The following is a 112127-nucleotide window of genomic DNA, read 5'->3' as shown; positions in this document are numbered from 1 at the left end:
GCTGGCTCATCTGGCCGGTGGTGGTCTATCTGGTGGTGGAGCCGGTGCTCACCGTGCTGGCCGTGTTCCTCGACGGCGTGACCGGGCACCTGGGCGAGGAACGGGAGTGGGGTGCGATCCTCGGTGTCAGCGCCAGCGCGCTGATCACGGCCGTGCTCGGCCTGTGGGCCGCCTGGCTGCTGCGCCGCGACCGGGCCGAGGCGTTCCGGCTGTTCAAGCTGGCGCTCCTGGTCGACCTGCTGTTCGGGCAGGTCTTCAACTTCACCGTCAACCAGTTCGGCGCGGTCTCCGCGGTCGCGCTCGACCTGGCGCTGCTCGGTGTGGTCACCGCCGAGCACCGCCGGCTGCGCCGCGCCGCGGACCGGTGAGCCGTTCCGACATGCTGACCTGGTGCGAGATCGCTACGGTGGTCACCTGATCCAGGAAAGGGAGAATCATGGCCGATGCTCCGGGCACCGCGCCCCGCGCGCGTCCCAGTGTGGTGACGCTTTCCAGCTGGCTGCTCATTCTCGTCGCCGCGATCCAGGTGGTGAACCTGATCGTGGCGCTGACCGTCGCGGGCACCGTCCGCGACGTCCTCACCGACGCGTACGCGGGCTCCTCGGCCGAGGGGGCCGCCGACATCGCGTACGTGTTCAGCATCGTCACGGCGATCGTGTCGCTGCTGATCGCGGCCGGGCTCGTCGTGCTCGCGCTGCTGAACAACAGGGGCAAGAACGCCTCCCGGATCACCACCTGGGTGCTGGGCGGCATCCTGCTCTGCTGCACCGGCGGCGGGCTGCTCACCGGCCTCACCGGTGGCATGACCGGCGGCACCGCCACGGGTGACATGCCCAGCCCGGACGAGATCCAACGCCGGCTCGACGACGCTCTGCCGTCCTGGTACACCCCGGTCAACCTGCTGCTGGGCCTGGTGGCGCTGCTCGCCCTGCTGGCCGCGCTGATCCTGCTGGCGCTGCCGAAGGCGAACGAGTTCTTCCGCAAGCCCAAGGCCGGCTGGGAGCCGCCGGTACCGGGCGGCGCGTACCCGGCGGCCCCGGGGCACGCGGGTGACCCGTCGTACCCGTCGTACCCGGGCCCGACCGGCGACCCGGCGTACCCGCCGGCTCCCGGCACCCCGCCGCCGTCCACGCCGGGCGGTCCGCCGCCGTCGGCCGGTCAGCCGCCGGCCGGGCCGGGCGGTCAGCCGGGCGAGCGCCGCGACCCGGAGCCGCCATCCGGAAGTTGACGTCCGGATTGAGGCGACGCCGACGATCCCTCCGAGTAGGTTGCATCCGACGCCTACCGGAGGGATCAGTCGTGTCGTACCCCGATCGGGCCGCCCCCCGCCGGCCGGGCGCCGTCCTCGCCGCGGTGGCGGTGCTGCTGGCGATGGCGGTCGGCGCCGTGGCGTACGCGGTGGCGAACCTCGCCGTCACCGGCGGCACGGTGGACCGGTTCCGGGCCGCCGCGGCGGACGAGACCGGCGCGAGCGGCGGCGACATCGACCAGGTGGCCGGCCTGCTGCGCGCCTCGACCTACCTCGCCGCCGTGCTCGGCGTGCTGGCCGCGCTGCTGCTGGTCGGGCTGGCGCTCGGCCTGCTCGCCGGCCGGTCCGGGGCCCGCGTGGGAACCTGGGTCGTCGCCGGCACCGGCCTGCTCTGCGGCTGTTGCGGGCTGGCGTTGCTGGTCGGCCAGCGGGCCGCCCCGTTGCAACTCGGCCCCGAGGACCGGATCACCGCCGACCTGCTCGGGCTGGTCGGGGACGCCTACCCGGGGTGGTGGATCCCGGTGAACGCGGTGGTGTCGGTGGCGCAGATCCTCGGCTATCTGGTGGTCGCCGCGCTGCTCACGTTGCCGTCGGCCGGCGCGTTCCTGCGCAGCGGCACCGGACCGGCGCGGCCGTCCGGGTACGGCGCCACCTTATCCGGCGCGCCCGTCTCCGGGCCGACGCCCTGGGGACCGCCGCCCGGCCTGCAACAGCCGTCCGCCCCGCCCGCGTCCGCCCCGCCCGCGTCGCCGTGGGCCGCCCCGCCGCCTCCCGAGGACCGCCCATGACCGGTGACACCCACCCCTCCCGGCGCCGAGCCCTGGTCACCGGCGCCAGCCTCGGCATCGGCGAGGCGTTCGCCCGGCGGCTCGCCGCCGGCGGCTGGGACCTCGTCCTGGTGGCCCGGGACGCCACCCGGCTCGACGCGCTCGCGACCGAGCTGACCGGCCGGCACGGCGGCGACGCGGAGACGATCGCGGCCGATCTGTCCACCGAGGACGGTTGTGCGGCGGTCGAGCGCCGGCTTGCCGACGGCCCACCGGTCGACCTGCTGGTGAACAACGCGGGGATCAGCTTGAACACCTCGTTCGTCCGGTCGCCGGTGGCCGACGAGGCGCGGCTGGTACGGCTCAACGTGCTCGCGGTGCTGCGTCTGACCCACGCCGCGCTCGGCCCGATGATCGAACGAGGGCAAGGGGCAGTGATAAATGTCTCTTCCGTTGCGGGCTTCGGTGTCCCCATGCCGGGATCCACGTACTCGGCCAGCAAGGCGTGGGTGACGAATTTCAGCGAGTCGATCGGCCAGTCCGTCGCGCCGCTCGGCGTACGGGTGATGGCGCTCTGCCCCGGCTACACCCGCACCGGCATCCACGAGCGGGTCGGCATCGACATGTCGCGCCTGCCCGCCTGGGCCTGGCTGCGTGCCGACGATGTGGTCGCCGAAGGGCTCCGTGACCTGCATAAAGGCAAGTTCGTGAGTGTCCCGGACTGGAAGTACAAGGTGGCGGTCGCCGGGCTGCGGTACGCCCCGAAGCGCCTGCTGCGGGGCTTCCGCCGGGACACCCGGGGCGCGGTCGACCGGCGACGCGGCTGAGCGGCGGCGGGGCCGGTCGGCGGCCGACCTCGATGGACGGTCGCGCAGCGTAGCCGCTCATCGCCACCCATCGGTCGCCCACTGGGTTGACCAGGGCGGACCCCGAGCACGGCTCTCAGACTTGCGAAGTACTCTCTTGGGCCATGGGCGACCGCGACGACCTGCGCAAATTCATCAGTGACCTGGCTGTGGTCCACGGCCGGGTGGTGCTCTCGTCGGGCCGCGAGGCGGACTGGTACGTGGATCTGCGCCGGGTCACGCTCCATCACGAAGCGGCTCCGTTGATCGGTCGGGTCATGCTCGATCTGACCGCCGACTGGGCGTACGACGCGGTTGGTGGGCTGACCCTGGGCGCCGATCCGGTGGCCGCCGCCATGTTGCACGCCTCGGCCGGCACCGACGGCGCGGTGGACGCGTTCGTGGTCCGTAAGGAGGGCAAGGCGCACGGCCTCCAGCGCCGGATCGAAGGTCCGGACGTGGCCGGTCGCCGGGTCCTGGCGGTCGAGGACACCTCCACCACTGGCGGAAGTGTTTTGACGGCGGTCGAGGCATTACGCGAGGCGGGGGCCGAAGTGGTGGGTGTGGCGGTTATTGTTGATCGAGGCGCCGGCGACGCGGTGCGAGCCGCCGGATTGCCCTATCGGGCGGCCTATACGTTGGCTGACCTCGGCCTTGTGGCGTAAAAGTCTGCCGATTCGGATCTGCTGATATGCAGGCGGATCGATGCTGCTGGTGGAAGGATGGAATACGTGGGAACTGCGTTGGCTGAAATGACCATGCCTCAGATCTCGCCGCTTGCCGGCGAGCCGATCGAACGCGCCGACGCCGAGCGGCTTGCGGGGGTCCTCAAGGCCCTCGCGGACCCCGCACGGCTGCGGCTGCTCAGCCTGATCCAGTCGGCTCCCGAGGGGGAGGCGTGCGTGTGTGACCTCACCGCGCCGCTCGGCCTCTCGCAGCCGACGGTCAGCCACCACCTGCGAATCCTCACCGAGGCCGGCTTGCTGGAGCGGGAGAAGCGCGGGGTCTGGGCGTACTACCGGCTGGTGCCGTCCGCGATCGCCACGATCGCGGATCTGCTCACCCCGCCGCGGAAGCGGGCCACCAAGAAGGCTCGCTGAAACCTTTCGGGCCGGCCCGTAGAGGGTCGTCCCGGCCGGGTGCCCGGTGGCGTGCGAGGGGTGGCGCCATCAGCGCACGATGACGGCTGCGGCCGTTCGTGTGACCCGGTTCGATCAGTCATGCCGAAGGCCGGTCCTCGCCCGAGGGCCGGCCTTCGGTGTCTGAACCGTGCTCAGCGGCGGTGCTGCCCGCCGTCTCCGTGGCCCGGCCGGTGCTCCTCGATGCCCTCGCGAGCCGCCTCCACGGTGCCGGCCACGGTCGCCGCGGTGATCACCGCGACCGCCTCGCCGCGCTTGCGCGCACGCCGGTCCCGCAGGAACTCGAAGAAGATCGGCAGCACCGAGATCACGATGATCAGCGCGACCACCGGCAGGATGTACCTGTCGATCTTGTCGCCGATGGCGTCGTAGATCTGCCGGGCCAGCAGGTAGCCGATCAACAGGATGCCGTCCACCCAGAGGACCGCGCCCACCACGTTCCACACGAAGAACTGGCGGGCCGACATGCCGAGCACCCCGGCCACCGGGTTGAGGAACGTCCGCACGATCGGGATGAACCGGGCCAGCACCACCGCCTTCGCCGGCCCGAACTTCTGGAAGTAGTACTCGGCCTTCTCCACGTACTCCCGCTTGAACAGACGGGAGTTGGGCTTGTCGAACATGCGGCGGCCGTACCGGGCGCCGAGCCAGTGCCCGAGCTGCGCGCCGACGATGGCGCAGAGCGGCCCGCCGATCATCAGCCCGGCCAGGGACAGGCGGGTGCCGTCGCCGAAGATGGCGTCGGCCACCGGGGAAGCGGCCACCCCGGCGAGGAACAGCAGCGAGTCGCCCGGGAAGAAGAAGCCGACCAGCAGCCCGGTCTCGGCGAAGAGAATGACCCAGACGCCGATCATGCCGAAGGTGTGGATGAGGTCCTTCGGATCGAGCGGGTTCAGCGCCACGCTCTCGGAGAACATCCGTGTCTTCTCTGCTGTGTCCACGGCCACACAGGGTACCCCGGCCCGGTCCGGCATTTCGGCCGGACCGGGCGTCCTCGTCAGAGGCGGGGATCGACGGGCTCGGACTCGCAGGCGAGGATCGCGAACACCAGCTCGTGGCGGCGCCAGAGCGGCGCGTCCTCGGCCAGGGCGTCCAGCGCGGCCAGGCCGAGGCCGTGCTCGCGCAGCGCGAGCCCGCGCTTGCGGCCCAGCGAGCGCCGGCGCAACGCGGCGAGCTGACCCGGCTCGGTGTAGCCGGGACCGTAGATGATCCGCAGGTACTCGCGGCCCCGGCACTTGATCCCCGGCTGCAGCAGCGGGCCCTTCGGACCACGGGCGGCCAGGCCCGCGTACGGCTTGACCACCATGCCCTCGCCGCCGGCCGCGGTGAGCGCCAGCCACCACTGCGTCGCGTCCGCCACCGCCGACTCGTCGGACAGGTCCACCACCCGCCGCCGGGTGGGTGTGAAGAACTCCGGGTCGGCGGCGCAGAGCCGGTCGGCCAGCGCCAAGTGCCAGCCGTGGTCGCGGTCGGCGTAGCTCACCCCGGCCCCGGCCAGCACCGCGAACGGTGCCAGCGTCACCCCGCGCAACCCGTCGGTCGGCCGGACGTACGCCCGGTAGGCCGCCGAGTAGGCGGTCACCTCGGCGGCCCGCTCGGCCATCCGGTCACGCAGCCCGTCCACCGGCAGCCCGCGCGCGGCGGCCGAGTCCAGCGCGGCGAGCACCGGCGGCAGCGCCGCCCGCCCGGCCGCGCCCACCCCGGCGTACTGCTCGCGGATCAGCCCGCTCGCCTTCGCCGACCAGGGCAGCAGCTCGGCGTCGAGCAGCAGCCAGTCGGTGCCCAGCTCGGCCCAGAGACCGGCGGTGGTGACCGCGGCGCGCACCCGGGCCAGCAGCTCGCCGTCGAGCGGCGGGCCGAAGAACGGCCTGCCGGTACGGGTGTGCACCACCCCGCCGCCGAACCGGCCCGGCTCCCGCTCCACGAGCACCACCGCCCGCGAGCCCATGTGCTTCTCCTCGCAGACCACCCGGTCGACACCGGCCGCCCGGTAGTCGGCGAACGCCTCGGCCGGGTGCTCCAGGAACCCCTCGACAGTCGACGTGGAGCAGGGCGCCATGGTCGGCGGCAGCCACACCAGCCGGCCCGGGTCGACAGCGAAGCGGCTCATCACCTCCAGCGCGGCGGCGGCGTTCTCGGCCGGCACGGTGAGCGACCCGTACGGGTGGGTGACGTGGCGTCGCCCGGTCACGTCGGCCAGGTCCAGCACGGTGTCCGGCCGCACGGGCGCGACCGGGACCAGCGGCCGGGCCGGGGCGTACCACTCCTTCACCGCCGGTACGGCGACCAGCTCCTTCTCCGGGTAGCGCAGCGCGGTCAGCTTTCCGCCGAACACGCAACCGGTGTCCAGGCAGATGGTGTTGTTCACCCACTCCGGCTCGGGCGTCGGCGTGTGCCCGTACACGACCATCGCCGAGCCCCGGTAGTCGCGCGCCCACGGGTAGCGCACCGGCAGGCCGTACTCGTCGGTCTCGCCGGTGGTCTCGCCGTAGAGCGCGAACGACCGCACCCGGCCGGACGCCCGCCCGTGGTACGCCTCCTTCAGCCCGGCGTGCGCCACCACCAGCCGGCCGCCGTCGAGCACGAAGTGGCTGACCAGGCCGTCGATGAACGTCTCCACCTCGGCGACGAACTCCGGCGGCTCCGCGGCGAGCTGCTCCATCGTCTCGGCCAGACCGTGGGTCAGCCGGACGTCCCGGCCGCGCAGCTTGCGCTGCAGCTTCTGCTCGTGGTTGCCCGGCACGCAGATCGCGTGGCCGGCCGCCACCATGCCCATCACCAGGCGGAGCACGCCGGGGGAGTCCGGGCCGCGGTCCACCAGGTCACCGACGAACACCGCGGTACGCCCCGACGGGTGCTCCGCGTCCACCGGGCGGCCCGCGTCGTCGCGTCGCAGCACGTAGCCGAGCCGGGACAGCAGCGCCTCCAGCTCGGTACGGCAGCCGTGCACGTCCCCGATCACGTCGAACGGGCCGGTCAGCTCGCGCCGGTCGTTGAACAGCTTCTCGTAGCGGATCTCCGCGGCGTCGATCTCCTCCACGCCGCGCAGCACGTGCACCTTGCGGAAGCCCTCGCGGGCCAGCCGCCCGTACGACTGCCGCAGGTCGCGGCGCATCCGGTTGAGCACCTGCCGGCCGTGCGTGCGGTCGGCGCGCGCCTCGGTACGCTCCCAGGCCACCGCCTCCGGCACGTCCAGCACGATCGCCACCGGCAGCACGTCGTGCTCCCGGGCGACCCGGATCAGCCCGGCGCGGGCGTGCGGCTGGAGGTTCGTCGCGTCGACCACTGTCAGCAGGCCGCGCCGCAGCCGGATGGCGGCGACGTGGTGCAGCGCGTCGAACGCGTCGGCGGACGCGGACTGGTCGTTCTCGTCGTCGGCCACCAGGCCGCGGAACGTGTCCGAGGAGAGCACCTGGCTGGGCGCGAAGTGCCGCCGTGCGAACGTGGACTTGCCGGAGCCGGAGACGCCGACGAGTGCCACCAGTGCCAGCTCGGGGATGTCCAGGACGGTCATCGGTTCGTCGCCTCCTTCCGGTCGTCGCTGGTGTTCTCGTTGCGGTCGGCGCGGGTGAGCACCGCCATCTGGGTCGGCGCGCCCACCTCCGGGTCGTCGTCGCCGACACCGCCGACGACAGCCGTGTAGCCGTGCGCCGCCGCCACCTGATCCACCCAGGCCGCGAACTCGGCCCGGGTCCACTCGAACCGGTGGTCCGCGTGCCGGAACCGGCCCGGCCCGAGCCCCTCGTAGCGGACGTTGTACTCGATGTTCGGGGTGGTCACCACCACCGTGCCCGGCCGGGCGTGACCGAACACCGCGTCCTCCAGCGCGGGCAGGCGCGGCGGATCGAGGTGCTCCACGACCTCCATCAGCACCGCCGCGTCGTATCCCCGGAGCCGGTCGTCGCGGTAGGTCAGCGCCGACTGCCACAGCCGGATCCGGTCCCGCTGCCGCTCCGGCAGCCGGTCCAGGCGCAGCCGCCGGGCCGCCATGGCCAGCGACCGGTCGGACACGTCGACGCCCACCACCTCGGTGAAGCGCCGGTCGGCGACGAGCGCGGTCAGCAGCGCGCCGCCACCGCAGCCCAGATCCAGCACCCGGCTCGCACCGCTGTCCCGCAGCGCGGCGAGCACCGCCTCGCGTCGCCGTACCGCCAGCGAGGCGCGGCGGACGTCCTCCACCACCGGCGCCTCCCCGGGCGCGGGGTCGATGCTGTCGTCGGCGGGCGGCTCGTCGGCCAGGCGCAGCTCGGTCAGGCGGGCCATCGCCACGCCCGCGAGCGCCCGCCGGTGCGCCAGGTAGCGCCGCGTGATCAGGGCCCGCTCCGGATGACCGGCCAGCCAGCCGGCGCCCGCGCGCAGCAGCTTGTCCACCTCGTCCGGCGCCACCCAGTAGTGCTTCGCGTCGTCGAGCACCGGCAGCAGCACGTACAGGTGGTTGAGGGCGTCCGCGAGCCGCAGCGTGCCGGTCAGCGTCAGGTCGACGTAGCGGCTGTCACCCCACTCCGGGTACGTCTCGTCGAGCGGGATCGGGGTGGCAGTAACGGTCCAGCCCAGCGGGGCGAAGATCCGTACCGCCAGCTCCGCGCCGCCCCGGCAGCGCAGCACCGGCACCCGTACGGTCAGCGGGATCGCGGTCGCGGCCAGTTCGGGACGGTCACGCGACTCGCCCCGCAGCGCGGAGCGGAACACCTTCGACAGCGCCGACGAGAGCAGGCTGGAGGCGGCGTACGGGCGGTCGTTGACGTACTGCCCGAGCGCGAAGCCCTCCGGCGCGCGGTTCTTCCGGCCCCCGCCCAGCTTGAGTGGATCGACCTCGACCAGCAGCGCCGCCGTGCAGCGCGCCTCGTCCGCCTCCGGGTAGAACACATGCGCGGCGCCGGCGGGCAGATCGAAGGTCTGCACGCGGTCCGGATGCTTCACCAGGAGGTGGCCGAGGTCGGTCGCGGGGCGGTGGGTCGTGGTCAGGGTCAGTAGCACTTGTCGATGATCTCTTGGGTTTGTGTCTTCTGTCGTGGGGGTTTCCGGGGGAGCCCGACCCGCTCCGGGCGGTCAGGCTTGATCCCTGCGCGGGTCGGGCTCCCCCGGAAACCCGACCTGGTCCGGCTTGTCTCATCCGTGCTGCTGGGTGTCTTTGCTTTCTATGTGGAGGTGCCCCGCCGACCGGTGGGTCGGCGGGGCACCTTTGTGCTTCTCGTCAGGCTACGAAGCGGGTCTTGCGGCGGCGGGTCAGCACGTAGCCGACCGCGCCGGCGGCGAGCAGCAGCGCGCCGAGGCCGGCGATCAGGCCGGTGGAGGAACCGGTGATCGGCAGCGTGCCGCCGTCACCGCCGCCCTGGCCACCGTCGCCGCCACCCGGCGCCGCGTTGACGACGACCTTGGCGGTGTCGTTGGCCGGCTTCAAGTCACGGTAGAAGCCGCCGTCGCACTCGCACGGCACGTTGATCTTCACGAGGCCGGTGTCGTTGGGAATCACCTTGTCGATCTTCAGGCCGAAGTCCAGCTTCACGGTGTCCCCGGCCTTCAGGAACGAGTCGAAGTAGCAGCGGTAGTGACGCGCGCCCGGCTTGCCCGGCTCACCCCACTCGTCGCCCTTCACCGGGAAGCAGTTCTCCGGCACGGCGGTCGTGGTGGTGCCCTTCGGCACGTCGAAGGTCAGGTACGTGACCGAGCTGCCGGAGCGGCTGTAGTCGAGCGTGGCCGGGCCGTTGTTGCGCAGCCCCACCGTCGCCTTGACGGTCGCGCCCGCCTTGCCGGTGACCGACGCGCCGAGCGCCTCCAGGTCGGTGCTGTTGTTGCCGGTGACCTTCACCTGCAGGTACGAGGCGTTGTTCTCCGGCCGCGGGTCGGCCTGGAAACCCCGCGCGGCGGCGCGGCCGGCGGCCTCGGCCAGCGTCAGCTTGCCGTCGGTGCCCGGCTTGCCGATGGTCACGTCGTAGTTACCGAGGTAGTTCTCGAAGTCCTCGAACTCGTCCGGCGTCATCCAGATGATCTCGCCGTACCGGTTGCCGGGCGCCATGGTGTCCGCGCCGAGCGCGTACGGCAGCGTCGCGCCGAACGTGCTGCCGCCGGGGAGCTCCTCGTCGAACCGGCAGGTGCGCAGCTCGTCACCGACGTACGTGCAGTTGCTGTAGTGCTTGGCGGCGTTCATGCCGTAGTCGTTGTAGAAGACGACGGCGGCGCCCTTGGCGGTGGTCTCGCCGACGTTCGTCACCTTCAGCGGCGCGGTGAAGCCCTTGCCCGGAGCGGCCGACACCGTGGTCTCCGGGCCGGCGGCCAGGTCGACGCCCTCACCGACGCGCACCTTGGCCTCGTGCGAGACGCTGTCGACGCCGTTCGCCGACAGCGTCACCTTGAGCGTGCCGGTGTCGCCGTCCTGGGCCTTGCCGGTGGGCTTGATCTGCACCGGGAAGACGCCGGACAGACCCCACTCGTCGAGCTCCACCTCCCAGGGCGTCGTGCACACGAGCACGTTCGCCGACGGCGAGGTGCAGTCCGTACCGGTGTTCTCCTCCTCGCCGACGGTCACCTTGCCGGCGAGGCCGGTGAGGTCGTAGCGGACGGTGAGGTCGTGCAGCACGACCGAGGTCGAACTGCGGATGATGCTGTAGTCGATCTTGCCGTCCGAGTCGGCGGCGATCGTCGTGTCGCTGAAGTAGACGCCGAGCTTGACCTTGGGGTCAGCCGCGAAGCCGGGTGTGGCGGAGGCGGCGACGAACGCGCCTGCGACGCCCAACCCGGCGAGCAGACGCCGGCTGGAGTTGCTGAGCATGTGGAGGGTCCTCCCGTGGGGGTGATCAGGTGGAGCCCACGGAGCTTAAAGATTCCTTAAGGGATCGCGTTGTCCCAGATGATGAATATTGACCGAACGGATGATCGTCGCCGCCGCAATGTTCCAGCCGCCCGGGACCGTCCTTCAAACGGACACCGGGAGGTGCAGTGACGTACGAGGAGTTCGCCGACGCGCGGTTGGGCGCCCTGCTGCGGTACGCGGTCATGCTGACCGGAGACCCGCACCAGGCCCAGGACCTGGTGCAGGACACCATGGTCCGGGTGCAGCTGCACTGGCGGCGGGTGGCTCGCAGCGACGCCCCGGAGCGATACGTGCGACGCATGCTCACCAACCAGTTCATCGACTGGCGGCGCGGCTCGTGGGCCCGGCGCGTGCTGCTGCGCGGCGACGTCGACGACTCGGTGCCCGCGTCCGCCGACCACGCCCAGTCCGCAGTCGACCGGGACCAGGTCCGCTCCTGGCTGTCCCGACTGCCCCGGCGGCAGCGCGCCGCGCTGGTGCTGCGCTACTACGAGGACCTGCCGGACGGGGAGATAGCCGAGATCCTCGGCTGCGCCGTGGGCACCGTCCGGTCCAGCATCTCGCGCGCGCTGGCCACCCTCCGAGCCGAACTCGTGGAGGTCTCCTGATGATCGAGGACGAGCTGCGGGCCGCGTTCGCCCGCCTCGAGGAGTCGACCCCGCCCGTCGGCCCGGTCCGGGCCGCCGTCGACCGGGCGGTGATCACCCGCCGTCGGCGCCGTCGGCGCGTACGCCTGGCCGGCACGGCGCTGGCGGTCGCCGCCGTCGCGTTGGTCGGCTTCACCGCCATGGCGCCCCGGCCACCGGCGCCCACGGCGGCGCCCCTGCTCGCCACGCCGGAGCCGGAGCCCGGCGGCGCGCTGAACCTGCTGCTGCTCGGCGTCGACCAGTCGGCCGGCAGCCGCCGTGCCGACTCGGTGCTGCTGGTGCACGTGCCGGCCGACCGGAGCCGGCTCTACCTGGTGTCGCTCCCGCGTGACCTGCTGGTGCCGGCGCCGGGCGGAACGGAGAAACTCAACGCGACCTTCTCCCGCGCCACCGGTTCGGGCACCGACCTGGCGGCCGGCTACCGGGCGACCCGCCAGGCGGTCGCCCGGCTGACCGGGGTACGCGTCGACGCCGGCGCGGTGCTCACGTACCCGGGGGCCCGTGACCTGACCGACGCGGTCGGCGGCGTGCCGGTCTGCCTGCCGGAGCCGGTCCGCTCGGTGCACACCGAGCGGCGCTTTCCCGCCGGATGCCAGCGGCTCGACGGCGCGGCGGCGGTGGACCTGCTGCGGCAGCGGTACGGCCTGCGCGACGGCGGACTGGACCGCGACCGCAACGCGGCCCGCTACGCCGCCGGCCTGCTCCGCCAGATGCGTGAGCGGGGAACGGCGACCGATCCGGCGCAACTCAACCGGCTGCTCATCCGGATCGGCCCGGCCGTCACTGTCGACGCCGGTGACCTGTCGTTGCCGGCGCTGGTGGGCGCGACCGCCCGGGCCGGCGCCGCCGAGCCGGTCGCGGTCGCCTTCCCGGTGCTCGCCGAGTGGAACGGTCGCGGGTACGAGGCGGACCCCGAACTCACCCCGGGGTTCCTGGACGCGCTGCGGGCCGACCGGCTGGGGGAATGGGCCGCCGCCCATCCGGCCCGGGTCACCGCCCTGCGGTGACCCGGGCGCCGGATCAGCGGTAGTCGTCCTCGTCGGCGGTGACGACGCGGGCCTGCTCCATGGCGTCCCAGTCGTCGACCTCCAGGCCGCGGTGCGGCTCGCCGTCGCTGTCGTCGGTCACCGTGGTGGCCTGCTCGACCGCGTCGGCCGGCTCGGCCTCCAGATCCCGCTCCTCCGGGGCGAGGTGGTCACTGGGCGCGAAGTCCTCGTCGGGCTGACCCATCGTCCCTCCCTGATCTCCGTGCGGGCATCGTCCCCACCACCGTACGGGCTGGTCCGGGTCGCCGCCCGGCGGCGGGCGGAACGCGGAGTCGGCGATTGTCCCGCTCCCGGCGCGCGGCCGGTGCCAGGATGGTTGCCATGGGCTTTCTGATCCGACTGGCGATCACGGCGGTCGCGTTGTGGATCGCGACGCTGATCGTGCCCGGGGTGGAGGTGAGCGGCCGTAACACCGGCAACAACGTGCTCACCCTGATCGTGGTGGCGCTGGTCTTCGGTGTCGTGAACGCGGTGCTCAAGCCGCTCATCAAGGTGTTCGGCTGTGTGTTCTACCTGCTCACGCTCGGCCTGTTCGCGCTGGTGGTGAACGCGCTGCTGTTCATGCTGACCGACTGGATCGCCGGTCTGCTGAAGCTCCCGTTCCACGTGGACGGGTTCTGGGCCGCCTTCTGGGGCGCCATCGTGGTGGCGGTGGTGAGCTGGCTGATCAGCGTCGTCGTGCCGGACCGGCTGGAGAATCGGTGAGCAGCGCCCGGGCCGGTTGTGCCCCGTGCGCGCTCCTACGGGATACTGCCCGCGGTGGACAGCGCGGTCCGGCGCACCCGTGGACGTGAGCGACCGGAACGGTCGCGCCCATGGAAGACAGCGGCCTGCACGGCCGAGAGCGGTAAGTAAGGAGCGTTCGACATGCCCATCGCTTCCCCTGAGGCTTACGCGGAGATGCTGGACCGGGCCAAGGCCGGCCGGTACGCGTACCCCGCGATCAACGTGACCTCCTCGCAGACGCTGAACGCGGCGCTCAAGGGCTTCGCCGACGCGGAGAGCGACGGCATCATCCAGGTCTCCACCGGCGGCGCGGAGTACCTGTCCGGCCCGTCCGTGAAGGACATGGTGACCGGCGCGGTGGCGTTCGCCGCGTACGCCCACGAGGTCGCCAAGAAGTACCCGGTGAACATCGCGCTGCACACCGACCACTGCCCGAAGGACAAGCTGGACAAGTTCGTCCGGCCGCTCATGGCCATCTCGCAGGAGCGCGTCAAGGCCGGCCAGGAGCCGCTGTTCCAGTCGCACATGTGGGACGGCTCGGCCGTGCCGGTGGCGGAGAACCTGGAGATCGCCGAGCAGCTCCTCACCGAGGCCGCCAAGGGCAAGATCGTCCTGGAGATCGAGGTCGGCGTCGTCGGCGGCGAGGAGGACGGCGTCGAGAACGCCATCAACGACAAGCTCTACACCACCGTCGAGGACGGCCTGGCCATGGTCGACGCGCTCGGCCTGGGCGAGAAGGGCCGCTACATGGCGGCGCTGACCTTCGGCAACGTGCACGGCGTCTACAAGCCGGGCAACGTCAAGCTGCGCCCCGAGGTGCTCAAGCAGATCCAGGACGCGGTCGGCGCCAAGTACGGCAAGGACAAGCCGCTCAGCCTGGTCTTCCACGGCGGCTCCGGCTCGCTGCTCTCGGAGATCCGGGAGGCGCTGGACTACGGCGTGGTGAAGATGAACATCGACACCGACACCCAGTACACCTTCACCCGCCCGGTCGCGGACCACATGTTCCGCAACTACGACGGCGTGCTGAAGGTCGACGGCGAGGTCGGCAACAAGAAGATGTACGACCCGCGCGTCTGGGGCAAGGCCGCCGAAGCCGGCATGGCCGCCCGCGTAGTCGAGGCCTGCGAGCACCTGCGCTCCACCGGCACCACCATGAAGTGACCCTCTGCTTGTAAGGAAGGGCCCCTTGTTAACGCCGTGCGTTAACAAGGGGCCCTTCCTCTACCGGAGGCGTTAAAAAGGGGCCCTTCCTTTCACTGCACCAGCAGGCGGACGGCGTCGCGTACGTCGTCGGTCAGGTGGATCGTGTGCGACAGGTCGCCGAACGGGGACGCGGCGAACAGCGGCCGCAGCAGCGACTCCACCGGCAGCTCGGTGGTCCAGTACGCGCGGTCCAGGAACACGTACGCCCCGCTCGCCCCGTCGGTGCCGTAGAACGTCTTGGTGGCCGCCTGGAACACCTCCTGCACGGTGCCGGCCTTGCCTGGTGCGAACACGATCCCGCCCCGGGCCAGCCGCAGGATCGTGTCCTCCCGGATGGCGTTGGAGAAGTACTTCGCGATCCGGCCCGCGAACAGGTTCGCCGGCTCGTGGCCGTACAGCCAGGTGGGGATGGCCAGCCCGCCGGACCGGGCCCACTCGGTGCCGGGCGCCGACGGACGGGGCGACGGCAGCGACGGGCCGTCCGCGTACCGCTTGCGCACCGCCAGCGCCGCCGCCGTGTACCGCTCGTGGTCGGTGAAGTCCGGCGCGACGGCGAGCGTGTCGATCGCGGCGGACAGCTCCTCGGCCGGCCACGCAGCGAGGAACGCGCCGAGGTTCGCCGCCTCCATCACGCCCGGACCGCCGCCGGTCACCACCAGGCGGTCGGCCCGCGCCAGTTCCCAGCCCAGCACCGCCGCCATCCGGTACGCGACGCTGCCGCGCGGCACCGCGTGCCCGCCCATCACGCCCACCACGGACTGCGGGCCGTGCGCGGCCAGCCACGACCGGGTGGCGTCGGCCAGCGCGTTGTCCACACCGTGGTCGTGCAGTCGCTGCCCGAGCGCCTCGCGTACGTCCGGCAGCGCGCCGCCGTGCGCCCGGAAGTGCGCGTACACCCGGGTGTCGTACATCCCGGCGAACCCGCTCTCGGCGAACCCGGCGGCCAGCTCGTCGGCCGTGTAGAGGTGCGACGGCTGGGTCGGGTAGGGCAGCCCGGAGAACGGCGGGACCACGTTGGCGCCCCGCCGGACCAGGTCCGCGCCCACCTCGCGGCCGGCGAACCGGCAGCCCACGAAGAGCGTGCCGGTGACGTCGACGTGGCGCAGGTCGGGGACCGGGTCGAGGTCGAGGCGGAGGCCCTGCACGGTCAGCCCGGCCAGGGTCCCCCCGGCCAGCCGCTGCTCGAACGCGGTGCGGGTCTCGATCTCGTTGACGTGGGGCGCGTGCGGCTCGATGACGTCCGCGGGTGGTGGGGTCGGCACCCCGTCATCCTGCCTCCGCACGGCAAGTGCCGAAACCGGGGGCGGGAACGACAGGAGCCCGGCGGGCACGCCGCCGGGCTCCTGCGTAACCGGGTCCTGGGGAGGCTCCGGATCTGTATTTGTAGTGCAAGAACCACGTCGGCGGCATGGGCCGCGGGTACGTGTGCTCCCGCCGCAGGCGTGACGAAACCCTCAGCCGTTCAGCCAACCGTACGGGCGAGGCCCCTCGCGTACCCGATGGCGAAGCGGGTTGAATGGGGCGATGCAGAACCTGTTGCCTGAGCCACCGGCCACCCTGCTCCCGGCCCACGAGGAGGCCGACGCCGCGCTGGCGGCGGCGGCCGAGCAGGGCACCGACGAGGCGTACGCCGAGGTCGCGGCCCGCTTCCCGACCTACAGTGCGGCCTGGGCCGCGCTGGCCGGCCGCGCGCTCGCCGCGGGCCAGGTCGTCACGGCGTACGCGTACGCCCGCACCGGCTACCACCGGGGCCTCGACCAGCTGCGCCGCAGCGGCTGGAAGGGCCACGGCCCGGTGCCCTGGTCGCACGCGCCCAACCAGGGCTTCCTGCGCTGCCTCTACGTGCTGTCCCGCGCGGCGGGCGAGATCGGCGAGGCGGACGAGGCGGCCCGGTGCGCCCAGTTCCTCCGTGACTGCGACCCGGCCGCCGGAGACGCGCTCTCCGGCGACTGACCACTGCCGCGACGGCCGGTCCCCACCCGGGTACCGGCCGTCGCGCCCGTCCTACAGCCCTTCCGCCACCGATGCGGCGATCTTCAGCCAGGCGTCCCGGGTGGCGGAGGAGAGCTGCCCGTACCGCAGCGGCTCGCCGGTGTCGATGAGCCGCTCGTACGGCGCCAGCAGCACCGCCCGGGTCCGCGCCGCGAAGTGGGCCTGGATCGCGGGCAGGTCGATCTCCTTACGCGACGGCGGCATCGACACCACTGTCACCGCCTGCCGGACCAGCCGCTGCCGGCCGCTCTGCTCCAGGTGGTCGAGCATCCGGGCGGCGGTCTCGGCCGAGTCGTTCCGGGCCGACATGGTCACCACGAGCTGGTCGGTGGCGTCCATCGCGGCCTGCCAGTTCTGCGCCCGGACGTTGTTCCCGGTGTCCACGAAGATCAGCTTGTAGAAGCGGCTGACCACCTCGCGGATCTCCGCGAACGCGGCGGCGGTGAGCATCTCGCCGCCGGTCGCCGACTCGTCCGAGGCGAGCACGTCGAACATGCCCTCGCCCTGCGAGCGGACGTACTGCGACAGATCGCCGACCCGGCCGTGCGGCCCCTGGAACTGCGCCAGGTCGCGCAGCATGTCGCGCACCGTACGGGCGTGGAAGTCCTGCTGCGCCCGCATGCCGAGGGTGCCCTGGGTCTCGTTGTTGTCCCAGGCCAGCACGTATCCGCCGCGCTTCTGGCCGAACGTCATGGCGAGCAGCAGGATCGCCACCGTCTTGCCGGCGCCGCCCTTCGGGTTGACCACAGTCACCTGGCGCAGCCCGCCGAAGTTGCGGCGGACCATCTCGATGTCGCGCTTCACCTCCTGCTCGTGCCGCCCGGGCGCGAGCCGGACCAGCCCGATCTTGTTGACCACCGCGCGTACGCCCATGGTGGCCACCGGGTCGACCGGCCGGGCCTGGCGGCGGCGGGCGAAGTCCTCGGCGGTCGGGGGTACCGCCTGCTGCGGCGTCCAGCCCTGCTCCGGGTACGCCGGCTGCTGTGGTGGCTGGGGCGCGGCCGGGCCGGACACCGGCGGGGCGGGCACGTGCGGTGGCACCGGGGCGCCGGTCTGCGCCGGCCCGGTCTGCGCTGGGCCGTTGTGCGCCGGGCCGTTGGGCGCCGCGACTGCCTGCGTCGGACCGGCCTGCGCCGGACTGGCCTGCGCCGGGCCGGTCTGGGCCGGGCCGGGCTGTGGCGTCCAGCCGGGCGGCGGGTACCAGCCGGGCTGGCCGGGTTGCGGCTGGTAGCCGGCCTGTGGGTAGCCGGCCTGGGGATAGCCGGCCTGCGGGTAGCCGTTGCCGTAGGGCGACGGCGGCGCCGGCACGCCCGGCGACGGTGGGAACGGCCCGAGACGCGGCGGCTCCGGCGCCGGCTCACCCGTGCCCGGCGACGACGCTCCGGTGACCTGCGCCCGGCCGGTCACCGGGGCGGTGTCGGGCGGCGGGAGCGCAGTGCCGGCGACCGAGGCCCGGCCGGAGACGGCGCCGTCGGCGTGGACGGCCCGCGCCGGGTCGGTGCCGGACCCCGGCGTGTCGCTGTCAGCGGGAACGAGGTCCGGTGCGGAGTCGGCGGTGGCCCGCTGCGGCGGCTGGGCCCACGGAGACACGGCCCGGCCGTTGCCGGCGCCCTCGCCGTCCGCGTCGGCCGTCGTCCGCGCGTCGGCCGAGCGCGCCGTCGTCCGCGCGTCCTCCGGGTCGGCTGCCGTCCGCGTGTCAGCCGGGTCCGGCAGTGTCCGCGTGGCGGCCGGGTCGGGAGCGGGCGCGCCCTGCAACGAGGGATATGCGGCGGCCGGATCCGGGCCGGGCGCTCCCTGCGACGCGGGAGGCGTGGCGGCCATGACCGGTGAGCCCGGCTGGGCCGGCGGCGCGCCGGCAGGCGGCTGGTCGAGCGTGAACGGCAGGTCCAGATCGACCGCGGGCGCCGGTGGCCCCGGGACGTCCGACGTCGACGGCGTGGGGGCGTCGGCCGGCGGAAGCGGCCAGGGCACGGCCGCCCAGGGCGGGGCGGTCACCACGCCGTCGGTCTCCTCCGGCGGCCAGAGCGGCTCGACGTCCCGCTCCGGCACCTGCCCTCGACCCGGCACGTGGGCCCGGTCGTCGTTGTCGTGCACCACGGTTCCTCCCCATTCCTTCCGCCGAGGATAGGCGGTACGGCCAGCGGCGCGAGCCGGACGGGGATCGACCGAGGTCAGCCCGTCCAGACCGCCCAGGCGCCCGGCTCGGTCCACCAGGAGCGCTTGCGGCTCAGCTCGCCCTCGACGCCGTCGTCGAGGAAGGGCACCTTCTCGTCGCGGGGCACCACCGCCACCGCACGTCCCCGCGCCCGCCGTACCTCCAGGCGGACCTTCTTCCGGCCCAACGCCGACCGGGTCACCACTGGTACGGCGACGCCGACCGTCACCCGTCCGTCGGCCGGGTCCGGCCCGCCCAGCAGGTCCACCTCGCCGAGGCGCGCGTACCCGCCCGCGTTGCCGATCGCGCACGCGGTGATCGGCTCGGCGCCGTCGCTGAGCACCGTGCCGTCGACCTCGACCCGGGCCCGCCAGTGCAGCGGCCGGCCGGCGTCGTCGGCGGCGCCGAGCAGCGCGCCGTCGAGCGTCACCGAGCCGCCGTCGTTGCGCAGCAGGTCCAGCCGCCGGGCCGTGCCGTCCAGCACCGCCGCGGCCACCCCGGCCGGATCCCGGGGCAGCCCGAGCTGCGCGGCCAGGTCACGCGCCGTCCCGGACCGGGCCGGATCGAGCGGGAGTACGCCGACCGGGGGCAGGTCGGGCACCGTCCGGTTGTCGGCCAGGTCCGCGGGGCGGCGGCTCGGCGGCGGAGCGTACCGGCGCACCAGCCGGCGCAGGACGGCGCGCAACTGACCGTCACTGGCCGTGGCGACGATCAGCCGGGTCTTGCCGTCGGGGTCCGGCCAGGTGAGGCCATCGGGGCGCGGTGGGCCGTCGAGCCGGGCCAGCACCTCGTCGATCTCGGCGTCCGACCGGGCGGTCACCGTGGTCACCCGGGCACCCCGGGCGGTCAGCTCGTCCGCGCAGGCCAGCACCGGTACGCGCGGCGTCTCGCAGCGCTCCTCGCCGCTCTCGGCGGCGGTGTCGTCCGCGCCGCCGCAGCAGGCGCCGCCGCTGCCGCAGCCACCACCGGGAGCGTCCCGCTCCGAGCCGAGGGTGAGCAGCACCACGTCGTACACGAAGGAGCCTCCTGCTTCTCGACCAACCCCTGCTGGTCCCGCCGTCACTACTTGTTAGCCTGACACCCCGGGCTCGCAGACCGGTCGCCACCTGGCACCCGAGCCTTCTGGAGGCGGAAGAGATGCCAGCGATCGTGCTGCTCGGCGCCCAGTGGGGCGACGAGGGCAAGGGCAAGGTTACCGACCTGCTGGGTGAGCGGGTCGACTACGTCGTGCGCTACTCCGGCGGCAACAACGCAGGCCACACGGTGATCACGCCGGACGGCCAGAAGTACGCGCTGCACCTGATGCCGTCCGGTGCGCTGTCACCGAGCGCGATGATCGTGATCGGCAACGGCGTGGTGGTCGACCCGAAGGTGCTGCTGCAGGAGATCGACGGGCTCGCCGAGCGCGGCGTGGACGTGTCCCGCCTGCGCATCTCCGGCGACGCGCACCTGATCATGCCGCATCACCGGGCGCTGGACCGGGTGGTCGAGCGCTACCTCGGCAGCGCCCGCATCGGCACCACCGGCCGGGGCATCGGCCCCGCGTACGGCGACAAGGTCGCCCGGATGGGCATCCGCCTGCAGGACCTGCTCGACCCGGGCATCCTGCGCAAGAAGCTGGAGCTGGCGCTCCGCGAGAAGAACCAGCTGCTGTTCAAGGTCTACAACCGCAAGGCGATCGACGTCGAGGAGACGGTCGAGGAGTACCTCCAGTACGCCGAGCGGCTGCGCCCGTACATCGCCGAGACCCGGGTGATGCTCTGGGACGCGCTCGACCGCGGCGAGACCGTGCTGCTGGAGGGCGCCCAGGCCACCATGCTCGACATGGACCACGGCACCTACCCGTTCGTCACCTCGTCGAACCCGACGGCCGGCGGGGCGTGCGTGGGCGCGGGCATCCCGCCGACCGCGATCACCAAGGTCATCGCGGTGAGCAAGGCGTACACGACGCGGGTGGGCTCCGGCCCGTTCCCGACCGAGCTGTTCGACGACAACGGGCAGCACCTGCGCAAGGTCGGCCACGAGTACGGCACCACCACCGGCCGGGAGCGCCGCTGCGGCTGGTTCGACGCGGTGGTGGCCCGGTACGCGTGCCGCCTCAACGGCGTCACCGACCTGGTGGTCACGAAGCTGGACGTGCTGACCGGTCTGGCGAAGGTGCCGATCTGCGTCGGGTACGAGATCAACGGCGAGCGCTTCGACGACATGCCGATGACGCAGACCGACTTCCACCACGCCACGCCGATCTACGAAGAGCACGACGGCTGGTGGGAGGACATCACCAAGGCGCGCACCGAGGACGAGCTCCCGGAGAACGCGAGGCGCTACATCGCCCGCATCGAGGAGCTGACCGGCACCCGCGTGAGCGTGGTGGGTGTGGGCCCGGGCCGAGAGGAAAACGTCCTCCGCCACCCCCTCCTCCCCTAAACCCGCCCTTTGTCGTTGATCAAGGAGTTTGTGTCCAGTCCGGCGTCGGATCCGTACACAAACTCCTTGATCAACGGGGCGGTCGTGGAGTGGCCACCGGGAGAGTAGGTCTGTTTATCCACAGGGTTGTCCACAGGGGTTTCGGCTGTGGAGTGGCGCGGGGGAGCCTGCGCGTGTGGGTGAATTCGACGAGCTGACGCGGCTGGCTGCCGGGCAGGGCGGGTTCGTGACGGCGGGGCAGGCGTTGCGCCTGGGCCTCGGCCGGGAGCAGATCCGGTACCTCGTCCGGGCCGGACGATGGACGCGCGTCTCGCGCGGCTGCTACCTCCCGTCCGCAGGGCCGACGGCGGTGGCGCTGCGACGTGTCCGCATCCGCGCCGCGATCGCGAGCCTGGGGCCGGGCGCGGTCGCCGTACTCGACACCGCCGCCGAACTGCACGGCATCGCCGGCCTTCCGCCGGCGGCGGCGATCCACGCCTCGGTGCCGCCGGACCGGCCGCACGTGCAACGCCGGGCGGAGCCGGGACTGACGGTGCACCAGTTGACGCTCGCCGACGCGGACGTGTGCCAGGTCGAGGGCGTGCCGGTCACCACACCGGCGCGGACCGTTGCCGACGTGTTGCTGCGGGCTCGGCGCTACCCGGCGGTGTGCGTTCTCGACTCCGCGCTCAACCAGGGGATCCTGGCCGAGGACGACCTGTCCCTGGTGCTCGCGCATTTCGCCGGACGCCGCGGGGCGGTCGCCGCCCGGGGGTACCTGGCCGAGGCGGACGGCCGGGCACAGTCACCCCTGGAGACCCGCACCCGGCTCCGCTGCGTCGACGGCGGCGTGCCGCCGGACACCCTCCAACTGCCGGTCCGGGACGAGGACGGTTACCTGCTCGGCATCGGGGATCTGGCATGGCGGGGCGCGCGCCTGATTGCGGAGGCGGACGGCCGGGCCCCGCACCTGACCCCGGAGGCCGTCTACGCCGACCGCTTCCGGCAGAACCGCCTGGTCAACGCCGGCTGGCGGATCCTCCGCTTCACCTGGTCCGACACCCTCCGCCCCGACTACATCCCCCAGACGGTCAGACGAGCCCTGCGCCAGAGCCGTCACCCACCCCGTTGATCAAGGAGTTTGCGGCCGGAAAACCCCAAATCTGGGACGCGAACTCCTTGATCAACGGGGTGGGGTGGGGTGGTCAGTAGGATGCGGGGTCGTGCGCGTACTTCTTGTGGGTGGTGGTGGGCGGGAGCACGCTCTCGCGCTCGGACTCGCCGGGGATCCGGCTGTCGAGGCGCTCGTCGCAGCGCCGGGGAATCCGGGGATCGGCGAGGTCGCCTCGCTTCGGGAGGTGACACCCACCGACCCGGCGGCCGTGGCGGCCCTCGCCGTCGAGGTCGCGGCGGACCTGGTGGTCATCGGCCCGGAGGCGCCGCTGGTGGCGGGCGTCGCCGACGCGGTACGCGCCAAGGGCATCGCGGTGTTCGGCCCGAGCGCGCAGGCGGCCCGGCTGGAGGGCTCGAAGACGTTCGCGAAGGACGTGATGACGGCGGCCGGTGTGCCGACCGCCCGCGCGTACACCTGCGAGGACGCGGCTGCGGTGGCGCGGGCGCTGGACGAGTTCGGCGCGCCGTACGTGGTGAAGGACGACGGGCTGGCCGCCGGCAAGGGCGTCGTGGTCACCGACGACCGGGCCGCCGCCGAGCGGCACGCCGCGGAGTGCGGCCAGGTGGTGATCGAGGAGTACCTGTCCGGTCCCGAGGTCTCCCTGTTCGTGGTGACCGACGGTGAAGCGGCGGTGCCGCTGCTGCCCGCGCAGGACTTCAAGCGCGTCGGCGACGGCGACACCGGCCCGAACACGGGCGGGATGGGCGCGTACGCGCCGCTGCCGTGGGCGCCGCCGAACCTGGTGGACGACGTGATGCGCGACGTGGTGCACCCGACGCTCGCCGAGCTGCGCCGCCGGGGCACCCCGTTCGCCGGTCTGCTCTACGTGGGACTGGCGATCACCCCGTCCGGCCCGCGCGTGATCGAGTTCAACGCGCGCTTCGGCGACCCGGAGACCCAGGTGGTGCTCGCCCTGCTGGAGACGCCGCTGGGTGGGCTGCTGCACGCCGCCGCCACCGGCACGCTCGGCGCGCACCCGCCGCTGCGCTGGCGCGACGGCGCGGCGGTGACAGTCGTGGTGGCGGCCGAGGGCTACCCGGCGGGCCCGCGTACCGGTGACGTGATCACCGGCGCGGACCGCGCCGGGATCATCCACGCCGGAACCCGCCGCGACGCCGACGGCACGTTGCGCTCCGCGGGCGGCCGGGTCCTCTGCGGTACGGCGACCGGCCCGGACCTGGCCGCCGCGCGCGACGCCGCCTACGAGTTGGTACGCGAGGTCGAGCTGGCCGGCTCCCACCACCGCACCGACATCGCGGCGGGTGCGGTGGAGGGCCGGATCACGATTCCCGGCTGACGGGCGACGCCCCCGCGGCGGGACCGGTTCGCGGGGCGCCGTCCGTCAGTCGAAGTAGCGGCGCAACTCCCGGCTCAGCACCTTGCCGGTGGCGTTGCGCGGCAGGTACTTGACGAACACCACGTCCCGCGGCACGGAGAAGCGGGCCAGGTAGCGCCGGACGTACTCGCGGACCGCGTCCGGGTCGAGCGTCTCGCCCGGCCGCAGCGCCAGGAACGCGGCCAGCCGCTGGCCGTAGTCGGGGTCCGGTACGCCGATCACCGCGACCTCGCGGACCTGCGGCAGCCGGGCGATCAGGTCCTCCACCTCGGACGGGAACACGTTCTCGCCGCCGGAGACGATCATGTCGTCCGCCCGGCCGTCGACGAAGAGCAGGCCGTCGGCGTCGAGCCGGCCGAGGTCGCCGGTGTCCAGCAGGCCGTCGCGGCTCTCCCGCCCGACGCCCGAGGTGTAGCCCTCGAAGAGCATCTCGTTGCCCACGAAGATCCGCCCGACCTCGCCGTCCCGGACGGGGCGGCCGTTCTCGTCCAGGATCGCCAGCCGGGTGCCGTGCGGCGGCCGGCCCGCGGTGGTGGGCGCGGCGCGCAGTTCGCGTGGGCCGGCGATGGAGGCCCAGGAGACCTCGGTCGAGCCGTAGAGGTTGTACAGCACGTCGCCGTAGCGGTCCATGAAGGCGGTGGCCAGGTTGCCGGGCAGGGCGGATCCGCTGACCGCGACCACCTTGAGCGGGGGCCGGGGCAGCGGCGGCTCGACCTCCATGAGTCGTTGCAGCATCACCGGTACGGCGAACATCGCGTCGCACCGCTGGGCGACGAGCGCGGTCAGCGTGGCGGCGGGGTCGAATCGGCGGTGCAGCACGACTGTGGCGCGCAGCGCGAACGAGACCTGGAGGGCGGCGTACCCCCAGGTGTGGAAGATCGGCGCGGCGATCATGGTGGTGTTCCGCGCGTGCAGCGGGATGCGGTCGATGATGGACACCAGCGGGCCGAAGCCGTGCGGGGTGGGGCGGCGGGCGCCCTTGGGCGCGCCGGTGGTGCCGGAGGTCAGCACTATGGTGCGGCCGTCCCGCTCGGGCGGCTGGAGCTGTTCGCCGGGGACCGCGGCGGCGATCAGCTCCTCGTGCCGCCGCTCGTCGACCCGGTGCACCTCGGCGGGGAGGCCGAGGACGCGGTCGTTGAACTCGCCGTCGTGGACCAGGACGCGCAGGCCCTGTTCCTCGGCCACGGTGCCCAGCTGAGCCGCGGACAGGCCGGTGTTTACCAGGACGGCGTCCGCGCCGAGCAGCATCGCGGCGACTATCGCCTCGATCAGGCCGTGGTGGTTGCGGCAGAGCACGCCGACCCGGTCGCCGGCCTGGACGCCGAGGTGGGACCGGAGGGAGCGGGCCAGCCGTTCGGAGCGCTCCAGCAGTTCCTGGTACGTCATGGTGGCGCCGCGCTCGTCGACCACCGCGACGCGGCCGGGGTCGCGGGCGGCGGCCTGGCGCAGCTCCCCGGCGAGGCTCCAGCCCCACCGGCGCAGCGCGTTGAGCTGCGAGACGACCCGGATCGGACGGCCCGGGGTGAGTAGTCCACGGCGGGTCAGCGTGGCGGCGATGAACGGCAGGTCCAAGGCGCAACTCCTTCGCGTTCGTGGTTCGTCGACCAGGCTCCGGACGGATCGGCCGTCCGGTTTTGCGTGATCTTGCGCCCGATCGCGGGTCGGGTCGGCCAGGCGGGGGCGCCCGGCCCGCGACGGCGCTGCCTGTCGTCACGGGCCGGGCGGCGTGCCGCCGGCGGTCAGCGGATCTGCATGCCGGAGATGGCCCGGGAGATGACCAGCCGCTGGATTTCGGAGGTGCCCTCGAAGATGGTGTAGATCTTGGCGTCGCGGTACCACCGCTCGACCGGGTGGTCGCGCAGGAAGCCCGCGCCGCCGAGGAGCTGGACCGCCTTGTCGGTCACCGAGACGGCCACCTCGCCGGCCTTGAGCTTGGACATCGAGCCTTCGCCGGCGGCGAACGGCCGGTTGTTGCGGCCCATCCAGGAGGCGCGCCAGACCAGGAGCCGGGCGGCGTCGATCTCCATCTTCATGTCGGCGAGCGCGAACGCGACCGCCTGGTTGGTGATGATCGGCCGTCCGAACTGGACCCGTTCCTTGGCGTAGTCCAGGGCGTACTCGTAGGCGGCGCGGGCCACGCCGAGCGCCTGCGCCCCGACTGTCGGACGGGACAGCTCGAACGTCCGCATCGCCGCCTGGCCGGAGGCGCGCTGCCCGGACCGGGCGCGGGCCAGACGCTCGTCGAGCGCGTCCTTGCCGCCGAGCAGGCAGCGGCCCGGCACCCGGACGTCGTCGAGGAAGACGTCCGCGGTGTGCGAGGCGCGCAGCCCGAGCTTGCGCAGCTTGCGGGTGGCGGTCAGACCGGAGGTGCCCGGGGGTACGACGAACGCGGCCTGCCCGCGCGAGCCCAGCTCGGGGTCGATCGAGGCGGTGACCACGTGCACGCCGGCGATGCCGCCGTTCGTGGCGTACGCCTTCTGCCCGTTGAGCACCCACTCGTCGGTGGCCTCGTCGTAGACGGCGCGGGTACGCATCGATCCGACGTCGGAGCCGGCTTCCGGCTCGCTCGTGCAGAACGCGGCGACGGCCGGGGAGTCGACGTCGCCGAAGCACTGCGGCACCCATTCGACGAGCTGGTCGGGGGTGCCGGCGCCGTAGATCGCGGCGACCGCGAGCGAGGTGCCGAAGATGCTCAGGCCGATGCCGGCGTCACCCCAGAAGAGTTCCTCGCTGGCGATCGGCAGGGAGAGGCCGGTGGGGTCGGCCCAGCAGGTGGCGAGGAACTCGAAGCCGTACAGGCCGACCTTCGCCGCCTCCTGGATGATCGGCCACGGGGTCTCCTCCCGGGCGTCCCACTCGGCCGCGGCCGGGCGCACGACCTCGGCTGCGAAGCCGTGCACCCAGTCGCGTAGATCCCGCTGTTCCTCGTTCAGGTCGAGCGAGAACTCGGCCATGTCAGGCCTTGGGGATGTCGAACAGGTTGGCGATGTTGGCAGCCAGGCCCAGGTCGCCCTTGGCCTTCAGCTTGCCGGTCATGAACATCATCACCGGGTTGGCGCCACCGGAGACGATCTTCAGGAACTCGACCGGGCCCATGGTGAGGCTCAGCTTCGGGTCGCGGGTGGCGGTCTCCGAGACGGTGCAGGCGCCGTTCTCGATGACGATCTCGTACGTGTCGGTGCCACCGTCCGGGCGGCCGGTGATGTTCCAGTGGATGACCGCGTTGGTGGCACCGGCGCGGTCGGCGCGGAACAGCGTGGGCATCCGGTTGAAGACCTCGCTGAGGATCTTGCCGCGCGACTCGCCGGACATGATCTCGGCGATCTTGGCGTCCGGCGTGGACTTGACCAGCTGCGCGAACTCCTTGGGGCCGACGTTCGCGAAGTTGGCCGGGTCGAAGTCAGTCATCAGGAAATGCACCTCTCGGGCGGGGCCAGCTTGGTTACTCTGGCGTAACCCTACGCACGGGTAGGTATGCTCGCAAGAGTGTCCAGCACGCCGACCTTCAAGCGCCTCCCCCGAGCCGTACGCGAGCAGCAGATGCTCGACGCGGCGGTGAAGGTGTTCTCCCGTCGCGGCTTCCACGCCGCCAGCATGGACGAGATCGCCGACGACGCCGGCATCTCCAAACCGATGGTCTACGCCTACCTCGGCACCAAGGAAGAACTCTTCATCGCCTGCCTGCACCGCGAGAGCACCCGGATGATGGAGGCCATCGCCGGCGCCGCCGCCCCCGACCTGCCCGCCGACGAGCGGCTCTGGCGCGGGCTGCGCGCGTTCTTCGGCTTCGTCGGCGCGCACCGGGACGGCTGGGCCGTGCTCTACCGGCAGGCCCGCGGCTCGCAGCCGTTCGCCGCCGAACTCGCCGCCATGCGGGGACGGCTGGTCGAGGTGGTGGCCGGGATGCTCGACCACGCGCTGCGCGCCGCCGGACGGGAGGTCGGCGCCACCGACCTGGAGGTGGTCTCGTACGCGCTCGTCGGCGCCTCCGAGTCGCTCGCCGACTGGCTGGCCGACCACCCGGAGGCCGATGCCGGCAAGACCGCGACCCGGATGATGAACGTGGCCTGGCTCGGCGCCGACCAGCTGTTGCGCGGCGCCACCTGGCACCCCGGCGCTGTGTAAGGAAGGGCCCCTTCTTAACGCCTCCGGTAGTGGAAGGGCCCCTTTTTAACAGTCGCGGCGCGCGGCGGCTCGCCGGTGTGCCCGCCGCCGGCCCCAGCGGGCGGCCTCGAACAGCCCGGTGACCGCGAGCGAGATGGCGACCCCGGCGAGGAGCCCGGAGACGGGGTTGTGCTCGAACGCCAGGCCGCCGAAGTAGCCGAGCAGCGTGCAGTAGATCCCCCAGGTCGCGCAGGCCAGCGCGTCGTACAGCAGGAACATCCGCACCGGATAGCGGACCGCACCCATGGTCAGCGTGACGGCGGTGCGGCCGCCGGGGACGTACCGGGCGGTGGTCAGGATCATCCCGCCGCGCCTGTCGACGGCCCGGCGGGCCCACTCGGAGCCGGCCCGCCGCCGGCTGTCCGCCGGGAAGCGGGCCAGCCGGTGCGCGCCGCCGCCGCGCCCGATCGCGTAGGAGACGTGATCGCCGACGAGCGCGCCGAACGCGGCGGTCACGATCACCAGCGCCAGGTCCGGCTCGCCGCCCGCCGCGAAGACCCCGGCCGTGATCACCACGGTCTCGCCGGGCACCGCCGGGAAGAACGCGTCGACGGCGGTGACCGCGATGATCACCAGGTACACCCACGGTGAGGTCACCGTGTGGTGCAGCAGGTCGAGCGCGTCCCCCATGCACCCATGCTCGGTGGTGCGGTGTTAAGCAGGGGCCCTTCCCATACAAAAGGCGTTAACAAGGGGCCCTTCCTTCTCCTCGGCCGTGGGCCCGCGCGACGTGAGCACCACCGGCGCCCCCAGCGCCTCCGAGACCGCCCCCGCCCAGTCGGCGGGCGCCGAGTCCAGCACCGGCCGGGCCCGCAGCAGCCGCTGCGTGAGCGCCGCCTGCCGGTCCAGGTCACCGGCCGGGCCGGGGACGAGCCGGTCCAGGCCCTCGTACCGGCGGCAGATCCGCAGCTCGGACCCGGCCAGGTCGAGGTGGGTCAGCGCCAGCCCGTCCACCCCACCGGCGACCTCCAGCGCGTACCGGTGGGCGACCGCGTCGAAGTGCCCGAACCGGAACCGGCCCTGCCAGGGGTTCGTCCCGTTGTGCCGGTCGCGGAACGGCAGCGCCGCGTCCTCGGTGACCAGCGGCCCGGGACCGTGCCGGGTGGTGGTCGTGCGCAGCACGCCGAGCCGCTGCGCGGTCCCGGCCAGGCCCGCCTCGGCGAGCAGCGTCTCGGCGTTGGCGAACGTCGTGGTGCTCCACGTCGTGTACGGGTGGAAGCCGTGCCACTCGTCCAGCAGCACCCCCTGCGCGCCCTCGAACACGCAGGTGCCCTCGCGCAGCGCGGATGCCAGCCAGGTCCGGTCGACGATCGCCACCCGGCGCGCGAAGGCCGCGTACGCGGGCAGGCAGTCCTGGACCGGCGGCGCGTCCAGCGGGCCCAGCTCGGCGGTGAGCCGGTCCCGCAGCGCGGTCAGCCGGCGGCGCAGCACCGCCGGGCGGCGGCAGTCCGCCACCCGGGGTGCCTCGTCGGGGTGGGCGAGGCCGTACGCGACCGCCTCGCCCACCCCGAGCCCGCAGGAGCCGTGCCGGTCGGCTCCCCGGGCGATCTCCCGGGCGCGGTTCGCGGCCCGGTGGTACGGGGTGGCGAGCAGCGCCTCCCCGTCCACAGTCAGACGGTCGAGCGCGTCTGGAACGCCGACCGACGCGAGGTGGTCGGCCTCGGCGGCGAGCGCCAGCGGGTCCACCACCACGTGCCGCGCCAGGTGCGTCCGTACGCCCGGACGGAACGTCCCGGCGCCGAACTGCGCGAACGTGTGGTGCCGCCCGTCGCGCAGGACGACGTTGTGCGCCGCCTGCGCGCCCCCGTTGAACCGGACCACCGTGTGCACCTGCCGGGTGGCGCAGAGCAGGTCCACCACTGTGCCCTTGCCGGCGTCGCCGTAGCCGAGGTCGACCACCATCACGTGGTTCACAGCCGGGTGACCCCGCTTCCGCCGTCGGCCGGGCTGAACGGCAGCGTCGCCACCGCGCGGCGTCCCGAGCCGAGCCGGGCGAGCGCCTTCGAGACGGTCCGGGTGGCGGTGGAGCCGGCCCGGTCCAGGTCGCGCAGCCCGGCGTCCAGGTCGATGGCCTGCTCGCCGAGCCCGACGGTGAGCGCGATCGTCTCGCAGACCGCGTCCAGGTCGTCCAGCTCGACCGCGTTCTGCCCGAGCAGGCCGCGCCAGAAGTCCAGCACCTTGCGGTTGCCCGCGTAGTGGCTGCCGGCGGGCAGCAGGTAGTAGGTGTCCCAGCGCGCGGTCACCTCGTCCACGATCTGCCGGACCGGCACGTCCTCGCTCAGGTCGTCGCCGATCAGCCGGGCCACCTCCGCGCGCTTCACCCCCGCGTACGCCAGCTCGTCGCCGATGATGAACAGGTAGCCGCGCCGGCCGCGCTTGTCCCAGCTGTCGGTGGCCGTGTGCCGGGCCATGAAGTACAGCGCCAGCTCGTACGACTCCATCATCTGGCCGCCTCCGCCGCCCTCCAGCACGATCCGGCCGAGGTCGTCGTCCATCCGGTTGTCGGACTCGAACTGCCCGATCTGCAACGGCACCCGGTCGCAGGTGGCGTCGCCGATCGCGCCGAACATGACCTGCGGGTCCTTCGCGTACCCCTGGCGCAGCAGCAGGCCGAGCAGCTGCGGCAGCTTGCTCTGCAGCACCCGGGGCACGTGCCCCATCGAGCCGGTGACGTCGAACAGCACGGCGATCGGCGTCGACTGCGGGTGCTCGGCGGAGTCGCGGCTCTCCCGCAGCGCGTCGCGCGGGTCGAGCGCCGGGTGCACCTTGCGAGCGCCGCTGTCGCTGTACGAGAACGCGCTCTTGCCGGTGCGGCGCCGGTAGCGGTCGGCGGCGTCGTACACGTCGGTGGACCAGATTCCACTGCCCATGGCAGCCTCCCTACGGGTTGAGGGTGAAGGGTCGGAAGGTGCGCGGCCCGTACAGCCGGTGCAGCACCTCGTCCAGTTCGCGCAGCAGCCGCCAGGCGTCGTCGGGCCGGGTGGCGAGCGCGGCGCCCTGGCAGCCGTCGGCGAAGGCGCGCAGCTCGCGGGGCGCGCGGTCGCCCATCAGCCAGGTCATGCAGCGGGCGGCCAGCGCGATGTCGGTGCCGGGGCCGCACTGCCGCTTCGCGGCGACCTCCGGCGGATACCAGTCCTCGTGGCCGGGCACCAGCGCCGGCACGAGCCCGCCCGGCTCGGCCGAGAAGCACCAGTCGACGAGCACCAGGCCGTGCGCGTCCGGCTCGATCAGCACGTGCCGGGGCAGCACCGCGCCGTGCACCACGCCCGCGCGGTGGGCCAGGCCGAGCGCCACGAGCAGCCGCCGCCACATCCAGGCCGCGTCGCGCGGGTCCAGCCCGTCCGGGTACGCGCGGCGCACGTCGTCAAGGCTGCGCAGCCCGGGTACGGTCACCAGCTCGTTGACCTGCCGCTGCACGCCGGTCGACGGGTCACGCGCCGGGTAGGAGTCGACGAGCTTCGGCACGTACGCGAGGTGTCTGGCGTCGCCGCGCTCGGCGATGCGGCGCAACGCGCGCGCCTCGCGGGCCATCAGGTCGTTGTCGCCGGGGTGCCGGGCCACCTTGGCCAGGTGATAAGAAGGGGCCCCTCCTCTACCGGAGGCGTTAACAGGGGGCCCTTCCTTGCGTTCGTGCAGGGTGGCGACGTCGCCGGTGTACGCGGGGGCCGGGGTGCGCCACCGGGTGGTGACCGTGACGAGTGCTTCGGCGGCGGCGGCGCGTACGCCGGGGTCGGCCGCGCCCAGCCGGTCGGGGTGCAGCGCGCCGACCAGCTCGCGGTAGCGGCGGGCCGGCTCGTCGGCGCCGAACAGGTCGGCGTCGGTACGCGCGGCAGTGACCAGCCGGATCGCCTCTTCGGTCCTCACCGCACCGTCTCCTCCCGGGCGGGGCGCAGCAGCGCCGGGTGCAGCAGCCGGGCGTCTCCGGCGCGGTAGAGCTTGGCCCGGGGGCCGCCGCGCGCGCCGCCGCGCTCGGTGCTGGCGCCGGTGCTCTCCACGAAGCCGGGCACCGAGAGCACCTTGCGGTGGAAGTTGCCGGCGTGCAGCGGGTGCCCCCAGACCGTCTCGTAGACCTCCCGCAGCTCGGTGATCGTGAACTCGGGGGCGAGGAAGCGGGTGGCCAGCGGCGTGTACTCCAGCTTGGAACGGGCGCGCTCCAAGCCGTCGTCGATGATCCGGCCGTGGTCGAAGGCGAGCTGCCGGCTGGTCAGCGCGGTGACCGGCAGCCAGATCGCCTCGTCGGCGTCGGTGTCGGCGACCGGGTCGGGCAGGTCGGGGGCGAACGCCAGGTGCGCGACCGAGACCACCCGCATGCGCGGGTCGCGGTCCGGGGCGCCGTAGCTGCCGAGCTGTTCCAGGTGCACCCGGCGCAGCCGCTCGCCGCCGAGGCCGGTCTCCTCGGCCAGTTCGCGCCGGGCGCCGGCGGTCAGGTCCTCGTCCGGCTGGACGAAGCCGCCGGGCAGCGCCCAGTGCCCCGCGAAGGGCGGCGCGCCGCGGCGGATCAGCAGCAGGTGCAGCGCGCCCTCGCGGATGGTTAGCGCGACCACGTCGACGGTGACCGCGACCGCCGGGTAGTCCCGCGGGTCGTACCCGGCGAGGAAGTCCTGCTCGTTCACGGTCACTCACTCTCTCAGGTTGAGAACAACTCACTCTGAGAACAACTTAGCGCCGAAAAGAGGGGACGGCAAGTCCCCTCTTTCGCTCAGCGCACCGAACCGGTCAGGTGCGGCCTCCCGTCCCGGGCGCTGTGCAGCGCGAAGTCCCAGTCCGCGCCGTTCGGCGAGGCGCTGAACGCCACAGTCGACGGCAGCGGCACCGGCAGCTTGAACGCCACGTCCACCGTGTACGCCTCTGGTAGCCGGGGTTCCAGCGCGGCCAGGCATCGGGCCTTGCTCCACATGCCGTGCGCGATCGGGCGCGGGAAACCGAACAGCCGCGCGCCCAGCTTCGAGGTGTGGATCGGGTTGTGGTCGCCGGAGACGCGCGCGTAGTCAGTACCCACGCGGGGCATCACCCGCCACTGCGCGGAGAAGGCCGGCGGTTCCGGGCGGTCAGCCCGGTCGCGCCGCGGGCCGCCGCCGGACGCGCGCTCCTTCCCGAGGTACGTGGACACGCCGCGCCACACCTCCTCGCCGCCGATCGAGCCGACAAGCACCACGTCGAGCTGGCGGCCCCGCTCGTGTGGGCGCAGGTTCTCCGCGTACGTGTGGAAGTCGACGCGCTCGCCGACCTCGACCGGCCGGCGCACGGTGATCCGGTTGGCCACGTGCACCACACCGGTGAGCGGGATCGGGAAGCCCGGGCTCGTCATCAGCCGCAGCGACAGCGGAAACCCGAGCACGTGCAGGTACGTCGCCGGCAGCCGGTCGGTCAGCCGGAACCCGCACACCCGGTCGTAGTCCGCCAGGTGCCGCTGATCCACAGAGACCCCGCCAACGGCGAGTTCCAGCCCCGGCACGTCAGCCCCGCGCCGCCCCCCAACCCCCGGAACGACCCCGAGTAACGCCCGCCGATAAAGCGCCCCACTGGCAGGCAGCCCGTCCAACTCCACCCGCCGCCGCCCCACCGCTCCTTCACCCCGTCGATCATGAGGTTGGCTGCCTTGTGGATCTCCAGAAGTGCCGTCAACTTCATGATCGCCGGAGGTGGGGCGGGCGGCGGCGTTGGTGCGGGCCAGGGCGGCGGCTCGGGCGGCCGTGAGGTCGCGGGTGGGGCCCTCGATCAGGTCGTGCAGGGTCAGGTCGTCGTCCTCGTGGTCACGGGGTGCCATCACGCCCCCAGGAGGCTCTGGCCGCAGACCCGGACCACGTTGCCGCTGACCGCGCCGCTCGCCGGCCAGGAGAGCCAGCCGATCGTCTCGGCCACGTCCACCGGCAGGCCGCCCTGGGCCATGCTGTTCATCCGCCGTCCCGCCTCGCGGATGGTCAACGGGATACGCGCGGTCAGCCGCGTCTCGATGAAGCCCGGCGCCACCGCGTTCAGGCTGATCCCGCGCTCGCGCAGCACCGGGGAGAGCGAGTCGACCAGGCCGATCACGCCGGCCTTGCTGGTCGCGTAGTTGGTCTGCCCCCGGTTGCCGGCGATCCCGGCGATCGACGAGACCGAGACGATCCGGCCGCCGGCCGGGATCAGGTCGCGTTCCAGCAGTACGTCGTTGATCCGCTCCTGGCTGGACAGGTTCACGTCGATCACCGAGTCCCACCGGTCGGCGTCCATCCGGCCCAGCGTCTTGTCCCGGGTGATGCCCGCGTTGTGCACCACCACGTCGACCCGCCCGTGCCGGGACGCCAGGTGCTCCGCCAGCCGGGTCGGCGCATCCGGCGCGGTCAGGTCGAGCTGCACCGCGCTGCCGCCGATGTCGTTGGCGACGGCGGCCAGCTCGTCCCCGGCCGCGGGGATGTCCAGCGCCACCACCTGCGCGCCGTCGCGGGCCAGCACCTTCGCCAGCGCCGCGCCGATGCCCCGCGCCGCGCCGGTCACCAGCACCACCTGCCCGTCCAGCGGCCGGTCCCAGTCGGCCGGCGCGACGGCGGTGCCGGCGCCGACCCGGATCACCTGGCCCGAGACGTACGCGGACCGGCCGGAGAGCAGGAACCGGAGCGTGGACTCCAGGCTCACCGGGGTACCGGCGTCACCCTCGCGTGTCACGTAGACCAGTTGGGCGGTGACGCCCCGGCCGAACTCCTTGCCGATGCTGCGGGTCAGGCCCTCCAGCGCGCGCTGGGCGGTAGCCTCCCGAGGGGAGCCGCACTCGGCCGGCGGCGTGCCCAGCACGATCACCCGGCCGCTCGGCACCAGCGAGCGGGCCTGCGGGTGGAAGAAGTCGTACAGCTGGCGCAGCCCGGTGGAGTCGGTGATGCCGCTGGCGTCGTACACCAGGGCCGCGAAGCGGCGGTCGGCGTCGTGGGCGGCGACCGGATCGGCCAGCTCGACTCCGGCGGCGGTCAGGATCTTGCCGGTCGGCTCGGCGATCCGGCCGCCGGTCGAGGAGCCGAGCAGGACCGGCCCGGGAACGAGCGGGTCGCCCGGCGTGTGCCGGCGCAGTCGAGGCGGATCGGGCAGCCCGAGGCGCTTGACCAGCGCGCGACCGGCCCCCGTCTGGACGAAGCTCGCGTACCTGTCGGTCATAGGCGTAGCCTACTGGCGAGTAGGGTTCGGGCAACAGTTTCGAGGGAGGCCGATCGTGCAGAGTGTCCGGCGGGTCGCGGTCATCGGGGGCAACCGCATCCCCTTCGCCCGGTCCAACTCGCGCTACGCGCACGCGTCGAACGCCGACATGCTCGGCGCGGCGCTCGACGGGCTGGTCGCCCGGTTCGGGCTGGCCGGCGAGCGGGTCGGCGAAGTGGTGGCCGGCGCGGTGCTCAAGCACTCCCGCGACTTCAACCTCACCCGTGAGGTGGTGCTCGGCTCCCGGCTCGACCCGCACACCCCCGCGTACGACATCCAGCAGGCCTGCGGCACCGGACTGGAAGCCGCCATCCTGGTCGCCAACAAGATCGCCCTCGGGCAGATCGAGGTCGGCATCGCCGGTGGCGTCGACACCACCTCGGACGCGCCACTCGCCGTCAACGAGGACATGCGGCGCACCCTGCTCCAGCTCAACTCCGCCCGTACGCTCGGCGAACGGCTCAAGATCGCGGCGAAGCTGCGCCCGCACCAGCCGTTCAAGCCGGAGATCCCGCGCAACGCCGAGCCGCGTACCGGACTGTCCATGGGTGAGCACGCGGCCCGGACGGCGCTGCGCTGGAACGTCGACCGGACCGCGCAGGACGAACTCGCGCTGCGCTCGCACCAGCGGCTCACCGCCGCGTACGACAAGGGGTTCTTCGACGACCTGATGACCCCCTACCTGGGGCTGACCCGCGACCAGAACCTGCGCCCGGACACCAGCCTGGAGAAGCTCGGCTCGCTCAAGCCGGTCTTCGGCGCCTCCGGCGCGGACGCCGAGCGAGCCACCATGACCGCCGGCAACTCCTCGCCGCTCACCGACGGCGCGTCGACCGTCCTGCTCGCGTCCGAGGAGTGGGCCAAGGCGCACAACCTGCCGGTGCTCGCCTGGTTCTCCTGGTCCGAGACCGCCGCCGTCGACTTCGTGCACGGCGACGAGGGGCTGCTGATGGCCCCCACGTACGCGGTGCCCCGGATGCTGGCCCGGGCCGGGCTCAGCCTCCAGGACTTCGACTTCTACGAGATCCACGAGGCGTTCGCCTCCCAGGTGCTGGCCACGCTCGCCGCCTGGGAGTCGCCGGAGTTCTGCAAGGAGCGCCTCGGCCTGGACGCGCCGCTCGGCTCGATCGACCGGGAGAAGCTGAACGTCAACGGCTCCTCGCTGGCGGCCGGCCACCCGTTCGCCGCCACCGGCGGCCGGATCGTCGCCACGCTCGCCAAGCTGCTTGATCAGAAGGGGAGCGGGCGCGGCCTGATCTCCATCTGCGCGGCCGGTGGGCAGGGCGTGACAGCCATCCTGGAGCGCTGACAGCCTCCGGCAGGGCTGCGGTCCCGGCCGCAGCCCTGCTCCACGTTCCCGTCGGCGCCCGGAGCAACCCGAGGGCGGCTCAGCCGCGTCACCTGGGCATGAGGCGTACGAGAGGCTCCGGGACGTGAACCGGGCCGAGGAAGACGAGTACCGGCAGTTCGTCACCGCCCGGCTGGAGTCGTTGCGCCGCACCGCGTACCTCCTCTGCCGCGAGTGGCACACCGCCGACGACCTGGTCTCCATCACGATCGGCAAGCTCTACCGGCACTGGCGCCGAGTCCGCGCGGCGGAGAACATCGACGCGTACGTGCGCGGAATGCTCACAAACGCCTGGCTGGACGAGCGGCGGCGGCCCTGGCGGCGCGAGCACAGCACCGACACGGTGCCGGAGACCGCCGACATGATCCTGCCGGAGCCCACGCTCGCCGAACGCGACATGCTGCTCGCCCTGCTCGGCCAGCTACCGCCCCGGCGACGCGCCGTGCTGGTGCTCCGCTACTACTGCGACCTGTCGGTGGAGGAGACCGCCGACGTCATGGGTATCAGTACCGGCACTGTGAAGAGCCAGTCCGCACGCGGCCTGGAGGCGTTGCGCCTGCTGCTGGGCGGCATCCCGTCGACCCGAGGGGAGCTGTCATGACGTACCGACAGTTGTTCGACGACCTGATCGGCGAGCCGCCGGTCTCCACGGTGGATGTCGACCGGGTGATCAGCGGACAGCGCCGGGCCCGGCGGCTGCGGATCGGGGCCGGTACGACGGCTGTTGCCGCGGTGGTGGCGGCAGTGCTGGTCGGCACCACGACGCTCATCGGCAAGCCGCATGCCCAGCCGGCCAAACCGGCACCGGCCGTCACGACGATTCCCGGCAGCGATCAGGACCTGGACCGGATCGACGCCGCGGTGATCGCGGCGTTGACCCGCGCGATGCCGCGCCTGGCCTGGGCGGTCAAGGACGGGCCGGTGATCGACACCCCCGCATGGGCCTCCGACGTCATGGGCCGGCCCGGCTCCCTCGGTTACCGGGGAAACGGCAGCTTCCGGGCGGACGGGGTGGACCTGGTCGCGAGCCTGCAGATCACTCCTGACGGCGCGAAGAGCTGGCAGGCCGAGGCGGCTCGCGGATGTTCCAAGAACGCCGTCGAGTGCGGCGAGCAGACGGGTCCGGACGGCGAGAAGATCAGGTACCACCGGTCGGTCTGGGAGCAGGAGGTACCTCCGCAGCTCCGGGATCAGATGTCGAGCCGGACAGAGAGCGCTGGTGTGACAGCACTGCGTCGGGACGGCACGTTTCTGAACCTGAGCCTCAGGACCGTCACCGCCGAGGACAAGCTTCCGGTCGCCGTCGGGCAGCTGATCCCGGTCGTGGTCGACCGGGCCGTCGCCCTCGCGCCGGAGCCGTCCCCCACACCGGCGGCCACGTCCACCGTCACCACTGTCGCGGGCACCGCCGCGGACGCGGCGCGTCTCGAGGCGGCGCTGACCAGCGCTCTGCGCCGGCAGGCACCCGACTTCACCTGGCTGACCAAGTGGGGCGGCGAGAGCAGCCCGACCTCGGTCGGGTTCGAGCCCAAGGGCTGGCTGAGCGTCGACGCACCGATGATGGATGCCGCCACGTTCCGGGTCGGGAACCGGGCCGCGCAGGTCACGCTACGGCTGGTGCGCGACGGACAGGCAGCCTGGTCGGTCGCCCCGCCCTGCCCGACCGCCGCGCTCGCCGCCCGTCACTGCACGGTGACCGAGTTCCCTGGTGGCGAGCGCCTGCGGGCCCGGCGGATGCTCTCCGACTTCGGCTCGCGCCCCGGCTCGGCACGGCCGGTGGGAAACAACAGCTACCTGATCGAGTCGCTCCGCCCGGACGGCACGCTGGTCCGCCTCTATCTCACGCAGGACAAGCCGGCGCTCTCGATGGAACAGACGATCGAGATGGCTAGGGAGCCGTCGCTCGTCCTGGCCCCACGGCCCCCGGCGGGAACCGCCACCAGCCAGGTCTACAGCCCGCTCAGGTGGGACTACGACGGCGCAGCGTCGGCGGCAGCCACCGGCGCGCTCGACGCCGTCTCGCCGGACGGAATGATCTATCTGCTGCCCTTCCGCGGAGGGGGCGACGGGCCCAACGGCGCGACTCTCCTGTCGTACAACTTCATGGTGCAGCGAGGCGGGCTGGCCGGCGACGGGGAGATCATCGTGGAGCGCCGCGCGGCGCTGGTGCTGAGCTGCGCCACGGTCGGGGCGCTCCCGCCCGCGACGCACCGGGCGCACGCGCATGACGGCGAGTGCACCGAGTCGACCCGCCCGGACGGGAACCGGGTCGTCACGATCGTCTCCCGTCCGGCCGGGTCGGTGGTCTACAGCGTGTTCGTCCAGCGACCCGACCGCGGCACGGTCGAGGTGGTGATCGACAACCGGCCCAACACCGGAGGCGCCTCGGACATGCCGACGGACGGAGACTTCGGGCGTCGCTGGCCGAAGGGCGTCAAGGGTGGCGCGACCCCGCCGCTCACTCTGGAGCAGGTCACGGCGCTAGCCGCGCATCCGGATCTGATCAACTTGTTGCCCTGATCCGGAGAAGGTCGACGCCCGGGTCCGGACCGGTCCAGGGCGTCCGCCACCAGCGGGCCGACCGGTGGCGGCGCGAGCCCGTACGCGAGAATGAGGGCCGTGACGACGATCCCGAACGTGCTCGCCAACCGGTACGCCTCGCCCGAACTGGTCGCCCTCTGGTCGCCGGAGGAGAAGGTCCGGATGGAGCGCCGGCTCTGGCTGGCGGTGCTCAAGGCCCAGCGTGATCTCGGCGTGCCGGTGCCGGACGGCGTGGTCGAGGCGTACGAGCGGGTGGTCGACGACGTCGACCTGGCCTCGATCGCGGCGCGGGAGCGGGTCACCCGGCACGACGTGAAGGCCCGGATCGAGGAGTTCAGCGCGCTCGCCGGGCACGAGCACGTGCACAAGGGGATGACCTCCCGGGACCTCACCGAGAACGTCGAGCAGCTGCAGATCCGTGCCTCGCTGGAGCTGATCCGGGACCGGGTGGTCGCCACGCTGGCCCGGCTGGGCTGGCACGCGGGCGAGTACTCGGCGCTGGTGATGACCGGCCGGTCGCACAACGTGGCCGCGCAGGCCACCACGCTCGGCAAGCGCTTCGCGTCCGCCGCGGAGGAGCTGCTGATCGCGTACGAGCGGCTGGAGGACCTGATCGGCCGCTACCCGCTGCGGGGGATCAAGGGGCCGGTGGGTACCGCCGCCGACCAGCTCGACCTGTTCGACGGCGACGCCGGGAAGGTGGCCGAGCTGGAGCGCCGGGTCGCCGGGCACCTGGGCTTCAGCCGGGTGCTGGACAGCGTCGGCCAGGTCTACCCGCGTTCGCTGGACTTCGACGTGCTCTCCGCGCTGGCCCAGGTGGCCGCCGCGCCGTCGTCGCTGGCCACCACGATCCGGCTGATGGTGGGCCAGGAGCTGGTCACCGAGGGCTTCAAGCCGGGCCAGGTCGGGTCCAGCGCCATGCCGCACAAGATGAACACGCGCTCGTCGGAGCGGGTGAACGGCTTCGCGGTGATCATCCGGGGTTACCTGTCGATGGTCGGTGAGCTGGCCGGTGACCAGTGGAACGAGGGCGACGTCTCCTGCTCGGTGGTACGCCGGGTGGCGCTGCCTGATGCGTTCTTCGCTGCCGACGGCCTGTTCCAGACGTTCCTCACCGTGCTGGACGAGTTCGGTCCGTACCCAGCGGTGATCAACCGGGAGCTGGAGCGCTTCCTGCCGTTCCTCGCCACCACGAAGATCCTGGTGGCAGCCGTACGCCGGGGTGTCGGCCGGGAGGTCGCGCACGAGGTGATCAAGGAGCACGCGGTCGCCGTGGCGCTGGCCATGCGGGAGAAGGGCGCGGCGGAGAACGACCTGTTCGACCGCCTGGCCGCCGACGGCCGGCTGGGCCTGACCCGGGCCGAGATCGACACCCTGGTGGCCGACCGCAACGCCTTCGTTGGCGCCGCCGCCGACCAGGTCAACCGCGTGACCGCACGAATCACCGGGGTAGTGCAGTCCCACCCCCAGGCCGCGGCCTACTCCCCACCCCCCATCCTCTGACCGGCCCGGCCCTCTTCTCGGTGATCAAGGAGTTTGTGTCCTGCGCGGAGCGTCGCAGTGACACAAACTCCTTGATCAACGGTGTGGTGGGAGGGGTCAGGGGCCGGTGGGGGTTTCGGCTGCGGAACTCAGGTTGGGGGCGCTGGCCGGTTCGGCGATGCCGCCCGGGGCGGAGGCGATCTCCGGGTCGTGGGCGGTCTCGGCCGCGATCGCCGGCTGGTCCGGCGGCATGACGTCCGGCATCTTGGGCGCGACGATCACCGCCGTGCCGTACGCGCAGATCTCCATCCACATCTCGCCGCAGTCGCGGCTGTCGAAGCGCATGCCGATCACCGCGTTCGCGCCGAGGCGGCGGGCCTCCTCGCCGAGCCGGGCCACCGAGTCGGTACGCCACCGGGTCAGGTTGTCCGGCGCCAGCGGGTCGTATGCGCCACCGCGCAGGTTCTTGACCCCCTCGCGGTACGGGTTGCGGGTCCTCGCCATCGACGAGACCACTTCGCCGAGGATCTGGCGGATCTCGTAGCCAGGCAGTTGATCCGTCGTCACGACCAGCACGTTTCCGATGCTGTCAGCCCCCGGCCGGGTGGTTCGGGAGCCGTGTTCAGCTGATCGCATGCTGAAAAACGACGCGGCGCGGACGGCCGGGCTGCTCCCGGCCGATCCGCGCCGCATCGGCATCAACCGTCAGACACCGGCCGTCGAGGCGATCCAGGACCGGTTGTACGCGACACTGCCGTAGTTCTGGATGCTCTGGCCGTCGGCGGTGGAGGCCACGCCGACCTGCTGGCCGTTGTAGAACTGCGGGCCACCCGAGTCGCCCCGCCAGGCGTTGCCGTTGACCCGGGTGCTCCGGATCGCCTGGCCGCCGTACGCGTCGGTGACGCTGGTGCTGGTCACCCGCACGCTCGCGGTCTTGAGCTGGGGCGACGCGCCGCAACCGCTGTAGCAGGTCATGCCCCAGCCGTAGATGGTGTTCGTGGAGCCGACCGGCGGGTTGCTGCTGGCGAGCGAGACGGCGGAGGTGCTGACCGTGCTCGACAGGCGCAGCAGGGCCAGGTCGTAGCGGGTGTAGGAGGCGCTCACGGTGCGGGTGACGCCACCCGAGGCGTAGTAGACGCTGCCGACCCGCACGGACATGGTGCCGCTGACGCAGTGCCGGGCGGTGAGCACCCACTGGGGCGCGATCACGCTGCCGGAGCAGGTGAACGAGCCGTTGCTGAAGACGGCGGCGGCCCAGGGCGCGGACGAGACGGTGCCGCCACCGATGATCGGCTGCGGGCCGGCCGGCGCGGCGGCGGCGCCGGAGGCGGTGGCCAGGACACCGGCCAGCGCGGTGGTCAGCACGGCGAGCAGGGGACGGAGGCGCATGTCGGGGCTCCTTCTGCGCGACGCCCGGGGTTGCCGGGCAGAATGACACCCGCCGGACGGGGGAGCCGGCGAGAGACATCGATCGGGTGCATCGACATCTGACGATGCATGCTACGGGCGTGCCTCGCGGTGTCACAAGAGATGAATCGAAAAACGCCGATGGCGTGACGTCCGCCGCGTGTCGCGTCGACGTGCTGTCGGATACCTGTCCAAGCTGGGGCGTTTCGCAGCAGAATGCCTGGTAGAGGGGGGTGCGGAGGGTCACCCACAGGCACCGAGCGCAACGAATTCGCATCGACGCAGCAACGAACGGGCAACGGTGCCCGGCCGGCGTCGCCGGTCCCGCCCGGCACTGCCGGAACTGCCCCCGGCCGGTTCGGGCCGGGCGGTATCTGCCAGGTAGGCTGGCTGCGCTCGCCCGATAGTGGGCCGGCACCCAACTGCGTACACAGTCAGGAGTGCCCCGTGCCTCGCGTCGTAGTCGACGTCATGCTCAAGCCCGAGATCCTCGATCCGCAGGGCCAGGCCGTCGCGAACGCGCTGCCCCGGCTCGGCGTCAGCGACGTCGCCTCGGTTCGGATCGGCAGGCGGATCGAGATCGAGTTCACCGGCGAACCGGACCTGGACCGGGCCCGCGAGATCGCCGACAAGCTGCTGGCCAACCCGGTCATCGAGGACTTCACCGTCCGCGTGGTAAACACCGACGAGACCGCGGGCGCGCAGTCGTGACCGCCCGGGTCGGTGTGGTGACCTTCCCCGGCTCGCTCGACGACGGGGACGCGGCCCGCGCCGTGCGGATCGCCGGCGCCGAGGCGGTCCGGCTCTGGCACGGCGACCCGGACCTGCACGGGGTGGACGCCGTCGTCCTGCCCGGCGGCTTCTCCTACGGTGACTACCTGCGCTGCGGCGCCATCGCCCGGTTCGCCCCGGTGATGGAGACGATCGTCCAGGCCGCGCGAGGTGGCCTGCCGGTCCTCGGCATCTGCAACGGCTTCCAGATCCTCTGCGAGGCGCACCTGCTGCCCGGCGCGCTCACCCGCAACCAGCACCTGCACTTCCGCAACCGGGACCAGGTCCTGCGGATCGAGGCCACCGGCACCGCCTGGACCAACGCGTTCCAGCCGGGCCAGGAGGTGCTCGTCCCGGTCAAGAACGGCGAGGGCTGCTACGTCGCGGACGCCGCGACGCTCGACCGGCTGGAGGGCGAGGGCCGCGTCGTCGCCCGCTACGTCGGCGGCAACCCCAACGGATCGCTGCGCGACATCGCCGCGATCACCAACGAGGCCGGCAACGTGGTCGGCATCATGCCGCACCCCGAGCACGCGGTGGAGGCGCTCACCGGCCCGTCCCTGGACGGCCTCGGCTTCTTCACCTCGGTGCTCAAGCACCTGGTGGGAGCGCCGGCGTGATGGTGGCCGTGATCATCGGTCGGCTCACCCGCCGCACGGGCGGCGAGCGCAACAAGGAGACGTCATGACCACCCATCCGGACCCGGCCCTGCGGGAGCCGCAGGGCGGCCCGACCGACGAGTGGGCGCCGGGCGTGGACACCGTCCCCCGGGCCGCCGAGACGCCGGAAGAGCTTCAGCCGTACGCCGAGCTGGGCCTCCGCGACGACGAGTACGACCGGATCCGGCACATCCTCGGCCGCCGGCCCACCCAGGCCGAGCTGGCCATGTACTCGATCATGTGGAGCGAGCACTGCTCCTACAAGTCGAGCAAGGTGCACCTGCGCCAGTTCGGGGAGAAGGCCCCGCCGAGCGACCGGCTGCTCGCCGGCATCGGGGAGAACGCCGGCGTGGTCCAGGTCTCCGACGAGCTGGCGGTGACCTTCAAGGTCGAGTCGCACAACCACCCGAGCTTCGTCGAGCCGTACCAGGGCGCGGCGACCGGCGTCGGCGGCATCGTCCGCGACATCCTCGCCATGGGCGCGCGCCCGGTCGCCGTGATGGACCCGCTGCGCTTCGGCGCGGCCGACCACCCGGACACCGCCCGGGTGCTGCCCGGCGTGGTCGCCGGCGTCGGCGGCTACGGCAACTGCCTCGGCCTGCCCAACATCGGCGGCGAGGTCGTCTTCGACCCCTGCTACCAGGGCAACCCGCTGGTCAACGCGCTCTGCCTGGGCGTGCTGCCGGTCGACCGCCTGCAGAAGAAGGACGCCACCGGCCCCGGCAACATCGTGGTCCTGATGGGCGCCAAGACCGGCCGCGACGGCATCGGCGGCGTGTCGGTGCTGGCCAGCGCCACCTTCGACGAGGGCAGCGAGCAGCGCCGCCCGTCCGTGCAGGTCGGCGACCCCTTCATGGAGAAGCTGCTCATCGAGGCGTGCCTGGAGCTGTACGACGCCGAGCTGGTCGTCGGCATCCAGGACCTCGGCGGCGCCGGCCTGACCTGCGCGCTCACCGAGACCGCCGCCTCCGCCGGCACCGGCATGCGGGTGTGGCTGGAGCGGGTGCCGCTGCGCGAGCCGTCGATGGAGCCGCACGAGATCCTGGCCAGCGAGTCCCAGGAGCGGATGCTGCTCGTCGTCTCGCCGGACAAGCTCGACGCGGTCCTCAAGACCGCCGAGAAATGGGGCGTCTGGGCCACCGCCATCGGCGAGGTCACCGCGCCGTCCCCGGACGGCCAGCCGGGCCGCCTGGTCGTCACCTGGCGTGACCAGCTCGTGGTGGACGTGCCGCCGGGCTCGCTCGTCGACGACGGCCCGGTCTACGCCCGGCCGATGCGCGAGCCGGCCGACCTGATCCTGCTCCAGGCCGACCGCGCCGAGACGCTGCCCCGGCCGAACACCCCGGAGGCGCTCCGGGAGACCGTGCTGCGCATGATCGCGTCGCCCAACCTGGCCGACAAGACCTGGGTCACCGAGCAGTACGACCGCTACGTGCTCGGCAACACCGTGCTCGCCCAGCCGGAGGACTCCGGCGTGATTCGGATCGACGAGCGCAGCGGCCTCGGCGTCGCGCTCTCCGTCGACGGCAACGGCCGGTACGCCCGCCTCGACCCGTACCACGGCACGAAGCTGGCGCTGGCCGAGGCGTACCGGAACGTGGCGGTGACCGGCGCGAAGCCGATCGCGGTCACCAACTGCCTGAACTTCGGCTCGCCGGAGGACCCGGGCGTGATGTGGCAGTTCGCCGAGGCCGTACGCGGCCTGGCGGACGGCTGCCTGGAGCTGGGCATCCCGGTGACCGGCGGCAACGTCAGCTTCTACAACCAGACCGGCGCGGCGGCCATCCACCCGACCCCGGTGGTCGGCGTGCTCGGCGTGCTCGACGACGTGGCGAACCGGGTGCCGATGGGCTTCGTGCCCCGCGCGGCCGGCGACCACGACCAGCTCTTCCTGCTGGGCGAGACGCACGTCGAGCTGTCCGGCTCGGAGTGGGCCTGGGTGACCCACGAGCACCTGGGCGGCATCCCGCCGCAGGTCGACCTGGCCCGTGAGCGGCAGCTCGCCGAGCTGCTGGCCGAGGCGGCCCGCGTCGGTCACCTCAGCTCGGCGCACGACCTCTCCGACGGCGGCCTGGCGCAGAGCCTGGTCGAGTCGGCCCTGCGCCGCGGTGTCGGCGCCCGGGTCGTGGTGCCGGAGCACTTCGCCGGTGGCTCGATGCCGTTCGTGTTCCTGTTCAGCGAGTCCGCCGGCCGGGCGCTGGTGTCGGTGCCGCGCGGGCACGAGAAGGCGTTCACCGCCCTCTGCGCCGAGCGCGGCGTGCCGTGGGAGTTCATCGGCGTCACCGACCCGGCCTCCGGCGCGCTGGAGGTGCACGGCCAGTTCCGGATCGGCCTGGACGAGCTGCGCGAGGCGCACAGCGGCACGCTGCCGCGCCTGTTCGGCGCGGCCGAGGCGGCGCGGGTGGAGGTGGCGGCGACCCGTACCGGGACCACCACCGTGCTTCCGGCCACCGCCGAGCAGCCGGTCGACGTGGACCCGGCCGAGGTCGCCTCCGAGCCGATCGCCGAGACGGGCACGGACGCCTCGCCGGCCGCCACCGACTCCGCTCCGGCCGCGTCCGACGCGGATTCCGACGAGACCGCGCCGGCCGCCGACGCGACCCCGGCGCAGGACGCTTCGGCGCCTGCCGACGGGTCCGACGGCCCGGCTCCCGGTGAGCCGGCGCCGGACCGGCGCTGAGGCCCCGGCCTTGGCCGTTTTCGCCCAGCCCGGCGCCGGTGCCCGCTTCGACTGGGGACTGACCGGGGCGGCGGAGCTCGGCCGGGTCTGCGCCGCCCTGGTGGTGGTGGACGTGCTGTCGTTCACCACCGCCGTGGAGGTGGCGGTGAGCCGCGGCATGCGGGTACACCCGTTCCCGTGGGGCGAGCAGGCCGCCGACTACGCCCGCCGGGTCGGCGCCGTAGCCGCGGTGGGCCGCCGGAGGACGACAGCGGAGCACCCGTGGTCGCTCTCCCCGGCGGCGCTGCGGGCCGCGCCCGTCGTCGCCGACCTGGTGCTGCCGTCGCCGAACGGCTCGGCGATCAGCGCCGCCGCGAGCGCCACCGGAGTGCCGGTGGTCGCGGCCTGCCTGCGCAACGCGCGCGCCGTCGGGCGCTGGCTCCGCACCCAGGGGTACGGCTCGACCGACGCTCCCGTGGGTGTGGTGGCGGCCGGGGAGCGCTGGCCCGACGGGTCACTGCGGCCCTGCGTGGAGGACCAGCTCGGCGCGGCCTGCGTGCTCGACGCGCTCGCCGGGGTGCCCGGCGGACTTTCGGTGGAGGCAGCGATGGCGCTGGCCGCGCTCGCCAGCACCCCTGATGTGCCGGCGGCGGTGCGGGGGTGCGTGTCCGGCCGGGAACTCGCCGAGGGTGGCTTCGCCGAGGACGTCGACGTCGCGACCGAGGTCGGCGTCTCCGACGTGGTGCCGGTGCTGCGCCAGGACTACTTCGCCGCCGCCTGACTCACCGGCTTCACCACCCGCTCGACGGGGTATCAACCAACGACTGTGGCCGCCCGCGAACGCGGGCGGCCACAGTCATGCGTGCTGGTGCCTGTCAGTCGTCCAGCCAGTCGAGACGCCGGCCGCCGCGGTCCCCCTGCGCGTCCGGGCGGGCGCGACCGGCCTGCGCCGGGTCGTTGGGGTAGGCGTTGTCGTAGCCGCCACCGCGCTGCTGCGGCGGCTCCTGGCCGTAACCACCCTGCTGGCCGTAGCCACCCTGCGGGGACTGGCCGTAGCCGTCGCCGTATCCGCCGCCCTGCTGGCCGTATCCGCCCGCCTGGTGCCCGCCGTCGTATCCGCCGGTGCTGCCGTAGCCGCCACCGGCCGGGGCGTTGTCGTAGCCGCCCTGCTGGCGACCGGCGTCGTAGCCACCGGCCGGGCTGTCGTATCCACCGGCCGGAGCGTCGCCGTAGCCGCCCTGCTGGCGGCCGGCGTCGTAGCCACCGGCCGGGGCGTCGTACCCGCCTGCGGGCGCGCTGTCGTAGCCACCAGCCGGGGCGTCGCCGTATCCACCGGTGGCCCGGCCACCGCCGTAGCCCGCGTCGCCGTACCCGCCGGCCGGGGCGTCGCCGTAGCCACCGGCGCCGCCGTAGCCGCCCGCCGGGGCGTCGCCGTAACCGCCCTGCTGGCGGCCGCTGTCGTAGCCGCCGGTGGGCGCGTTGTCGTAGCCACCCGAGGCGGCGCCGTACCCGCCGCCGGAGCGGTAGCCGTCACCCTGCTCCGCGCCGCGGCCGTACCCGGCCGGGCCGGACTGGTCGTACCCGCGATCCTGCTCCGGCTGGTAGGTGCTGGTCGGGTACGGGTCGGCCGCCGGCGCGTACTGCGTGCTGTCGCCGGTGTAACGGCCGGTCGGCTCGTCGAAGCGCTCGTTGCCGTACCCGCCGCCCTGGGCCGCGTATCCGGCCGCCCCGGCCGCAGCGCCGGCGGCGTAGTCCGGGCTGCCGTAGCCGGCCCCGGAGGACGGACCGTTGCCGTAGCCGCCGCCCGAGGAGGGCGCGGTGCCGTATCCGCCGCCGGAGGCGGGCGCGTCGCCGTAGCCGTTGCCGGCGCCGTAGCCGCCCTGACCAGGCGCGTCGTCGCCGTAGCCGTACCCGGCCTGTCCCGCGCCGACGCCGTACGCCGGTCCGGGCGGTGCGCCGTACGGGTCCGGCGGGACGTCGTCCACGACCGGCCGCTGGAGCATGGTGGGGGCGTCGCTGATCGACGGGCCGCCGACCATCGTCGCCGCCGGTCCGGCGCCCATGCCGTTCACGACGCGGGTCTGGTCGTCGGTGCCGTGGTAGGCGCCCCGGGCCGCGGGGATCGCGCCGGCCGCGGCGGCGCCGCCGGGGCCACCCGGACCGACCGGTCCACCCGGGCCGTCGCCGTCACCGTCGTCGCCCTCGTTCTTGCGCCGCATGTAGAGCAGCACGATGGTGCCCACACCGACGGCGACGAACAGGCCGCCGAGCAGGATCAGCAGCCAGGAGCCCATGCCCCCGGAGTCCTCGTTCGCGGTCGGCTCCTGGGCGGCCGGCGCGTCGGTGGCCGGGGTGTCGGCCGGGTCCTCCTCGAGCGGCTCGTCCGACGGCGGGGCGGACTCACTCGCCGACGGGGTGGCGCTCGGGCTCGCCGACGCCCGCAGCTGAATGCTGAGCCGGACGCCGGTCACGGACTGGCCGGCGCTGGCGTTTATCGACCTGGCGACCGGGGTGGCGCCGTCGGTCGAGGCGCCCACCTCGATCCGGCCGGGCGCGATCGGGTTGGAGTCGGAGCCACTGAAGCTGAAGTTGCCGTTGCCGCTGGTGTTGGTACGGCGCTCCTTGCCCGCGCTGTCGCGCAGCATGACGAGGGCGCCTTCGATCGGGTCGCCGTCGGCGTTTACCACCTTGCCGGACACCGTCTTGACGGTCTGCGGCTGCTGCGGCTCCTGCGCGGCGGCTCGCACCGTTAGAGAAAGGGACGCGCTGTTCGAGTCGCTCGGCGTCTCTGCGGTGAATTGAACGCTTGCACCGTCGGTTGCCGACGCGTTGGCGCTGGCCTTTAGCGTTACTGGCACATTGCGTTGTCCAACGACAGCAGTTGGCGCATTGCAGCCCGCGCTGCACGTGACGCCTGCCGGCAGACCGGCCACCCTGATCGTGACCTGGGTTGGGCCGGGATCGGTGACCTTGACTCTCACCTGAACGGAGGCGTCGCTGCCGGCGCTGATAGTCACAGCACCCGGGTTGACGCTGACTTCCGGGGGCTCCGCGAGGGCGGGGGTGGCGGGGACGGTGAGCAGGGCGCCGAAGAGCAGCGCTACGACCACACCGGCCCGCTGCTTCCAGGCACGTCGGTGTGTTGACACGTCCACCGCCTTCCGGGTCTGATCTCTCCGCCGGCCGCTCGGCCGAGGTTGATCACTCACGGTACGAATAACGCCGTCGGCAACTATGCCTTGTCTGACCGGATCATCTCTACCCAGGGCCGCCGCAGGGCGGCGTTCTGCCGGGTCGTATCGTCCCGTCGTGTCCTCTCCGCACGCTTATTCCGAAGCGGTACTCGCCGCCCTGGCGGCGCTGGACGAGGGGCGTACGCCCGAACGGCCGGTCCTCCGGGAGGCGGTCCGGACCCTCTTGGCTGCCCTCACGGATCGCGCCCCCGGCCGATCGGTGGAGGTGCGCGTCCCACCCTACGGTGCGGTGCAGTGCGTGAGTGGTCCACGACACACCCGCGGCACGCCCCCGAACGTGGTGGAGATGGACCCGCCGACGTGGCTGGCGCTCGCCACCGGACGCCTCGACTGGGCGCGGGCGGTCACCGACGGTCGCGTACGGGTGTCGGGGAACCGGGCCGACCTTTCCGCGTACCTCCCGATTTAGCCGGCGGACCGCCGCAACCTGCACTCACCCTGAGCGGGGACTCCGTGACTGTCGGTATCGACTGCTGTTCGCGTACACTGAGAGCCGACGACGGTCCCGGCCCATAGCGTGCGGAGCTGACCCCCGACTCCGCCAGGCCAGTCCAGACCCCACCAAGAGGGAGCGGCAGGTGCCCCGAGGCGATGGCCGGCTGAGCCACGACCTTGACCCCGAGCGACCCGGCCCCCAGGACGCGTGCGGCGTCTTCGGCGTCTGGGCCCCCGGGGAAGAGGTCGCCAACCTCACCTACTTCGGGCTCTACGCCCTCCAGCACCGGGGCCAGGAGGCCGCGGGCATCGCAGTGAGCGACGGTTCCGGCGTCGTGGTCTACAAGGATCTCGGCCTGGTCGCCCAGGTGTTCGACGAGCCGACGCTGGCGAGCCTGCGCGGGCACGTCGCGATCGGGCACGCGCGCTACTCCACCACCGGCGGCTCGACCTGGGAGAACGCCCAGCCGACGATCCGCGCCACCAGCGCCGGCACCACCATCGCGCTGGCGCACAACGGCAACCTGGTCAACACCGCCGAGCTGCAGCGCGAGGCCGCAGTGCGCGGGCTCGACCCGGACGGCTCGACGAACGACACCTCGCTGGTGACGATGCTGCTGGCCAGCCGGCCCGACCTGTCGGTCGAGGCGGCGGCGCTGGAGGTGCTGCCGCAACTGCGCGGCGCGTTCAGCTTCGTTTTCATGGACGAGTCGACGCTCTACGCGGCGCGCGACGCGCACGGCGTACGCCCGCTGGTGCTCGGCCGGCTCGAACGCGGCTGGGTGGTGGCCAGCGAGACCGCCGCGCTGGACATCGTCGGCGCGAGCGTGGTCCGCGAGGTCGAGCCGGGCGAGCTGATCGCCATCGACGAGAACGGGCTGCGCTCCAGCCGGTTCGCCGCGCCCGAGCCCAAGGGCTGCCTCTTCGAGTACGTGTACATCGCCCGGCCGGACGCCACCATCGCCGGCCGTAACGTGCACGCCGCGCGGGTGCAGATCGGCCGTCAGCTCGCCAAGGAGCACCCGGTCGAGGCCGACCTGGTGATCCCGGTGCCGGAGTCCGGCACGCCGGCCGCGATCGGCTACGCCGAGGAATCAGGCATCACCTACGGCCAGGGCCTGATGAAGAATCCGTACGTCGGGCGCACCTTCATCCAGCCCTCGCAGACGCTGCGCGCGCTCGGCGTCCGGCTGAAGCTGAACCCGCTGCGGCAGAACGTACGCGGCAAGCGCCTGGTGGTGGTGGACGACTCGATCGTCCGGGGCACCACCCAGCGGGCGATCGTCCGGTTGCTGCGCGAGGCGGGCGCCCTGGAGGTCCATGTCCGGATCTCCTCGCCGCCGGTGAGCTGGCCCTGCTTCTACGGCATCGACTTCGCCACCCGGGCCGAACTGCTGGCCAACGGGCTGGACAACGAGGGCATCCGGCGCTCGATCGGCGCCGACACGCTCGGGTACGTATCGCTGCCCGGTCTCATCGCCGCGACCGAGCAGCCGAAGAGCCGGCTCTGCCGGGCGTGCTTCGATGGGGAGTATCCGATCGAACTGCCGGCCGGGAACCTGATCGGCAAGCACGTGCTCGAAGGAGTGGGACGCCGGGTCGCCGCCGAGGCGGCCGGGCCGACCGGTCCGCTCGTCGCCACACCGACCCACCACCCGTAGCACCACCGACGCGGGTCCGGCCGCTCCGGGCTCGCGGGAACCACAAAGGGGAGAACCGTGACGCACGTGTCCGAGCGCAGCGGCGCAGGATCCAGCCCGACGGGCGCCGGCGGCGACCGCCAGCCCTGGTCGGCGGGGTCCGGCCGGACGCAGCGCAAACGCTCGGTCTCGTACGCCGACGCCGGGGTGTCGATCGAGGCGGGCGACCGCGCGGTCGAGCTGCTCAAGTCCAAGGTCAAGGAGACCCGGCGCCCGGAGGTCCTGGGTGACCTGGGCGGCTTCGCCGGCCTGTTCCGGCTGGACACGAAGAAGTACAAGAATCCGATCCTGGCCTCCTCGACCGACGGCGTCGGCACCAAGCTGGTGATCGCGCAGCAGCTCGACATCCACGACACGGTCGGCATCGACCTGGTCGCCATGGTCGTCGACGACCTGGTCGCCTGCGGCGCCGAGCCGCTGTTCCTGCTCGACTACATCGCCACCGGCGAGGTCGTGCCGGACAAGGTCGCCGAGATCGGCGCGGGCATCGCGGACGGCTGCCGGTACGCCGGCTGCGCGCTGCTGGGTGGCGAGACCGCCGAGCACCCGGGCGTGCTGCGCCCCGACGAGTACGACATCTCCGCCACCGGCGTCGGCGTGGTGGAGGAGAGCGAGATCCTCACCCCGGAGCGGGTGGAGGTGGGTGACGTGGTGATCGCCATGCGCTCCTCCGGCCTGCACTCCAACGGCTACTCCCTGGTCCGGCACGTGCTGCTGGGCGCCGGCCGGATGCGGCTGGACGTGGTGATCGACGACTTCGGCCGCCAGCGGACGCTCGGCGAGGAGCTGCTCACCCCGACCAAGATCTACGCGCAGGACTGCCTCAAGCTGATCGCCGAGGCCGAGGTGCGGGCGCTGGCCCACGTCACCGGCGGCGGCATCCCCGGCAACCTGGTCCGGGTGCTGCCGGAGCACGTCGACGCCGTGGTCAACCGCTCCACCTGGAAGCCGCAGCCGATCTTCGATCTGATCCAGACCAAGGGCCGGATCGAGGACCCGGAGATGGAGGCGACGTTCAACATGGGCGTCGGCATGTTCGCGATCGTCTCCGCCGAGGACGCCGACCGCGCGCTGGCCACCCTGACCGGCCGGGGCGTGGACGCCTGGCAGGCGGGCGAGATCATCGAGGGGTCCGGCAACGTGCAGATGGTCGGGCAGCACACCCGGGGCTGATCACCCTGCGCCGATCGGCCGGGCACCTGATCGGGGGTTCACCCGAGCGGTCGCCGCGGCCTAGCCTGGAGGTTCGGTTTTCAGGCAGGCGGGGGAGGTGCTGATGGCCGCACGTGCGCCCGAAGGGATGCGGGGTATCGCCGCCGTCCCGTCGTACGTGGTGATGCAGCCGACCACCCTGTGCAACCTCGACTGCGCCTACTGCTACCTGCCGCTTCGGGCGGCCGATCGGCGGATGCCGGTGGCCGTCGCCGAGGCGGTGGCGGCGTCGGTGAACCCGTGGGCGACGGGTGGTCGCTTCTCCGTGGTCTGGCACGGCGGGGAGCCGCTCGCGGCCGGCCGGGAGCATCTGGCCGCCCTGCTGGCGCCGTTCGGGCCGGACGTCGAGCACCACGTGCAGACGAACGCCACGCTGATCGACGACGCCTGGTGCGCGTTCTTCGCCGAGCACCGGGTGCGGGTCAGCGTCAGCGTGGACGGGCCACGGGCCCGCAACGCCGAGCGGGTCACCCGGGGCGGGCGGCCCGCGTACGACCGGATCGTGGCCGGGGTGGCGGCGCTGCGCCGCCACGGCGTGCCGTTCTCGGCGCTGGCTGTGGTGTCCCGGCCGGAGCCGGGCCTGGCGACCGAGCTGTACGACTACTTCCTCGACCTGGGCTGCGACGTGCTCGGCGTCAACATCGAGGAGACCGAGGGCGTCAACACCCGGACCAACGCCCGGGACGCGGGCGCGGTCACCGGGTTCTGGGCGGAGCTGGTCGCGGCCTGGCGGCGTGATCCCCGGATCCACCTGCGCGAGGTGGAGTGGTCGCTGCGGTACGCGGGCGCGGTGCTGGCCGGCACCGCCGACGACCTGCTGCCCCGCCGCCTCGACCCGATCCCGACGGTCGGGCACGACGGTTCGGTGGTGGTGCTCTCGCCGGAGCTGGCCGGCTTCACGGACCCGCACTACGGCGACTTCACCAGCGGGAACGTGCTCACCACCCCGCTGGGCGAGATCCTCGCCGACGCGGCCGGCACGCCCTGGGTGGGCGAGTTCCTCACCGGCGTGGAGGCGTGCCGGACGTCCTGCGCGTACTTCGGCTTCTGTGGGGGTGGGCACGCCGCCAACCGCTACTTCGAGCTGGGGCGTTTCGACGGTACGGAGACCGAGCACTGCCGGAACAGCAAGATCCGCCTACTGGAGGGAGTGTTGGAGCATGCCCGAGACCATCAGTGACACCGACCGGGGGGCAGTGGCCGACCGGGTGCGGGACGCCGCTGCGGGGCTTACCGCTCTGCTCCGTGAGGCGGAGGCGGCGCGGCTGCTGCGGGCGGAGGTGTCGGGCGGCGACGGCGCCAACGCGGTCTGCGCCTGGAACCACTTCGAGAACATCCCGACGTTCTACAACTGGAACAACCGGCCGCGCTGAGGGCTCGGTTCCGCGATCAGGGACCTGCCGGCGAGTCGGGGCGGCACCCCGGCACGGCAGGTCCCTGATCGTCGGTCGTACGCCGGCTCAGCAGAGCACATGCGTGAGCACGCGGGGGTTACCGCGTGCTCAGATGTGACCGGAGGTCAGCGGGTCGGACGAGCCCAGGTGTCCGGGTCGTCGTCCGCGTGGTCCTCGTCATCGTCGTCGACATACTCTTTGTAGTCGTCGTCGAAGTTGTGCTCAGACTTCCCACTACCCGCCAGTTCGCGCTGCAAGGCGGTTAGGTCGGTGTTCGGGGAGTGATACTTCAACTCCCGCGCCACCTTCGTCTGCTTGGCCTTAGCACGGCCGCGCCCCATGGCTCGACCCCCTCGCACAGAATGCGGGGCAGCCCGAAGGCGGGCCCCGATGACGTCAGGCATCTCTCGTGGCTCTTACGGTACATGGGGATGCCATCGTTCGGCACCTCGGGTCACCGTCGACCGGACCTGCGCGTCGCAGTGGTCCAGCCGTCACCAAGTGTACCGGGTAAGGGGTAAGGTCCGGGGCTGGCCGTGACAGCGGACAAATGGGTACGAACGGGCCCGAGGCTCAGCTTAACGCGCACGGCCTCCGGGGGTGGAGTCGCCGCTCCGCCCCCGGAGGTGAGCTTCACCGCAGATGGATCGCGCGCAGCCGGCCGACCTCGGCCATCCGCCGCTCGGCGAGCCGGTCCGCGGCCACCGCCGGGGGTACGCCCTCGTCGTCGGCGAGCTGGAGGATCTGCCGGGTGGTGTCGAAGATCCGGGTGGCGCGCAGCTTGGCGCGCTCGAAGTTGAAGCCCTCGATCTCGTCGGCCACCTGGATCACGCCGCCCGCGTTCACCACGTAGTCCGGGGTGTAGAGGATGCCCCGGTCGGCGAGCACCTTCTCGATGCCCGAGTGGGCGAGCTGGTTGTTCGCCGCTCCGGTGACGACCTTCGCCCGCAGCACCGGCACGGTCTCGTCGTTCAGCGCGCCGCCGAGCGCGCACGGGGCGTACACGTCGATGTCGGAGGCGACCAGCGCCGCGGTGTCGTCGACCAGGGTGACCTGCGGGTGGGTGGTGCGCGCCCACTCCAGGGCGCGCGGGTTCACGTCGGTCGCCACGACCTCGGCGCCGTCGTCGAGCAGGTGGGCGGTCAGGTACTTGCCGACCTTGCCCAGCCCGGCCACGCCGACCCGGCGGCCGGCCAGCGTCGGGCTGCCCCAGACGTGCTCGGCGGCGGCCCGCATGCCCTGGAACACGCCCCACGCGGTGAGGATCGAGGAGTCGCCCGCGCCGCCGTGCTCCACGCTGCGGCCGGTGACGTACCGGGTCTCGCGCGCGATCACGTCCATGTCCGCGACGTACGTGCCGACGTCACAGGCGGTGTAGTAGCGGCCGTTGAGCGACTCGACGAAGCGGCCGTACGCGCGCAGCAGCGCCTCGCTCTTGATCTGCTCGGGGTCGCCCCAGATGACCGCCTTGCCGCCACCGAGGTCGAGGTTCGCCAGCGCGTTCTTGTAGGCCATGCCGCGGGAGAGGTCGAGCACGTCGGCGAGGGCGTCGGCCTCCGTGGCGTACGGGTAGAACCGGGTCCCGCCGAGCGCGGGGCCCAGCGCGGTGGAGTAGATCCCGATGATCGCCTTCAGGCCGGACTGCTTGTCCTGGCAGAACACGACCTGCTCATGCCCCGTGGAAACGGGGTCGTCGGTGCTGGCGAATACGCCCATGGCTGACTCCTGTGTCGGTGAGCGCCCTTGTGGGGAGCGGAACCTGGTGGCACGCCGGCGGGATGCTGCCGGTGTCTCTGAGCCTAATATCGGCCCGAACCGTACTGTCGCGCACGTCACGCCACGGGCTCACGGGCGGCGACGGGCGGTCCCGTCTCGTGGGAGGATCGCGCCGTGCCGTCGCTCTTCGCTTCATACCTGCGCGTGTACGAGCCGCTGACCGCCTTCGACCGGGACCGGCAGTCCTACTGGCGCCGGTACGTCAGCGAGGGCCGGGCGATCGCCCCGCTGGAAGGGCCGGTACGACAACGGACCGCCGTGATCGAGGCGCTGGGCGCGGGCTGGACCCGGCTGCCCGACCTGCCCGACGAGGCGTACGTCCTGGAGTCGGACGACTCGTTGCTGGTCTGCCCCTGGAACCTGCGCATCCGGGTCGCCGAGGCGGCGCTGAGCGCCCGCGACGGCGTGCCCTCGGTGCTGGCCGACGCGTTCGTGCCGCCGGTGCTCGCCGGGCAGGCCAAGGCCGTGGTGGAGGACTGGCGCAGCGGCGCCCGGGTGCTGGAGCACGGCGTGCCCCGGGTGCACGAGCAGATCGCCACCTGGGGCGTGCCGCTGCGCTGGTTCGTGCTGTTCGAGGCGGGTGAGCGGCACCTGGTCACCGAGCCGGAGCGGCGCGCGCTGCGCTACCGCACCGAGATCTCCAAGGCGCGCCGCCGCGCGTCGCGGGCGCTGTCGGTGCTGCGCAAGTCGATCGGCGAGGCGCCGATCACCGAGGCGGTCGAGGAGGCGGCCCGGTGGCTGGAGGAGTTCCACCCGCGCTCGGTGGTCGAGCTGGACTACGGCGGCCTGGTGCAACTGCTGCCGGACGAGACGCTCGAGGCCGACGACTCGACCGATCTGGTGGCCACCGGACTGTCCGGACTGGGCCGGGGCGAGGCCGAGGAGGCGTCCGCCGCGTACGACAAGCTGGTCGCCCGCTGGCGCGCGGTGCAGCTGTTGGAGCGCTGCAACTGACGCCCGGTTTACCCCGATAAGTGGTCTTGGACACGAGAGTGTCTCGTAGTTGATGCGTCACGAACCGTGATCATGAGTCCTAATAAGGTAGTTTCTGCGGCATAAAAGTCGTAAAAATCGGTCATGCTTCATCCGTCCGTCTAGGGACCTTCAGCCGTTCGGCCCATGTCGGACATCGGGGACTAGCCGGACCATGGGAGACGCGTCGGCCGGCGGGACCCCGGCCGATGTCTATACATGTGGAGGAGTGACCCCGATGGCATCGCGAACGCACGAACCTGAGCCGCTACTCACACCGGCCGAGGTGGCGTCGATGTTCCGTGTCGACCCGAAGACGGTGACCCGGTGGGCCAAGGCTGGCAAGCTCAGCGCCATCCGGACCCTTGGCGGCCACCGCCGCTACCGTGAGTCAGAGGTTCGGGCGCTACTGCAGGGGCAGATCCCCCAGCAGCGCCAGGGAGACTGACGAACCGGCGTTCTCCGGCGTTCCGATCAGGGGCGGTGCCGTCGCGGCGCCGCCCTTAATCGTGCCCGGGCTCAATCGTGTCCGGGGGCCGCGCCGTCCAGCACGATCCGCAGCCCCACCGTGCCCCCCTCGCCCCGGCGCAGCCGGCTGCCGAGCAGGCTCAGCCGCCCGATCAGCCGGTACTTCTGCTTGAGCAGGCCCCGCACCCGCCGGGTGCTCTCCGGATCGGCGATCGTCGCGTGTGCCGGCACCGCCTCGCCGTGCGGTCGCCCGCGCACGTCGCACGGCGCCACAGTGACCCGGCCGTCGCGCCGGATCCGCTTCACCTTGCCGGAGTCGGACACCGTCCACACCGCCAGCGAGTCACCGTCGCGTACCGCCCACACCGGTGTCGCCACCGCCCGGCCGTCCTTGCGGAACGTGGTGAGCAGGACGTACTTCTCCGCCGCCAGGCGGTCCAGGTCGGTCACGCCGCCCAGGATACGGCGGCCACGGCGCCGCCGACCCCCGGATAGCGTTGCGGGCATGACCGGGGAACCCGAGATCGGCGACGTGTTCGGCGAGATGATCCGCGACGCGTACGCGGTCGCCACCGGGATCGGACCCCGGCCGATGGCCGGTGGGCGCCTGCCCCGGCCGGTCATCGAGATCATCGAGCGGGACGACGGGCTGATCAACGGCGCGCCCGCCGGGCACTACCTGGACCCGCCGCAGCTGTGGCAGCCGCACGACCACCGGGCGGTGAACCGGGTACGCGGGCACGTGCTCGACGTCGGCGTCGGCGCCGGACGGATCGCGCTGGAACTCCAGGAGCGCGGCGTGCCCGTCACCGGCCTGGACACCTCGCTGGGCGCGCTGCGGGTCAGCCGGCACCGGGGCGTACGCGACCTCGTCCACGGCACCGTCGACGAGCACACCGCCGACGGGCCGCGCTACGACACGTTCCTGCTGCTCGGCAACAACCTCGGGCTGTTCGAGGGGCGGGAACGGGCGCCCGCGATGCTGGCCGCGCTCGCCGCCCTGGCCCGCCCCGGCGCCCGGGTGATCGCCCACGGTACCGACCCGTACGGCACCACCGACCCGGTGCACACCGCCTATCACGAGCGCAACCGGCAGCGGGGCCGGATCGGCGGGCAACTGCGGCTGCGGCTGCGCTACCGGCTGCTCGGCACCGGGTGGTTCGACTACCTGGTCTGCTCGCCCGAGGAGTTCGCCGAGCTGGTCCACGGCTCGCCGTGGCGACTGGCCGACGTGGACGACACCGACCACCCGTACTACCTCGCCACGCTGGAGCTGCGGCGTTAGGAAGGGCCCCTTTCAAGCGCCCAGGCGTTAACAAGGGGCCCTTCCTTACATGCTCAGACCTGGACGGTGGGGGTGGTCTGCTCCGGGGGCAGTCCGCCGTCGCCGTCGACCACCTCGTCCGGCGTGCCGTCCTCGTCGATGTCCACCATGGTGATGTCCACCTTGCCGTCACCGTCGGTGTCGAACTGGAACAGGTCGGCCTTGCCGTCGCCGTCGGTGTCCACCACCCACACGTCGGTCTTGCCGTCGTTGTTGGTGTCCGCGCGGAGCAGGTCCACCCGCTCGTCGCCGCGGGTCTCGACCGTCTCGGTGTTCTCCGCGCTCTCCGGTGCCTGGCTCATCTCGTTCCTTCCTTCGACGTTGACGGCCGTCCTTACCCCGTCCGCTCCGCCCCCACTCATCCCGGCGGCCCGGCCCTGCATAGGGTCGCATGCAGGAACGAGCGAGCGGACGGGCCCGGCGGCGGAGACCCCGCGCGCCCCCGCCGCGGCGAGGGGACACCGATGAGTGGTCGTTTTGTGGTCGTCGGGGCCGGCACCATGGGCCTCGGCATCGCGTACGTGGCGGCCGGCGCCGGGTACGCGGTCGAACTGGTCGAGGTCGACCCCGCGCGGGGCGCCGAGGCCGTCCGCCGGCTCGGCGAGCTGTGGGACCGGGGCGTGCAGCGCGGCAAGCTGACCGAGGAGGCCGCCACCGCCAACCGCGGGCGCGTCACGTTGCGGGCCGGGCTCACCGAGGTGCCCGAGGGCGCCGACGTGATCGTGGAGGCGGTGCCCGAGCGGCTCGACCTGAAGCGCGCCGTGCTGCGCGAGGCGGAGAGCCGCCGCCCCGCGCTGCTGGGCAGCAACACGTCCAGCATCCCGATCGCCGAACTGGCCGCCGGGCTGGACCGCCCGGCCGACTTCGTCGGGCTGCACTTCTTCAACCCGGTCTGGGCGATGGCGTTGCTGGAGGTCGTGGTCGGCCCGGCCACCGCGCCGCAGACCACCGAGGCGGCCGTCGCGCTCGCCGCCCGGCTGGGCAAGGACCCCGTCGTCGTACGCGACATGCCCGGCTTCGCCACCTCCCGCCTCGGCGTCACGCTCGGCCTGGAGGCGATCCGGATGGTGGCCGACGAGGTGGCGAGCCCGGCCGACATCGACAAGGCGATGGTGCTCGGCTACCGGCACCCGATCGGCCCGCTGGAGCTGACCGACCTGGTCGGACTGGACGTGCGGCTCGACATCGCGCGTACGCTCCAGGCCGCGTACGGGGACCGCTTCGCGCCGCCGCCGCTGCTGGTCGAGATGGTGGCCGCCGGGAAGCTCGGCAAGAAGTCCGGGCAGGGCTTCTACACCTGGAAGGACGGCCAGAAGAAATGAGCGGGCTGCGGATCGAGGAGCTGCCGGACCGGCTGGTCGTCACGCTGGACCGGCCGGAGAAACGCAACGCGATCGACGCCGACCTGGTGGCCGAGCTGCACGCGGTCTGCGCCGACCTGGAGGCACGCCCCCGGCTGCTGCTGCTCACCGGCGGGACGGCGGGCATCTTCGCCGGCGGCGCCGACATCGCCCAGCTGCGCGAGCGCGGCCGGCTGGACGCGCTGGCCGCCATCAACCAGGGCGTCTTCGCCCGCATCCGGGCGCTCCCGATGCCCACCGTGGCCGCCGTCGACGGGCCGGCGCTGGGCGGCGGCGCCGAACTCGCGTACGCCTGCGATCTGCGGGTGTGCACGGACCGCGCGGTCTTCGGTCAGCCCGAGGTGCGGCTGGGCATCCTGGCCGGCGCGGGCGCGACCTACCGGCTGCCGGCGTTGATCGGTGAGGCCCGCGCCAAGGAACTGCTCTTCACCGGCCGGCGGGTGGACGCCGCGGAGGCGCTGCGGATCGGGCTGGTGAACCGGGTGGTGGCCGAACCGGACGAGCTGCTGCCCACCGCGCACGGTCTGCTCGACGAGATGGCGAAGGGCTCCGCGCTGGCCCTGCGGCTGACCAAGCTGGCGGTGGACGCCCCGGCGGCCGCGCACCCGCAACTCGACCTGCTCAGCCAGGCGGTGCTCTTCGAGGACGAGGAGAAACACCGGCGGATGACCGAGTTCCTGGACCGGCGCAAGGCGCGCTGAGCCGGAACACGACGAGGGCCGCGCCGGTGTTCCCGGTGCGGCCCTCGTCGTCGGCGCTTCTCAGCGTCTGATCTGGACTCCGGCGTCCGCCAGAGCCGGGATCGCCGGCGCGGACTCGGCGAAGCCGATGAGCAGCAGCGCCTCCGGCCCGTACGCTTTGATCTCCTGGGCGATGCCGGAGAAGTCGACGGGGGTCTTCGGGTCCTCCGGCGGCTCGTAGGTCAGCAGCTTGACCCGGTCCGCGCCGATGCCGGCCTTCTCCAGCTCCGAACGGACGTTCTCCTGGAGGCCCTCGCCGTAGGAGTCCTTACGGGCCAGGATCGCGATCTTGCGCGGCCCGTCCCGGAGCATCACGTCGGCCAGCGCGCGACCCTGGAGGCTGTCCGGCGGGGCGGTACGGAAGTAGAGGCCGTTGTCGTCCACCGCGCTCAGCCCCGCGTCGGTGTTCGACGGCGAGAACAGGATCCGCCCGGCGGCCACCACGTCCGGCAGCACCGCCCGGGAGATGCCCGAACCACCGGCGCCGATGATGACGTGGACGCCCTCCCGGACGTGCGAGGCGACAGTGGCCTTGGCGACCGCCGGGTTGGTGCCGTCGTCGCCCTCGACCCACCTCACCGGCTCACCGAGCACACCACCGGCGGCGTTGACCTCGCGGAGCGCGAGCGCGGCGCCGGCGGCCAACGGCGGGTACGCCAGCGCCAGGTCACCGGTCTTCGGCAGGAGGCCGCCGAGGACCAGCGGCGCGTCCTTCGCCTTCCCGTCGCGCAGCTTGCGACCGCGCGGCGGCGTCTTGCTGCTCGCCCCGGACTCCTCACCGGCGCCGACGAACTCGGTCTTGCTGTCGTCGATCTTCTGGTTGTCGAAGTGCATGGTGCCGTAGCTGGCGGTGGCCGGCTCGCCGTTGTCGGTGAACCCGGCCCGGGTGAGCGACACGCCCCGGTACTGGATGTCCTGACCGGCGCGGGCGAGCTGGAGGCAGGTCGCCACCTCGTCGCAGCGCTCGCCGCCGGTGGTGACCCCGACGATCTGCTTGGCGATCTCGCCCGGCGCGGTGGTGCCGGCGAGCTGGGCGGCCAGCGCGCTGATCACGACCGCGTCGTAGGACTCGGCGGAGTAGAGGAAGTCACCCAGCTTCGCGTCTACGGCGAGTAGTCGTTCCTTGAAGCTCTCGGGCAGCGGAGTGAGGGGCGTGGTGCCCTTCATCCCGTTCACCAGATCCGCCCGATCCTTCAGCTCGGCTGGGTATGAATTGAGCATGTTGCCGTCGGTGCCGTAGAGGCGCACCTGGGTGGCGGGCGCTTCTTCCGGCTCGTCGCTCCCGCAGGCGCTCGTGGCGAGCAGGAGCGCCGCGCAGGCCATGGACAGGGCCGCGCGCGACGTGCGTGTTCTCAGCATGGTCGTCCTTCCTCCGGCGAAGGTCCGCTGCGCACCTTAGCGTGCCCACGCGGTAGGCGGGACTGTGGAGTCGGCTCCGTCGGCACCCCGACTGCGGGAATCACGCTGCGTGTTCATCGAGCGATTTCCGGGTCACGGCTTGACCCCCGGCGCTACTGTTCCGCGGGTGAACGACGAAGCACAGCAGACGCTGGACGACGCGACCGCCGTGCTCCGTTCCGCCCTCGCCGGCGACGGCGCCGGGGTGGTGGGCACGTTCGACGCGGTGGTGGACCGCTCCGGCCTGGCCGGGGCGTACGGGGTGGCGTGGTGCCTGGCCGCCACCATGCTCGGCGACGACGCGCCGGCCGGCGGGGCGGCCCTCGACTTCCCCGGCATCGACCAGGCCGACTACGACACCCGCTGGGTGGCCCGCTTCGTCAGCGCGTGCGCCAACGACGACGCCGACACCGGTGAGGCGCTGTTCGGCGCGGCCGCCGCCGACGGGCTGCTGCCCGACTGCCTGCTCACCCTCGCCGGCTCGACCATCGCCACGCTGCGCAGCCGGTCCGACTGAGCCCGCCGCGCCGCGACGCGCGCCGGCTGTGATAGCTCTGGGTCATGTCCGAGGCGATGCTCAGCAAGGTGCGCAAGCTGCTCGCCCAGGCCGAGGACCCGGCCTGCACGCCCGCCGAGTCGGCCGCGTTCATGGCCAAGGCCACCGAGCTGATCGCCCGTTACGGCGTCGACCGGGCGCTGCTCGCGGCACGCGACCCGGCCGTCGACCCGGTGGGCGACCGGACGGTCGAGGTGGTCGCGCCGTACGCCCGGGACAAGGCCGGACTGCTGGCCGCGGTCGCCGAACCGTTGCGCTGCCGCTGCGTACGCCGACGGCAGGGCAACGGTTTCGCCATGCACCTGTTCGGCTTCGCCAGCGACCTGGAACGCGTCGAGTTGCTGTTCACCTCGCTGCTGGTGCAGGCCGCGCACGGACTGGCGGGAGCCGCCGTGCCGGACGGGGAGCACCCGGCCGCGTTCCGGCGTACCTGGCTGGCCGGCTTCGCGTACGTCGTCGCGCAGCGGCTGCGCGCAGCCGAGGAGAACGCGGTGGCCGAGGCGGGCGGTCCCTCGACGGCCCTGGTACTCGCCGACCGTTCCGACCGCGTCCAGCGCCGGGTCGCCGAGGCGTACCCCAGGTTGCGCACCGCGCCGCGACGGCGCCTCGCGGGCGGTGGTTTCGCGCCGGGCGCGGACGCCGGCCGCCGCGCCGACCTCGGCGGCACCGGCGTGCCCGGCGCCGCGGCGACGCCGGGCATCACCGGCTGACCGGGCCCATCGGGTACGGGTCAGGCGGTGCGGGCGACCGTCGCCAGGTAGCGGCAGAGCAACTCGTGCCAGCCGGCCGTGAGCGCCTCGCGGTAGCCCTCGGCCGCGGCGCCGTGCCGGTCGAAGTAGCGGTGCTCGACCTCGACCCGGGTCAGTTCCGGGCCCTCGGGGTGGAACAGGACCTCCACCTCGCTGGCGCCGGCCGGGTCCGGCACCGGCACCCGGTCCGGGCCGATCTGCCAGGTGAAGACCAGACGCCGGGGCGGATCCCAGGTCAGCACGCGGCCCCAGTCGTTGCGGAAGCCGTACGGGCCGATTTCGTAGAGCATGCCGCCGGCCCGGGGTTCGATGCCGAGCGCGGCGAGCGCCTGCGGGCCGGACCAGGTGTACTCGCGTACCCACCAGTCGGCGAGCGATCCGGTGAACACGGCGTACGCCCGCTCGGCCGACGCCGGGGCGAACAGGTTGCTGCGGAGGGAGAAGCGGTCGGATTCCTGCCGGACCTCATCCGGATCGGCCATCTCCTGTCCCATAGGTCCGGACCATACCGGCTCATGTCTCGGTGCGCAGCTTCCGTTGCGCCCGCTTCCGGACACCGGGAACGCCGCTCCACGACAGCGCTGTGTGGTGGGACAGGCGCGCCGAGTTGGCGGAACGCCTCGGGGCGTACCCGGTACCAGGCCCAGGTGCCGCGCCGCTCGGAGCCGGACGTAGATCTCCGACGCCGAGGCGCCGGCAGCGCTTGTTTCGACACTTCTCTAGGTTGACAGACTTCAAAGCAGAGGGCAGGGTGGAGCCTGCTTCGATAAACATCTAGACAAGGAGTTCACATGTCCCGCGTCCAGCTCGCCCTGCGCGTGTCCGACCTCGAAGGCTCCGTCGCCTTCTACAGCAAGCTGTTCGGCGTCGAGCCGGCCAAGCGCCGCCCCGGCTACGCCAACTTCGCGGTGGAGAACCCGCCGCTGAAGCTCGTACTCCTCGAAGGTGAGCCCGGCCTGCCGACGGTGATGGACCACCTCGGGGTCGAGGTGGCCACCACCGGCGAGGTGAACGCCGCGACCAGCCGGCTCACCGAGTCCGGCCTGATCACGCTGGAGGAGAACGACACCGAGTGCTGCTACGCGCTCCAGGACAAGGTCTGGGTGCGCGGCCCCGGCGACGAGCCGTGGGAGGTCTACACGGTCAAGGCCGACTCACCGCAGCTGGAGAAGGTGACCGAGAGCGCCTGCTGCGCCTCGGACACTGCGGAGCAGCCCGCCGGCGTCTGAACGGCGGATCCCCACCGGCGTCTCCGCCGGTGGGGATCTCTGTCGTACGGTCAGGTGCGGCGATTCCGCATGACCCAGGTGGGCAGCGGTTCCGCGAAGGCGTGCACCACCTCCCAGCCGGCGCGCCGGTACACCTCGACGTTGTCCGGGTTGCTGGTCTCCAGAATCGCCGGCAGGCCGTCCGCGGCGGCCCGGTCCAGCCCCACCCGCATCACGGCGTGGCCCCACCTGCGGCCGGCGTGGTCCGGGTGCGTACCCAGCACCCCCAGGTACCAGAACGGCGCCGACGGCAGCGCGGCGTGCACCGCCTCGTCGTAGGCGCGGACGCGGTGCAACACGTCGGCGGGAAGCTGGGCGGCGAGATCGTCGTCCGGCGGGGCGCTCCCGGATGCCGGCGGCTCCCAGATCGCCACCGACGCGCCGTGCCCGATCGTCCAGATCGTCTCCTTGTGCACCCGCTTGTCGAACAGGTGCCCGAAGAAGACGGCCGCATAACGCGCATAGGTAGCCTCGTCGGGGAACAGGTGCCGCAGGACCGGATCCTTGGTGAAGGCCGCGACCAGCGACGTGACCACGCTGCCACGGTCTTCCGGCGTCGCAACGGTGATCTCAGGCCCTGTCACAGCGTGCAACATATCGCGCGGCCGGGGCCTGGGGCGTCCCCTGCGGCCGCTGCCGGGCTGCGTACCGTACACCCGCCAGGTACTCCGGCGTGGCGACCTGCGTCGGCCGTGGAACTTGCCCGTCGGCCGGGAAGCGCAACCCCTAGCGGGACCGGACCACTGCCGTGACCTCGACCTCGAGCACGGCACCGGGCAGGAAGAGCCTGCTGACCTCGACAGTCGTGCTCGCCGGCGGCGGTGTGCCAGTGAAGAGCCGTCGCCGGACGGCCGCGTACGCCGGCAGGTCAGCCAGGTCCGTCATGAACGTGCGGACGTGCAGCACGTCGTCGAAGCTCGCGCCGTGCGCCGCGAGCACGCCGCCCACGATCTCGAAGATCCGTTCGGCCTGGGCGCCTGCGTCTCCGGGGGCCACCACCTCGCCGTCGTCGTCGACGGCGACCTGTCCGGCGAGCATCAGCAGCGCGCCGCCGCCGACATCGATCCGGGCGACGTGCGCGAAGCGGTCGCCGAACGGGGCCGCGACGGATTCGGGGTTGTCCAGGGTGAGGCGCATCAGCGTCCCTTCGCAGAAGTCGGGGGAGACGAGGGAGGAGAGATCGGCGTCCTGGTCCGGCGCGGCCCGCATCAGGTCGAGGGCGGCCTCCAGCACGGGGGCCGGCACCGGGCGGCGCAGCGCCAGCCGCGCGTCCTTCGCCGCCATCGTGACTGCGAACGAGGCGCCCGGGGCGGTGGCCCGTCCGACCGCGCCGCCGAGGGCCCCACGGTCGAGCACGTCGAGGGCGGTCTGCCTGTCGACACCGAGCGCTGCGGCGACAGCCAGCGCGTCGTGCAGCGCGGCGACAGCCGTCACCAGGCCCGTGTTCGCGACGAGTTTGACGGCGGCACCTGCGCCGATCGGACCGCAGTGACGGACCGTCCCGAGCTGCCCCAGCACCGGAGCCGCCCTCTCCACGGCATCGGCAGTGCCGCCCGCGAAGATCACCAGCGTGCCGGCCCGGGCGGCGTTGACGCTGCCGCCGACGGGGGCGTCGAGGAGGTAGACGCCCGCCGGAAGCCGGCCGGCCACCGCTCGGACTTCGTCCGGCCCGATCGTCGACATCTGCACCACGACCGTCCCGGGTCGGAGCGCGGTGGCGGCGCCGTCCGGCCCGAACAGCACCGTCTCGACCGCGCCGGCGTCGGCGAGCATGACGACGACGACCTCGGCTCCGTCGACCGCGGCGGACGGGCTCGCGGCCACCGTCGCGCCGACCGCCGCGAGCGGCTCCGAACGCTCCGGGCTGCGGTTCCACACTCTGACCCGGTTGCCGCCGGCCAGGAGGCGGCGCGCGATCGGCGTACCCATGTGCCCGGTCCCGAGGACCGCGATGATCTTCACGCGGTAACGCTAGGCCGGTGAGGGTAATGCGACCAACGAATGTCTTGCATGCCTGCCATGCGTGATTACCATGCCTGCCCATGGAGACTCAGCTGCTGGAGGTGTTCCGCACCGTCGCGCGGCACGGCTCGATCACCACCGCCGCCCGCGCACTCCGCTTCACCCAGTCGGCTGTCTCCCGGCAGATAGCCGCGCTCGAGGCCGACATCGGCGCCCGGCTCTTCGACCGGCTGCCCCGCGGCGTCGCCCTCACCGAGGAGGGACGAGAGCTGCTCCCGCACGCCGAGGCGGTCCTCGACCGGCTCGCCGCGGCCCGGCGTGACCTCGACGACCTGCGCGGGCTCGGCCGTGGGCGGCTGCGTGTGGGTGCCTTCCCGACCGCTGTCGCGGCTCTCGTACCCCGGGCGATGGCGTCGTTCCGCTCGGCCTACCCGGAGGTCTCGCTGTCGCTGGTCGAGGGCGTGACGCCGCGGCTGCTGGAGCGCCTGCTCGCCGAGGAGGCGGATGTGGCAGTGGTCAGCACCTCGCCCACGGGCGAGCTGGACCGCGAACGATTCGACCTGCGACACCTGCTCGACGAGCGGCTCCTGGTCGCGGTCGCGCGTGACCACCGGCTGGCGCGCCGCCGCTCGGTGCGCCTGGCGGACCTCGCCCCGGAAGCGTTCGTCGTGGGCTCGGCCACCGCGGAGAACAGCCTGCTCCGCGCAAGCCTGCCCAGCGGTTTCTCGCCGCGCATCGACATCGTCGCGGCCGAGTGGACCGGCAAGCTGGGATGCGTCGCCGCCGGGTTGGGGGTGGCCCTGGTTCCGGCCCTGGCGGTACGCGGAACCCCGCCGGACATCGCCCTGCTGCGCCTGCACCCGGACGACGAGTCGGTGCGGCAGATATTCGCGGCGACCGTGCGGGGCAGGACGCCGCCGCCGGCAGTCACGCATTTCCTGGAGCACCTGCGGGCGGAGGCGGCCCGCCTGGGCTGAAAAGCAGAACGCCGACCTGCGTATCCGCTGGTCGGCGTTCCTGTAGCCCGGCGAAAGGCTATGTGGCCAGGGGCGGGGTCGAACCGCCGACCTTCCGATTTTCAGTCGGACGCTCGTACCAACTGAGCTACCTGGCCGTGGTGCTCGGCACATGCTACCGCATGAGCCGATACGCAGAACGCCGCGCATTGAGCTGCGCGGCGTCAGCGCTTGCGGTCCTGACGGGACTTGAACCCGCGACCTCCGCCTTGACAGGGCGGCGAGCACTCCAACTGCTCCACAGGACCTGGCTGGTGTTGCATCCGGCGCGAGCCGGACCGTGCCCCCAACGGGATTCGAACCCGTGCTACCGCCTTGAAAGGGCGGCGTCCTGGGCCGCTAGACGATGAGGGCGGCCCCGCCATCATTGCACACTCGCAACTTCAAGCGGACTTGCTCCCATCCGGCCCCGCCGGAGGCAGGAGAAGCATATGTCATGTCTGCACGGACGGCCAAACCGGTATGGGCATGGCCGCGACGCCGGGCAAAACCGCAGGTCAGGGTAGCCGCGCGATCCCGTACCGCCGCTTCAGGTCCGGGATCAGGTGCCGGCACGCGGCCATCGTCTGGGCCCGGTCACCGCCCGCATCGTGCATCAGCACGATCGAGCCGTTCCGGGTGGCGCCCTTCACCCGCTTGATGATCGTCTTCGCCGGCGGGTGGTCCCAGTCCTGCGGGTCCACGCTCCAGTGCAGCGGGCGCAGGCCCATCTGCCGGGCCACCACGATCTCCTCGGCGGTCCACCGGCCGCCGGGCTGGCGGAACCAGGTGATCGGCGCCTTGGGCGCGGCGGCGCGGATGGCGTCGTTGGTCCGTTCCAGGTCGGCCCGGATCTCGGTGGCCGACCGCCGGCCGAGGTTCACGTCGTGGTGCCAGCTGTGGTTGCAGAGCTGGTGACCCTCGCGGACGATCCGGGCCACCAGCTCCGGGTAGCGCTTGGCCTGCTGGCCGACCACGCAGAACGTCGCGGTGACCCGGGCCGCCCGGAGCTGGGCCAGGATCTGCGGGGTGTAGCGGGGATCCGGTCCGTCGTCGAAGGTGAGCGCCACCCCGCTGCTCCCGCTGGCCCGGTGCAGGCCCGCCGGGAGCTTCTTGGGCACCGGGCGCAGCTTCGGCTTCCTGGGGGTGGCGGTCGGGGTCGGTGAGGGCTTCGTCACGGGCGACGGCGACGCCGGGACCGACGGCGACGCCGCCGCCTGATCGGGTGACTTGCCGGCTTCGCCGCAGGCGGTGACGAGGAGCACCAGGCCCAGGGCGAGCGCCGGCAGGGCGCGTGGACGCATTCGTCGCTCCCGGAGGGGTCGGGGTCAGACGGACTTTCCGACCGTAGTGGACGCGCCCCGGAGCGAAAAGGGCCGTCAGCCCTTCGTCGACTGGTCCAGCGAGTCCCGTACCGCCAGGGCGAGGGAGAGCGCCTCGGCCAGATCCACCGGCCGGACCACCCCGGCCGGCAGCGAGTCGGCCCGCCAGCCGGGCCCGGCGGCGAGCACCAGCAGCGGCCGGCGGGGGACGGTCAGCAGCGCGGTGAGCTGGCACGGGTCGGCGGTCGCGCGGGTGTGCGACCAGAGGACCACGGCCGCCGGCCCGGTCCGGTTGACCGCCTCAACCAGGGCGGGCAACGGCACCCGGGCGCCGAGCATGCGACAGCTCACACCGGCCTCCGCGAGCGCGGCGGCGAGCGCCTCCAGCGGCAACGAGTGCTGTTCCTCGTCGGCGCAGGAGAGCAGGATCCGGGGCGGTCCGCCGTTCGGGTGGGCCCGGATCACCGTGGCGAACGCCACCGAGACGCACCGGGACATCAGGTGTTCCACCTCGATCAGGCCGGCGGTGGCGGCGTGCCGTTCCCCGATGCCGGTGAGCACCGGCCGGAGCAGCCCCTCCCAGGTCGCCACCACCCCGTCGGCGGCGAGCGCCTCGGCGATGGTCCGCGCGATGGTCACCGAGTCCAGGCGCATCGCGGCACGGGCCAGCCCCCGTGCGGCGGGGCCGGCCCGGCCGACCGGGATGGTCGTGCCGCCGCCGTCGCGTACCGCCGAGGTCCGTGCCTTGAGCGCGAGCCGGTCCGGCGGCGGCACGGCCGGGGCCTGCCGGGCCCAGCGGGCCGCCTCGGCGGGCGCCACCCCCTCGGTGGTCAGCCGGCGCATGATCTCCAGGCGGGCGAGGTCGGCGGGCGTGTAGCGCCGGTGGTGGCCCGGCACGTGCTCGCTGGGACCGAGGCCGTACCGCTGGTGCCAGGTGCGCAGCGTGGTGACCGCCACACCCAACCGGCGTGCCACGGCCCCCGCGCTCAGCGCCTCATCGGCCACCCGACCGCTCCGGTGCCTCGGAGGCCGCGACGCCCGGCCGGGCCGGGCCCGCCGGATGCAGCAGCCGGTTGACCACGCCGCCCAGCCACGGGGCGTACGCGCGGGGGTCGGCGTCCAGGTCGGCCACCACTGCGCCGGGGTCGGCCCAGCGCAGCTCGGCCACCTCGTCCGGATCGGGCCGCGTCACCAGGTCGGCGGGTACGTCGGCGCGCAGCACGTGGTCGTACTCGAACTCGACGCGGCCGGTCGCCGGGTCCTCGGCGTAGTAGATGTAGACGCCCACCTCGGTGAGCTCGACCGGGCCGACGCCGAGTTCCTCGCCGAGCCGCCGGTTGGCGGCCTCGGTCAGCGACTGGCCCGGCAGCGGGTGCCCGCAGCAGGAGTTCGCCCAGCGCAGCGGGAACCGCGTCTTCACCGCGGCCCGCTGCTGCAGCAGCACCCGCCCCTGCGGGTCGACCAGGAGCACCGAGAAGGCCCGGTGCAGCCGGCCGGGTGGCTGGTGGGCGGTCGCCACGGTGGTCTCGCCGAGCACCTGCCCGTCGTCGCCGACCAGCTCGACCAGGTGTTCCTCCCGCTCGCTCATGCCGTCGCCCCGGTGATCCGGGCCGCCGCGAGCTTGCCGCTGATCAGCACCATCGGTACCCCCACGCCCGGCTGCGTGCCGGAGCCGACGAAGACCACGTTGTCCAGCTTCCGGTGCAGGTTGGAGGGGCGGAACGGCCCGGTCTGGAAGAGGCTGTGCGCGGCGGCGAACGGCGTGCCGGCGGCCATGCCCTGCGCCGCCCAGTCGGCCGGGGTGACGGCCCGCATCACCTCGATGCCGTCGCCGAAGCCGACGTATCCGCGTTCCTCCAGCGTGCCTACGAGCTGGTCGGCGTACCGCTGGGTGAGGTCGCCCGTCCAGTCGAACGGCGCCCGCTCCAGGTTCGGCACCGGCGCCAGCACGTAGTAGGTGTGCTTCCCGGCCGGCGCCACCGACGGGTCGGTGCGGCTCGGGTTCGTCACCAGCAGCGACGGGTCGGTCATCAGCTCGCCTCGGCGGATCACCTCGTCGAACGTCCCCTTCCAGGAGCGCCCGAAGTGGATGTTGTGGTGGGCGATCTTGCCATAGCCCTGCGTCGAACCGATGTGCAGCACCACGCAGGACGGCGAGTAGGTGAGCTTGCGTTGCCGGCTGGGCGGCAGCAGGTCCTCGTAGGCGACCGGCAGGTCGGGGTTGAGCACCACCGTGTCGGCGGGGACGAAGTCGCCGTCGGAGGTGATCACGCCGGTGGCGCGGCCGTTGGCGGTCTCCACCCGGGTCACCGTGGTGCCGTACCGGAACTGCACGCCGTGCTTCTCGGCCGCGCCGGCCATCCCGCGGGAGACCGCGTGGATGCCGCCGCGCGGGAAGCAGACACCGGCCACCGAGTCGAGGTACGCGATGACCGCGTAGATCGCCAGCGCGTCGTGCGGCGACAGGCCCGCGTACATGGCCTGGAAGGAGAAGATCCGCTGGGTACGCGGGTCGCGGAAGAACTGGTTGATCTTCGTCTGGAGCCGCCGGAAGGCGCCGTTGGCGAACAACTTCAGCAGGTTGCCGGTGAGCAGGTCGGTCGGCGCGTCGAGGTTGCGCTCGATGAAGTCGGCCCGTTCCCACTGCCACAGGTTGCGGGCGTAGTCGACGAAACGCAGGTAGCCGTCCGCCTCCCGGGGACCGCAGACACGCGCGATCTCGGCCGCCATCCGGGTGGTGTCGGTGATGACGTCGAGCGTCGACCCGTCCGGGTAGTAGGCGCGGTACGCCGGGTCGAGCGGGCTCAGGTCGAGCCAGTCGGTCAGCTCCTCGCCGACCGCGCCGAGCGCCTCGGCGATCAGGTCGGGCATGGTGAGGACGGTCGGGCCGGTGTCGAACTCGTACCCGTCGACGCTGAGCCGCCCGGCGCGCCCGCCGGGCACCGGCTCGCGCTCCAGCACCGTCACCTGCCGGCCGCTGCCGGCCAGGTGCAGCGCGCACGCCAGCCCACCCAGCCCGGCGCCGACCACCACCACCCGGTCGGTCCGTCCCTTGACGGTACGCATTCCGGCCCCCTTGCTCGCGAAGTTGCTCATCATGCCCGCCGTGCGGTGGCGGCGGTGGCGAGACCCGTCAGCGCGGTGCGCGCGGTCTCGTCGATCGGTGCGGTGCCGAGCGCGGCGAGCGCCTCGGTGACCCGGTCGGCGATCATCCGTTCCACCCGGGCGGTGGCGCCGGTGTCGCGGACCACGTCGGCCAGCCGGTCCACGTCGCGTGCCGTGGTGACCGAGCCGGCCCGGTCCAGCGCCCGGCGCTGCGCCGGGTCGGCGAGCTGCCGGGCCAGCATCAGCAGCGCGGTCGGCTTGCCGGTACGTAGGTCGTCCCCGGCCGGCTTGCCGGTGGTCTCCGGGTCGCCGTAGACGCCGAGCAGGTCGTCGCGGAGCTGGAACGCCTCGCCGACGGCCAGCCCGTACCGGGTGTACGCGGCGATGAGCGGGTCGTCCGGGTCGGTGCCGGCCAGGCAGGCGCCGAAGAGCAGCGGCCGCTGGACGGTGTAGCTGGCGGTCTTGTACCGGGCCACCCGTAGCGCCCGGTCGACCGTCCAGTTCCCCGCGTCGTTCTCGCCGAGCACGTCCAGGAACTGCCCGGCGACCGTCTCCACCCGCATCTGGTCGTAGCAGCGGCGCACGTCGAGCAGCCGCTCGGCGGGGACCGCCGCGTGGCCCATGAGCCGGTCGGCCCACACCATGCAGAGGTCGCCGATGAGGACGGCGACCGCTTCGCCGTACCGGTCGGGGTCGCCCGCGTGCCCGGCGGCGCGGTGCCGGGCGGCGGCGGCCCGGTGCGCGGTCGGCAGCCCGCGCCGGGTGTCGGAAGCGTCCATCACGTCGTCGTGCACGAGCGCGAACGTGTGCAGCAGTTCGAGGGCGGACAGGGCCGGGAGCACCGAACACATCGGTTCCTCCCCGCCGACAGCGCCCCGCCATCCCCAGTACGCGAACGTGGGCCGGACCCGTTTGCCGCCGGCCAGCACGCAGTCGCGCGCGGTTGCGGCGAATGCACCCATCGCTGCGTCGATCTCGGTCAGCGAATCGACTTCTGCGGCCAGGAACGCCACCAGCGTCTCATCGACCCCTTTGATCAGGTCTTTCGTGAACGCGGCCAGTACGCCGCGGACCGGATCGTCCGTCGCCCCGGCCTGAGCCGGCGCGACGCGGAGCGCATTACCCGCAACTGCGTCGTTGGCCATGTGGGCGAGCGTACCCTAGGGTTACGAGTTGCGTCGATTCCTGCGTCGAAACTGAGGAGGGCCGATGGACGTGGATCTGGCCGCCGCCTATGACCGCTGCCGCGAGCTGCACCGGCGTCACGGCCGTACCTACTATCTCGCCACCCGGCTGCTCCCCGCCTGGAAACGGCGACATGTGCACGCCTTGTACGGATTCACCCGCTACGCGGACGAGATCGTCGACCGCACCGAGGACCTGCCGCCCGCCGAGCGCGCGGCCCGGCTGCGCGAGTGGTCGGATCGATTCGTGGCCGGGCTGCACGGCGCGTCGGTCGACGACCCGCTGCTCCCCGCCGTGCTGCACACCATCGCCGTGTTCGACCTGGACCGCGACGACTTCGCGTCGTTCCTGCGCAGCATGGCGATGGACCTGACGGTGATGTCGTACCCGACCTACGACGACCTGCTCGACTACATGGAGGGCTCGGCCGCCGTCATCGGCACCATGATGCTGCCGATCCTGGGCAGCTCCGACCCGGCCGCCGCCCGGGAGCCCGCCCGCCAGCTCGGCTTCGCCTTCCAGCTCACCAACTTCATCCGGGACGTCGCCGAGGACCTCGACCGGGGCCGGACCTACCTGCCCGACGAGGATCTGGCCAAGTTCGACGTCACCCGCGCCGACCTCGTCGCGGCCAAGGCCGCCGGTCGCACCACGCCGCGCATCCGCGAGCTGATCGAGTACGAGGTGACCCGCGCGCAGGCCCACTACCTCGCCGCCGCGCCGGGCATCCCGCTGCTCAACCCCGCCTCGCAGGCGTGCATGCGCACCGCGTACGCGCTCTACGGCGGCATCCTGGACGAGGTCGCCGCGCAGGACTACGACGTCTTCGTCCGCCGGGCCCTGGTGCCGCAGCGGCGCCGGATGGCGGTGGCCGCGCGGGCGCTGCTCACCCCGCCCGGCACGCCGGTTCAGGTGCCCGGCCCGGCGCTGGAACCGGCCCTGGCCGGATGACCGGCCGGACGGCGGTCGTGCTGTTCACCCGCGACCTGCGGGTGCACGACCACCCGGCGCTGGCGGCCGCCTGTTCCGCGTTCGAGCGGGTGGTGCCGCTCTACGTGCTCGACCCGGAGTTGCAGCAGCTCTCGCCGAACCGCACCCGCTTCCTGCACCAGAGCCTGGCCGACCTGCGCGAGGCGCTGCGCAAGCGCGGCGGCGACCTGGTGATCAGGCGCGGCGACCCGGTGGCCGAGACGGTGAAGCTGGCCCGGAAGGTGGGCGCCGAGGGCGTCGGGCTCTCCGCCGACGTCAGCCACTACGCCCGCCGCCGGGAACGCCGCCTGCGCGCCGAGTGCGACCGGCACCGCATGTTCCTGCGGTTGTTCCCCGGCCTGACGATCGTCGAGCCGGGCGCGCTGCGCCCGAGCGGCGGCGACCACTACCGCGTGTTCAGCCCCTACTTCCGCGCCTGGCAGGGCGTGCGCCTGCGGGACGAACTGGCCGCGCCGAAGCGGGTCCGGCTGCCCGACGGCGTCGACCCGGGCCGCCTGCCCGACCCGCCGAAGGGCGACAGCCCGGCCGCCGCCGTGGGCGGGGAGAACGCCGCCCGCCGCCGGCTCACCGCCTGGCTGCCCACCCTTCATCGGTACGACGACATCCACGACGACATGGCCGGCGACGAGACCTCCCGGCTCAGCCCGTACCTGCGCTTCGGCTGCGTCTCCCCGCTGGCGGTGGCGACCCGGGCCGGCGACCGCGACGGCCCGTTCGTCCGGCAGCTCTGCTGGCGCGACTTCTACCACCAGGTCGTCGCCGGATTCCCGGACCTGTCCACGGCCGCCTACCGGCGGGGCGCCCGGGAGGACTGGCGGTACGACGAGCACGCGCTCGACGCCTGGACCGAGGGACGGACCGGCATGCCGATCGTGGACGCCGGCATGCGTCAGATGCGCGCCGAGGGCTGGATGCACAACCGGGCCCGCCTGATCACCGCCGGCTACCTGACCAAGCACCTCGGGCTGGACTGGCGGCCCGGCCTGGAAGTCTTCTTCCGGTGGTTGCTCGACGGCGACCGGGTCAACAACTCCGGCAACTGGCAGTGGGTGGCCGGCACCGGCAACGACACCCGGCCGTACCGCGGCTTCAACCCGGTACGGCAGGCCGAGCGCTACGACCCCGACGGCGCGTACGTGCGGCGGTGGGTGCCGGAGCTGGAATCGGTGGCGGGCAAGGCGGTGCACCAGCCGTGGCGGCTGCCCGACGCTGTGCGTCGCACGCTCGACTACCCGCCGCCGCTGGAGGTGCCCGGCGCCGACCCGGTCTGGCTCCGCTGACGCCCTCGCCCCTCGCCGCCCGCCGCCCGCGCACGAGCGCGAACGTCACACGAGCCCAACGTCGCTGACGCACAGCCCGAGCGGGCCGCAGCACGGCGCCCACGATTACTGCGGGTGACTGCACCTCCAGCCCGCGCCATCCACCTCCGCCGACTTTGCTCTGCAGCCATATCCGCACCCGTTGCGGAACGTGACCGGTGCGGGCCTCTCGCGGATTTCGGACCTAGCGGAAATCCGCTGCTCAACTCGGTGCTGCGCCAATGGGTGCAGAGCAAAGTCGGAAAAGGGGAAGCCAGGCGCGACTGCCGGCCGAATGCGCTGCGTGACGGCGCGCCGGAATTACAGAACGTGACTGACCGTCAGAGGCAGGAGTGCAGCGCCTCGACCAGCTCCTCCACCCGATCGTGGTCGGCCAGCCGGGCGGTCGCGTACGCGAAGGTGTAGCCCCGCTCCGGGTCGGCCCAGGCGCTGCTGCCGCCGATCCCGCCCATGCCCCAGCTACCGTCCGGCTCCCACTGCATGCCGAGCGTCCAGTCCACCGGCCGGTCCAGCAGCAGGTCCGGCCCGGAATACTGCACCCGCGTCGCCTCGGCGACCAGCTCCGGGCTGAACAGGCGTACCCCGTCCAGGGCGCCGCCGGCGAGCAGGCCCGCGTACAGCCGGGCGAGCCCGGCGGCGGTGGCGTGCAGGTTCACCGCCGGGATCTCGGCGGCCCGCCAGAGGTCGCTGTTCACCATCGCGACGTCGCGCCCGCCGGGCGGGTTGTCCAGCGCCCGCGCCCGCAACGAACCCGGCTCGCCGCGCATCGCGTCCGGCCAGGCCGGATCGGCGTACGACAGGTCGGCGCACCGCCGCCGGTCGGCCTCACCCAGCCCGAAGGCCAGGTCCAGGCGCCACGGACCGGCGATCTCCTCGGCCAGGAACCGGCCCACCGGCAGCCCGTCCACCCGGCGGACCAACTCGCCCACCAGGTGCCCGTACGTCCAGGCGTGCTCGCCCGCGACGGCGCCCGGGTCCCACTCCGGCTCGGCCGCCGCCAGGTCGGCGCAGAGCAGGCCCCAGTCGGCGATGGCCGCGGCGGGCCGGGGCACCGGGAAGGCGGGCAGCCCGGCGGTGTGGGCGAGGACCTGCCGGACGGTCGCCGGGGTGCGGAACTCCGGCCAGTACGCCGACACCGGCGCGTCCAGATCGACCCGGCCCCGGTCGACGAGCAGCAGTAGACAGAGCGCCACCACCGGCTTGCCGGTCGAGTAGACGTCCACGAGCGTGTCCGGACGCCACGCGCGGTCCGCCCCTGCCATCGGCACGACCGCACTGGGCGGGACCGCCGCCCCCGTGCCGCCCATCAGCTCGATCACCGGTACGCCGTCGTGCCACACCGCCAGCGACGCGCCGGTCTCCCGGCCGGTGACGAACAGGTCGTGGAAGCAGTCCCGGACCGGGTTGAAGCGCGTGTGCATGCGGCCACGGTAGGCGGTCGCGTTCGTGACGAGCGCGGGAATTCGGGGCCGGTACGGTGGCCGGTGTCCCGAAGGTACGGAATGCTTGCGGAATGGCGGAGCCGGAACAGGTTGACGTAGTAGTGGTCGGGCTCGGCGTCGGCGGCGAGGAGGTGGCCGGACGGCTCGCCGAGGCCGGCCTCACAGTGGTCGGCATCGAACGGGACCTGGTCGGCGGCGAGTGCCCCTACTGGGGGTGCGTGCCGAGCAAGATGATGATCCGGGCGGCGAACGCGCTGGCCGAGGCGCACCGGGTCAACGAGCTGGCCGGGTCCGCCCAGGTGCAGCCGGACTGGGCGCCGGTGGCGAAGCGGATCCGCGCCGAGGCCACCGACACCTGGGACGACAAGGTGGCGGTGGACCGCTTCACCGGCAAGGGCGGCCGGTTCGTCCGGGGCAGCGGACGGCTCGACGGCCCGAACCGGGTACGCGTCGGCGACCAGGTGTTCCAGGCCCGGTACGGCGTGGTCCTCGGCACCGGCACCCGGCCCTCGGTCCCGCCGATCGACGGGCTGGCCGACACGCCGTACTGGACGAATCACCAGGCCATCGAGGTGGAGGAGTTGCCCGCGTCGCTGCTGGTGCTCGGCGGCGGCGCGATCGGGCTGGAACTCGCGCAGGTCTTCGCCCGGTTCGGCGTGCGGGTGACGGTGATCGAAGCGGCCGACCGGGTGCTCGCCGTCGAGGAGCCGGAGGCGTCAGCGCTCGCCGCCGACGCGCTGCGCGCCGACGGGGTGGAGATCCACACCGGGGTCAAGGCCGGCCGGGTCGGCCACGACGGCGGCGCGTTCACCGTGTACGCCGACGGCGCCGAGTTCACCGGCGAGAAGCTGCTCGTGGTGACCGGCCGCAAGGCGCACCTGGAGGAGTTGGGCCTGGACACGGTCGGGGTGGACGCCGGGCAGCGCTACCTGCCGGTGAACGACCGGATGCACGTCACCGACGGGATCTGGGCGGTCGGTGACCTCACCGGCGAGGGCGCGTTCACCCACATCGCCATGTACCAGGCCGGCATCGTGGTGGCCGACGTCCTCGACCACATGCGGCGTACCAAGGGCGGCCCGGACGCCAGCGGCACCGCGAGCGTGGTCGGCGGCGCGGCCGGTGTGGTCAGCTCGGTCGGCGGCGCGATGAGCGCGGGCGGGTCGAGCGTCGCGCCGGGCAGCGTCCCGGTCGCCGACTACCGGGCGCTGCCCCGGGTCACGTTCACCGACCCCGAGGTCGGCGCGGTCGGCCTCACCGAGCAGCAGGCCCGCGAGCGCGGCGTCAACGTCCAGGTCGGATACGCCGATCTCACCTCGTCGGCCCGGGGCTGGATCCACAAGACCGGCAACGCCGGGTTCATCAAGCTGGTCGCCGACGCCGACCAGGGCGTGCTCATCGGGGCCACCTCGGCCGGACCGGCCGGCGGCGAGGTGCTCTCCGCGCTCGTCGTGGCGGTGCACGCGGCGGTGCCGATCAGCCAGCTCCGGCACATGATCTACGCGTACCCCACGTTCCACAGGGCCATCGAGGACGCGTTGCGCGCCCTGAAGTGACGCCTCAGCCGGCCGGCGCACCGTGCCGGCCGGCCCCGGCGGCGAACCGGCCGGCGCCGCGTACCCCGTCCACCGCCAGCGACTCCATGCCGTAGGCCAGCTCGGTGGCCATCGCCTCCGGCTCCGGCTGCCCCGCGCCGTCCAGCACCGCCGCCCGGTCGTTGCGCAGGCACGTCTGCGGATGCCCGGCGATCGCGGCGGCCAGTTCCTCGGCCGCCGCGCGGGCCCCACCCGGCGCGACCAGCCGGTTGACCAGACCCATCGCGTACGCCTCGTCGGCGCCGACCGGGCGTCCGGTGAGGATCAGGTCCATCGCCCGGCTCTCGCCGATCAGCCGGGGCAGCCGGACCGTCCCGCCGTCGATCAGCGGTACGCCCCACCGGCGGCAGAACACGCCGAGCGTCGCGTCCGACTCGGCGATACGCAGGTCGCACCAGAGCGCCAGCTCCAGCCCGCCCGCCACCGCGTACCCGGAGATCGCCGCGATCACCGGCTTGGACAGCCGCATCCGGGTGGGGCCCATCGGTCCGTCCCCCTCGGGCTCGACGCGGTTGCCGCGCGGCGTGCCGACGGCCTTCAGATCGGCGCCGGAGCAGAACGTGCCGCCCGCGCCCCAGAGCACCGCGACCGCCGCGTCCGGGTCGGCGTCGAACGCGCGGAACGCGTCGGCCAGCGCTCGTGCGGTCGGCCCGTCCACGGCGTTACGGGCCTCGGGCCGGTCCAGGATCACAGTGGTCACGGCACCGGCGTGCTCGACGCGTACCCCCATGGGCTCAGCATGCCCGCGACGGCGCTGCCGTGGCTACGCCCTATTTGATCGAGCCGGATCGGGTCAGCCAGCGCATCGGCTGGCCGGTGACGGCGCCGACCTGGTCGAAGTCCCGGTCGTAGTGCAGCAGCGAGAGGCCGTGGTACTCGGCGGTGGCGGCGATGAGCAGGTCGACCGCGCCCGCCGAGCGGTGCGTGCCCCGCGCGGTCAGCTCGCCCTGGATCTCGGCGGCGCGTTCGTAGATCCGGTCCGGCATGACCACCCAGCCGAAGGCGGCCCGGAGCTGCTCCGTCAGGCGCGTCCGGTCGGCGACCGACCGGGCGGTGTAGAGGAATTCCAGCTCGACCAGCGGGCACACGGCGAGCAGACCCGCTGTCACCTGCTGTTCCCAGCGCGCCAGCACGTCGGGATCACGCAGGAGCCGGACGAGGGCGCTGGTGTCGATCAGGTAGTCGGCCAGCTTCACGAGCGGTAGGCACCCTTGTCGAGCAGTTCGTCGAAGTCACCGGCCTGCCCGCGTTCGGCCAGCTCCGCCAGTGCCCGGGCGCGGCGCAGTCTCGCCGCGCCCTCGCGGAGAGCGACGTTCACCGTGTCCTTCTTGGTCTTCGTGCCGAACGCCTCGGCGGCATCCGCCAGCGCCTCGTCGTCGACGTCCACCAGGATCTTGGTCATCGCGGCTCCCTATATACGACCAGCCGCCCGAGTATATCCAGCGCGGAGGCTGTGCGAGGGAATTCCGGGGCGTCCGGTTTGGGGGCTCTCCTGCCGGGAAGTCGGAACGGGTGCGCGAACTACTGACGAAGATCGAACAGGCCACCGGTCTCGACCGGGTGGGTGACCGGTTGCAGCGCGCCGTCCAGGGCACGTTGCGTTCCCAGCGGGTACGCGACGCGCTGCACGGCGTGTGGCTCGGCCATCCGCTGCACCCCGCGATGGTGCAGGTGCCGGTCGGCGCCTGGATCTCCGCCGCCGTGGTGGACCTGCTGCCCGGCCAGCGCCGGGCCGCCACCGCGCTGGTGGGTCTCGGTACGGTCAGCGCGCTGCCCGCAGCGGTCGCCGGGCTCAACGACTGGGCCACGCTCTCCCGCGACCAGCGCCGGATCGGCCTGGTGCACGCCGCCGCCAACACGGTCGGCCTGGCGCTGTACGCCGGCTCGCTGGCGGCCCGCCTCAACGGGCGGCACGGCCTCGGCCGGGCGCTGTCCTACCTCGGTCTGTCCGCCGCCAGCGGTGGCGCGTACCTGGGTGGGCACCTCGCGTACAAGCAGGGCGCCCAGGCCAGCCAGAGCGTCTCCGAGCTGCACCTGATCAGCGACGGCTGGCACCGGGTCGGCGATCTGGGCAGCCTGCCCCGGCACGAGCTGGTCACCAAGAAGATCGACGACGTCTCGGTGATCCTCTACCGGGACGGCGACGACGTCACGGTCATGCTGGAGCGCTGCCCGCACCAGAGCGGCCCGCTCGGCGAGGGCACTGTGGAGCAGATCGACGGCCACGCCTGCGTGGTCTGCCCCTGGCACGGCAGCGCGTTCCGGCTCAACGGCGGCGAGGTGGTGCACGGCCCGGCCGCGAACGACCAGATCGTGCTCCCCACCCGCGTGGTGTCCGGCCGGGTCGAGGCCCGGCTGCCCTGACTCAGTCCCGCCGGTGCCGCCCGCTGGAACCCGCGCGGGCGGGCACCGGCCGCTTGCGCAACCCCAGCAGCGCGCCGATCTGCGCGCCCACGATGCTCGCGACCGCCAGCACCGCCGAGATGGCGAGCGGACGGTTGATGCCCTCCTCGGCGGTGGGCCGGGACGCGCCCGCCGACATGGCCGGCGGCTGACCGACCGGCGCCTCCACTGTGGGCGTCGCATCCCGCGGGGTGGGCTTCGGCTTCGCCTGCGGCGCGCTCGACGACGCGCCGCCGCCACCCGGCTTGACCGGTGCGGTCTGGGCCGGCTTGGTGACCACCAGCCGTCCGGTGGCGTGCCGCCGGGCGCCGGAGTCCGTCGCGCCGTCCGGCAGCGTGATGAGCTGGCCGGGGCGGATCCGGTCCGGGTCGGCGAGCCGGTTCAGCCGGGCCAGCTCCTTGTACCTGTCGAAGTCGTCCAGGTAGCGGTCGGCCACCTCGCCCAGGTAGTCGCCCTTCGCCACCCGGTACACGGCCGGGTCGTCCGCCTTCGACGCGACCGGGGCCGGCGGCGCGACCCGGCTCGGCGCGGTGACGGCAGAAGCGGCGACCGCCGGCTGCGGGGCGGTCAGCGCGGCGGCGCTCGCCGCGGCCGGGCTCGCGGCCAGGATCAGCGCGACCGAACCGACGAGCGCGGCTGCGGCCTTCTGCTGGCGGTGCATGCCGGGCAGCTTCGGCGCCGGCCGGCGTACCGCAGCCGCGAGCAACTCCACCACGACGGAGAACGCGAACGTGGCCCAGCCGAACCAGCCCACCACCGCCAGCGCGCGCAGGAACAGTTGACCGTCGTCGCGGCTGGTCAACGTCGTACCGATCTCGGCGAACGTGGGCAGGTGATCCGGCAGCGGGTTGCCGGCGAACGCCAGCAGCGCGACCGGCCCGCCGGCCAGCACGCCGACGAGCACGACGAGGGCGCCGAGGCCGGTGAGAACCTGGCCGGCGCGGCGGACGGGGGAGCGTCGGGGTGCGCCCATGGCGGCCTTCCCTTCCTACGGTGGGCCGGTGAGCGCCCGAGCGGTGGCCTCACCGGTGACGGTGGCGGTGTTCTGCACGCCGAACAGACTCAGCAGGTCCCGGCTGTAGGTGATCTGCACGCTCACCCGGATCTGGGTCTCGGCGCCGACCACGGGGAAGTCGACCTCGTGGTCCTGGACGTCGCCCGCTGCGCCGAGGTAGGCGGCGACAGCGGCGCGGGCGGCGACCTGGTCGATCTGCTTCGGGCCGCCCTCGATGGCCCGCGCGCGGTCGATCATCTGGCCGCCGGCGCGGGCCGCCTCGGCGGCCAGGTTGTCCGCGCGCTGGAGCGTGCGTAGTTGGCCGGCGCCGTCGTAGGCGAGGCTGATGATCGCCAGCACGCCGGTCATCGCCACGGCCAGGAAGAGACTCACCCGGCCGCTCTCCGCCGCGCGCCGCCCGGTCATCCGCGACTCCGGTAGGTGTCCAGCGGCGAGGTGAACCTCGCCGAGACGGTCTTGCCGCCCGGCACGCCGGGCAGGCCGGGCGCGCTCAGGTCGTCGAAGGAGACGGTGCAGGTCACAGTGACCGTCACGGTCGCCGGCACGCCTGCGGCGCTTGCGTACGCGGCGGCGAAGCTCGTCGTCGTACCGGCCACCGAGCCCGCGAGGTCGAGCTGGGGTGGGCCGGAGCAGTTCAGCCCCGCCCAGCCGAGCTGGTTCCGGGCCGCCTCCTCGGCGGCCTCCGCGCCGTCGTCGGCGTTGCGGGCCAGCGAGGCGGCCCGGGCGGCGTCGTGCGCGGCCGACTCCACCGCTTCGTCCGCGATCGCGGTCCGCCCGGCGACCCCGGCCAGCACCATCAGTCCGATGAAGGCGGGCGCGAGCACCGCCACCTCGATCGAGACGGAACCCCGGTCCCGCCGCGGCCCGGCGCTCATCCGGTGGTCCAGCGTTCGGCCGGGCCGTGCGCGGTCTGCGTGACCGCGAACGAGACACCCGGGATGACCGACAGGGAGCGCCCCTGCACCGTGCAGGTGACGGCGGTGGCGCTCTCGACGCACGTCGGGCCGGTCTGCTCCCAGTCGACCAGCCAGTCCCCGGACTGCTGCAGGAAGCTGATCGCCCGCTCCCGGCCGGCGTCCGGCCCGGCGTCGATCGTGCGCTGGGCGTTCACCGCGGTCTGCGCGGCGTTGAGTGCCGTGGACCGGGCCACGAACCAGACGGCGACCTGGATCGAGCCGAACAGCATCACCAGGATCACCGGCATCACCACGGCCAGCTCGACCGGATTGGCGCCCCGCTCGCCCTCGGCCAGACGGGCGCGCAGAGCAGCGGCGATCCGCCCCGGACCGGGCGGACCGGCGGGCCGGCCGGCGGGCGCCGGCCGGCTCCGGACCGTACGGGCGGGGCGGGGCATCACGGGGCCTGCGGCGCCGTGTTGTTCGGGATGGCGTTCATCCAGTTGTTCGCCTTGGCCAGGGCCAGCCCGGTGACCGCCATGGCCACCGCGACCAGGCCGAAGATGATCACCGCGGTCGGCACCGGGCTGTCGCCGCGCTCGGAGTCCCGGCGCAGCTCGGCGAGGCGGGTGCTCACCGCCACGTACAGGTAGGCGTAGAGGTGCATGGTCGTCTCCTTCTCGATGGGGTTCACAGACGGGCGAGGAACGGATAGACGGCGAAGCCGAGCAGGACGAACACCAGCAGCGAGCCGGGGATGTCCAACTTGCTGGTGACCCCCTCGGCCCGGGCCAGGTTGTCGGTACGGATCTGGTCGCGCAGCGAGTCGGCACGGGACCGCAACGTCTCGTGCACCTGGGCGCCCTCGCTGCCGGAGGAGCGCATGATCGCGCCCACGTCGCCCAGCTCCGGGATGCCGATCCGGTCGGCCAGCTCCTGCAACTCGTCCCAGGGCGAGTGCATCTGGAGCTGGGCGAGCCGCAGCGCCTCCCGGATCCGGTCGAAGACCCAGCCGTCGCAGACCGCCGCCGCGCGTTCCAGCGACTGCACCGGGCCGTGCGCGGCGGACAGCTGCAGCGCCACCAGGTCGAGGTAGGTGCAGACCGCCTGCCGGAACTCGTCCCGGGCGGCGTCGGCCTTGGCGAGGACCGAGCGGTGCGCGAGCAGTCCGGCGCCGAGCGCCAGACCCAGGCTGGCCACCACCGGCACGGCCAGCGGCAGCGCCACCCCGCCGACGAAGAGCACCGCCGAGGCGACCGCCGGGGTGGCGAACCCGACGAGCGCGGAGAGCAGCACCGACAGCGCGTACTGCTCGGGGGTGCGGTCGAGCAGCGCGAGTTGCCGGTGCGGCGGGCGCAGCCAGCGGGCGAACCCGCCGAGCCAGTCCGGTCCGGCGCCGGCGGCCGGGGCCTGGCCGGGCGGCTGGTGCAGCCGGCGCAGCGCCGGGCCGAGCGCCGGGGTGGCCGGCAGCGCCTCGCGTACCACCAGGAACAGCCCGAGCCCGACCGCGCACCCGCCGAGGACCGCGATCGCCATCTGCCAGTTGAGGATCACCGTGGCCGCCTTTCGTTCGCGACTGCGGGGCTCGCAAGCTCACTCCTCGCGCTCACGCGATCGCCTCCTCCGGATCGGGCGCCGGGAGGAAGCGCGCGGGCCGGGGCGGCTGGCTCATCGAGCGCACCCAGACCAGCAGGCCGACGAACGCCGCGCCGAGCACCGCCATCACGAGCTGACCGGTGAGCGTCCCGTAGGGACGGATGTAGTCGCTGTTCACCAGCCCGTACGCCAGGGTCGCCAGCGTCATGCCGGTGAGGAAGCGGACCGCGAACCGGGGCTGGGTGCGTTTGGCCTCGACCTCGCGCCGCGTCGCCACCTCGGCCGAGGCGGCGGTGGCGATCGAGCCGAGCACGTCGCCGAGGCGCTCACCCCGGTCGGTGAGGTGCAGGATCAGCGCGGCCACCACCTGGTCGGCGACCGGGTCGGCGATCTCGTCGGCGAAGGCGAGCAGCGCGGAGCGGGCCAGCCAGCCGGCCTGGAGGCGGGCGGCGAGCGTGCGTACCTCCTCCTGGATCTCCTCCGGCGCGGTGGCGATGGTGCCGATGATCGCCTGCTGGAGCCCCTGGCCGGTGGCCGAGATGTCCTTGAGCCGGCGGGTCCACTCGCCTACGGCTTCGACCCGGGCGATGGCCCGCTGCTCGGCCCGGCCCACCGCGAACAGCCACGGCACGCCCGGCACCGCGAGCGCCACCAGCAGGCCGACCACCGGCAGCCCGGTGAGCAGGAACGCCGCCGCCCCGGCGACCACCGCGGCGCCGAGCAGGAGCTGGTAGCGGCGCTGGTCGGCGCGGCTCGCGCCGGAACCGGTCCAGAGCCGGCTCAGGCCGGGCCCGGCGCCCGGGGCCGGGCCCGGTGGGCGGCGGGTGCCGACGAGCGCGACCACCGCCAGCACCAGCCCGGCCACGCAGGCCGCGCCGGAGACCAGGGCGATCAGTTCGATCTGCGTCACGCCGGGCCTCCGTTCGGCCGTGCCCCGAGGCGGGTGTGCCGGGGCCGCCGCCACGCGCCCACGCCGGCCTCGACGAACCGGGTGAGCAGCCGGGCGTCGTAGCCGACGCGCAGCAACTGCTCGCGGATGCGTTCGGGCAGGTGGCGGGGGACCGCGCGGCCGTCCGGCCCGGGGCCGAAGACGGTCGTGGTGGTGATCCGGTTGCCTTCGCCGACGCCGATGACCTCCTCGACGTGCGAGACGAAGCGGTGCTTGCGCCCGCCGATCGCGGTCTCGTCCTCGACCGTCACGTAGACGATCAGGTCGAGCGCGTTGCCGGCCATCCGGCGGGCCTGGTCGACTGTCATCTCCCGGCCGTGCGACAGCGCCAGCTCGATGATGCGTTCGCTCACCCCCGAGGGGGTACGCGCGTGGATGGTGCACATCGACCCGCGGCTGGTGGTCATCGCCTGGAGCATCGGCACGATCTCCCGGGACCGCACCTCGCCGACGATGATCCGCAGCACGCCCATCCGCAGCGACACCGGGATCAGGTCGGCGATGCTGACCTCACCCGCCGGCCGTCCGTCCGCGCCGCGCTCGCCGTGCCCCTCCCGGGACTCGAAGCTCATCACCGCACGGTGCTTGTGCCCACGCCGGGCCGGCAGCAGTTCCCGGCTCTCCTCCAGCAGCACGTACGGCTCGTCGGCCGGGATCTCGTCCATCAGCGCCCGGATGACAGTGGTCTTCCCGGCCCCGGCGAGCCCGGCGACCATGATGTTCAGCCCGGCCCGCATGGACGCGCGCAGGAAGTCGCGCAGCAGCGGGTCGATCATCTCGTCCAGGTCGGGCCGGCCGCCCGCGATGTCCTCCAGGCTCACCGCGAGCGTGTTGTGCTTGCGGATCACCGCGTACGGGCGGTGGCTGACCAGGAACACGGCGGCCAGGCGGCTGCCGTCGGGCAGTTGCAGGTCGAGCGTGGGCTTCGAGGTGGACAGCGACCGTTCGGTGGCACCCGCCCGGCGGGCCGCCGCCTGGAGGATCTCCACCAGCTCGTCGTCGGTCTCGGCGATCGGCTCGGCCCAGTCGACGCCGCCGCCGTGCCGGGTGATGCGTACCTGGTCGCAGCCGAGGATGTGCACCTCCTCGATGCTGTCGTCGACGAGCAGCGTCTGGAGCCGGCCCAGCCCGACGAGTTCGGCTGTCACCTGGTCGAGCAGCAGCCGTTCCTCGTCCGCCGCCATCGGCGTGCCGGACCGGCGTACCGAGTCGGCGTACGCGGAGACCACGGTGACCGCCAGCCGGGCGCGCTCGACCTCCTCGGCGTCGGCGTCGAACTCGCGGCCGCGCTGCCAGTGGGTGAGCCGTTCGCTCAGTTCCCGGCGCAGCTCGCGGACCACAGCGAAGTCGATCCGGGGGCGCGGCGGTGGCGGGGGCGCGGCGGGGAGCGGGCCGGGCACGTGGTGCCGCCCGTTCGGCGGCGCCAGCGGCGGAACCGTGGAGACGACACCGGGCTGCTGCCCGCGCGGGTCGTGGGAGACCGGCTCAAACCGCACCGGACACCCCCGGCACGCTCGGGGCGGTCACCGCGCGCGGTGTGGTCGCGCCCGGCCAGGCGAGCCGGGCCCGCCGCCGGTCCAGCAGCGCCCGGACCGGCACCTCCAGGGCGCCGGCCGCGCGCATCAGCGGCCGGTTCGCGCGTACGGTGCCGCCGTGTGCGAGCACCTCGGCGGTACGCGGGTCGTGCGGCAGGCGGGCGATCACCGGCAGCCGCAGCGCCTTGCTGATCTCGCTGGTGCCGTGCCCGTCCCCGACCACGAGCAGCCGCAGCGTGCCCGGCGGTACGCGGTGCTCGGTGAGGTCCCGTTCGATCGCCCGGGCGGTGGCCCGGGTGGCGGAGAGGTCGGGCAGGGTCGCCCGGGTGACCAGCAGCACCACGGTGGCGGCCCGCAGCAGCGGCCACGGTGGACCGCCGACGGCGAGCCGGCCACAGTCGACGAGCACGTCGTACGGCGGTTCGCCGCGCTCCAGCCCGGTGAAGTAGTCGGCGAAGCGCTGCCACAGCGGGATCACGCTGCCGGCCTGGGCCGGGTCCACCACGCCGGGCAGCAGCAGCCGCTCGCGCCGGGGCGCGTCCAGGTCGACCAGCTGGGACCAGAACGTGTGCTCCAGGCTGCCGTCGCGCAGCTCGCCCACCGCCAGCTCACCGATGCCGCGCGGGCCGTCCAGGGCCCCGCCGAGGTAGCCGGCGAGGATCGAGCCGCCCGCCGGGTCGCACTCGGCCAGCACGAGCCGCCGGTGCCAGCTCAGCGCGGCGGCGAGCGCCGCGGTGGTGACGCCCGGCGATCCCTTCGCCGAGACCAGGGCGATGATCGCCATCAGGCCGCCTCGGTGAGCACGAGCGCGATCCGGTCGGCGGCGGCGAGCGCCACGACCGCCGGCACGTCCCGCACGGTCAGCGCCAGGTAGACCACCACGTCGCCGTTCTGCGGTGTGGCGGTGTCGATCACGGTGCCCTCGAACCGGGTTCCGCCGGCACGGGACGCGTCGGAGCCGTTCGTGGCGCTGCTCGGTGTGCTGACCAGCAGCACCTTGTCGCCGGGGTTCAGCTTGCGGGCCGGCACCTGCTCGGGTTCCAGCCCGAGAGCGATCTGCTGCTGGCCGGCGCCGAGCAGCGGGGCCTCGGTGAGCTGCGCCTCGGTGAGCAGCGTGCCCGGGGTGAGCCGGACGGCCGCCCGCAGTCCCAGCACCTCGTCCATCCGGTCGGCCGGCACCGGCTGGAGTTCCCGCCCGCCGGAGACGCGCACCGGCACCAGGTCGTCGGCTGTGAGTTGCCGGCCCACGTCGACCGGCCGGGCCACGGCCAGGTACGTGCCGGTGGAGCGCACCGAGGTGACCGCGAACGCCGCGCCGAGCCCGCCGAGGGCGATCAGCAGGATCGCCAGGCCGAGCAGGCCGGGCCGGACACGTCGCTGCCGGACCACCTTCGGCGGCGCGACCGGCGCCTCCATCGGGGTTCCGTTGCGGGCTGCCACCACACTCATCGGGTCACCACCTGAAGCTCGTTGATCTGTACCGGGATGACGCCGCTGGACCGGCTCTGGGCGATCACGCCGCTCTCCCCGCCGCCGGACCACTCGACGGTCCAGAACGTGGTGGCGCTGACCTGGTAGGTGTCGGCCTTCGGATAGCCGGCGTCGAGACCGCAGTCGGGCGAGGTCAAGCCGGCCCGTGGCCCGTCGGCCCGGTACGGCGTGCCCGGTCCGTGGCAGGTGACGTCGATGTCGTCGGACATGTGCCAGACGATCCGGTCCACCTTCGCCGTGATCCTCACGGTCAGCCCGCGGTCGGAGGCGGAGGCGCTCAGCGGCCCGAAGTACGCCTCGCCCGGGCTGGCCCACATCCAGACCGGCAGCCCGACCAGGCCGGGTCCCTGACTGCGCCGGGGCGCGACCGAGGCCCGGGGCGGGAGCAGCGAGATCGAGGCCAGCGCGCGCCGGGCCAGCTCCTCCGGGTCCGGCGGGGCGCCGTAGCCGGGCGGCGGGGCGTCCAGGAGCTCCTGGCGCATGCTGCCCGTGTCGCCGCCGTTGCAGGTGAGCTGGTACCACTGCTTGCCGGGGGGCGCCTCGTCCTGCGGCTCGGCGAGCTTGTAGTAGCAGCCGTCGGCGTTGTTGAACCAGCCGAGCGTCTCGTTGTAGCAGGGGATGACGCGGCCGTTCCACTGGCACTTCGGCGCGCCGCCGCCGTTGCCGCCGCCGCCGTTGTCCCCGCCGCCCGGCCCGCCCGGGCCGCCCGGGGTGCCGGGGTCGTCGTCCCACACGTCGCAGTCGGTCTGTTCCGGCGGGCACGAGCCACCGGGGTCGGCGGCACGCGCGGGCGCGCCGGTGAGCGTCAGCAGCGCGGCGAGGCCGGCGGCGAGCAGCACCCGGCGGAGCGTCCCGGCCCGGGGCGGGCGGGCCGGGACACCCCTTCCTCCCCAGGTCAGCACGGCTGGTCCTGATGTGCGGCGCCGCCGTTGATCAGCCACCGGCCGTCCGGGAAGCGGGCCGCTGTGGCGGTGGCGAGGTAGCGCCCGCCGCGGGTGCCCGGCACGGCCTTGCGGTCCTTGGCGTAGACGAGCCGGTAGCCGCTCGCGTCCAGGCAGTCCTGGATCTCGACGGTGGGTGGGCGGGCGGTCAAGTCGACCGAGACCACTGTGGGGTCGGAGACCAGTTTCCCGGTACGCATCGCGCCGTGCTCCTTCGCGTCGAGAATTGCCATTCGCACCCGGGTCAGCAGCGGATCAGCCAGAAAACGGGCCAGAGCGGGATGGGACGGATCGCTTCGGGCGCTCGCCGCCCGGGACGCGTCGAGATAGCCGGAATACGCGGCAAGCGCCGCCTTTTCGGCTTCCTTCTCCGCCTCGGCGGAATGGGTGGCGGGGGCGGCGGCGCGGCCGGTGAGCGGTCGGTTGGCCGCCTCCGGCTCGGTGCCGCAGCCGGCCGCGCCGACCGCCAGCGCGAGGCTGAGCAGGTAGATTTCCCATCGGCGGGATTGCCGTGTGCGCAACGCCGATCCCTCCTCGGTGCCGGCCCGGGGCGATCACGCCGACCCGCTCCGGGCATGCGGAAGCGCACCCGGAACTGTCGCTCCGGGCCCCCGTCGCCGCCACTCGTATTGACCTGTACTGATAGCTGCGGGTTCTGTGCCCTGACTCCTCCGACGCCAATTGATCGGGGGTTGCGTCGTACCCAAGGGGCGAGCATAAGCTCACGTCCGCCGATGCAACAGAGGCAATTCACGTGAACACGGTGAGTGAAGACGGGAGGTGGTGGCCGGTGTGTGTCGTCACGATGACGAGCGGGCTTCCGGTGGGCTCCGGGCCGGCGGGCGTGTGCTCACCCGTACCCGCCGTGGCGGTGGCGACGAGCCGCCGGTATGGGTGGGGAGCGGGCCGCTCGTCCGATCCGTCCCGCCGGTTCGATAGGGCTCACATCGCGGTCGGTCCCGGCCGGTCGCGCGTCGCGCCGCACGCCGCTGCGGGCTCCCTCGTCACATCAGCGCGAACGAGAAATCACTCTGCGTGCTCCACCATGGAACATGCGGCGACCGGACGGGGGAGCCGGCGTGACCACTGAACGGGTACGGCGTACCGGACCGGTGGCCGAGGTCCGCCGTCCGGTCGTCCGGCTGCTGGCGGCCCTCGCGGTCGTACCACTGCTCCGGCTGGCGGTGGCGCGTTACGCCGTACCCCCGGATTGTCCGGACCGGACGGCGTGCGACGGCTGCGCCGCCCCGATCGGGCTGGACCGGCCACTGCCGGCGCTCGGCCCCGCGGCCCGGTGCCCGGCCTGCCGGGGCCGGGTCGGCGCGGCCCCGGCCGTGGTCGAGGTGGCGCTGCTCGTTGCGGTCGCCGTGCCGGTGCTTGCCGGCGGCGTGCCCGCCGCGCGCCTGGCGCTCGCCTGGTGGCTGCTCTGGGCGGTGCCGATGACGGTCGTGGACGCGATGGCGCACCGGCTGCCCGACCGGCTCACCTGGCCGGCTGCGGCCGGCGCGTGGGCGCTGCTCGGGGTGGCCGCGCTGACCGGCACGGGCGCGGACCCGTGGATCCGCGCCACAGCCGCCGCTCTGGCGCTCGGCGGCGGCTTCGCCGCGACCACGCTGCTGCTCGGGCGGCGCGGTTTCGGCCTCGGCGACGCCAAGCTGGCGCTCGGCGCGGGCGCGCTGCTCGGCTGGTACGGCTGGCCGGTGCTGGTGGCCGGGCTGGTGCTCGCGCTCCTCCTCGCCGGGGCGACCGGGGTGGCACTGCTCGCCGCCCGGCGGGTCCGCTGGTCCGGGCACCTGCCGTTCGGGCCGTTCCTGGTGCTCGGCACCGCCGCCACGCTGGTGCTCGTCACCGTGTGATCGGCCACCCGCAGGTGCGGGCGGGGTCGCCACGGGTATCGGGGTCCCAGCCGCCTCCCAGCCGGGTCTGGTTCGGTGGCGGTCCAGGCTTCGGACTCGGGAGGGCACGTGTCGCACGGCGACGACGGTTGGCGGATCCGGCGTACCAGCGCGGACCTGGACCGGCTGGGCGAGACCGAGTCGGTCTTCGCGCTCGCCAACGGCTGGGTGGGCTGGCGCGGGACGCTCGACGAGGGCGAGCCGTGCGGCATGCCGGGCAGTTACCTCAACGGATTCCACGAGCAGCACGAGCTGAGCTACCCGGAGAGCGGATACGCCTTCCCGGAGCGCAGCGACACCGTGATCAGCGCGCCGAACGCCGCCCTGATCCGGCTCTGGGTGGGCGACGAGCCGCTGGACCTGGGCACCGGCACGATCCGGCGGCACCACCAGGAGCTGGACCTGCGCGCCGGGGTGGTCCGGCGGGAGACCGAATGGGTCTCGCCGGGTGGCCGGGGTGTCCGGATCCGCAGCACCCGCCTGGTCTCGCTGACCCGCCGTCCGGTCGCCGCCGTCGACTGGGCTGTCGAACCGCTGGACGAGCCGGTACGGCTGCGGATCGGCGCCGACCTGCTCGCCAACCAGCGTGTGCCGGAACGTGCCGACGACCCCCGGGCCGCCTCGGTGATCCACGACCCGCTCACCGGCGAGATCCGCCGCGACGACGGCTTGGACGGGGTGCTCGTGCACCGGACCGGGCGCAGCGGGCAGCGGGTCGCTGTCGGCGTCGCGCACCGGGTCGAGGCACCCGACGAGATCGCCACCGGCACCGAGCTGACCGCCGACCGGTTCCGGCTGGCGCTGTCCGGTCCGGTACGCCCCGGCGAGCGGATCCGGGTCACCCGGTTCGCCGCGTACGAGTGGGCGGAGGTCGACGGCACCCCGCCCGGTGAGCTGGCCGACCTGGTCGTCGCGGAGGCGGACGCGGCCCGGGCCGACGGGTTCGACGCCCTGCTCGCCGAGCAGCGCGCCGCGTTGGATGCCGCGTGGGCCACCGCCGACGTCGAGCTGGACGGTGACCCGGAGCTGCAGCTCGCGGTGCGGTTCTCGGTGTTCCACCTGCTCCAGTCGGGGCGCGCCGACGGGGCCCGGACCATCCCGGCGAAGGGGCTGACCGGCAACGGCTACGACGGGCACGTGCTCTGGGACACCGAGGGCTACGTGCTGCCGGTGCTGACGTACCTGGCGCCGGAGCTGGCCCGCTCGGCGCTGCGCTGGCGGCACGCCCACCTGCCCGAGGCCCGCGAGCGTGCGGCCGAGCTGCGTCTGACCGGCGCCACCTATCCGTGGCGGACGCTCAGCGGCCGGGAGTGCTCCGGCTACTGGCCGGCCGGCAGCGCGGGCCTGCACGTCAACGCGGACATCGCGGACGCGATCCTGCGGTACGTCGCGGCCATCGGCGACACCGGGTTCCTCGCCGAGTGCGGTGCCGAGGTGCTGATCGAGACCGCCCGGCTGTGGCACGGCTACGGCCACTTCGACGACGCCGGCGCGTTCCACCTGACCGGCGTCACCGGACCGGACGAGTACTCCGCGCTGGTCGACGACAACGTCTTCACGAACCTGATGGCCCGGCGCAACCTGCGCGGCGCCGCCGACGCCGCCGAGGACTGCCCCGAGATGGCCGCCCGGCTGGGTGTCGACGCCGCCGAGGTGGCCGGCTGGCGGGCCGCCGCCGACGCGATGTTCGTCCCGTACGACGGCAAGCGCGGCGTGCACGAGCAGTCGGCCGGGTTCACCGCGCAGCCGGAGTGGGACTTCGCCGGCACCGGCGAGGACGACTATCCGCTGCTGCTGCACTTCCCCTACCAGGAGCTGTACCGCAAGCAGGTGGTCAAGCAGGCCGATCTGGTGCTGGCCATGCTGCGCTGCCCGGGGGAGTTCACCGCCGAGGAGAAGACACGCAACGTCGCCTACTACGAGGCGCGGACCGTCCGGGACTCGTCGCTGTCGGCGTCCGCGCAGGCGATCCTCGCCGCCGAGGTCGGGCACCTCGACCTGGCGTACGACCTGTTCGCCGAGACGGCGTTGCAGGACCTCGCCGACCTGGGCGACAAGACCGCGGACGGGCTGCACCTGGCGTCCCTGGCCGGCGCCTGGCTGGTGGTGGCGCAGGGCTTCGGCGGGCTGCGCGACGACCGGGGCGTGCTCGCGTTCGAGCCGCGGCTACCGCGGCGGATCACCCGGCTGGTGTTCCACCTGCGCCGGCACGGGCACCGGCTGCGGGTCACGCTCACGCCGCGGGAGGCCCGCTACGAGCTGCCGGACGCCGGTCCGGGCGACGCGGTCGAGCTGTGGCACCACGGCGAACAGCTCCGCGTCACCGGCGACGGGCCGGTCACCCGGCCGATGCCGCCGGTGCCCGACCCCGGCCCGGAGCCGCAGGCCCCGCCCGGCCGCCGTCCGGAACGGCGCGCTCAGGAGGCGGCGGGCGGCGACGACTGAGCCGGCAGGCCGGACATCCGGGCGACGACCTCCTCCAGCGCCTCGAACGCGTACGCCCAGTTGTGGCACTTGAAGCTGCGCAACCCGGTGATCGGGGTGCGGCAGTCGGCACAGTGGACGCCCGGGATCGCGTCCGGCACCTCGGTGTTCACGTACTTGCGTTCGCCGAGGATCACCCGGGCGATCATCGTGCGGTCGTGCACGCCGTGCAGCGCGGACGCGACGATGTCGTACCAGGTCGGCCGCCGCCCGCACTTCGGGCAGTCCGGCTCGTCGCCGCTGACCCACAGCGGGGCGCCGATGCTGCGCGCCGGCATGTTCAGCAGCTTCTCCAGCCGGCGTACGTCCGCCTCCGGGGTGGTCCAGCGGTGCCGCCCGGGCAGCGACGCGGGCGAGTCGTAGACGGCGCGGAACACCGCCGGCTCGACCTCCACTGTCTCCCGTCCACCTGTCATCGGTACCTCCTCGCGACGGCGTGTCCCACCGTCGTACCAGGTGGACGGCGGGATCGGCCGGATCATCGACACGACGGGTCAGCGGTGTGTCGCGCAGAGTGCTAGACATCGAGGCGTGACGGAGGCTGAGAACCGACCCAATGTCGCCCGGATGTACGACTACTACCTGGGCGGCTGCCACAACTTCGCCGCCGACCGGGCCGCCGCCGAGGAGGTCCTGAGGATCTTCCCGGACACCGGCGTCGCCGCGCAGAGCAACCGCGCGTTCCTGCGCCGGGTCGTGCGCTGGGCCGCCGAGCAGGGGATTCGCCAGTTCCTCGACATCGGCGCCGGCCTGCCCACGCAGGGCAACGTGCACGAGGTGGTGCGCGCGATCCGCCCCGACGCCCGGGTGGTCTACGTCGACCACGACGAGGTGGCGGTCGCGTACGCCCGGCGGTTGCTGCCCACCGACGGCCGCACCGTGGTGCTCCGGGGTGACCTGCGGCGGCCCGGCGAGTTGCTGGCCGACCCGACGCTGCGGGCCACCATCGACCTGAGCGAGCCGGTGGCGGTGCTGCTGTTGGCGGTGCTGCACTTCGTGCCGGACGCCGACGACCCGTACGCGGCGGTGGCGACGCTGCGCGACGCCACAGTGCCGGGCAGCGTGCTCGCGCTGTCCCACCTCACGCTGGACGGCCTGCCGACGCTGCCCACCGAGCAGGGCACCGCGATCTACCGCCGCAGCAGCTCCCCGCTGGTGCCCCGCACCCGCGACGAGGTGGCCCGCTTCCTCGACGGGTACGAGTTCGTCGATCCGGGCCTGGTCAAGGTGGCGGACTGGCGGCCCGACGGCGAGCCGCAGGCCGCGGTGTCGCACGGCTACGGCGGGGTGGGCGTGCGCCGCTGAGGCGTGCTCAGTCGCCGTGCGACGGCGGATTCCCGCTCACCGGCGCAGTGTGGTTTCCCGGGTCATGCGGGACAGCTTTTCCGGGTTGCGCACCGCGTAGAGGCCGCTGATCCGGCCGTCGTCGAGGCGTACCGCGACGACGGTGTCCAGCTCGCCGTCGAGGCGTACCAACAGTGCCGGGTAGCCGTTCACCTGCGCCGGTTCCATCGACGCCACGGCGGCGATCCGGGACCAGCCGCCGGCCAGCAGCCGGGCCACCTTGTCGCCGCCGGTGACCGGGCGGGCGAGCGCCTGCTTGATCCCGCCGCCGTCGCCGACCAGCACCGCGTCCGGGGCCAGGACGCGGAGCAGCCCGTCCAGGTCGCCGGTCTCGACCGCCCGCCGGAACGCGTCGAGGGCGTCGCGGGCCTCGGCAGCCGGGACGGTACGCCGGGGGCGGCGCGCCGCGACGTGGGCGCGCGCCCGGTGCGCGATCTGCCGCACGGCGACGGGCGTCCGCTCGACCGTCTCGGCGATCTCGTCGTAGCCGACGTCGAACACCTCACGCAGCACGAACACGGCCCGCTCGGTCGGCGTCAGCGTCTCCAGCACCAGCAGCATCGCCATCGACACGCTCTCGGCCAACGCCACGTCGTCCGCCACGTCGGGCGCGGTGAGCAGCGGCTCGGGCAGCCACGACCCGACGTACGACTCCTTGCGCCGCCCGAGCGTGCGCAGCCGGGTCAGCGCCTGGCGGGTGGTGATGCGCACCAGGTAGGCGCGCCGGTCCCGCACCTCGCCGAGGTCGACGCCGGCCCAGCGCAGCCAGGTCTCCTGCACCACGTCCTCCGCGTCGGCGGCCGAGCCGAGCATCTCGTACGCGACGGTGAAGAGCAGGTTGCGGTGCGCGAGGAAGTCCTCGGTGGCCTGGTCCGCCATGACTGGCTCCTCCGCTGTCCGGCTGCGCTCCCCACCAGACGCCGCCCGCCGCCGCCGTGTGACATCGGGTCGCTGTGGTGGTCCTCACCCGCCGGCGCCGTCACGCCGGAGCGGTCCCCGGCATCTCGTGTTCGTCCGACACCACCGAAGCAGAGAGGGCGCAACCCATGCAGACCCGATTCAACCTGTTCGAGAACCCGGTCTCGGCGGCGTTCATGAAGCGTTTCGCCGGCGCGGGCCTGGCGATCCACCAGTCGACGTTGCCGCGCACCGTCCAGGAGCTGGTGTCGCTGCGGGCCAGCCAGATCAACGGCTGCGGCTGGTGCATCGACATGCACACCAAGGAGGCGGTGGCCGGGGGTGAGAGCGCGGTGCGGCTGAACCTGGTCGCCGCCTGGCGCGAGTCGACAGTGTTCACCGAGGCCGAGCGCGCGGCGCTGGCGTTCGCCGAGGAGGGCACCCGGTTGGCCGACGCGCATCAGGGCGTGTCCGACGAGACGTGGGCGCGGGTACGCGAGCACTACGACGACGACCAGATCGCCGCGCTGGTGTGCCTGCTCGGGCTGATCAACGCGGCGAACCGGTTCGCGGTGCTCGTGCACCAGCGCGGCGGCTCGTACGAGCCGGGGATGTTCGCGGCGGCGATGAGCTGAGCGTCGCGGCGGCGGTCCGGCCCGGTCGTCCCGGGCCGGACCGCCCCCGGAAAACGCGGCGACACCCGTGCTCCCCGGTGGCCATACTGCTCGCCATGAAGATTGCGGAGGCCCTTGCGCTGCGGGCGGATGCGGCGCGACGCGCCGAACAGCTCCGTGCCCGCATCACCGCGAGCGCCCGCTACCAGGAGGGCGAGACGCCCGCCGAGGACGCCTCGGCGCTGCTCGTGGAGGCGGCCGGGGTGCTCGGTGAGCTGGAGACGCTGATCCGGCGGATCAACCGTACGAACGCCGCGACTGTCGTGGACGGTGGCACCCTGACCGACGCGCTCGCGCGGCGCGACGTGCTGCGCCTGCGGCACGGCGTGGTCACCGCCGCTGCGGACGCCGCTGCGGGCGAGGGCCAGCGCGGCTACCGTCAGCTCCGGTCGGAGCTGAAGATGGTTCCGGCGTTGCCGGTGGCGGAGCTGCGCCGGCAGGCCGACGACCTGGCCCGGCAGATCCGCGAGGTGGACACCACGATCCAGCGGACGAACTGGGAGGTCGACCTGCTGGACTGACGAGTCGCGGAGCAGGTAGCCGACGTGGAGGCGTGCACGCCCCCGAGAGCCGGCGGGCAATCCGGCTCACTCCTGGTGCGCCGAGGGCAGGCGCCGGGGTTCGACTCCCCAGCACACACCGCACGCCCAGCACGGGACACAGGTGACGGCGCACAGGGCACGGCACACCACCAGGTGCAGATCCACGTCGGTGAGGGTGGGACAGGGGACTTCCGCGACTCGTCCCAGGCGTCATCGCAGGTTCCAGAAGAACGACCGGACGTCGTCGACGAACAGGTCCGGCACCTCCAGCGCGGCGAAGTGACCGCCCCGGTCGAACTCGCTCCAGTGCCGGATCGTGTACGTCAGCTCGGCGATCGGGCGTACGGACCGGGTGATGTCGTGCGCGAACACGGCGACTCCGAGCGGGGGCGGGCAGGGCGCGGGCGGGCCACCGAACGCGCTCTCCCGCACCAGCCGCGCGGACGAGGCGGCGGTGCCGGTGAACCAGTAGACCGAGACGTCGGTGAGGATGCGGTCCACGCTGACGGCCGATCCCGGGTCGGTCCACTCGGTGAACTTCTCCGCGATCCACGCGAGCTGCCCAACGGGTGAGTCGTTGAGCGCGTACGACACGGTCTGCGGGCGGCTGGCGTAGAGCACCTGGTGCGGGTGCCGCTGCGTCTTGAGTCGCATGATCCGGGCGAGCCGGTCCCGGTCCTCGCCGGACAGTCCGGCCTCGCCGGTCCAGCCGGGCGGCGGGGGCGTGGGCAGGTAATTGAGGTGCACGCCGACGACGTGTTCCGGGTCGGTGCCGCCGAGCCGGGTGGAGATCACCGAGCCCCAGTCGCCGCCCTGGGCGCCGTACCGCCGGTAGCCGAGCCGGCGCATCAGCTCGGCCCAGGCGCGGGCGACGCGGTCGACGTCCCAGCCGCGTTCCCGGGTCGGGCCGGAGAAGCCGAAACCGGGGATCGACGGTACGACCAGGTGGAACTGTTCGGACAGCGGGCCGATCACATCGAGGAACTCCACGACCGAGCCGGGCCAGCCGTGCGTGAGGATCAGCGGCAGCGCGTCCGGGTCGGCGGCCCGTACGTGCAGGAAATGGATGTTCTGTCCGTCGATGGTGGTGGTGAACTGCGGATACCGGTTCAGCTCGGCCTCGGCCCGCCGCCAGTCGTACGCGGTGCGCCAGCGCTCGGCCAGCTCGCGTACGCGGGCCAGCGGGATGCCGTAGTCCCACCCGGTGCCTGGTAGCTCGTCGGGCCAGCGGGTGCGGGCCAGGCGGTCGGCCAGGTCGTCGAGGTCGGCCTGGGGGACGTGGATACGGAACGGCTCGATCACGGTAGCTCCGATCGTTGGTGTCACTAACGTTTGTGCGACGAACGATAGCGCAGATCGTTGGGGACGCCAACGTTTTTGGATAGGCTGGGCATGTGGAGAACCCGGAGTCGGACGTCGTACCCACCCGCCTGGCCGGCCTGCCGAGCTGGCTGATCACCCAGACCGCCGTACGCGCCGGCCGGCTGGTGAGCGACGGGCTGGCGGCGGTCGACGCGCGTGGCTACCACTTCCGGCTGCTCGCCACGCTCGACGAGTTCGGCCCGGCCAGTCAGGCGGCGCTCGGCAGGCGTAGCGGCATCCACGTCAGCGACGTGGTGGCGGCCCTCAACGAGCTCGCCGAGCGGGAGTTCGTGGTCCGCGCCCCGGACCCGTCCGACCGGCGGCGCAACGTCGTCACCATCACCGCGGCGGGGCGGCGGCAGTTGCGGCGGCTGGAGAAGCGACTCGCCGAGGTGCAGGACGACCTGCTCGCGCCGCTGACCTCGGACGAGCGGGCGGACCTGACCCGGCTCCTTGCTCGGGTGCTGGCCCACCACACCCGTCCGTCCGTCTGATCGTCCGGCTTTCGCGCCCGGTCGCCCCACTCCCTACCTCTATCACTATCGATAGTGATACGGTTCGGTCATGGCGATGTCGATGGAGCGGTGGGCGGAGGTGGCGCTGCACCCGGTGCGGCTCCGCGTCCTGCGTGCTGTGGCGGGCACCCGGGTGACCACTCACGACCTGGCCGAGCTGCTGCCCGACGTCCCGCACGCCACGCTCTACCGGCACCTGGCGACGCTCGTGAAGGCCGGGATGCTCGACGTGGTGCAGGAGCGCAAGGTGCGCGGCGCCGTCGAGCGGGTGTACGCGCTGCCCGCGCACGGCGCGGCGCTGGACCCGGCGGCCCTGGCCACGGCCACGCCGGAGGACCACGCGCGCTACTTCACCGCGTTCGTGTCGAGCCTGCTGTCCGAGTTCTCCCGCTACCTCGCCCGCGACCGCGTCGACTTCGTCGCCGACGGGGTCGGATACCAGCAGCTCGTACTGCACCTGACCGACGCCGAGCTGCACGAGTTCGCGGCCGGGCTCAACGCGCTGGTCGGCCCGTTGCTCGCCAGAGGGCCCGGCGACGGCCGGATCCCCCGGCTGCTGGCGACCGTCCTGATGCCCGCCGATCGCCCGGTGCCCCCCGGCGACACGCACACGTCAGCGCACGACTCCGACACGACGAAGGGCGACGACTGATGGCCTCCGTAATGCTCAACGGCGATGTGATCGACATCCGGTTCACCGGATGGGAGCGGATGTGGGTCGGGCGGGAGCGGTTCGCGCTGCGCCTGGCCGCCGTGCGGCACGCCGCCCCGGTGGACGAGCCGATCCGGCTGGCCCGGGGCGCCCGGCGCGGGTACGCCGTGTCCGGCTTCGCCAAGATCGGCGTCTGGGGTCTGTTCGGCGGTCCCCGGCAGCTCGTGGCGGCCCGGCGCGGTCAGCCCGGCCTGCACCTGGTGCTGGACCGCGCGGCGGCCGGCGGCGAGTTCGACGAGGTGGTGGTCTCCGACCCGGCCGCGCCGGGCCTCGCCGAGACGATCGGGCGTGCGACGCGGGGCCGGCCATGACCGGCGACCACCTGGCGATCGAGGCGTCGGGCCTGACCAAACGCTACGGCGACGTCACCGCCGTACGCGATCTGACCTTCACCGTGCGACCCGGCGCGGTCACCGGCTTCCTCGGCCCGAACGGCGCCGGCAAGACCACCACGATGCGCATGCTGACCGGTCTGGTCACGCCGACCAGCGGCACCGCCACCATCGGCGGGCAGCCGTACGGCCGGCTGGCCCAGCCGGCACGGACCGTCGGCGCGGTGTTCGACGGCAACGCGTTCCACCCCGGCCACACCGCCCGTGACCACCTGGGCGTCTACGCCGCGATGGCCGGCTGCCCGGACAGCCGGGTCGCGGAACTGCTGGATCTGCTCGGCCTCGCGCAGGCCGCCGACCGTCGTACCCGGGGGTTCTCCACCGGCATGCGGCAACGGCTCAGCCTCGCCACGGCGCTGCTCGGCGACCCGCGCGTCCTGCTGCTCGACGAACCGTCGAACGGCCTGGACCCGGAAGGCATGTCGTGGCTGCGCGGGCTGCTGCGCCGCCTCGCCGACGAGGGCCGCACCGTACTGGTCTCCAGCCACGTCCTGCACGAGGTCCAGCAGGTGGTCGACGACGTGGTGGTGATCCGGCGCGGCGAACTCGTCGCCGCCGGGCCGTTGTCGCGGCTCACCGGCCCGCCGACGGTGCTCGTCACCTCGCCGGACGCGACAGCCCTGGCCGCCGCGCTGGCGGCCGCCGCCGGGTCCGTCGAGGCCGCCGGGCCCGGCCGCCTGCGGGTACGCGGACTGGACGCGCCGCGCGTCGCCGACCTGGCCGCCGACCACCGGCTGCGGGTCCACGAACTGGTCACCGAGACCACAAGCCTCGAACAGCTCTTCCTCGACCTGACCACCGAAAAGGCGGAGGCCCGATGAACCTGATCAGAGCGGAACTACGCCGGGTCCTGGCCACCCGGATGTGGGGTGCGCTGCTGCTCGCCTCCGTCGCGCTGGGCGGCGGCCTGGTCGGGATGATGGCGCTGGTCGGGCCGGAGAACTTCGACCCGCCGATGCCCGGCCTGCACACCGAGGAGGGCCTGCGGTCCATCCTCGGCATCCTCGGCTTCACCGCCTTCGTGCCCGCCGCCGCCGGCGCCCTCGCGGCCACCTCCGAGCATCGGCACGGCACCGCCGCCGTCACGTTCATGTTCGCGCCGCGCCGAGGGCGGGTGTTGGCCGCCAAACTCGCCACCCACGCGATCGTCGGCCTCGCCTACGGCCTCGTGCTCGCCGTCGCCGCCGCGGCGGCCCTGTTCACAGTCGCCGCCGCGCGTGGCGTGTCGCTGGGCCTGCCCGCTCCCACGGTGCTGGCGCTGCTCGCCCGCATCGGCGTCGCGATGGCGGTGTACCTGCTCGTCGGCACCGGCGTGGGCGCGCTGCTCCGCAACCAGGTCGCGGCCGTGTGCGTCGTGGTCGGCTACCTGTACCTGGCCGAGCCCGTACTGATGATGATCCCCGGCGTCAACGCGCTCTACCCGCTCCTGCCCGGCGGCGCCACCGCCGCGCTCACCGACTTCACGTACGTCGCCGACGCGATGTCCGCGCAGCTCGGCAGCGACGCCGTCGCGCTCCTGCCGCCGGCGGCCGGCGCGCTGCTGCTGACCGGGTACGCGCTCGCCGCAGCCGCGATCGCCGTGGTCGTCCCGATGCGCCGCGACATCACCTGAGCGTCGCGAGCCGGACGATCTCCTCAGCGGTCAGCGGGCTGCGGGGATGGTGGGTCAGGCACATGGGAGCTTGCATCTTGACGAACCGGGCCCCCTCGACCGCGGCGTAGAACTGGCCGGTACGCAGCTTGCCGATGTCCGGGACGTCGGTGCCCTTCGCCCTGGCCACATCCCGGGCCGCCTCGATCTGCACCGGCACGGTGAGCAGGCCGAAGAACTGCGTGGCGGCGTTGCCGGGGATCTGGTTGTGCAACGCCTTCGGTGCCTGGGTGGCGAAGACCAGCCCCAGCCCGTACTTGCGGGCCTGCGAGGTCAGCGCGAGCGTGCTCTGGGTGCAGGCGGTCACGGCGCCGGACGGGGCCAGCGTCTGCGCCTCGTCCATGACGAAGAGTCCACCGAGTGGCCGGTCCCCGGCCGGATGACGCTTGATCCAGGTGAACAGGGCGAGCTGCAACTGGTTGACGAAGCTCTGCCGCTGATTGTCCTCGGGCAACCCGGCGAGGTTGATCACCGAGACCCGGGCGCGGCGACCGGGGGGCGGGGTGAGCAGCTCGCCCGGGTCGACAGGCGTTCCGACGCCGCCCAGGAGCGGATCGTTGATCAGGGCGGCCTTGAGTAGCTGGGCCATGCCGGCGGCCAGCTTGGGCGCGCTGTCGAGCTGACTCACCCCGTCCGGTAAATCGTTGAGGACGTCGGTGAACTCACGCAGGTCACTCGCGCCGCTGCGGGCGTAGCCGATCAGCGCCTCGCGCAGCACGGCCCGGCCGAGCCGGGCCTTGTCGGTGCCGCCGTCCACCCGGGCGTGCGGGGCGAGCGTGGCGACGGCGGCGTTGACGGCCGAGGTGAACCCGTCCGGGTCGTCGAGCACGTCGGCGAAGGCCGGCAACGGCTGGAAGCTCAACGGCCGACCGGCCTGCCGTCCCGGCGTCCAGACGACCACGTCGGTGCCGGCCAGATATTCCGCCGCGCGGCGGGCGTCGTCCGCGCCCCAGCCCGGCGGTGCGGCGGGCCAGGTCTCGCCGAGCCGGGCCAGGTCATTGTTGGGGTCGAGCACGATGGCCGACACGCCGCGCAGGGCGCACTCCTCGACCAGGCGGCGGATCAGTACGGTCTTGCCGGAACCGGAGCCGGCGAAGATGACTGTGTGCCGGCGCAGCGCTTCCAGGTCGAGGCCGACCGGTTCGGGCCGCCCGGTGACAGTGCCGATCTCCATCCGCTCCGGGTCGATGCCCGCCACCGGTGGCAGGGGAGCGACCACCGGCGGCGCCGGGTCGAGCCCGGCGGAGCGCGGCGTCGGGACGGGACCGGCGGAGCGCGGTGCAGCGGTGGCCGGCGGTGGCGTCCCGACCGGGGGTCGGTCCGGCGCCTCCTCTGGCCGCTCCTCGGTCCGGACGGCTTCCGGCGCACCCGGCCAGTCGCCCAGCGCCTCCCGCAGGCAGGTGATGTCGGAGGCCGGCCGGCGATCGGCGAACCAGGGCCGCAGCGTCTCCCGCCCGTAGTCCTGGATGAGTTGTTCGAGCGCGGCCAGCCGGGCGACGTCCGGCGCGTCCAGGGGAAGCCGCCGACCGCCGGCCCGCTCGAACGCGTCAAGCACCTCACGGGTACGGGCACCGGCCGACCACTCCGCGCTGCGCAGCAGGAAGAGCCGTCGTTTGGCGACCCCCTCGGTGAGTCCGGCGGTCGTGATCGCGTTGCGGATCCGGTTGAGCACGGCGATGTGGTGCGGCGCGGAGATCGCCCGGAACGACCAGTGCTCCTCGTCCTCGCTGTCCTCGCTCAGGCTGTGCCGTAGCCGGGCGTGCAGCGCCGGCTTGGTTCCGGCGGGGATCGGGTCGAGGCTGAACGCGTCGACTGCCGCGCCCTGCGCGGCGATCCACGCGGTCAGGCCGGCTTCGAGCAGGCGCGGGACGCGGGCGTCCTCCGTCTGCGGGGACAGGGCGGTGTCGGCGGCGGCGACCAGCTCCGCGTACCGGGCGTCGAGCTTGCCGAATCCGTTCGTCCGGCTCTCCGGTGGCGGCCCGGTGACCGTGGCGGGCGCGATATCCCCGGCGACGCGCTCGCCGGTCGCGTGCAGCAGGTGCCGCAGTTCCCGCGCCTCGCCGTCGGCCAGGCAGGCCCGGACGTGCGTGTCGATCCGCCGTAGCAGCTCACGAGGGGTGAAGCCGACAACCTCCTGGAACGCGTCCGGGTGGACCGGCCAGGTGGGGTGCGGCGGGGTGAACCCGAGGCCCTCGAAAAGCACCGCGAACCGCTTCTCGACCAGCTCGCGGCCAACCTCGACGGAGGGGATCTCCTTGAGCGGGGCGGCCTCCCGGAACCGGTCCTGGACGGTGTCCGTCGCCTGCTGCTGGATGCTGCGCCACGTCTGCGGCAGGCACGAGACGACGGACAGCGTCCGGCGAGTGGTCTCGCGTAGCGCCATCAGTCCGCTGGCGACCTGTTCGAGCAGGAGCGAGGTCTGCCAGTCCGCCTCGCCCCGGGCGTCCTGGTTCGTGGCCTTCACGGACTGGGCGATCATCAGGTCGATCTGGTCCACCGCGATCACGGTCGGACCGACGACGGCGAGCAGCCGGGAGATGTCCCGGACCACCTCCTGGGGCGCACGACGATTGCGCCGCAGCCCCCACCCGGCCCGTTGGCCGGGCTCCTCCTCGTCCATCGAGGAGAGGAAGTCGTAGCCGATGTCCTGCACGGCTGACTGCTCGGCCGCGTAGAGCACCAGGGCGCGCGCGGTGTCCTGGCACTCCGTGCCGATCTGCCGGTCCTTCTTGCGGATCAGGTCGACGAAGGCGTCGAGCGTCGGACGGCTGAGTTCGGTCTCACCGGCGACCGCGCGCCGTACCGTCCGGGGCGCACCCACCGCGTCGGCCAGCCGGCGCAGGAACGCCCGTAGCTGGGTCGTCTCGTCCGGCATCGGACGGACCAGGCCCTCCAGCATCGAGATCGCGGTGCGTTGCCAGAACGTCCGGGCCTCGAGCAGTTCGACCAGGAAGAAGAAGCCGCCGCGCCCCTGCACCTGCTGGCGGACCGTGCCGATGAGGTGGGTCTTGCCGGTGCCGCGCTGGCCGAGGATGGCCACGCCCACCGGACTGGAGTCGGTGCTGGCCTGAGCCTCCGCGAAGCTGTCCAGCACCGTCGTGACGACGTCGTGGTGCAGACCCTCCACGTGGAACGGTGTGGGTTTCCAGACGTCGTCCGGGGTCGGAGCCCAGTTGAACCTCAGCGCTGCCAGGGCACGGCGTTGCTCGTCGCCGATCATGACGAGATGGCGACCAGATGCTTGTCCTGGTTGCCGATGGTCACCGCCGCCGCCCGCTCCTGCGGCTTCAGCACCTTCTGGTTGGACTCGGGCACCAGGTGCACGCCGCGCTCCCGGTTAAGCGTCACGAGCGCGGCGTCGAACTCGGGGCGGGGCAGGTCGGAGAGGGCGTCGCGAAGATCGGCCAGCATGACGTAGTCGCCGGGCTTGGCGGCCAGCTCGTGGTACGCCTGCCGGATCAGCGTGACCGCGTCCGCGGCCGGGGACGCCGACGACGCCACCGGCGGCGGCGCGACGACCTCGTCCCGGTTGATCTGCATCCGGAACAGGTCGTCGGCGCGGGTCCCGGAATGGTCGATCAGCCGGCGCAGGAAGTCGAGCGCGACGTAGAGCGTTCCGCCCGCGGTACCGGCGCCCTTCGGCGGTTCCGCGCCCAACTCCTCGGTGGCGCGGTCCCATCCCTTGTCGGTGAGCGCCAGCGTGATCGGCTTCTCGGTGACCTCGATCAGGCCGAGTGATTCAAGTCGACGGCGGTGATCGGCTTTCAGGCCGATACCGGCGACATTGGTGAAGTAGGTCTGCGGCAAAGGCGCCGCCTTCACCATCAGCGTGACAAGAATGCACCGGTCGACGAGGGTCAGTTCCTTTTCCGGCATGCGGATGCTCCTCTGCGGCACGAGCTCCCACCGCGTCGACGGTGTGATCGAAGGCTCGGAAGGGGTGGCCATGATCGAGGTGGGCAACGGGGACGGCCCCGGCGCACGGGCCGATTCTGCCGACGGCGCCGGACTCGCGCAAGGTCACCGATCTCGCTGACGAAAGCCGACAGGGCCGCGTAGTGGATCTCCAACGGTCCTGCGTGGACGCCTCGATTGAAACGCCTGTTCGGCGGCTTCGGCGCGGTCGGTCGACCCGACCATTGCGAAATGACAAGGACAGCGGGCAGCATGGCAGACCGGCGCGAGGGCCGGAGTTCTGCTCCGCCGCGAACCCTCCCGCCTGTTCTCCAGAAATACGTCACGGAGGTGACCGTGCAGTCTGAGGTGGTCCGCTACCAGGTCGACGACGAAACGGTTGCCTTGATCGAAGTCGAGCCGACACCCGGTTTCCAGCCCGCAGGCTTCGGCGACGTCGCCGGCTGGGTACGCGAATCCGCGGCACCGGCGGTCGCCGCCGCCCGGGAATTGCTGGAACAGGTCAAGACCGTCTCTCCCGACGCGGTGGAGGTGCGCTTCGGGATCAAGGCCACCGGCACGGCGAGCTGGGTGGTGGCGAAGGCGACCGGAGAGGCGAACTTCGAGGTCACCCTCGCCTGGCAGCCGGACGGCCCCACCGATCGCGGTGCCGGTCCACGGCGCTGACGGACGGCTCGGCCCGTGACAACGGCCCCGGACGAGAGCGCGTGGGCGGTTGCCCTGCACCGTGAGGCGGACCCGCACACGGCACTCGGCACCGGCATCGTCATCGCCGCCAACCTGGTGCTCACCTGCCACCACGTGGCGTTCGCCGCCGACGGCACCCTCCGCCCCGATCTCACTGTCGCCTTTCCGCGCGCGCCCAAGGTCGCCTACTTCGACCGGCGCAAGGTCCGGCGGTGCCGGCACGACGGCATGCCGGCGGCGCACGTCGACGTGGTGGTGCTCGAACTCGTCGAGCCGGTGCCGGCGACCGTCACCCCGGCGCGGCTGCGCTGCCTCGCCCCCAAGCCGCTGCTCGACCGCCCCTTCTGGGCGTACGGCTTCCCGGCCGGGGTGGTCGGCGGCCTGCAGGCGACCGGTTCCGTCGTCGAAGACGGCGGGTACGGCCGCGTCACCATCGACAGCGGCGCTGCCGGGCCGCTCAGCAAGGGGTTCAGCGGCGGCGCGTTGTGGTCCCCGGAGTACCAGGCGGTGGTCGGCGTCGTCGTCACGGCCGACGGCAAGGGCAAGGGGCAGGCGGTGACGCTGCACCACGTCGACGAGCAGGTGCCGGCGATGACGTTGGGCGCGTTGTCGGCCTGGCGGGTCGAGGACGCCGACGACGCCGCGCTATCGGCCTGGGGGTGGACGTTGAGCACCGACGGTGAGGCCGGCCGGCACTGGCTGCCCCGGGCGCGGGGCGTCGCCGTGGACACCGAGGGCGGCGCGCGGTTCCGGGGTCGTACGGCCGCGCTCCGGCGGATCGTCGACTTCATCGACGGGAAGGCGCCCGCCACCCGGCCGCTGATCGTCACGGGTTCGCCAGGCGTCGGCAAGTCCGCCGTCCTGGGCCGCGTGGTGACCACGGCCGACCAGCAGATCCGGGACAGCCTGCCGGGCGGCGACACCGCCGTACGGGCCACTGTCGGCTCGGTGTCCTGCGCCGTGCACGCCAAGGGCAAGACCGCGCTGGAGGTGGCGCTCGAGATCGCCCGGGCGGCCGCCGTCGACCTGCCCGGTGCGCCGGCCGATCTGATGCCGGCCGTGCGGGACCGGCTGGCGCGGCGTCCGGCTCGCTTCGCGCTCGTCATCGATGCGCTGGACGAGACGGCCGACCCCGGTCAGGCCCGGCAGGTCATCGACGACGTCCTGCTGCCGCTGGCCCGGGAGTGCGGCCGGTACGGCGTGCGGGTGGTTGTCGGCACCCGGCGCGGCGACGACCGGGGTGACCTGATCGCCTGCTTCGGTGATCCGGTCGAGCTGGTGGATCTGGACACACCGGAATACTTCGCCGGGGCCGATCTGGTGAACTACGCCCTGGCGACCCTGCGACTGCTCGGCGCGGAACGGCCGGGCAACCCGTACAGCGACTCGGCGGCGGCTATCCCGCTGGCCCGCCGGATCGCCGAGCTGGCGAAGGGAAACTTCCTGGTGGCCGGTCTCGTCGCACGGGCACACGCGCTGCGCGACATCGAGCCCGTCGACCCGGCTTCGGTGTCGTTCAGCGCGACAGTGGCCCATGCGCTCGACTCCTATCTGGCCGGGCTGCCGGCTGCCGGCTCGGCCTCCGCCCGGCTCGCCCTCACCGCCCTGGCGTACGCCGAGACGCCGGGTCTGCCGCTGTCGCTCTGGCGGATCGCGGTGACCGCGCTCGGCGGCACGGTCACCGAGGACGAACTCCTCGCGTTCGCCCGTACGTCGGCGGCGAACTTCCTGGTCGAGACCGGTGGCGGCAGCCGGCCCGCGTACCGCCTGTTCCACCAGGCCCTCAACGACGCGTTGTTGGACGGCGCGTCACGCCGGGACGACCAGCGACGGCTGGTCGCCGCCTGGGCGGACCTGGCGGCCGAGGTGGGATGGGCCTCGGTGCCCGACTACCTACGGCGCTCCCTGCCCCAGCACGCCTCCCGCGCCGGGCTCGTGGAGCGGCTCCTCGCCGACGAGGGCTACCTCCTGCACGCGCACCTGGAGCGGTTGCTCTCGGTCGTCGACATGGAGAGACCGCTGGAGCCGCTGTCCCGATCACGGGTGCGGCTGCTGCACCGGACGCCGCTCGCTGTCGCGGCGGCACCGGCCGAGCGCGCCGCCCTCTTCTCGGTCGTCGACCGGCTCGACGGACTGGGCAGCGGGATCGAGGCCGACGGCGCGCCGTACCGCGCGCGCTGGGCGCACACCCCGCCCCGGCAGGAGCGCAGCGTGCTGGACGGGCACTCGCAGGCCGTCTACGACGTGGCGGCCGTCGAGCTGGACGATCGGTGGTTGCTCGCCTCCGCCGGTGACGACGGCACGGTCCGGCTCTGGGACCCGATGACCAACCAGGCCGTGGGAGTCTTCCCGTGTCACAACGACACGATCCGCGGGCTGTGCGCTGTCCGTACCGGCGGCGGCGAGACGTTGATCGCCACCGCCAGCCACGACGGGACCGTCGGCCTGTGGGATCCCCGGACCGGCCAGCGTCGGCACGAACTGAGCGGGCACGAAGACTGGGTCCGCAACATCTGCGTCATTCCACTGCCGGACGGCGACCTGCTCGCCTCGGCCGGCGACGACCGGACGGTCCGGATCTGGGATCCGGTGACCGGGACGCAGCGCTACGCGTTGACCGGGCACTCGGGCTGGGTGACGGCCGTGACGTACGTCCCGTCGGACGGCCGGCACCTGCTCGCCTCCACCGGCTTCGACGGCGTGGTCCGGGTCTGGGAGCCGACGGCCGACACGCGCCCGACGCTGACCCTCACCGGACATGTCGGCTGGGTGACCACGCTCTACGCCGTTCGAGCGCCGGGTGGCACGTTGCTCGCCTCGGCCGGCTACGACGGCACGGTCCGGCTCTGGGACCCGCAGAGCGGCGAATGCGTCCACGTCCTTGCCACCGGTGGACCGGTCACGGATCTGTGCACGGTCGAGGTCGACGGGGGCTGTCTGCTCGTGTCGACGGGTGAGGACGGGCTCATCCGGGTCTGGGACGTGCCGACGTGGACGAGCCGGCCGAGCCTGCGGGGGCACGCGAGCTGGATCCGTGCGGTCTGCGAGCTGCGTACGGCGAAGGACCGGATGCTGGCGACGGCGGGTGACGACGGCACGGTGCGGCTGTGGGACCCGGCCGGCGGCCGACCCGACACGGTCGCCGAGCGGGACCGGCTCGGGCCCGTGCACAGCCTCTGCGCGGTCCCTGACGAGCGACCGGGCCTGGTCGCCTCCGGCGGTGCCGACGGCCGGGTGCGGATCTGGGACGCCGCCACGGGCGAGCGGCTGCGGGAGATCCCGACACCCGGCGGGCCGGTAAACGCGATGTGCGCGGTCGCCGACGTCGAGGAGCCGCTGCTCGTCACCGCCCAGGACGACAACACGGTCGGAACCTGGAGTGTGCGGCACAGCGCCTTGGTGGGGGAGATGACCGAGCACCACGCTCCGGTGGCGGCGGTCTGCCCGATCGTCATCGGCGGTGAGACGCTCGTCGCGTCGGCCGGCGACGACCAGGCCATCCGGCTCTGGCACCCGCAGACCGGCACCGTGCGGGCGGTCCTGCTCGGGCACGTCACCCGCGCATGGGTGACGGCCCTCGCGACGGTTCGGTGGCCCGAGGTGGAGGCGCTCGCCTCGGCCGACAAGAGCGGCACGGTGATGCTGTGGGGCGGTGGTGACACGCCGGTCTGGACCCGGCAGGGACATCAGGACGCGGTCACCGCGCTCTGCGGCCTGGTCGTGGCGGGTCGCCGGATGCTGGCGTCGGCCAGCGCCGACCACACGATCCGTCTGTGGGACGCCGAGTGGGGTGAGCCCGTGGACGTGTTCACCGGCCACACGGCTGCCGTAACCGGGCTGAGCCTGGTGCGGGTCGGCGGGCGGGATCTGCTCGCCTCGACCAGCCGGGACCGGACGGTGCGGATCTGGGACCCGTCCACCGGACGGGCGCTGCACACCATCCCCGTCTATCACCCGGCGCTGACGTGCTGCACTGTCGACGGAACGTTGCTCGTCGGTCTGGATCAGGGCCTGCTGGCGTTGGACGTCGACGGCCGGAGCGACCTGCCACCCGAGGCCGCGGACCGTGCGGTCGCTCGGGTGGCGGTGCGCTGCTGATCAGGGGCGCAGCACGTAGCGTCCGCGTACCCCGCCCTCGGCCGCCGCCCGGTGCGCGTCCGCCACCCGGTCCAGCGGCACCACCGCGTGCACCCGCGCCGGCAGCTCACCGGCGGCGGTGCGGGCGAGCAGGTCGGCCAGGCGTGTCCCGTCGGCGTGCACCTCGACCGCGCGCACCGTGACACCGCGTTCGGCGGCCGGGTGGGCGTTCGGCCGTACCCCGACGAACACGCCGCCGTCACCTACCAGCGCGAGCCCTCGGTCCTGGAGCGCCGCGGCGTCGGCGACCGCGTCCCAGCCCGGCTCGGCGGCGGTGGTGAAGTCGGCGCCCAGCCCGCGCACGAACTTCTCGTCCCCGGCCCGCGCCAGGCCGGTCACCCGCCATCCCCGGTCCCGGGCGAGCGGCACGACGTAGCCGCCGACCGCGCCGGCCGCGCCGGTGACCAGCAGCCGGCCGCCGGCGGGCGGGTCGCCGAGCAGGTCGACGATCTGCGCCGCGGTCAGGCCGTTGAGCGGCACTGTCGCCGCCGCCACCAGGTCCAGATCATCGGGTACGACGGCCAGGTCGGCGGCGGGCACGACAAGCTGCTCGGCGTACGTGCCGAAGTCGCGGTCGAACCCGCCCACCAGGCCGGCGACCCGGGTGCCCACGGCGAGGTCGACGCCCGGCCCGGCCGCGGCGACGACACCGGCGAAGTCCCAGCCCAGGCCGGTGTGGTGCGGCTGGTGGATGAGCCCCAGCGAGTGGAAGAAGCCGCTGACGACGCCGAGGTCGGCCGGGTTGACCGGCGCCGCCGCGACGTCCACCCGGACCTCGCCGGGTCCCGGCTCGCGCTGCGGGACGTCGATGATCTCGATGGCCTCGGGTCCGCCCGGGGTGCGGACGACTGCGGTGCGGAAGGTACGCGTACCCATGGTTCTGTCTCCTTGGTCGTGAGGGATGCCCTGCTCCACGATGGAGGGGTAACTTTCCATCGGGAAGTACGCACTTCGGAGTGCGTTGGGTACCCCCGGGTAGGAGGCGCGGACGATGCCGACGCAGACGGCGGCGGAGAAGCGGGCGCAGGCGCGGGAGGAGTACGACGCGTTCCTCGCCGGCTGCCCGAGCCGGCAACTCCTGGACCGGATCTCCGACAAGTGGGTGGCGCTGATCCTGGCCGCGCTCGGCCGCGACGGGCCCGACCGCAACGCGGAGCCGCGGGTCATGCGCTACTCCGAGCTGTCGCGGCGGTTGGCCGGCGTCAGCCAGAAGATGCTCACCCAGACGTTGCGCTCACTGGAACGCGACGGCCTTGTCACCCGCACCGTGACGCCGAGCGTGCCGGTGACTGTCACCTACGAGCTGACCGACCTCGGTCAGTCGCTGCACCAGCTGATGTACGGCATGAAGCTGTGGGCCGAGGCGCACATGGACGAGGTGCACGCCAACCGCGAGCGGTACGACGCCGCCGGTCACTGACCGGATCTCCGAAACTTTCGGTCGTGCTCGCGCTTCTCGGCGCCCTTCGCTCGCACGGTCATCCATGGACTCCCGCGCTGATCAGCCGGTTGAGTCCATGTTCGCGTCGACATCGACATTGACCGATCGTGCCGTCGCGGATATCTTCCCAGGGAAGTTACCGGTACATCTTCGAAAAGTTTCAGGGCAGTGACGCGGGGGGTGGGCGCACCGCCTACTCCACTCGCGTCAGGCCGGGCATCGCCAGCGCATCATCGTCCGATATGCAGAGGAGTGTCATGAAACATCTACCGAGGCGCAGCCACCGCGTGGTGCTGGCCGCCGTCAGCAGCGCGCTGGCTCTCGCCGGCGCCGCGCTCGTGGTGCCCACCATTGCCCAGGCGGCGGCGAGCACGCTCGGTGCCGCCGCGGCACAGTCGGGCCGCTACTTCGGCACCGCCATCGCGGCGAACCGACTG

General features: G+C 73.1%; 110 protein-coding genes, 3 tRNA genes and 1 pseudogene (1 of these 114 running past the window's edge). 55 read left to right on the top strand and 59 right to left on the bottom strand.

Translation table 11 applies throughout. The features are described from left to right. The 6 genes from HA073_RS24600 to HA073_RS24575 form a co-directional block, all read left to right on the top strand. Window positions 1–368 carry the end of a hypothetical protein gene (locus HA073_RS24600; RefSeq protein ID WP_043330768.1) on the top strand. Its footprint begins 631 nt before the window's first position, so 368 of the gene's 999 nt are visible here — the last part of the coding sequence; the start codon falls outside the window, past its left edge; the stop codon is at window positions 366–368. 68 nt (window positions 369–436) lie between these two features. Continuing rightward, window positions 437–1228, top strand: coding sequence for a hypothetical protein (locus HA073_RS24595; RefSeq protein WP_166457373.1), 792 nt, complete (start codon window positions 437–439; stop codon window positions 1226–1228). Between the two features lie 71 nt (window positions 1229–1299). Beyond that, window positions 1300–2037: a hypothetical protein gene (locus tag HA073_RS24590; protein WP_064447954.1), complete on the top strand. Its 738-nt coding sequence runs from the start codon at window positions 1300–1302 to the stop codon at window positions 2035–2037. Beyond that, the gene (locus tag HA073_RS24585) at window positions 2034–2843 is read left to right on the top strand and encodes an SDR family oxidoreductase (RefSeq protein WP_113972275.1); all 810 of its coding nucleotides are present in this window, start codon (window positions 2034–2036) and stop codon (window positions 2841–2843) included. The genes HA073_RS24590 and HA073_RS24585 overlap by 4 nt, the downstream gene beginning before the upstream one ends. Window positions 2844–2986: 143 nt before the next feature. Next, entirely contained in the window at window positions 2987–3526 is a 540-nt protein-coding gene (gene pyrE / locus HA073_RS24580) for an orotate phosphoribosyltransferase (protein WP_043327566.1), read from the top strand. Window positions 3527–3583: 57 nt separating this feature from the next. Next, window positions 3584–3961: a helix-turn-helix transcriptional regulator gene (locus HA073_RS24575; RefSeq protein WP_007454255.1), complete on the top strand. Its 378-nt coding sequence runs from the start codon at window positions 3584–3586 to the stop codon at window positions 3959–3961. Between the two features lie 173 nt (window positions 3962–4134). Here the strand turns inward: HA073_RS24575 and HA073_RS24570 are convergent, their stop codons facing one another. The 4 genes from HA073_RS24570 to HA073_RS24555 form a co-directional block, all read right to left on the bottom strand. Further along, a complete protein-coding gene (locus tag HA073_RS24570; RefSeq protein ID WP_104113383.1) occupies window positions 4135–4974 on the bottom strand; it encodes a DedA family protein in 840 nt (279 codons plus the stop codon). Window positions 4975–4997: 23 nt separating this feature from the next. Then, the gene (locus HA073_RS24565) at window positions 4998–7514 is read right to left on the bottom strand and encodes a polynucleotide kinase-phosphatase (protein WP_166457372.1); all 2517 of its coding nucleotides are present in this window, start codon (window positions 7512–7514) and stop codon (window positions 4998–5000) included. After that, on the bottom strand, window positions 7511–8977 hold the full coding sequence (locus HA073_RS24560; RefSeq protein ID WP_166457371.1) for a 3' terminal RNA ribose 2'-O-methyltransferase Hen1: 1467 nt from the start codon (window positions 8975–8977) through the stop codon (window positions 7511–7513). The genes HA073_RS24565 and HA073_RS24560 overlap by 4 nt, the downstream gene beginning before the upstream one ends. A 217-nt stretch (window positions 8978–9194) precedes the next feature. Then, entirely contained in the window at window positions 9195–10769 is a 1575-nt protein-coding gene (locus HA073_RS24555; RefSeq protein ID WP_064447950.1) for an LPXTG cell wall anchor domain-containing protein, read from the bottom strand. Between the two features lie 167 nt (window positions 10770–10936). Here HA073_RS24555 and HA073_RS24550 point away from each other — a divergent pair, with 167 nt between their 5' ends. Further along, window positions 10937–11419, top strand: a complete 483-nt coding sequence (locus HA073_RS24550; protein WP_043327561.1) for a SigE family RNA polymerase sigma factor — start codon at window positions 10937–10939, stop codon at window positions 11417–11419. Then, window positions 11419–12465: an LCP family protein gene (locus HA073_RS24545; RefSeq protein ID WP_043327560.1), complete on the top strand. Its 1047-nt coding sequence runs from the start codon at window positions 11419–11421 to the stop codon at window positions 12463–12465. Before HA073_RS24550 ends, HA073_RS24545 begins: the two co-directional genes overlap by 1 nt. Window positions 12466–12478: 13 nt before the next feature. Here HA073_RS24545 and HA073_RS24540 read toward each other — a convergent pair whose 3' ends face one another. Further along, window positions 12479–12688 carry a hypothetical protein gene (locus HA073_RS24540; RefSeq protein WP_030500565.1) on the bottom strand — a complete coding sequence of 70 codons (210 nt, stop codon included), beginning with the start codon at window positions 12686–12688 and terminating at the stop codon, window positions 12479–12481. Window positions 12689–12825: 137 nt separating this feature from the next. Here HA073_RS24540 and HA073_RS24535 point away from each other — a divergent pair, with 137 nt between their 5' ends. Beyond that, entirely contained in the window at window positions 12826–13209 is a 384-nt protein-coding gene (locus tag HA073_RS24535) for a phage holin family protein (protein WP_043327559.1), read from the top strand. Window positions 13210–13371: 162 nt separating this feature from the next. Then, window positions 13372–14394: a class II fructose-bisphosphate aldolase gene (gene fbaA, locus HA073_RS24530; RefSeq protein WP_043327558.1), complete on the top strand. Its 1023-nt coding sequence runs from the start codon at window positions 13372–13374 to the stop codon at window positions 14392–14394. Window positions 14395–14486: 92 nt separating this feature from the next. On the opposite strand, the gene HA073_RS24525 is transcribed toward fbaA, so the two are convergent. Next, on the bottom strand, window positions 14487–15698 hold the full coding sequence (locus HA073_RS24525) for an LOG family protein (RefSeq protein WP_210869622.1): 1212 nt from the start codon (window positions 15696–15698) through the stop codon (window positions 14487–14489). A 262-nt stretch (window positions 15699–15960) separates the two neighbouring features. Between HA073_RS24525 and HA073_RS24520 the strand changes: the two genes are divergently transcribed. After that, window positions 15961–16389 (top strand): DUF3151 domain-containing protein, encoded by a 429-nt coding sequence (locus tag HA073_RS24520; protein WP_043327556.1) that lies wholly within the window; start codon window positions 15961–15963, stop codon window positions 16387–16389. A 51-nt stretch (window positions 16390–16440) separates the two neighbouring features. On the opposite strand, the gene HA073_RS24515 is transcribed toward HA073_RS24520, so the two are convergent. Together HA073_RS24515 and HA073_RS24510 are read right to left on the bottom strand one after the other, a co-directional pair. Beyond that, a complete protein-coding gene (locus HA073_RS24515) occupies window positions 16441–18525 on the bottom strand; it encodes a chromosome partitioning protein (protein WP_166457370.1) in 2085 nt (694 codons plus the stop codon). 74 nt (window positions 18526–18599) lie between these two features. Continuing rightward, on the bottom strand, window positions 18600–19598 hold the full coding sequence (locus HA073_RS24510) for a diacylglycerol kinase family protein (RefSeq protein ID WP_043327555.1): 999 nt from the start codon (window positions 19596–19598) through the stop codon (window positions 18600–18602). A 122-nt stretch (window positions 19599–19720) separates the two neighbouring features. On the opposite strand from HA073_RS24510, the gene HA073_RS24505 reads away from it, so the two are divergent. The 3 genes from HA073_RS24505 to purD all read left to right on the top strand — a co-directional run bounded on the left by HA073_RS24505 (window position 19721) and on the right by purD (window position 23460). After that, entirely contained in the window at window positions 19721–21010 is a 1290-nt protein-coding gene (locus HA073_RS24505) for an adenylosuccinate synthase (RefSeq protein WP_043327554.1), read from the top strand. 175 nt (window positions 21011–21185) lie between these two features. Continuing rightward, complete coding sequence (locus HA073_RS24500) at window positions 21186–22121, top strand: type IV toxin-antitoxin system AbiEi family antitoxin domain-containing protein (protein ID WP_113972267.1); 936 nt, start codon at window positions 21186–21188, stop codon at window positions 22119–22121. Window positions 22122–22212: 91 nt separating this feature from the next. Then, a complete protein-coding gene (gene purD, locus HA073_RS24495) occupies window positions 22213–23460 on the top strand; it encodes a phosphoribosylamine--glycine ligase (RefSeq protein WP_166457369.1) in 1248 nt (415 codons plus the stop codon). 45 nt (window positions 23461–23505) lie between these two features. On the opposite strand, the gene HA073_RS24490 is transcribed toward purD, so the two are convergent. From HA073_RS24490 to HA073_RS24480, 3 genes are all read right to left on the bottom strand, one after another. After that, window positions 23506–25071 carry an AMP-binding protein gene (locus tag HA073_RS24490; protein ID WP_166457368.1) on the bottom strand — a complete coding sequence of 522 codons (1566 nt, stop codon included), beginning with the start codon at window positions 25069–25071 and terminating at the stop codon, window positions 23506–23508. A gap of 167 nt (window positions 25072–25238) precedes the next feature. Beyond that, window positions 25239–26453, bottom strand: a complete 1215-nt coding sequence (locus tag HA073_RS24485) for an acyl-CoA dehydrogenase family protein (RefSeq protein ID WP_064447943.1) — start codon at window positions 26451–26453, stop codon at window positions 25239–25241. A gap of 1 nt (window position 26454) precedes the next feature. Beyond that, a complete protein-coding gene (locus tag HA073_RS24480; RefSeq protein WP_043327552.1) occupies window positions 26455–26907 on the bottom strand; it encodes an SCP2 sterol-binding domain-containing protein in 453 nt (150 codons plus the stop codon). 78 nt (window positions 26908–26985) lie between these two features. Between HA073_RS24480 and HA073_RS24475 the strand changes: the two genes are divergently transcribed. Continuing rightward, complete coding sequence (locus HA073_RS24475; protein WP_030500578.1) at window positions 26986–27624, top strand: TetR/AcrR family transcriptional regulator; 639 nt, start codon at window positions 26986–26988, stop codon at window positions 27622–27624. Between the two features lie 45 nt (window positions 27625–27669). Here HA073_RS24475 and HA073_RS24470 read toward each other — a convergent pair whose 3' ends face one another. From HA073_RS24470 to HA073_RS24440, 7 genes are all read right to left on the bottom strand, one after another. Next, window positions 27670–28293, bottom strand: coding sequence for a DedA family protein (locus HA073_RS24470; RefSeq protein WP_043327550.1), 624 nt, complete (start codon window positions 28291–28293; stop codon window positions 27670–27672). A gap of 24 nt (window positions 28294–28317) precedes the next feature. Further along, on the bottom strand, window positions 28318–29577 hold the full coding sequence (locus HA073_RS24465) for an adenylosuccinate synthetase (RefSeq protein ID WP_064448328.1): 1260 nt from the start codon (window positions 29575–29577) through the stop codon (window positions 28318–28320). After that, complete coding sequence (locus HA073_RS24460) at window positions 29574–30533, bottom strand: hypothetical protein (protein ID WP_166457367.1); 960 nt, start codon at window positions 30531–30533, stop codon at window positions 29574–29576. The genes HA073_RS24465 and HA073_RS24460 overlap by 4 nt, the downstream gene beginning before the upstream one ends. Before the next feature lie 10 nt (window positions 30534–30543). Continuing rightward, window positions 30544–31527 carry a serine/threonine protein kinase gene (locus HA073_RS24455; protein WP_069088128.1) on the bottom strand — a complete coding sequence of 328 codons (984 nt, stop codon included), beginning with the start codon at window positions 31525–31527 and terminating at the stop codon, window positions 30544–30546. Beyond that, window positions 31524–32282 (bottom strand): NUDIX domain-containing protein, encoded by a 759-nt coding sequence (locus HA073_RS24450; protein WP_176722790.1) that lies wholly within the window; start codon window positions 32280–32282, stop codon window positions 31524–31526. Before HA073_RS24450 ends, HA073_RS24455 begins: the two co-directional genes overlap by 4 nt. Before the next feature lie 80 nt (window positions 32283–32362). Continuing rightward, window positions 32363–33430, bottom strand: a complete 1068-nt coding sequence (locus HA073_RS24445; RefSeq protein WP_240925933.1) for a MaoC/PaaZ C-terminal domain-containing protein — start codon at window positions 33428–33430, stop codon at window positions 32363–32365. Continuing rightward, the gene (locus HA073_RS24440; protein WP_104113529.1) at window positions 33430–34788 is read right to left on the bottom strand and encodes a 3-oxoacyl-ACP reductase; all 1359 of its coding nucleotides are present in this window, start codon (window positions 34786–34788) and stop codon (window positions 33430–33432) included. The genes HA073_RS24445 and HA073_RS24440 overlap by 1 nt, the downstream gene beginning before the upstream one ends. A gap of 55 nt (window positions 34789–34843) precedes the next feature. Here HA073_RS24440 and HA073_RS24435 point away from each other — a divergent pair, with 55 nt between their 5' ends. From HA073_RS24435 to purB, 4 genes are all read left to right on the top strand, one after another. Next, on the top strand, window positions 34844–36136 hold the full coding sequence (locus tag HA073_RS24435) for an acetyl-CoA C-acetyltransferase (RefSeq protein WP_166457366.1): 1293 nt from the start codon (window positions 34844–34846) through the stop codon (window positions 36134–36136). Between the two features lie 124 nt (window positions 36137–36260). After that, a complete protein-coding gene (locus HA073_RS24430; protein WP_043327545.1) occupies window positions 36261–36776 on the top strand; it encodes a SigE family RNA polymerase sigma factor in 516 nt (171 codons plus the stop codon). Then, on the top strand, window positions 36773–38695 hold the full coding sequence (locus HA073_RS24425) for a hypothetical protein (protein ID WP_166457365.1): 1923 nt from the start codon (window positions 36773–36775) through the stop codon (window positions 38693–38695). Before HA073_RS24430 ends, HA073_RS24425 begins: the two co-directional genes overlap by 4 nt. 90 nt (window positions 38696–38785) lie before the next feature. Next, entirely contained in the window at window positions 38786–40219 is a 1434-nt protein-coding gene (gene purB / locus HA073_RS24420) for an adenylosuccinate lyase (protein ID WP_205798435.1), read from the top strand. A 96-nt stretch (window positions 40220–40315) separates the two neighbouring features. Here the strand turns inward: purB and HA073_RS24415 are convergent, their stop codons facing one another. Then, window positions 40316–40891, bottom strand: coding sequence for a YbjQ family protein (locus HA073_RS24415; protein WP_176722791.1), 576 nt, complete (start codon window positions 40889–40891; stop codon window positions 40316–40318). A gap of 12 nt (window positions 40892–40903) precedes the next feature. Further along, window positions 40904–41587, bottom strand: a complete 684-nt coding sequence (locus HA073_RS24410; RefSeq protein ID WP_043327542.1) for a trypsin-like serine protease — start codon at window positions 41585–41587, stop codon at window positions 40904–40906. A 465-nt stretch (window positions 41588–42052) separates the two neighbouring features. Between HA073_RS24410 and purS the strand changes: the two genes are divergently transcribed. From purS to HA073_RS24390, 4 genes are all read left to right on the top strand, one after another. Next, window positions 42053–42316, top strand: a complete 264-nt coding sequence (gene purS / locus HA073_RS24405) for a phosphoribosylformylglycinamidine synthase subunit PurS (protein WP_043327541.1) — start codon at window positions 42053–42055, stop codon at window positions 42314–42316. Then, window positions 42313–42996 (top strand): phosphoribosylformylglycinamidine synthase subunit PurQ, encoded by a 684-nt coding sequence (gene purQ, locus HA073_RS24400; RefSeq protein ID WP_043327540.1) that lies wholly within the window; start codon window positions 42313–42315, stop codon window positions 42994–42996. The genes purS and purQ overlap by 4 nt, the downstream gene beginning before the upstream one ends. Window positions 42997–43060: 64 nt before the next feature. After that, window positions 43061–45715 carry a phosphoribosylformylglycinamidine synthase subunit PurL gene (gene purL / locus HA073_RS24395; protein WP_069088133.1) on the top strand — a complete coding sequence of 885 codons (2655 nt, stop codon included), beginning with the start codon at window positions 43061–43063 and terminating at the stop codon, window positions 45713–45715. A 10-nt stretch (window positions 45716–45725) separates the two neighbouring features. Beyond that, the gene (locus HA073_RS24390; RefSeq protein ID WP_064448462.1) at window positions 45726–46475 is read left to right on the top strand and encodes a 2-phosphosulfolactate phosphatase; all 750 of its coding nucleotides are present in this window, start codon (window positions 45726–45728) and stop codon (window positions 46473–46475) included. 94 nt (window positions 46476–46569) lie between these two features. On the opposite strand, the gene HA073_RS24385 is transcribed toward HA073_RS24390, so the two are convergent. Beyond that, window positions 46570–48843, bottom strand: a complete 2274-nt coding sequence (locus HA073_RS24385; RefSeq protein ID WP_166457363.1) for a carboxypeptidase-like regulatory domain-containing protein — start codon at window positions 48841–48843, stop codon at window positions 46570–46572. A gap of 160 nt (window positions 48844–49003) precedes the next feature. Here HA073_RS24385 and HA073_RS24380 point away from each other — a divergent pair, with 160 nt between their 5' ends. The 5 genes from HA073_RS24380 to amcA all read left to right on the top strand — a co-directional run bounded on the left by HA073_RS24380 (window position 49004) and on the right by amcA (window position 53668). Beyond that, window positions 49004–49357, top strand: a complete 354-nt coding sequence (locus HA073_RS24380) for a sterol carrier family protein (protein WP_043327538.1) — start codon at window positions 49004–49006, stop codon at window positions 49355–49357. 169 nt (window positions 49358–49526) lie between these two features. After that, window positions 49527–51044, top strand: a complete 1518-nt coding sequence (gene purF, locus HA073_RS24375) for an amidophosphoribosyltransferase (RefSeq protein ID WP_043330756.1) — start codon at window positions 49527–49529, stop codon at window positions 51042–51044. Between the two features lie 57 nt (window positions 51045–51101). After that, window positions 51102–52256 carry a phosphoribosylformylglycinamidine cyclo-ligase gene (gene purM, locus HA073_RS24370; RefSeq protein ID WP_043327537.1) on the top strand — a complete coding sequence of 385 codons (1155 nt, stop codon included), beginning with the start codon at window positions 51102–51104 and terminating at the stop codon, window positions 52254–52256. A 127-nt stretch (window positions 52257–52383) separates the two neighbouring features. After that, window positions 52384–53475 (top strand): cyclophane-forming radical SAM peptide maturase AmcB, encoded by a 1092-nt coding sequence (gene amcB, locus HA073_RS24365; protein ID WP_176722793.1) that lies wholly within the window; start codon window positions 52384–52386, stop codon window positions 53473–53475. Beyond that, window positions 53456–53668 (top strand): multiple cyclophane-containing RiPP AmcA, encoded by a 213-nt coding sequence (gene amcA / locus HA073_RS24360; protein ID WP_030500600.1) that lies wholly within the window; start codon window positions 53456–53458, stop codon window positions 53666–53668. The genes amcB and amcA overlap by 20 nt, the downstream gene beginning before the upstream one ends. 146 nt (window positions 53669–53814) lie before the next feature. Here the strand turns inward: amcA and HA073_RS24355 are convergent, their stop codons facing one another. Then, a complete protein-coding gene (locus HA073_RS24355) occupies window positions 53815–54030 on the bottom strand; it encodes a DUF3073 domain-containing protein (RefSeq protein ID WP_013283429.1) in 216 nt (71 codons plus the stop codon). 292 nt (window positions 54031–54322) lie between these two features. Next, window positions 54323–55405, bottom strand: a complete 1083-nt coding sequence (locus tag HA073_RS24350) for a Glu/Leu/Phe/Val dehydrogenase (protein WP_069088136.1) — start codon at window positions 55403–55405, stop codon at window positions 54323–54325. Between the two features lie 174 nt (window positions 55406–55579). Here HA073_RS24350 and HA073_RS24345 point away from each other — a divergent pair, with 174 nt between their 5' ends. Beyond that, the gene (locus HA073_RS24345) at window positions 55580–56419 is read left to right on the top strand and encodes a hypothetical protein (protein ID WP_030500602.1); all 840 of its coding nucleotides are present in this window, start codon (window positions 55580–55582) and stop codon (window positions 56417–56419) included. Between the two features lie 256 nt (window positions 56420–56675). Further along, complete coding sequence (locus HA073_RS24340; protein WP_007073996.1) at window positions 56676–56885, top strand: BldC family transcriptional regulator; 210 nt, start codon at window positions 56676–56678, stop codon at window positions 56883–56885. A gap of 71 nt (window positions 56886–56956) precedes the next feature. Here the strand turns inward: HA073_RS24340 and HA073_RS24335 are convergent, their stop codons facing one another. Continuing rightward, complete coding sequence (locus tag HA073_RS24335) at window positions 56957–57355, bottom strand: PPOX class F420-dependent oxidoreductase (RefSeq protein WP_064448338.1); 399 nt, start codon at window positions 57353–57355, stop codon at window positions 56957–56959. A gap of 55 nt (window positions 57356–57410) precedes the next feature. Here HA073_RS24335 and HA073_RS24330 point away from each other — a divergent pair, with 55 nt between their 5' ends. Then, window positions 57411–58190, top strand: a complete 780-nt coding sequence (locus tag HA073_RS24330) for a bifunctional 2-polyprenyl-6-hydroxyphenol methylase/3-demethylubiquinol 3-O-methyltransferase UbiG (protein ID WP_166457362.1) — start codon at window positions 57411–57413, stop codon at window positions 58188–58190. A gap of 53 nt (window positions 58191–58243) precedes the next feature. Here HA073_RS24330 and HA073_RS24325 read toward each other — a convergent pair whose 3' ends face one another. Beyond that, on the bottom strand, window positions 58244–58531 hold the full coding sequence (locus tag HA073_RS24325; RefSeq protein WP_043327533.1) for a hypothetical protein: 288 nt from the start codon (window positions 58529–58531) through the stop codon (window positions 58244–58246). Window positions 58532–58693: 162 nt separating this feature from the next. Here HA073_RS24325 and HA073_RS24320 point away from each other — a divergent pair, with 162 nt between their 5' ends. Together HA073_RS24320 and HA073_RS24315 are read left to right on the top strand one after the other, a co-directional pair. Next, window positions 58694–59551: a 3-hydroxyacyl-CoA dehydrogenase family protein gene (locus HA073_RS24320; RefSeq protein ID WP_043327532.1), complete on the top strand. Its 858-nt coding sequence runs from the start codon at window positions 58694–58696 to the stop codon at window positions 59549–59551. Further along, complete coding sequence (locus HA073_RS24315; RefSeq protein ID WP_064448341.1) at window positions 59548–60291, top strand: enoyl-CoA hydratase/isomerase family protein; 744 nt, start codon at window positions 59548–59550, stop codon at window positions 60289–60291. Before HA073_RS24320 ends, HA073_RS24315 begins: the two co-directional genes overlap by 4 nt. A gap of 60 nt (window positions 60292–60351) precedes the next feature. On the opposite strand, the gene HA073_RS24310 is transcribed toward HA073_RS24315, so the two are convergent. After that, window positions 60352–61689 carry an ABC transporter substrate-binding protein gene (locus tag HA073_RS24310; RefSeq protein WP_043327530.1) on the bottom strand — a complete coding sequence of 446 codons (1338 nt, stop codon included), beginning with the start codon at window positions 61687–61689 and terminating at the stop codon, window positions 60352–60354. 166 nt (window positions 61690–61855) lie between these two features. On the opposite strand from HA073_RS24310, the gene HA073_RS24305 reads away from it, so the two are divergent. Together HA073_RS24305 and HA073_RS24300 are read left to right on the top strand one after the other, a co-directional pair. Continuing rightward, a complete protein-coding gene (locus HA073_RS24305) occupies window positions 61856–62245 on the top strand; it encodes a hypothetical protein (RefSeq protein WP_043327529.1) in 390 nt (129 codons plus the stop codon). Between the two features lie 44 nt (window positions 62246–62289). Further along, window positions 62290–62994 carry a DUF2786 domain-containing protein gene (locus HA073_RS24300; RefSeq protein ID WP_043327528.1) on the top strand — a complete coding sequence of 235 codons (705 nt, stop codon included), beginning with the start codon at window positions 62290–62292 and terminating at the stop codon, window positions 62992–62994. 20 nt (window positions 62995–63014) lie between these two features. On the opposite strand, the gene HA073_RS24295 is transcribed toward HA073_RS24300, so the two are convergent. Further along, complete coding sequence (locus HA073_RS24295) at window positions 63015–63527, bottom strand: SRPBCC family protein (RefSeq protein ID WP_064448343.1); 513 nt, start codon at window positions 63525–63527, stop codon at window positions 63015–63017. Window positions 63528–63824: 297 nt separating this feature from the next. On the opposite strand from HA073_RS24295, the gene HA073_RS24290 reads away from it, so the two are divergent. Beyond that, the gene (locus HA073_RS24290; protein WP_043327526.1) at window positions 63825–64262 is read left to right on the top strand and encodes an ArsI/CadI family heavy metal resistance metalloenzyme; all 438 of its coding nucleotides are present in this window, start codon (window positions 63825–63827) and stop codon (window positions 64260–64262) included. 50 nt (window positions 64263–64312) lie between these two features. Here the strand turns inward: HA073_RS24290 and HA073_RS24285 are convergent, their stop codons facing one another. Together HA073_RS24285 and HA073_RS31205 are read right to left on the bottom strand one after the other, a co-directional pair. Continuing rightward, window positions 64313–64897 carry a GNAT family N-acetyltransferase gene (locus tag HA073_RS24285; protein ID WP_166457361.1) on the bottom strand — a complete coding sequence of 195 codons (585 nt, stop codon included), beginning with the start codon at window positions 64895–64897 and terminating at the stop codon, window positions 64313–64315. Window positions 64898–65027: 130 nt separating this feature from the next. Beyond that, window positions 65028–66263 carry an NAD(P)-binding domain-containing protein gene (locus tag HA073_RS31205; RefSeq protein ID WP_205798429.1) on the bottom strand — a complete coding sequence of 412 codons (1236 nt, stop codon included), beginning with the start codon at window positions 66261–66263 and terminating at the stop codon, window positions 65028–65030. Between the two features lie 80 nt (window positions 66264–66343). On the opposite strand from HA073_RS31205, the gene HA073_RS24270 reads away from it, so the two are divergent. Further along, entirely contained in the window at window positions 66344–67240 is an 897-nt protein-coding gene (locus HA073_RS24270; RefSeq protein WP_166457360.1) for a LysR family transcriptional regulator, read from the top strand. Between the two features lie 63 nt (window positions 67241–67303). On the opposite strand, the gene HA073_RS24265 is transcribed toward HA073_RS24270, so the two are convergent. The 8 genes from HA073_RS24265 to HA073_RS24230 form a co-directional block, all read right to left on the bottom strand. Further along, window positions 67304–67377, bottom strand: a tRNA-Phe gene (locus tag HA073_RS24265). Window positions 67378–67453: 76 nt separating this feature from the next. Continuing rightward, window positions 67454–67527 (bottom strand) — tRNA-Asp (locus HA073_RS24260). Between the two features lie 33 nt (window positions 67528–67560). After that, a tRNA-Glu gene (locus HA073_RS24255) sits at window positions 67561–67633 on the bottom strand. A 143-nt stretch (window positions 67634–67776) separates the two neighbouring features. Further along, on the bottom strand, window positions 67777–68562 hold the full coding sequence (locus HA073_RS24250; protein ID WP_166457359.1) for a polysaccharide deacetylase family protein: 786 nt from the start codon (window positions 68560–68562) through the stop codon (window positions 67777–67779). A 75-nt stretch (window positions 68563–68637) separates the two neighbouring features. Beyond that, window positions 68638–69585 carry a MerR family transcriptional regulator gene (locus HA073_RS24245; RefSeq protein WP_064448346.1) on the bottom strand — a complete coding sequence of 316 codons (948 nt, stop codon included), beginning with the start codon at window positions 69583–69585 and terminating at the stop codon, window positions 68638–68640. Next, entirely contained in the window at window positions 69575–70168 is a 594-nt protein-coding gene (gene idi, locus HA073_RS24240) for an isopentenyl-diphosphate Delta-isomerase (protein WP_043327521.1), read from the bottom strand. Before idi ends, HA073_RS24245 begins: the two co-directional genes overlap by 11 nt. Beyond that, window positions 70165–71646, bottom strand: a complete 1482-nt coding sequence (gene crtI, locus HA073_RS24235; protein ID WP_181373707.1) for a phytoene desaturase family protein — start codon at window positions 71644–71646, stop codon at window positions 70165–70167. The genes idi and crtI overlap by 4 nt, the downstream gene beginning before the upstream one ends. 29 nt (window positions 71647–71675) lie before the next feature. Next, complete coding sequence (locus HA073_RS24230; RefSeq protein WP_069088148.1) at window positions 71676–72830, bottom strand: polyprenyl synthetase family protein; 1155 nt, start codon at window positions 72828–72830, stop codon at window positions 71676–71678. A gap of 64 nt (window positions 72831–72894) precedes the next feature. On the opposite strand from HA073_RS24230, the gene HA073_RS24225 reads away from it, so the two are divergent. Together HA073_RS24225 and HA073_RS24220 are read left to right on the top strand one after the other, a co-directional pair. Continuing rightward, window positions 72895–73821, top strand: a complete 927-nt coding sequence (locus HA073_RS24225; RefSeq protein WP_043327518.1) for a phytoene/squalene synthase family protein — start codon at window positions 72895–72897, stop codon at window positions 73819–73821. Next, window positions 73818–75140 (top strand): deoxyribodipyrimidine photo-lyase, encoded by a 1323-nt coding sequence (locus HA073_RS24220; RefSeq protein ID WP_166457358.1) that lies wholly within the window; start codon window positions 73818–73820, stop codon window positions 75138–75140. Before HA073_RS24225 ends, HA073_RS24220 begins: the two co-directional genes overlap by 4 nt. A gap of 359 nt (window positions 75141–75499) precedes the next feature. On the opposite strand, the gene HA073_RS24215 is transcribed toward HA073_RS24220, so the two are convergent. Further along, the gene (locus HA073_RS24215; protein WP_166457357.1) at window positions 75500–76600 is read right to left on the bottom strand and encodes a serine hydrolase; all 1101 of its coding nucleotides are present in this window, start codon (window positions 76598–76600) and stop codon (window positions 75500–75502) included. Window positions 76601–76692: 92 nt separating this feature from the next. On the opposite strand from HA073_RS24215, the gene HA073_RS24210 reads away from it, so the two are divergent. Then, window positions 76693–78177 (top strand): NAD(P)/FAD-dependent oxidoreductase, encoded by a 1485-nt coding sequence (locus HA073_RS24210; RefSeq protein WP_069088152.1) that lies wholly within the window; start codon window positions 76693–76695, stop codon window positions 78175–78177. Window positions 78178–78181: 4 nt separating this feature from the next. On the opposite strand, the gene HA073_RS24205 is transcribed toward HA073_RS24210, so the two are convergent. The 3 genes from HA073_RS24205 to HA073_RS24195 are packed head-to-tail and all read right to left on the bottom strand — an operon-like array spanning window position 78182 to window position 79618. Continuing rightward, window positions 78182–78946 (bottom strand): crotonase/enoyl-CoA hydratase family protein, encoded by a 765-nt coding sequence (locus tag HA073_RS24205; RefSeq protein WP_043327515.1) that lies wholly within the window; start codon window positions 78944–78946, stop codon window positions 78182–78184. Between the two features lie 40 nt (window positions 78947–78986). Then, complete coding sequence (locus HA073_RS24200; RefSeq protein WP_113972250.1) at window positions 78987–79412, bottom strand: PIN domain nuclease; 426 nt, start codon at window positions 79410–79412, stop codon at window positions 78987–78989. Then, the gene (locus tag HA073_RS24195) at window positions 79409–79618 is read right to left on the bottom strand and encodes a type II toxin-antitoxin system VapB family antitoxin (RefSeq protein WP_030500628.1); all 210 of its coding nucleotides are present in this window, start codon (window positions 79616–79618) and stop codon (window positions 79409–79411) included. The genes HA073_RS24200 and HA073_RS24195 overlap by 4 nt, the downstream gene beginning before the upstream one ends. Window positions 79619–79728: 110 nt before the next feature. Here HA073_RS24195 and HA073_RS24190 point away from each other — a divergent pair, with 110 nt between their 5' ends. Beyond that, window positions 79729–80580, top strand: a complete 852-nt coding sequence (locus HA073_RS24190) for a Rieske 2Fe-2S domain-containing protein (protein ID WP_030500629.1) — start codon at window positions 79729–79731, stop codon at window positions 80578–80580. Window position 80581: 1 nt separating this feature from the next. Here HA073_RS24190 and HA073_RS24185 read toward each other — a convergent pair whose 3' ends face one another. From HA073_RS24185 to HA073_RS24130, 12 genes are all read right to left on the bottom strand, one after another. Further along, on the bottom strand, window positions 80582–81592 hold the full coding sequence (locus HA073_RS24185; protein ID WP_064448357.1) for a LysM peptidoglycan-binding domain-containing protein: 1011 nt from the start codon (window positions 81590–81592) through the stop codon (window positions 80582–80584). Window positions 81593–81607: 15 nt separating this feature from the next. Then, window positions 81608–82039 carry a hypothetical protein gene (locus HA073_RS24180; RefSeq protein ID WP_166457356.1) on the bottom strand — a complete coding sequence of 144 codons (432 nt, stop codon included), beginning with the start codon at window positions 82037–82039 and terminating at the stop codon, window positions 81608–81610. Then, window positions 82036–82509: a TadE/TadG family type IV pilus assembly protein gene (locus HA073_RS24175; RefSeq protein WP_043327510.1), complete on the bottom strand. Its 474-nt coding sequence runs from the start codon at window positions 82507–82509 to the stop codon at window positions 82036–82038. The genes HA073_RS24180 and HA073_RS24175 overlap by 4 nt, the downstream gene beginning before the upstream one ends. Beyond that, the gene (locus tag HA073_RS24170; protein ID WP_166457355.1) at window positions 82506–82988 is read right to left on the bottom strand and encodes a TadE family protein; all 483 of its coding nucleotides are present in this window, start codon (window positions 82986–82988) and stop codon (window positions 82506–82508) included. Before HA073_RS24170 ends, HA073_RS24175 begins: the two co-directional genes overlap by 4 nt. Continuing rightward, window positions 82988–83197 carry a hypothetical protein gene (locus HA073_RS24165; RefSeq protein ID WP_013283462.1) on the bottom strand — a complete coding sequence of 70 codons (210 nt, stop codon included), beginning with the start codon at window positions 83195–83197 and terminating at the stop codon, window positions 82988–82990. Before HA073_RS24165 ends, HA073_RS24170 begins: the two co-directional genes overlap by 1 nt. Before the next feature lie 23 nt (window positions 83198–83220). After that, a complete protein-coding gene (locus HA073_RS24160) occupies window positions 83221–84066 on the bottom strand; it encodes a type II secretion system F family protein (RefSeq protein ID WP_124779077.1) in 846 nt (281 codons plus the stop codon). Between the two features lie 70 nt (window positions 84067–84136). After that, a complete protein-coding gene (locus HA073_RS24155) occupies window positions 84137–85090 on the bottom strand; it encodes a type II secretion system F family protein (RefSeq protein WP_369799315.1) in 954 nt (317 codons plus the stop codon). Continuing rightward, the gene (locus tag HA073_RS24150; RefSeq protein ID WP_030500636.1) at window positions 85033–86571 is read right to left on the bottom strand and encodes a CpaF family protein; all 1539 of its coding nucleotides are present in this window, start codon (window positions 86569–86571) and stop codon (window positions 85033–85035) included. Before HA073_RS24150 ends, HA073_RS24155 begins: the two co-directional genes overlap by 58 nt. After that, complete coding sequence (locus HA073_RS24145) at window positions 86561–87394, bottom strand: hypothetical protein (protein ID WP_043327507.1); 834 nt, start codon at window positions 87392–87394, stop codon at window positions 86561–86563. The genes HA073_RS24150 and HA073_RS24145 overlap by 11 nt, the downstream gene beginning before the upstream one ends. Continuing rightward, window positions 87394–88059, bottom strand: coding sequence for an SAF domain-containing protein (locus tag HA073_RS24140; RefSeq protein ID WP_113972246.1), 666 nt, complete (start codon window positions 88057–88059; stop codon window positions 87394–87396). Before HA073_RS24140 ends, HA073_RS24145 begins: the two co-directional genes overlap by 1 nt. Continuing rightward, a complete protein-coding gene (locus HA073_RS24135) occupies window positions 88056–89003 on the bottom strand; it encodes a hypothetical protein (protein ID WP_113972245.1) in 948 nt (315 codons plus the stop codon). The genes HA073_RS24140 and HA073_RS24135 overlap by 4 nt, the downstream gene beginning before the upstream one ends. After that, window positions 88997–89563 (bottom strand): hypothetical protein, encoded by a 567-nt coding sequence (locus HA073_RS24130; protein ID WP_043327504.1) that lies wholly within the window; start codon window positions 89561–89563, stop codon window positions 88997–88999. The genes HA073_RS24135 and HA073_RS24130 overlap by 7 nt, the downstream gene beginning before the upstream one ends. A 531-nt stretch (window positions 89564–90094) precedes the next feature. Here HA073_RS24130 and HA073_RS24125 point away from each other — a divergent pair. Then, entirely contained in the window at window positions 90095–90898 is an 804-nt protein-coding gene (locus tag HA073_RS24125; RefSeq protein WP_205798428.1) for a prepilin peptidase, read from the top strand. Between the two features lie 108 nt (window positions 90899–91006). Then, window positions 91007–93382, top strand: a complete 2376-nt coding sequence (locus HA073_RS24120) for a glycoside hydrolase family 65 protein (RefSeq protein ID WP_166457353.1) — start codon at window positions 91007–91009, stop codon at window positions 93380–93382. Here HA073_RS24120 and HA073_RS24115 read toward each other — a convergent pair. Then, window positions 93355–93837 carry a hypothetical protein gene (locus tag HA073_RS24115; protein WP_043330744.1) on the bottom strand — a complete coding sequence of 161 codons (483 nt, stop codon included), beginning with the start codon at window positions 93835–93837 and terminating at the stop codon, window positions 93355–93357. The genes HA073_RS24120 and HA073_RS24115 overlap by 28 nt on opposite strands. 115 nt (window positions 93838–93952) lie before the next feature. Between HA073_RS24115 and HA073_RS24110 the strand changes: the two genes are divergently transcribed. Next, window positions 93953–94726 carry an SAM-dependent methyltransferase gene (locus HA073_RS24110; RefSeq protein WP_043327501.1) on the top strand — a complete coding sequence of 258 codons (774 nt, stop codon included), beginning with the start codon at window positions 93953–93955 and terminating at the stop codon, window positions 94724–94726. Between the two features lie 36 nt (window positions 94727–94762). Here HA073_RS24110 and HA073_RS24105 read toward each other — a convergent pair whose 3' ends face one another. After that, window positions 94763–95644, bottom strand: coding sequence for an RNA polymerase sigma-70 factor (locus HA073_RS24105; protein ID WP_064448365.1), 882 nt, complete (start codon window positions 95642–95644; stop codon window positions 94763–94765). A 167-nt stretch (window positions 95645–95811) separates the two neighbouring features. Between HA073_RS24105 and HA073_RS24100 the strand changes: the two genes are divergently transcribed. Both HA073_RS24100 and HA073_RS24095 read left to right on the top strand, forming a co-directional pair. Then, entirely contained in the window at window positions 95812–96297 is a 486-nt protein-coding gene (locus tag HA073_RS24100) for a carboxymuconolactone decarboxylase family protein (RefSeq protein WP_043327495.1), read from the top strand. A 95-nt stretch (window positions 96298–96392) separates the two neighbouring features. After that, entirely contained in the window at window positions 96393–96857 is a 465-nt protein-coding gene (locus tag HA073_RS24095; protein ID WP_030500648.1) for a DIP1984 family protein, read from the top strand. Between the two features lie 231 nt (window positions 96858–97088). On the opposite strand, the gene HA073_RS24090 is transcribed toward HA073_RS24095, so the two are convergent. Beyond that, window positions 97089–98180, bottom strand: a complete 1092-nt coding sequence (locus tag HA073_RS24090; protein ID WP_166457352.1) for an epoxide hydrolase family protein — start codon at window positions 98178–98180, stop codon at window positions 97089–97091. Window positions 98181–98272: 92 nt separating this feature from the next. On the opposite strand from HA073_RS24090, the gene HA073_RS24085 reads away from it, so the two are divergent. From HA073_RS24085 to HA073_RS24065, 5 genes are all read left to right on the top strand, one after another. After that, on the top strand, window positions 98273–98734 hold the full coding sequence (locus HA073_RS24085; RefSeq protein WP_166457351.1) for a MarR family winged helix-turn-helix transcriptional regulator: 462 nt from the start codon (window positions 98273–98275) through the stop codon (window positions 98732–98734). A gap of 70 nt (window positions 98735–98804) precedes the next feature. After that, window positions 98805–99407: a helix-turn-helix domain-containing protein gene (locus HA073_RS24080; RefSeq protein ID WP_223201265.1), complete on the top strand. Its 603-nt coding sequence runs from the start codon at window positions 98805–98807 to the stop codon at window positions 99405–99407. Continuing rightward, window positions 99407–99778, top strand: a complete 372-nt coding sequence (locus HA073_RS24075; protein WP_064448368.1) for a hypothetical protein — start codon at window positions 99407–99409, stop codon at window positions 99776–99778. Before HA073_RS24080 ends, HA073_RS24075 begins: the two co-directional genes overlap by 1 nt. Further along, window positions 99775–100680: an ABC transporter ATP-binding protein gene (locus tag HA073_RS24070; protein WP_166457350.1), complete on the top strand. Its 906-nt coding sequence runs from the start codon at window positions 99775–99777 to the stop codon at window positions 100678–100680. The genes HA073_RS24075 and HA073_RS24070 overlap by 4 nt, the downstream gene beginning before the upstream one ends. Continuing rightward, complete coding sequence (locus HA073_RS24065) at window positions 100677–101471, top strand: ABC transporter permease (RefSeq protein ID WP_166457349.1); 795 nt, start codon at window positions 100677–100679, stop codon at window positions 101469–101471. The genes HA073_RS24070 and HA073_RS24065 overlap by 4 nt, the downstream gene beginning before the upstream one ends. Here HA073_RS24065 and HA073_RS24060 read toward each other — a convergent pair. Both HA073_RS24060 and HA073_RS24055 read right to left on the bottom strand, forming a co-directional pair. Next, on the bottom strand, window positions 101464–104730 hold the full coding sequence (locus HA073_RS24060) for a helicase HerA domain-containing protein (protein WP_205798426.1): 3267 nt from the start codon (window positions 104728–104730) through the stop codon (window positions 101464–101466). The two genes, HA073_RS24065 and HA073_RS24060, sit on opposite strands and share 8 nt — an antisense overlap. After that, window positions 104727–105473: a hypothetical protein gene (locus tag HA073_RS24055; protein ID WP_240925932.1), complete on the bottom strand. Its 747-nt coding sequence runs from the start codon at window positions 105471–105473 to the stop codon at window positions 104727–104729. The genes HA073_RS24060 and HA073_RS24055 overlap by 4 nt, the downstream gene beginning before the upstream one ends. A 288-nt stretch (window positions 105474–105761) precedes the next feature. Between HA073_RS24055 and HA073_RS24050 the strand changes: the two genes are divergently transcribed. Both HA073_RS24050 and HA073_RS24045 read left to right on the top strand, forming a co-directional pair. Beyond that, window positions 105762–106091, top strand: a complete 330-nt coding sequence (locus HA073_RS24050; protein ID WP_013283485.1) for a CU044_2847 family protein — start codon at window positions 105762–105764, stop codon at window positions 106089–106091. Between the two features lie 15 nt (window positions 106092–106106). Further along, the gene (locus HA073_RS24045; protein WP_166457348.1) at window positions 106107–110210 is read left to right on the top strand and encodes a WD40 repeat domain-containing protein; all 4104 of its coding nucleotides are present in this window, start codon (window positions 106107–106109) and stop codon (window positions 110208–110210) included. Here the strand turns inward: HA073_RS24045 and HA073_RS24040 are convergent, their stop codons facing one another. After that, window positions 110211–111125, bottom strand: a complete 915-nt coding sequence (locus HA073_RS24040; protein WP_166457347.1) for an NADP-dependent oxidoreductase — start codon at window positions 111123–111125, stop codon at window positions 110211–110213. A gap of 115 nt (window positions 111126–111240) precedes the next feature. Between HA073_RS24040 and HA073_RS24035 the strand changes: the two genes are divergently transcribed. Together HA073_RS24035 and HA073_RS24030 are read left to right on the top strand one after the other, a co-directional pair. Next, entirely contained in the window at window positions 111241–111669 is a 429-nt protein-coding gene (locus HA073_RS24035; RefSeq protein ID WP_043327477.1) for a helix-turn-helix domain-containing protein, read from the top strand. A gap of 278 nt (window positions 111670–111947) precedes the next feature. Further along, window positions 111948–112127, top strand: a pseudogene (locus HA073_RS24030) (1,4-beta-xylanase); the annotation flags it as partial.

The organism is Micromonospora sp. CMU55-4, from assembly GCF_011602315.1.
GTDB lineage: Bacteria > Actinomycetota > Actinomycetes > Mycobacteriales > Micromonosporaceae > Micromonospora > Micromonospora chalcea.
The sequence above is the reverse complement of the archived record's forward strand: the minus strand, read 5'-3'. Positions and strand labels throughout refer to the sequence as shown.

Excerpts from the sequence above, each read along its gene's own strand:
- HA073_RS24595 (WP_166457373.1), top strand. The coding sequence starts at position 437 with ATGGCCGATGCTCCGGGCACCGCGCCCCGCGCGCGTCCCAGTGTGGTG.
- HA073_RS24585 (WP_113972275.1), top strand. The coding sequence starts at position 2,034 with ATGACCGGTGACACCCACCCCTCCCGGCGCCGAGCCCTGGTCACCGGC.
- pyrE (WP_043327566.1), top strand. The coding sequence starts at position 2,987 with ATGGGCGACCGCGACGACCTGCGCAAATTCATCAGTGACCTGGCTGTG.
- HA073_RS24575 (WP_007454255.1), top strand. The coding sequence starts at position 3,584 with ATGGAATACGTGGGAACTGCGTTGGCTGAAATGACCATGCCTCAGATC.
- HA073_RS24570 (WP_104113383.1), bottom strand. The coding sequence starts at position 4,974 with ATGCCGGACCGGGCCGGGGTACCCTGTGTGGCCGTGGACACAGCAGAG.
- HA073_RS24565 (WP_166457372.1), bottom strand. The coding sequence starts at position 7,514 with ATGACCGTCCTGGACATCCCCGAGCTGGCACTGGTGGCACTCGTCGGC.
- HA073_RS24555 (WP_064447950.1), bottom strand. The coding sequence starts at position 10,769 with ATGCTCAGCAACTCCAGCCGGCGTCTGCTCGCCGGGTTGGGCGTCGCA.
- HA073_RS24545 (WP_043327560.1), top strand. The coding sequence starts at position 11,419 with ATGATCGAGGACGAGCTGCGGGCCGCGTTCGCCCGCCTCGAGGAGTCG.
- HA073_RS24540 (WP_030500565.1), bottom strand. The coding sequence starts at position 12,688 with ATGGGTCAGCCCGACGAGGACTTCGCGCCCAGTGACCACCTCGCCCCG.
- HA073_RS24535 (WP_043327559.1), top strand. The coding sequence starts at position 12,826 with ATGGGCTTTCTGATCCGACTGGCGATCACGGCGGTCGCGTTGTGGATC.
- fbaA (WP_043327558.1), top strand. The coding sequence starts at position 13,372 with ATGCCCATCGCTTCCCCTGAGGCTTACGCGGAGATGCTGGACCGGGCC.
- HA073_RS24520 (WP_043327556.1), top strand. The coding sequence starts at position 15,961 with ATGCAGAACCTGTTGCCTGAGCCACCGGCCACCCTGCTCCCGGCCCAC.
- HA073_RS24505 (WP_043327554.1), top strand. The coding sequence starts at position 19,721 with ATGCCAGCGATCGTGCTGCTCGGCGCCCAGTGGGGCGACGAGGGCAAG.
- HA073_RS24485 (WP_064447943.1), bottom strand. The coding sequence starts at position 26,453 with ATGGCCGAGTTCTCGCTCGACCTGAACGAGGAACAGCGGGATCTACGC.
- HA073_RS24480 (WP_043327552.1), bottom strand. The coding sequence starts at position 26,907 with ATGACTGACTTCGACCCGGCCAACTTCGCGAACGTCGGCCCCAAGGAG.
- HA073_RS24470 (WP_043327550.1), bottom strand. The coding sequence starts at position 28,293 with ATGGGGGACGCGCTCGACCTGCTGCACCACACGGTGACCTCACCGTGG.
- HA073_RS24460 (WP_166457367.1), bottom strand. The coding sequence starts at position 30,533 with ATGGGCAGTGGAATCTGGTCCACCGACGTGTACGACGCCGCCGACCGC.
- HA073_RS24445 (WP_240925933.1), bottom strand. The coding sequence starts at position 33,430 with ATGGCACCCCGTGACCACGAGGACGACGACCTGACCCTGCACGACCTG.
- HA073_RS24440 (WP_104113529.1), bottom strand. The coding sequence starts at position 34,788 with ATGACCGACAGGTACGCGAGCTTCGTCCAGACGGGGGCCGGTCGCGCG.
- HA073_RS24425 (WP_166457365.1), top strand. The coding sequence starts at position 36,773 with ATGACGTACCGACAGTTGTTCGACGACCTGATCGGCGAGCCGCCGGTC.
- purB (WP_205798435.1), top strand. The coding sequence starts at position 38,786 with ATGAGGGCCGTGACGACGATCCCGAACGTGCTCGCCAACCGGTACGCC.
- HA073_RS24415 (WP_176722791.1), bottom strand. The coding sequence starts at position 40,891 with ATGCGGCGCGGATCGGCCGGGAGCAGCCCGGCCGTCCGCGCCGCGTCG.
- HA073_RS24410 (WP_043327542.1), bottom strand. The coding sequence starts at position 41,587 with ATGCGCCTCCGTCCCCTGCTCGCCGTGCTGACCACCGCGCTGGCCGGT.
- purL (WP_069088133.1), top strand. The coding sequence starts at position 43,061 with ATGACCACCCATCCGGACCCGGCCCTGCGGGAGCCGCAGGGCGGCCCG.
- amcB (WP_176722793.1), top strand. The coding sequence starts at position 52,384 with ATGCGGGGTATCGCCGCCGTCCCGTCGTACGTGGTGATGCAGCCGACC.
- amcA (WP_030500600.1), top strand. The coding sequence starts at position 53,456 with ATGCCCGAGACCATCAGTGACACCGACCGGGGGGCAGTGGCCGACCGG.
- HA073_RS24355 (WP_013283429.1), bottom strand. The coding sequence starts at position 54,030 with ATGGGGCGCGGCCGTGCTAAGGCCAAGCAGACGAAGGTGGCGCGGGAG.
- HA073_RS24350 (WP_069088136.1), bottom strand. The coding sequence starts at position 55,405 with ATGGGCGTATTCGCCAGCACCGACGACCCCGTTTCCACGGGGCATGAG.
- HA073_RS24340 (WP_007073996.1), top strand. The coding sequence starts at position 56,676 with ATGGCATCGCGAACGCACGAACCTGAGCCGCTACTCACACCGGCCGAG.
- HA073_RS24330 (WP_166457362.1), top strand. The coding sequence starts at position 57,411 with ATGACCGGGGAACCCGAGATCGGCGACGTGTTCGGCGAGATGATCCGC.
- HA073_RS24325 (WP_043327533.1), bottom strand. The coding sequence starts at position 58,531 with ATGAGCCAGGCACCGGAGAGCGCGGAGAACACCGAGACGGTCGAGACC.
- HA073_RS24320 (WP_043327532.1), top strand. The coding sequence starts at position 58,694 with ATGAGTGGTCGTTTTGTGGTCGTCGGGGCCGGCACCATGGGCCTCGGC.
- HA073_RS24315 (WP_064448341.1), top strand. The coding sequence starts at position 59,548 with ATGAGCGGGCTGCGGATCGAGGAGCTGCCGGACCGGCTGGTCGTCACG.
- HA073_RS24310 (WP_043327530.1), bottom strand. The coding sequence starts at position 61,689 with ATGCTGAGAACACGCACGTCGCGCGCGGCCCTGTCCATGGCCTGCGCG.
- HA073_RS24300 (WP_043327528.1), top strand. The coding sequence starts at position 62,290 with ATGTCCGAGGCGATGCTCAGCAAGGTGCGCAAGCTGCTCGCCCAGGCC.
- HA073_RS24295 (WP_064448343.1), bottom strand. The coding sequence starts at position 63,527 with ATGGGACAGGAGATGGCCGATCCGGATGAGGTCCGGCAGGAATCCGAC.
- HA073_RS24290 (WP_043327526.1), top strand. The coding sequence starts at position 63,825 with ATGTCCCGCGTCCAGCTCGCCCTGCGCGTGTCCGACCTCGAAGGCTCC.
- HA073_RS24285 (WP_166457361.1), bottom strand. The coding sequence starts at position 64,897 with ATGTTGCACGCTGTGACAGGGCCTGAGATCACCGTTGCGACGCCGGAA.
- HA073_RS24270 (WP_166457360.1), top strand. The coding sequence starts at position 66,344 with ATGGAGACTCAGCTGCTGGAGGTGTTCCGCACCGTCGCGCGGCACGGC.
- HA073_RS24250 (WP_166457359.1), bottom strand. The coding sequence starts at position 68,562 with ATGCGTCCACGCGCCCTGCCGGCGCTCGCCCTGGGCCTGGTGCTCCTC.
- idi (WP_043327521.1), bottom strand. The coding sequence starts at position 70,168 with ATGAGCGAGCGGGAGGAACACCTGGTCGAGCTGGTCGGCGACGACGGG.
- crtI (WP_181373707.1), bottom strand. The coding sequence starts at position 71,646 with ATGCGTACCGTCAAGGGACGGACCGACCGGGTGGTGGTGGTCGGCGCC.
- HA073_RS24230 (WP_069088148.1), bottom strand. The coding sequence starts at position 72,830 with ATGGCCAACGACGCAGTTGCGGGTAATGCGCTCCGCGTCGCGCCGGCT.
- HA073_RS24225 (WP_043327518.1), top strand. The coding sequence starts at position 72,895 with ATGGACGTGGATCTGGCCGCCGCCTATGACCGCTGCCGCGAGCTGCAC.
- HA073_RS24220 (WP_166457358.1), top strand. The coding sequence starts at position 73,818 with ATGACCGGCCGGACGGCGGTCGTGCTGTTCACCCGCGACCTGCGGGTG.
- HA073_RS24215 (WP_166457357.1), bottom strand. The coding sequence starts at position 76,600 with ATGCACACGCGCTTCAACCCGGTCCGGGACTGCTTCCACGACCTGTTC.
- HA073_RS24210 (WP_069088152.1), top strand. The coding sequence starts at position 76,693 with ATGGCGGAGCCGGAACAGGTTGACGTAGTAGTGGTCGGGCTCGGCGTC.
- HA073_RS24205 (WP_043327515.1), bottom strand. The coding sequence starts at position 78,946 with ATGGGGGTACGCGTCGAGCACGCCGGTGCCGTGACCACTGTGATCCTG.
- HA073_RS24195 (WP_030500628.1), bottom strand. The coding sequence starts at position 79,618 with ATGACCAAGATCCTGGTGGACGTCGACGACGAGGCGCTGGCGGATGCC.
- HA073_RS24185 (WP_064448357.1), bottom strand. The coding sequence starts at position 81,592 with ATGGGCGCACCCCGACGCTCCCCCGTCCGCCGCGCCGGCCAGGTTCTC.
- HA073_RS24180 (WP_166457356.1), bottom strand. The coding sequence starts at position 82,039 with ATGACCGGGCGGCGCGCGGCGGAGAGCGGCCGGGTGAGTCTCTTCCTG.
- HA073_RS24175 (WP_043327510.1), bottom strand. The coding sequence starts at position 82,509 with ATGAGCGCCGGGCCGCGGCGGGACCGGGGTTCCGTCTCGATCGAGGTG.
- HA073_RS24170 (WP_166457355.1), bottom strand. The coding sequence starts at position 82,988 with ATGCCCCGCCCCGCCCGTACGGTCCGGAGCCGGCCGGCGCCCGCCGGC.
- HA073_RS24165 (WP_013283462.1), bottom strand. The coding sequence starts at position 83,197 with ATGCACCTCTACGCCTACCTGTACGTGGCGGTGAGCACCCGCCTCGCC.
- HA073_RS24160 (WP_124779077.1), bottom strand. The coding sequence starts at position 84,066 with ATGGCGATCGCGGTCCTCGGCGGGTGCGCGGTCGGGCTCGGGCTGTTC.
- HA073_RS24145 (WP_043327507.1), bottom strand. The coding sequence starts at position 87,394 with ATGGCGATCATCGCCCTGGTCTCGGCGAAGGGATCGCCGGGCGTCACC.
- HA073_RS24140 (WP_113972246.1), bottom strand. The coding sequence starts at position 88,059 with ATGAGTGTGGTGGCAGCCCGCAACGGAACCCCGATGGAGGCGCCGGTC.
- HA073_RS24125 (WP_205798428.1), top strand. The coding sequence starts at position 90,095 with ATGCGGCGACCGGACGGGGGAGCCGGCGTGACCACTGAACGGGTACGG.
- HA073_RS24115 (WP_043330744.1), bottom strand. The coding sequence starts at position 93,837 with ATGACAGGTGGACGGGAGACAGTGGAGGTCGAGCCGGCGGTGTTCCGC.
- HA073_RS24105 (WP_064448365.1), bottom strand. The coding sequence starts at position 95,644 with ATGGCGGACCAGGCCACCGAGGACTTCCTCGCGCACCGCAACCTGCTC.
- HA073_RS24100 (WP_043327495.1), top strand. The coding sequence starts at position 95,812 with ATGCAGACCCGATTCAACCTGTTCGAGAACCCGGTCTCGGCGGCGTTC.
- HA073_RS24095 (WP_030500648.1), top strand. The coding sequence starts at position 96,393 with ATGAAGATTGCGGAGGCCCTTGCGCTGCGGGCGGATGCGGCGCGACGC.
- HA073_RS24080 (WP_223201265.1), top strand. The coding sequence starts at position 98,805 with ATGGCGATGTCGATGGAGCGGTGGGCGGAGGTGGCGCTGCACCCGGTG.
- HA073_RS24075 (WP_064448368.1), top strand. The coding sequence starts at position 99,407 with ATGGCCTCCGTAATGCTCAACGGCGATGTGATCGACATCCGGTTCACC.
- HA073_RS24070 (WP_166457350.1), top strand. The coding sequence starts at position 99,775 with ATGACCGGCGACCACCTGGCGATCGAGGCGTCGGGCCTGACCAAACGC.
- HA073_RS24065 (WP_166457349.1), top strand. The coding sequence starts at position 100,677 with ATGAACCTGATCAGAGCGGAACTACGCCGGGTCCTGGCCACCCGGATG.
- HA073_RS24060 (WP_205798426.1), bottom strand. The coding sequence starts at position 104,730 with ATGATCGGCGACGAGCAACGCCGTGCCCTGGCAGCGCTGAGGTTCAAC.
- HA073_RS24040 (WP_166457347.1), bottom strand. The coding sequence starts at position 111,125 with ATGGGTACGCGTACCTTCCGCACCGCAGTCGTCCGCACCCCGGGCGGA.
- HA073_RS24035 (WP_043327477.1), top strand. The coding sequence starts at position 111,241 with ATGCCGACGCAGACGGCGGCGGAGAAGCGGGCGCAGGCGCGGGAGGAG.